This is a genomic window from Cyanobacterium sp. Dongsha4 (assembly GCF_036345015.1).
Classification (GTDB): domain Bacteria; phylum Cyanobacteriota; class Cyanobacteriia; order Cyanobacteriales; family Cyanobacteriaceae; genus PCC-10605.
Genome location: NZ_CP084098.1, coordinates 2,018,503 through 2,133,845 on the forward strand (window position 1 = coordinate 2,018,503; position 115,343 = coordinate 2,133,845).

Genomic DNA, 115,343 nt, shown 5'->3' on the forward strand with positions numbered 1-115,343 from the left:
GGGAATATTAGCCTTATTATTATCGTCTTTAATTTCTAATTTGAAAAAGTTTAATTTTGCTTCTATATTTTCAATAAAAGAATCAACAAATCGCTCATATATTTTTTGATTAAAAGTATCTAAATGATAAGTACTAAAAGTATTAAAAAAGAAAAATATATCATCTATTTTTTGTTTTGCTATTTTTAACGGTTCTAGTACACAATTTATATATTTTTGTTGATAATGTCTGTATTGCTGTAGCAATTCTAGATTGCTTTTATCTGAAGATTTAAAACTTTTTCTATCTAATAATTTACTGTCACCTTTTCGTAAATGTAATAAGTTAGTATAGATGTGCATTCTAATTAATGGCCAAATCTGTATATCTTGCCACATTAAATTGTTAACATCAACATTTTTTTCTATATCAACTAAAATATCGATCGCTTTACTATAATCAAATTTTCTGTCCATGGTGTTTATTTTGAGTTATTTAATTTAATTGGTATTTTCTATTACTTCTTGAATCGGTAAACTATCTATCAACTCAGCGACTTGTAAATATTCTTTTTCTGGTAGTGCCTGTAATGGTAGTCTTTCATAACGAGACATTAAGCCTAAATGTTCTAAGGTTGCTTTGATGGTAAGATGCCAACCAAAACGTTGTACACCATGTTCAAAAAAGGGAATCTCTATCTTATCAATAATTTCTTGGCATTTATCTTTTCTTCCTTGTTGATAACATCTCCAAAAATTAGTGGCGAAACGAGGTTCAAACACACCAATCCCATTTAACCAAGCCTGACACCCTTTTTCTGCAAAACGTAGCCATTGTCTTTTGCCACCCCCTGAAATGACGATGGCAACTCTATCTTTGATCGTATCTATTACTTGACGAGAATAGTCATCATCTTTAGCATCTTCTTTGACTGCAATAATATTAGGAATATCAGCTAGACGATCAAGTAAAGACAATGGATAATTAATCGGAGAACCTCCCAAACCATTGAGAAAAGGCATTTCATGCACCAAAATGCCTATATCAATTTTATCTGCAATGGAATTGTAATGATTATAAATTTGATCGTCAAAATAGTATTTTTCTCGGCAAATAATGGAAATTATATCAGCACCAATACTTTGGGCGTGTTGTGCAAATTCAATACTAACTTTAGTGGAACAGTGCAAAGGATCGGCTACAATCACGATATTGTTAGAGTCTAATTCTTTAACATTGTCGGTAACAAATTGATTGAGTTGTTTGATTTCATCCCAAGACAATTCACTAAAACGACTGTTGTACCCCATGACATAAAATATTCTTGCCCCACCTTGATGGATATAATTAATATATTTTTTCAATGCTTCATAATCAATTTCATCATTTTTAGGTAGAAAAGGGGTAATAATAGAAAATACTGGACCTTTGATACGATGACGAAGTTTCTCTATATTATTCATTATTTCTATCTTTTGATAATTTTCTATTTAATGTTAATTTTCCCATTATCCAACAAAAATTGAGCATAATCTAAATCATCTTGTGTATCTATGTCTATGGATGCAATTCTTGACATTACATGACCTTTAACTTTTCCTCTCCAATAGTTACGATTGACTAAAAATGATTTCCACCAAGATATATAAAATCCACCATTGGGGCGATAAATTGGAGTTTGATCTTGAGAGCGTGTATTTCCTGTCATTAATGGACAAGGTTCAAATACTGGTTTAATAAAGTTATCTTCTTCTAATGTGACACTTAATTGTGGTGGAAATTCATAAGGTGTAATACTTACTACCGAATCAATTTCTGAGGTTAAATTCTCAAATCCTGCTTGAATATCCCTTGCTTGACGAAAGGGTGCGGTTGGTAAAAGTAAAGCAATCACATCATATTTTTGTTGATATTCTTGGTTTTCTGCTATTTCACATACCAACTCTAAAACTTTTATTTTGTCTCCTGAAAGCCGCTCTGGTCTTTTATGAGGACTAATTTCATTATAATCATCAGCTAGGGCTAAAATCTCGGAATCATCAGATGAAAGTAATATCTCGTCAAAACAATTACTTTTTATAGCGGCCTCGATCGTATAACTCACAAGAGGTTTGTTGTTGAGTAACTGAATATTTTTTTTCGGTAGCCTTTTTGAACCTCCACGGGCGGGAATGATTGCTAGAGATTTAATTTGTTTTTTATTAATCATATACTAATTTTTTTTAATAACTTTAATCACTAATATTCACTAAAAGTAGTTATATTCTTTCAGATTAAGATCATAGTGTGATGATAGTTTTTTATTGCTATAGGAATAGTAGCCTAATATTTCATTCAAAATCTTTTGATGTTCTTTAGTTTGTTTGATTTTTTGTTTCGCAACATTAATGTAACAATTATTGTTTTGTAAATAATTAAAATCACTCATCAATTGCCCGTTAATGTTTGATACCTCAGTACAGGACAAAAAATAAAGAAAGGGGTTGCAATGTGGGAAGGTAGGAGGTTTGATAGAAGTTAACAAAAAATCACACAAATCCTCCTATGAATCAGGTTAACTTACTTCGGGATACTTTGAAACAACACTTACCATGGCATGGTGCAAGACTCAATTTTCTGGCATTATTCTTGATGGCACTAATTAGAGTGCGCAGATAGAGAATTTATCGGGAAACAATGGCTCACTTATCTGATGATAGAACCGCAAATACCATTTCGTCTCAGAATCAAAGCTAATCATAAAATCAGTGATGGTCGAAAAACCCTCAGTGCCAAGATAGTTTTTGCTCATCTTCAAAAAGGAGAGCAGATCACTCTTAGAGCAAAATGTTGGGTTTGGGGAAGAAAAGTCTGTGTCAGTGCCTTACTTTTGGATGATGGTGAGTTACTGATTATCATTAGCAATCAGAAAAATTCTCATGCCATCAGTGATTATGCTCATCGATGGGGAATTGAAACCTTATTCGGAATATTTAAAACGAAAGGTTTTAACTTGGAGTCCACTCATTTTAATCAACAAGAACGATTAAGTAAATTATTTGCCCTAATGAGTTTAGCAATGTGTTGGGCGATTTTAATGGGAGAATGGTTACATCAAAAAGTTCCCTTGAAAGTCAACAATCATGGTCGAAAAGCTCAAAGTATTTTTCGTTATGGACTGGATTATTTACGAGCTATTATCTTGAATTTAGACTTAAGATATGATCAATTTCTTGACTCTCTTCATTTTTTGTCCTGTACTTAGTAATATAGTTATTTGTTGAAAGCATCTTGTGATTTTGGCTAAACGTTCTACATTTCTCTCTAAGCACTAAGCAATATGGTCTTAATAATATTTCTGAAGAAAATAGTGCAAAGCTATATTCTTCCATACTTAATCTTAATTTTTCTTCAAGTTCATCTAAATTGCAAGACGAAGCAAATTGAAGTGTAAAAAGGAAATTTTCATTAAGTAACGGGTGTTGCTCAGGGCAAACGCATACTCAAGCAGACAAAATCTTAAGTAAATAATCGTTATCCCATCCAGCCTTAAGTCGTTTTGCCTTTTTACCTCGAGAGCAACTCTTTTCCTTATTCAACAAATTTAAAGCAATATGTCTAATAACTGCCATGTTTTCACTACCCTGACCTTTTCTGATTCGACTCTCATCCTCTCTAAACTCTACATCTAAGCACCAATGTAATTTATTCTCTATTCCCCAATGACTCCTGATTCCTTGGGCGAACTTTTCTACTCCTTGGTCTAAACTGGTTAAGTAGTACCTTCTTTCCAATGTGGCTTTTTGTCCTAATAGTTTTCTCTCTGATTCTACTATTCCGATCGTTTTTAATCCCACCCATTTTTCCCTGTCTATAAAATCTGTACCCGAATTTATTAGCCAATAACGGCGTTTTTCTATTCGACCATGATTCTTTTCTATCGTTTCATATTTTTCTTTGATAATTTCTTGATAGTTATTTTTTAATGTCCAATCAAATAATTGTTTGACATCCTCAAATAAATTACCTTGATTACCTTTGAGGCTCAGAATATAGTCTCCACCTTTCTCTATAATATTTTTGGCTATATTCTTTTGACACCCCATGGCATCAATGGTCACAATACAACCATTAAGTTCTAAAACTGCCAATAACTTGGGAATTGCCGTAATTTCATTGGATTTATCTTCCACTTTTAACTGCCCCAAAACCAAGTTATTATTACTAGCCCAAGCACTTACCATGTGAATGGCACTTTTATTTTGACTCCAATCATAAGAACTCCGTAATGTTTTACCATCAATGGCTATTATTTCTCCTTGCGTTATTTGAGCAACGTGATTAATCCAATCTAGGAAAGCTGATTGCAATTGCTTTGGACATAGACGAGCAAATAAACGAGCGATAGTATCATGAGAAGGAATACCATTGGGCAGTTCAAGAAACCTTTCGAGCCAAGATTGTTTACTTTTACCATATTCTTCAATTTCTACCCAAGAGTCGGCACCACAAATTACTGCCAGAATTGTTAATGCTACAATGTCAACTAATTTATGTTCAATTAAGTAACTGGTTCGTGGGTCTTCAATATTTTCAAAATGTTTCCACAGGTATGATTTCTCAGAAATCACGGCTATTAATTCCCTCTATAATCTTTACTATATTACTTTCTCATAAATTTTTAGTATGCGTTTGCCCTGGGGTGTTGCTGATTTTGTGGAAGTTTTTTGCCTTCTGTGCTGTAGAATGTTCCTAAATATTCTATTCTCTGACTTGATGGAAAAATTAAAGATTGCAGATATGTTGTACCAGTCTTGGGATAACCAACATGAATTATTAGCTTTTTATTCATAAAAATAAATTTATATTTACCTATTTAATGATGTAACAAGGAGTCATACAGAAAGGAAATTTCTTTATTTCCACATCTTCATTTGCAAAAAACTCATCTACGGCTTTTGTTTCTCCTGGAAATACTCCATAGTCATCAATAATCAAAATTCCTCCTTGAACTAATTTTGGATAAAGACATTCTAAAATAACTTTTGCTGGTTCATAAATGTCTGTATCTAAATTTAACAATGATATTTTTAATTCAGGATGATTTTTGACATATTCAGGAACTGTTTGTGTAATATCCCCTTCTACTAATTCAATAAATTGATCGGTTTTTTTATGCTGAAGTACTTGTTGCAGTTGTTGTTTGGATATACTATCACTACCTGCTGAATTAATAAATTTTTCTCTAATCAATTGATCATCAGCAAAATCAGTTTCAGGAAATTGATCAAAGGTATCAAAAGCAATGATTTTTTTTGAGTAGGAATTACCTGTTAAATCTCGGAATGCTGCAAAACGAGTTAGCGATGAACCTTTAAAAACTCCACATTCGACGATCGCACCGGGTAAATCAGAAACCATTTTATATAATTCCCAATGGGCAATTATTTTACTTATTCTGTTAATATTACAGGACAAATAAAAATTATTTTCATATTCAAAACTTTTAGAAAAATCTGGCAATTCAATCATATTGTTTTACTATTGAAAAGTAGTATTTTGATTTATAAAAGCCCCTCTAATTTTTCTAGGGCAGTCCAAAAACCTTCTCCTTCATTTTCATGCCCTTGCCATATTTCAGGGATAAAGGAAGCATGGGGGGCAAATTCCTCCAAATCAGAGGCTAAAGCTGAGAAGTCTATATCTCCTTGTCCTATTTGTAAACCTTCTCCATCTTCATCTTGTGCATCAGCAATATGAATGTGAGCAGTATAAGGGGCAACTTGTTTGATAAATTCTTTAAATGACCATTTCTTGGTATTACAAGCTAATTTAGAATGAGAAATATCTAAACAAATTCTATAGTGAAACTTTTGGCAAAATTCACTGATTTGCTGAGCATCTACAAATATATTATGATGCCTTTGTCCCCCAAAGTGCCAAGGAAAAGGGGGCATTGTTTGAGGTATTATTTCTACTCCATTAGTATCAACCTTTGACAGACTATCTAATAATTTATCTTGTAGTTTATCCAACTCAAATGAGGGTAAATGGGAATCAAGAGTAAAACCACCCACATTAGTAACGATCAAAGGTTTTGATGAATGACTGAAAAATAATTTCAGTTCATTAGTGATGTCTATAACTCGTTGTAACTCAAAAATGGATCGTTGGCGATAATTTTCATCTAAAGAACATAAATCAAGAGTATGATCTCCAAAAAACAGCTCAGGGCTGTGTACAATCAATTGTAAGTTTAGCTTTTGCTTAAAATACTTATCAATTGGTTCTTCCAAATCTTTATAACTTAAGTGAAACTCAAGAAAATCAGGGTTGGATTTATCTAATATTTTTTGATAATCATGATAACGCACAGGTAAACCCCAAGGACGTTTGAATTTATATTGACGAGGTTTTATTGCTTGTTCTACTAAATCACTGGGATAAAAATAATCTCCTGCTTGAAAATTTCTTTTAGCAATTTGACCGATTAAATCTTGACGACGATTAGGTTGTAAACCTCTACCGGGGCTTTTAATTTCGATCATTTCTGGTTTGATTATTTCTCCTTGTTTTAAAGAACAGTTAATAACAAGACTTTTTGCAAGAGTTACTCTATTCATCATCTCCCCTTGACTAATTCTTCTTTCACTACTGTTTCCAAGAGCTTCTTCTATTTGTTGAATAGCTTCTATCATGGTCTTAAATTCGCTTGGTAATAAACTAACTTTATGGTCATTCCCTTCCATATTGCGGTCAAGAGTGATATGTTTTTCGATAACTTTTGCTCCTTTAGCTACGGCGGCAATGGGGACGAAAAACCCCCTTTCATGACCAGAATATCCCACCAAACATTGTCCAATTTGTTTGAGATGATCTAAGTAGTTAAGATTAATGTCTTTGAAAGGGGCAGGGTAGGTAGAATTACAATGTAGCAAAATATACTGAGTACCTAAATCTTGTAGTAATTTGACTGATTCTTTTATCTCTTGTTCTGTGGACATTCCTGTAGAACAAATCAACGGTTTTCCTGTTTTGGCTATTTCTGATAGAAGTTGATGGTTTGTTAAATCGGCTGAAGCTACTTTATAAGCCTTCATTCCGTATTTTTCTAGTATTTCTAAACTTTTTAGATCCCAAGGAGTACAAAGTGGCAAAATACCTTTTTCTTGACAATAATCAAAGATTTCCAACATTTGCTGATCTGTAAGTTGAAACCTAGAAAGTAGATCAAGAGTATATTGAGAACCTAGGTTTTCCTTGGCATCATTGGCGTTACCCGCATTTTGATATAAACTAGCTATATTTCGCATTTGGAACTTGGCACAGTTCGCACCAGATGCAATAGCGGAATCAACTAATTGTTTAGCTAGTCCAAAATTGCCATTGTGATTAATCCCGATCTCAGCGATAATAAAGGTAGAAGATTTTTCATGAATATGGAAATTGTCAATACGCATACCCTCTCCATCATGGCGATGACGGGCAACGGCAACTAATCTTTTATTCTTATCAATAAGAGGAATATAAAGAACTTTGTCTAATAGCAGTTTGATTTTTTCTGGTTCATCTCCTACTGTGGCATACAGAAATTTTCTATTTATTACCTGTTTTACAGGTTGTTCTAAATTAACATTCGTTTGATTCATCAACCATCTCAATATATCCCCGTTTGTTAGCAATCCTTGCAATCGGTGATTTTCGTCTAGCACAAATATTATTCTACCTTTATGAACTTCGATTTTTTGTAAAGCATTTAGAATACTCTCCTCTTGGTAAATAATATATTGAGATAGTTCTTTTTCTATATACATAAGATGAGATTTTATTTTATTTGGTCATTTTTGAAGTCAAACTCTATTATTATTTAAGTTACTTTATTTAAAGTTAATAATAGTGGAGGTTTTTATAGAATCCGTTTGAATAAACCTATATTGGCAAGTATAAAAAAAGATTATGTTCAATTTGACTCATTCTGTTTCTTAGTTTTTATTAGACTGGTCAAAAGTTCTTCAACATTGATTTTTAATTCCGCAAAATTTTCAGGCATGATCATTAATTTTATTCTAATTTCTGCTCATCTTAATTGATAACCGTAGGCATGACGGAAAAAATGTCTAAATCCTAAATATTCCTTCAAGACTTGATACTGTTGGGGATTAATTACTGCTTTTCTCACATTAGGAATGTCTGAAGACATTTGGGTTAATAAATCTAAGTGCGATCGCTCTCCTGTGGGCAAAGAATTATCAATGTTGATAGCTATTCTGCGAAAAATCCCTTCAATGCTAGTGTAATATTGATGAAGATAAGAAGCTAAACCATTCATTTCTAACTGCGTTGGTGGTTCTTTTAAAGAAGATAAATCTTTTCGGGTTTCTTCTACAAGTCTTTGTAAAGAGAGTAATTCATCATCAATTAAGGACTTCAAAGCATCAAGAGAATTAGTATTCATAATTTTTCCCTGTAAAATTCTCGTTTTAATTTCAGGATAAGCGGTTTCTAAGGGTACTAAATCTAAATCTATTCCTTTTGGTAATAAATCACGACATAAGGAGTAAGCACGAAAAAAACTCCCTTCGGGTAATCCTTCCACAGCTAAATCAATATCAGAAAAATCATGCCAAGGAGTTTGCCCTGCTAAAGAGCCAAATAAAATTACTTTTTTTGCACTAAATTCTGTGATTAAAACTGACAATTCTGAAAATGGCTGAAAAGCTGAAAGTGTTAAGAATCAAACCGTATGCTTAAATGAAAATGCCCAAAATATTTTTCCTAAATCATGAAATTTCATCTATCTAGCATAATTCAGATTTTCTTTGTCAGATTTAATAGATTATTTCGCTCTCATAAAATTGAAGCATTTGAAGCTATTATGATTTTAGCAATCAGTCATGCCTATGGCTGTTTTAATCCTAAACAATTGGCAGATTTCTTAGGAGTTAATCATCAAAAAATATATGCAGAAATTTCTTCATGGACATTATACAAGCTCCAAAAAGTTTTAAAATTATTGATGGTCAATGTGGCAGTAGAACAGTTACAAATTATTGAAAAAAAGAGTAATTCTACACAGTCAAGGGCAAAGATAACATTTGCTGTAGATGATAGTGTTATTGACAGAGTAGGAAAGAGGTTACGCTGTACATTTACTTGGTATAGTGGACGTTGGAAAAAAGTGGTAAATGGACAAAATATATTAGGAATCATATTAACAATCAATGGAAAAGCAATACCCATTGGATTAAAATATTGCTCCAAACAGGGAAGAAAAAATACGGATAAACCAAGTATTTTAATTGCGATGTTAAAGGAAATTAAAGAAGAATGTCTCAAAGAAAATATCAATATTAGTAAATATCCTATTACTCTCGATTCTTGGTATGTATCACAACAATTAAAAGAACAATTAGATGAACTAGGATTCACCAAAATTATTATGGCTGGGAAAAGTAGTTATGTATTTGAAGGAGAAGATTTTAAAGGAAAAGGAAGTGAATGGAAAAAAAGAGTGGATTATCAAGAAAATCAATGGGGAATAGATGTGCCTTGTGTGAGAAAAAAATTATCAAATCCGACTTTTGGGGAGTTAAATTGGTTATTTTTTCAAAAAAGTAATAGTAGTTGTTATTTATTGATGGATTTAAGTAGTATATCGTTGAGAGGAGTAGAAATATGGCGGATATGGTCTGCACACAATATTATTGAACAGTTTTGGAAAATGTTAAAATCGGTACTAAAAATTGCGGAGATGAAATTAAGGAAACAGGGAATTTATATAGGATTATTAATTAAAGTAATAATGTATTTAATACTGTTATCAATGCAGTTTATGCCTAGTTTAGGTCGTTTATCATTGACGCAAATAATGAGAAAAATAGAATCAACAACTAAGCTACCTGATGTAATCAAAGAGCATTTTCAGCACGATTTTCTAGGGGTTTCAGCTATGGCATAGCTTTTCAGGGTTTTTGGAATTATCAGTTGATAATTCTGATAGCTTCTAATGCCCTTAAACTCTGATTGATAACAATTAGGGATGTTTTCATTTTGAGAATTAGGAAGAATATTGATTAATACGGGATAAACTGGCAAATTATATTTTTCCTCTGCTAAGGCAGTGTAAGCCCTCATTCTCAAAGGCATTTCTTTTTTATATTTTAATTGCAGTTCATTCAAAATCAAAAATTCCCCATTGTCAGGATTATTAACTTTTAATAGTACATCATTATCTCTACCGATCCACTGAAATTCTGAAGAGAGAAATTCCTGTACTTCAATAGTTTGATCTTGCGTAATCCAGCGTACCCAATTATTGGGTGCTAAACTGATTAATCTTTTACTACCTAAATCTGCTTTTTTTGTCATTAAGTTAAGTTTTGTAAATAAGTAATATAGTTAGTGAATCTTAGCAGAAATCATCAATTTCACCACATCTGGAGTTGTATTTTTCGCTTCCCATCTTAACTTATCCCATGCCTTTTGAGGGTTCGATCGTCCGAATGCCAAATCAGTAGGACGAAATAAACTAGAATCCGTTTGAACGTATTTTTGCCAATCTAAATGGAAGTATTCAAAGGCAAAACGAACAAAATCTTCTAAGGAATAACTTTCTCCCGTAGCAATGACATAATCATCAGGTTGATCTTGCTGTAACATTAAATACATTGCTTCCACATATTCTTCCGCCCATCCCCAATCTCGATAAATATTAATATTACCTAACCTTAAAATTTCTTGACTTCCTTGAGCAATACGACAGACACTGGCAATGATTTTTTGGGTGACAAATCGATTCGGTCTGAGGGGGGATTCATGGTTAAATAGAATACCAGAACAAGCAAATAAATTATAGGCTTCTCTGTAATTAGCTACTTGCCAAAAAGCTGCGGATTTGGCTACCGCATAAGGACTTCGAGGGCGAAAAGGAGTATTTTCATCGGCAGGAATATCCCCTGTATCACCGAAACACTCACTAGAACTAGCATTATAGATTTTGATGGGTTGATTGAGAAAACGGATTACTTCTAAAAGATTTAACGTGCCAATGGTGATACTTTCGAGGGTTTCAACGGGCATTTCAAAGGATAAACCCACAGAACTTTGTCCTGCTAAATTGTAGATTTCATCGGGTTTAACTTGGGCTATCACTTGCAAGACACTACGGAAATCCGTTAAAGTCATGGAGGTTAAATTAACTTTGTCTTTAATGCCTAAATACTCCAAGTTCCGAAAGTGGGATATTTGAGCATCTCTGGAAGTTCCCCAGACGTTGTAACCTTTTTCTAATAGTAGTTTAGCTAAATAAGCTCCGTCTTGTCCTGATATGCCACAAATTAAGGCGGTGTTCATTAGTTTCTTGAGTAACAATTAACTATCTTTTAAGTTACCCTATATTAGTGAAGGGGCGATCGAGCTTTTGGTTAAGTTTTGTTACTGGGTTCGATCGAGTTTAGGAATGGGGAGGTGCGATCGGCTTTTGGGAATGGGGAGGTGCGATCGGCTTTTGGGAATGGGGAGGTGCGATCGTGTTTTGGAATGAGTAGGTGCGATCGGGTTTTGGAATGGGGAGATGCGATCGCTGTTTGGGAATGGGGAGATGAGATCGCTGTTTGGGTAATGGGGAGATGCGATCGAGTTTTGGGGAATGGGGAGGTGCGATCGGGTTTGAGAATGGGGAGGTGCGATCGAGTTTTGGGGAATGGGGAGGTGCGATCGCTGTTTGGTAATGGGGAGGTGCGATCGGGTTTTGGGAATAGGAAGGTGCGATCGCTGTTTAGGAATGGGAAGGTGCAATCGATGTTTTGGGAATGGGGAGATGCGATCGATGTTTGGGTAATACTCACATCTTGCACTAATACATAGTAACTAGGTAAAAGGTGACAGGTAGCAGGTAGCAGGTGTCAGGTTTGATGATTTTTGATTATATTTAATATTTAAAGCAAAAATTAAGATGGTTTTGGTGGAATAGCTTAAATTTAAGTTCTTTTTCTTAACCTAAAACCTGAAACCCGAAACCTAAAAACTGACCTATTTTTAATCAGGTGCAAGATCTCAGTAATAGAGAGATGCGATTTATGTTTGGTAAGTTAACTAAATAAATCTGAATGAGTGCCTGTCCTTTCAAAAACAATTAGATCATCTTGAGGAATTAGTTTATAAATCAATAACCAATCCGGTGAGCTATGACATTCTCTACGATCAGCATAATTTCCGATTAGTTTATGATCCTTATGTTTGGCTTCCAGAATTTCTCGATTAACTAATTTTGAGATTATTTGTTTGAGTTTATCGATATTTTTCCCTCTTTTTTTCATCGTCTTTATATCTTTTTCAAAACGCTTAGTATAAGAAGGTTTCACTATTATATCCCCAGTTGCTCAAACATATTCTCTAAATTGTCACAGTGGATCAATTCCTCCCCCTGATCCGTTTTTTCTAGTGTTTTTTGAGTTATCTGATTGGGAATTTTGACTTCAAAAGGTAATCCTTGCTGTAGTTCAACTTGCTTATAAAAAAGATTGATTGCCTCTGTCGTACTCAATCCTAACTTTTGAAAAATATGTTCTACTTTAATCTTCAATTCAGGTTCAATTCTAGCTCTTACAGTTGCAGTTTTAGTCATAACTTAAACATTTAATTTTCATCCATTATCATAGCCCATTTTGGCTACACTTGGTGACTATAAAGTTTTACTCAGATGATAATAGAGCGGGTGCTTACTGCGTAGCTGATCCCTTCGGGATAAACCCGTCAAGAACTTTTTTGAGCTAAAGTACAGTTATAAGTGTTTTAGTGTAGCTGAATTTAATATGGTTATTACCGTCGAATCCATTACTTAATCGTCTTTGAGTTTAGAAGAATTTTTACAACTCCCCGAAACCAAACCCTATAGCGAATATATTGATGGAAAAATACAACAGAAGCCCATGCCTCAAGGACACCATAGCGTTTTACAAGGTCGTTTAGTTACCGCCATAAATGAAAACGTTTTAGCAACAAAAATTGCTTGTGATTTACCTGATTTACGATGTACTTTTGGGGGGTGATCGATCGTACCAGATATATCGGTTTTTAGTTGGCAACGGATTCCTAAAGATGAAAGGGGAAGAATCGCTAATCGTTTTGAAACTCATCCCGACTGGGTGATTGAAATTTTATCCCCTGAACAATCTGCTAATAAAGTGATGAGAAAAATTATGTTTTGTTTGAATCAAGGAACACAATTAGGGTGGTTAATTGATCCTGAAGATGAATCAGTAATGATATTAAAGCCTAACCAATTTCCTGAGATAAAAGTGGAAAAGGAAATCTTGCCTGTTTTGGATGAGATTAAAGATTTACAATTATCAGTAGAGGAAATGTTTAATTGGTTGGCTATTTAGCTGGTACTCCCCATACTTGACAATTATCTTCTACATCTTTGATAACTAAAGCTCCAGCGCCCACCAGACTATTTTTCCCAATCTTAATATTTTGAATAATGGTTGCTCCTGTACCAATATGGGTGCGATCGCCGATGGAAACTCCACCCGAAATAGTTACTCCAGGCGCAATATGAACATGATCTCCAATTTGACAATCATGATCAATAGAGGTTTTTGTATTAATGATTGTATTAACTCCTATCGTACAACTAGGTTGAATAATTACACCTGCCATTATCTGTGCGCCTTCGCCAAGTTTCACATCCTGAGCAATGATAGAAGAAGGATGAATAATGGTTAAAAAAGAATAATTTAATTGTTTAAAATGAGCCAAAATTTTGCTTCTTAAATCTGTATTTTTAGTAGAGCCGATCGCATTTACTAATCTAATTTCAGAGGGTGAATATTGTAAAACAGATTCATCATTCCCAATAAAATTAACCCCTAAAACATCTTGACTGTAATTTTGATAATTAGGATCAACAATGCCAATAATTTCTCGTTTTTGTAAGAGGAGAATATTAATTAAAACTTTAGCATGACCACCACCACCTAAAATAATTATGGGAAGATTCATAATTTAATTTAATTTTAGCAATTGAATAATTGACTAATGATAATGTCAATTTCGGGAAATGCCAAAGAATTAATTATGGGTTTCTGCCATGTTATTTTAACTGCATAATCTCCATTTTCTGGCTGACGAAAAACTATTAATTCTTGCTCCATTAAATTTATAATCCAATACTGCGGTATTTGAGCTTGAGCATAAATATTTTTTTTAATAGATAAATCTTTATTTAAACTGCTATTGGCAATTTCGATTAACCAAAAAATGTCATCTGGATAAGGATGGTGTTCATTATATTTTGATTCAGGTAATTTAACAATTGCAATATCTGGTTCTGGTTCAGAATTTGATAAAGTGATAGGACCATTAAACCTAACATCAGCTTTTCCCTTTAAAATATTGAGAGTATCAATTAAGTAATGTTATGATATAGACTGATCCTATCATCATTAATTAACCATGTCTCATCAATGCCCTCGATGTCATAATACTAAAATCATCAAAAACGGTTTTGCTCGTGGTCAACAAAGGTTTAAATGTAAGCACTGTAACTATCAGTTCACCACTGATAAGATTGATCGAGGTAAACCTATGTGGATGAAACTAGAAACAGCAATTCTGTATTGCAGTGGAATGTCTATGAATTCGATCGCAAAGCTTCTCAATGTTTCTGCTCAGACTATTTTAAATTGGATTAGAGCTTTGGCACTAGAAAATTATGAAAAGCCTGAACCCTGCGAAGCGGTGGTTGTGGAACTAGATGAACTTTGGCATTTTATAGAGTCAAAAAAAACAAGTTATGGATCTGGAAAGCTTATGACCGTAATACTAACAGACTTATCGACTGGGAATTGGGAAAGCGTGATAGTGAAACCCTCAAAAAACTTTTAATTAGATTACTAAAATGGGATGTAACAGTCTACTGTACTGATGATTGGAAACCGTACCAAGAGTTATTATCTAAACATCCAGATGCGTATCATGTGATGACAAAAAGCGAAACTATAGCCATAGAAAGAAATAATTCCGATAATCGTCATTGGTTTGCTCGCTTTCATAGAAAAACAAAAGTAGTATCAAAATCAATAGAAATGGTGGATTTAACAATGGGACTATTTGCAAAATTTAGAGTAAATGGAACGATCGATTCGTTAATAAATCAAAGACTAACATTACTTAGTTGAAGCTCTCAAAAAATTTTATGGTTTTATCCTCTCATCTTGACCATAATGTTTATTTGCTATTTTACCTAGATATTCCCAATAAAATAACGGTGAAATACCATAACCAGGACGTTTAGAAGTTAAATTATCTTCTGTCAAAATTTCCCCTTGTTGAATATCTTGATTTGCTACTAAACTTTTACGCGCTACTTTTCTATTTTTTAACTCCACAGAAGCAGGTTTTTTTAAACTATCACCTAAAGCTGATTCCACTTCCCTAATGGATTTTATCATCTCTTTTAACTCTGATGGTTCTAAAGAGGCTTGATGATCTGGTCCGGGGAGGGTGCGATCGATGGTAAAATGTTTTTCGATTACTGTTGCACCCCTTGCCACTGCCGCAATGGGAATACTAATTCCTAAAGTGTGATCAGAGTAACCAACAGGTAAATTAAATGCTGATTTTAAAGTATCCATTGCCTTAAGATTCACTTGGTTGAAAGGAGTTGGATATTCGGTGACACAGTGTAATAAAGTGACATTTTGTTGTAATTTTGCTTGTCCTTCTTCACTCAAATAGACAGATTGAAAGTTAGAAATACTGGGTTTTTCTTGAATATTTAGATAACCAAAAGCTAATACTCCTAAAGCAGTTTCAATTTCTCCTAGTAAACTCATTCCCGTAGATAAAATAACAGGTTTTTGGGTTTGAGCAATTTTTAGTAAAAAAGGTGCATTAGTTATTTCACCAGAAGGAATTTTTATCAGAGGTAAATCAAAGGTTTTTGTTAATAATTCTAAACTATCAACATCGAAAGGAGTTGATAAAAACTGAATATTTTTTGACTGACAATAGTTAATTAATTCATAATGAGCATTGGTATCTAATTCTAATTTTTTTACCATTTCTAACTGAGATTCATTATCTCCAGTATTAGTAATTTGATATTCAGCTTTAGGGGCTGTTTTACTAATAATTAGATCAGCTTTAAAGGTTTGGAATTTAACAGCATCAGCTTGGGCTTCACTAGCAATATCAATTAACTGTTTTGCCAGTTTTAATGAGCCGTTATGATTAACTCCTGCTTCGGCAATGATATAACATTTAGACATTGGTAAAATTAAGTAATGATGAATATTTGTTATGGAGTTTTTGTCTCTTGGCAATTAGTAATAATAATTTATTTTCGGATAAGAGCAAATTTAATATGGTAATAGTCTTAACCAAAAATATCAGATAAATTGATTTTTAAATCTGGAAAAGAAAGAGGCGAAATAATTTTTTGCTTATTAAGTTTCTGTAAATTTTGATAGAAATTATCCTCTGGTTGGGTGTAAATTTCAAGAATATCATCATTGAGATTAACTAACCAAACTTCTTGAATTTTATTTTCGGCATAGAGAGGAATTTTAATTTTAACTTCTTGATCATATTTTATTGTACTATCTGAAACTTCGATTAATAAGCAAATATCATCAGGTTGAATGGGTTTAGTAGCGTAAAAATCATCTCTAAGTTTTGCTACTACTAAATCTGGTTGAGGTTCACTATAATTATCTAATTGAATAGAATTTTGCACACTAATTAGAGCTTTATCTAATAAATGACGATAAAATAAATTCGTCAAGCGATTAACTGTTGTCATGTGCTTTAAGCCAAGAGGAGACATGGGAACAATTTTTCCTTTAATTAATTCAAGTCTTTCTTCAGGATGAAATATATTAGTTTCACCCATTCGATGATATTGTTCAATTGTAAATTTTCTGGTAAGTAATTGCATGACTTCAAAAAAGCATTTTCATTAAAATTTACCTATTAAGCTATAAATCGTAAAATTTTTTTATGATGATATTATTTAATTGAATATTATTTAATTGAATATTTTTGAGGACATTTTTAATCTTTATACTAACATCTCCTTGTCCATAAGGAGAAACAACATTTTTCAAAGATAATTGAAATTCAAAAGAAAGAGCTTTATTTATACTTATTATTATATCTTTCGATTTTTCGGCACAATCAATAATTGAAGTGGCTTTTAAACGTCCTTTTTGTCGATCACCAATATTAATAGTAGGTTTTTTCAAAAAGGGGACTTCTATTAAACCACTGGAAGAATTGCCGATGACTAAATCACAATTTTTAATAGCACTTAAATATCTCAATTGTCCGAGGGAATTAAAGGTGATCGCTCTAGTTTTATTGTAGCTAACATATTGAGCTATTTTATAATTAATAATATTATTTTCTGGATCTGAATTGGGCTTAGTAAAAATGATTTTTGCTGAGAAGAAATTGTCTAAAGCGATTAATAATTCATCAAAGGCTTGAGCCGAATTATTTTCCATTAAAGTAACGGGATGATAGGTTACTAAAAAGTTTAAATTTCCGAGTTTAAAATTAATAGATTCTTCTAATTCTTCTCTTTCTAAAAGTTTTAATTTGGCAATATTATCTACTCCGATCGCACCAAAATTGAATACTTTTTCTGGGTTTTCTCCTAATTGAATAACTCTTTTTTCATATTCTTTTGCCGCCACAAAATGAAGATGAGACATTTTGGTAATAGAGTGTCTAATAGCTTCATCTATTGCCCCTTGTGTAGTTTCTCCGCCATGAATATGTGCTAAGGGTATTCTGAGAATTAAGGCAGTTTGAGCAATAGCTAACATTTCGGTGCGATCGCCTAATACCACTAATATATCTGGTTTTAAGCGTTCTAAAGCATCAGCAAAGCCCATAATACCCACACCTATTGATTTAGCAACACTAACAGGAGTATCACTAGATAAAAGCATTTCTACTTTGGCGGAAATAGTGAAACCATCATCCTCAATAATTTTGTAAGTAGAACCAAACTCTGGAGAAAGGTGCATTCCCGTCACAAGAATTTGTAAGGTTAAATCAGAATCGTCTTGAATTTCCCTCATTAACCAATACAATAAACCATATTCGGCACGAGTACCTGTTGCCACACAAATTTTTCTGGACATCAATGATTTTTTTATTTGTTATTTAACCATGCGATCGCATCATCTAAGGAGTTAAAATCAAAAAGACTTTCTCCAAATAATTCCAGTTCCTCAATGAATAAAGTGTTAAGTTTTGATTGTAAGATTTCACTAACATTCCCAAAGCGTTTTTTAATAAGACGACTCATGAGAGAAACCTCACCTTTTTCAAAACCTTCATTCAAAATCCGTTGATAAGTAACAGATTCTTTTAAAAGATCATCTTGTAAATACATTTTGATTAATTCCTCCGAATAATTAATACCTGCTAATAGTTCGACACAAGCGGCAATATTGCTTTTTTGTCTGGGATCAACTATGTTTTTGATACTATCTGCTACTTGAGATAATAGCATTTCTGGTTGTTCACTTTTAGCCAAAACTGCCAACGGTAACAACTCAGGTTGAGATAAAAGAGGAGCAGGATCACATTCCCAAATTCTAATTACCCGATAACGATGGCTAGTTTTCCCCACCTGAAAACGATCTTCAAACACTTTGGGAGAATTGTCTGGGCGTAAAAAGATGATTACTTGTTCAATAACCTTATCTTCTTGATAGAGTTTATGAACTCGATAAAGCCTTACCCAATAATCTAACATTCTCAAACTGATAATTCCAAAAACCCTGAAAAGCTATGCCATAGCTGAAACCCCTAGAAAATCGTGCTGAAAATGCTCTTTGATTACATCAGGTAGCTTAGTTGTTGATTCTATTTTTCTCATTATTTGCGTCAATGATAAACGACCTAAACTAGGCATAAACTGCATTGATAACAGTATTAAATACATTATTACTTTAATTAATAATCCTATATAAATTCCCTGTTTCCTTAATTTCATCTCCGCAATTTTTAGTACCGATTTTAACATTTTCCAAAACTGTTCAATAATATTGTGTGCAGACCATATCCGCCATATTTCTACTCCTCTCAACGATATACTACTTAAATCCATCAATAAATAACAACTACTATTACTTTTTTGAAAAAATAACCAATTTAACTCCCCAAAAGTCGGATTTGATAATTTTTTTCTCACACAAGGCACATCTATTCCCCATTGATTTTCTTGATAATCCACTCTTTTTTTCCATTCACTTCCTTTTCCTTTAAAATCTTCTCCTTCAAATACATAACTACTTTTCCCAGCCATAATAATTTTGGTGAATCCTAGTTCATCTAATTGTTCTTTTAATTGTTTTGATACATACCAAGAATCGAGAGTAATAGGATATTTACTAATATTGATATTTTCTTTGAGACATTCTTCTTTAATTTCCTTTAACATCGCAATTAAAATACTTGGTTTATCCGTATTTTTTCTTCCCTGTTTGGAGCAATATTTTAATCCAATGGGTATTGCTTTTCCATTGATTGTTAATATGATTCCTAATATATTTTGTCCATTTACCACTTTTTTCCAACGTCCACTATACCAAGTAAATGTACAGCGTAACCTCTTTCCTACTCTGTCAATAACACTATCATCTACAGCAAATGTTATCTTTGCCCTTGACTGTGTAGAATTACTCTTTTTTTCAATAATTTGTAACTGTTCTACTGCCACATTGACCATCAATAATTTTAAAACTTTTTGGAGCTTGTATAATGTCCATGAAGAAATTTCTGCATATATTTTTTGATGATTAACTCCTAAGAAATCTGCCAATTGTTTAGGATTAAAACAGCCATAGGCATGACTGATTGCTAAAATCATAATAGCTTCAAATGCTTCAATTTTATGAGAGCGAAATAATCTATTAAATCTGACAAAGAAAATCTGAATTATGCTAGATAGATGAAATTTCATGATTTAGGAAAAATATTTTGGGCATTTTCATTTAAGCATACGGTTTGATTCTTAACACTTTCAGCTTTTCAGCCATTTTCAGAATTGTCAGTCAAAGGTAAAGGAGGATCAGATTTTGGGCGAGTTTGAAATTCGAGATGAATAATTTTATTTCCTACTTCTAAGAAAAAAACGCCATCAGCACGAATAGGCTCAATATTTAATTCCGTAGGTAACATTTCGATTTTATCGTTAATTTCTCGGTTGAATAACCAAGTTAAAATTGGTTTTTTGTATTCATCGATAATGAATTTAAGAATACTATCGTAACTCATAGATTTTGTATCAATTGTAATTAATAAATTTTATAAAAACACGCTACTAGGAATATTAATTAAACAAGAAACAATCTTTTCGGCTTGAGTTAAATCCATTTTCGGAGAATTTTTAAACATCGGTAATTTATTCATTAAAGTCCATACAGGACGAGTCATAATACCATTATCATTGAGTAATTGTAGTAAATCATTTCGCTCATGTATATAATTCGTATCTAAAAGGAGAACATTTAACCAATAGTTACTTTTTGCATATTCTCTCTCAGAAAAAAAAGAAATACCCTCAATATTTTGAAAAACTTGTCGATATTTATCAGCTAATTGCCTTTTCTTCTCTAAAAATTTGGGTAATTGTTCCAGTTGTGCAACCCCCAAAGCTGCATTAAGATTAGGCAAACGGTAATTGTAACCAATCTGATCATGATTAAATTCCCATTTATGAGGGATTTTTGCGGTATTGGTAATATGTTTAGCTAAATTAACCTGAGTTTTGGTTAAGCAGATTGAGGTAAAATCCATTCTAAGGAAAGGTGGGGCTTTTTTGGTTGATGACAATATGCGATTAACCCACATAATATATTGACACAGAAATTTATTGGTGAACGATGACGAGAATGTTCTATTTGTGATATGTTTTTGAGCTGATCATTGATTGTTTCGACAATCGCTCGTTTCCGAGATAAAAGTTTGTTATGAAGTCTCATTAATTTGTTCTTCATATTGCGTCTGGGTTTGGCAAAAAACTCAATACCAAAATCTTTCAGTAACTTTGTGGCTAATTTTTGTGAGACATAACCTCTATCACCAAAAACTTTTCCCCAAAGCTCTTTTAAAAGATCGACTACAGGTTTACGGTCATCGACATTACCTGGGGTTAAGCTCATATTCACAATTTCCCCCAGTTCATTGACTACCAGATGGAGTTTAAAACCAAAAAACCAATCCACAGAGGTTTTGCCTCTTTGAGCTAAATTTTTAAATACTTTATGTTGGCGAATACGGCGGTTATGACAAACTTGGATCTTGGTAGAATCAATAAAACTAATTCCGGTACAGTTACCAAAACAGTGCTTGAGGTAAACACACAAGGGAATAATCGTTGATGGAATCCATTGGACAAAACGTTGATAACTGGGAAGTTTGGGAAAAGCAGAAGTCCAATATTGTTGAACGTGATTAAGATAAAAATGTTTGAAATTACGGTAATGATTTTGGTGAAAAGCAATGAGAATAGTCATAATTTCACTTAAACAGAGACTTTTAGTACGAACACGTTGGACAGCACCATGAGAGATAAGTTTTTGTTGCCATTGAGGCTCAAATTGTTGGCAGAAATCATCGACATGACAAAATAAATGATCTAAATTAAACATAGGGCAGTAGTTAGTTGATGGTTTGTTATATTCAGCTTACTATCTGCCTGTTTTCTTATCCAAAACTGAGGTTAAATTACCTAGAGATTCATAATTGGTTAAAATTGCACCTCCTCCCCCTGTAGTAATAATTTTATTGCCATTAAAACTTAAAGCGGAAACTTTGCCCCAATTTCCCGTATGAATATCGTTATAAAAACTACCTAAAGATTCGGCGGCATCTTCGATTAGTTCTAATTTAAAGTGTTCACACAAAGCGACTAATGGCTCTATATCAACGGGATGTCCAAAAGTATGTACACAGGTATAACAGCCTTAATTTTCCTGCCTGTATGACGATTAAAACAACCTTCAGAAGTGATCTTAGCAATAGTATCAAGATAATCTGCTAATTTAGTTACATCTAAGCCTAAACTAGAAAAATTACTATCGACAAAATGAGGAATTGCCCCACAATAAGCAACAGCGTTAGCAGTAGCCACAAAAGTTAAAGCAGGAATTAGCACCTCATCATCTCTTTTTACGCCTAATAATTTCAGACAGATATGTAAAGCAGATGTACCATTGACAACGGCGATCGCTCTTTTTACGCCAGTATAATTGGCTAAATCATCCTCGAAGCGATCGACAAATTTACCCACAGAAGAAACCCAACCAGTATCAAGACATTCTTTCACACATTCCCATTCATTGCCTTGAAAATAAGGCTCATGTAAAGCAATAAAATCTTTATTTTTGGGTAATACTTCCTTGATAGCGTCTAAAATTAAGTTTAAATCGAGCTTTTTCATTAAATATTGTAGATATTAGCCTTATATTGTTTTAAATTATCAGGATTCGTAAACCAAGCCACCGTTTCCGCTAAACCTTGCTTTAATCCTTCCTTACCACCATATAAAGGTTGCCAGTCTAGCAGTTTTTTAGCTTTGCTATTATCTGCCCATAACCGATTAACTTCACTTTTTTCTGGACGTAAACGTACCTGATCTGTTTCTATTTCAATTTCTACATTCATAACATCTGCAATGGTTTGAACTAAATCACCAATAGAAATTTCGTAATTACTACCAATATTAATTACTTCTCCAATAGAATTTTCCGATTCAGCAATAGAAACAAATCCTCTTACGGTATCTTTGACATAGTTAAAATCTCTAGTAGGATGTAACGCTCCTAATTTTATTTTACGTTTCCCGTTGGCAATTTGAGTAATGACGGTGGGAATAACTGCTCTAGCTGATTGTCGAGGTCCATAAGTATTAAATGGACGTATAATTGCAACTGGAGTATTAAAACTATTGTAAAAAGACATAGCAATTTGATCTGCACCTATTTTACTGGCAGAGTAGGGAGATTGTCCCTGTAGAGGATGATCTTCTGTAATCGGTACAAATTTGGCAGTACCATAAACTTCACTGGTAGATGTATGAACAACCTTTTTGATGCCTAATTCTTTAGCTGCTTGGACGATATTTAATGTTCCTTTTATATTTGTGTCAACATAGGTATCAGGGGAATGGTAAGAGTAAGGAATTGCAATTAAGGCGGCTAAATGAAAAACTAGATCACAACCTTTCATGGCTTCTTTCACTCCATAAGGATCTCGAATGTCACCACTAAAAACTTCTAAATTATCAATAACTTCTTTCGGTGAGTTATCTAGCCATCCCCAAGAGTTGAATGAGTTGTATAAAACAAAGGCTCTAACATTACAACCTTGTTCAACTAATGTTTCGGTTAAATGAGAACCGATAAAACCATCTGCACCAATTACTAATATTTTTAAATCTTTTATTTGTGGTTTTTTCATAAGCATAAATATTTGACTTTCTCTCCATGACATAATATTAAGCTAAGACGCATTAAACTTTCCTTTTTTATTAATTATTAAAAATGACCAAAACGCTTACCTGTTAAATGTTCCCTACTTTCCTCTAACGATTTAGATGCGTCCTAATAACCTTTTTCTAATAGTAGTTTAGCTAAATAAGCTCCGTCTTGTCCTGATATGCCACAAATTAAGGCGGTGTTAATTAGTTTCTTGAGTAACAATTAACCATCTTTTAAGTTACCCGATATTGGTGAAGGGGCGGTTTGATGTTTGGGGATAAAGGGGGTGCGATCACACCCGTTTGAGATTTTTGGAGCGATCGCCCTCAGAAGCAATTCATCGAGCAAATTTACAAATAGCAGATGTAGTATTAGACACTTATCCCTATAATGGGGCAACAACAACCCTTGAAACCTTATGGATGGAAATTCCCTTAGTAACAAGAGTTGGGGAACAATTCGCCGCCCGTAATAGTTATACTTTTATGATGAATGCAGGTATCACTGAAGGCATTGCATGGAGTGATGAGGAATATATTGAATGGGGAGTAAGGTTAGGTACAGATGAAAATTTACGCAAGGAAGTCAGTTGGAAGTTAAAACAATCTAAAAAAACTTCTCCTCTGTGGAATGGGAAGCAGTTTGCGAGGGAAATGGAGAAGGCTTATCAACAAATGTGGGAAATTTATGTTGGGGAGAAACAGAAAATATTGTCATAATGAAATTATCATCAATCAAAACTTATTTCGGAGTTTAAAATTATGGTTGCTTTAATGTCAACACCTCTGATCAATTTTCCTACTCAAGATGACTTACCTGTTATCAGCCCTACGATGATAACGAAAATATGGAAACTTTACGTCATAAATATCAAATGGATTTACTCTTAGAAACAATTTACCCTTGGCTAGAAAAACGTGAAGATGGTTTTGTAGGAGGAAATATGTTTGTCTATTTTAGCCAAGCTCAAGTAAAAAACTATGACTATAAAGGACCAGATTTTTTTTGTGTTTTAGATGTAACTAAAAAAGAACAAAAAATCTAAATTGTATTATATAATTATTGTTAACACATTAAGACAATCATTAACCGAGGGCAAATTCCGTAAATTGTCGTTTATAGGGTGCTTGAAAACCCAAGACAATATCTTGTTTTACCACTCCCTTTTCTAGTAATTGATTAGCAATACCGATTTCTGTAGCATCTCTTTGAATCCAAATTTTATCCCCTTTTAAGTCCACATGAATAATTACACCATAGATTCTAGTTTGATCCTGCCAACCAATGTTTAAAACTTGATAATGATAATTATAATCATCGAATATTAATTGAATTTCTGTATCAGTTTGAGAGTGATTGATTGAGTGTTGAGTCAAAATATCTTTGATTAATTCTACATAATCTATTCTTTCCATAAAACCACCTCTTGCTTAACGGAATCAAAAATCATTAATTTTATTTGACTTTATTCATAAATACTATTATCTAAAATATTGCTTTTTGTTGAGGATTTTTTTCTGTGGATGAAAATAATTGAGGTAAGTTAGCCAAAACATCTAAATACCACCACCAAAAACCAGAAGAAATTTGCTCACGTTCTCTTTTTTTAAAAATTTATCTGCTAAGGATAATTCTTCTTTTTCTAATCCATTTAATTCATTTTCAATTATCGCTAATTTGTAACATTTCTAAGTGTTCAAATCCACTAGCTTCTGAGAAATTAACAGTAATTTGATAGTTTTTTAATAATTGTTTTTTCATAGTTCAAAATCTTATAATAAACCGATTGATAAAAAGAGCAATTATCCCAAAGTATCTAAAATATCTTGTTTAGAAACTTTTTTATGACGAGCAACACTGGTTAAAATCCCATTTAAAGTTCCTACCCTTAAAGGGGAATGATTTGGGATACTAATTCTCTGATGACTGGGTATTTTAGTTTCCAAAATAATATGACTTCCTTCTTGATGAACTATTTTATAATCCCATAATTTACAGAGAATTTTACTTAGTGATGAGCCTTTTAAATTACGAGGAATTTTCATTGAACTACTAAAATTTCATCTTTAATAAGGTGTAATTTTACATTAGGATAAAAAGGTCGATCAAAATAAAAACCTTTGACGGCTTCATTAATATTCATTTTTAATTCTTCCCAAGTATCTCCTTGAGTAAAAATATCTTCTGTGAGACACTCGGCGACAAATCCGCCGTCTTCTTCTTGAGATATTTCAAATATGATAGTTTGTTTCATAGTTTAAATTACTCCTTGTTTTATTCTTTTAGTAAATAAGATTTATTGAGAAACAGGTGGATGCCAACCTGCTTTAACCCAATTTTTTCTAACCATAACGGCTAAAGTGTTATTTAATTTCAAGGCGTTAACTGTAGCACGACCACAAGGATTTAAGGCCCTAATTTCTGTACCATTTTCACTCCATGTGAAATGTTCAGACCATTTTTGTAGGCGCGGATTAAATAAACGAACGATGTTTCCTGTTTCTAAATCTTGAGATTCGATTTGAACCCACTTATATTGATTACATAATTCACAAGCTAAACATAAATTAGTCGTGTCATTTTTTCCGCCTTTAGCCACTGGAATTGTATGATCTATTTGTAGAATACCCATTACATATTCTTGAGAACTTAAACAATACTCACAATGGTTATTGGCTCGTTTTCTCACTTCTTGACGAACAGAATCGGGAATTTTACTCATGGTGATAAAGTAAAGGTTGTTTTAGTCCACGTTTAACTGCTTCAATTAAGGCTTCTGATTTTTTTTATTGCCCCATCTGATATATTTGGATTAAGGTTGCTAGTTCATATTGTTCTGCTTGAGTTAAACCACTAATTTTGCCCTTACTTTGTAAGTCTCCTAATCTTTGATTTTGTGTTACATCCATTTTTGTATTGGCTAAAGATAAAATTTCTTTATCTGATAATTGAGATAAGCCACAAGCAAAATCATTCTTAGATAGATTCTCTAAGGTTGGTAGTAACATTTCTAGGGTATCATTGATGACAGTCTCGACATCTCTTTGAGTAGAATAAGCAAGGTTTTGAGCATATTCTACTATCTGATCAGGTAAATTTATTGTTAGTTTGATCGTCATTTTTTCTCTCTAATCATTATAAATACTGTTTACTGATTTCTATCTAATTTGGATTCGCTGAAAATAAAGAAGCATTTAAAACGGTAATTCCTACTAATGTTTTATCGGCATAATGATAAATTATATTATCTTCATAAATACTATCATTGACTTTTTGCGGTTTACGAAAATTAATATATAATACATCCACATCTTCATCATAAGTCATCCACATTTGATTGGAAGGCGCTTGGAGAAGATAAGGTATTGATTTTAAAAGATTTATTTCTCCCATAAAATACCTCCTTTAATAATTAAATTTGGCTCTTCTACAGTAGTTATGATAAATTATTGCTTAAAAAAGGTGTCAGGTAGCAGGTGGCAGGTGTCAGGTTAAAGAAAAATTGAAAAGTTTATAAATTATTATTAAATAACTCTCTGTTCCCTGTTCCCTGTTCTCTATCCTCACCAGAAATTTACATACTCAAAGTGAAAGAGCCTTAAATTTATGGGATATTTTCGTTTTCATAATTTTCAATTAAAACTCCAATAATTTCTATTAAGTTGGCTAAAGGATGAGTTTCATTTTCTCCTACTTCATAAATCAGAGAGTCTAGGGCGTGTCTGCAAAATGGTAAAATGAGTAAAACTACTTAAAATAATTAATGTTATGGAAGCGCGCCGCGAAGCGGATCCCGTCGGGATCGCTCTTAATCCTAACCAAGCAATTAATAGAAAAGATATAACGGATATACAATGGGAAAAGTTACAACCATTATTACCACCACAGAAACCATCAAAAGGAAGACCTAATCTAGATCACAGGCAAATAATCAATGGAATTCTCTGGATTTTGAGAACTGGTGCACCTTGGAGGGATTTACCACCTTGTTATGGGATTCATAGCACAGTTTCTAGCCGATTCTATCGATGGCGAAAAGCAGAAGTTTGGGAGCAAATTCTCGCAAAACTTCAAACGATCGCAGACTATGAGGAACGGATTGATTGGGAAGTCCATTCTGGAGATAGTACAGTTATCAGGGCCCATCAACAGGCAGGGGGTGCAAAAGGGGGCAACAAAACCAAGATTTAGGGCGTAGTAAAGGGGGATTTACCACCAAAGTTCATGTTAGAGTGGAGGGATTCGGAAAACCAATAACTTTGAGTCTAACTTCAGGGGAACGTCATGACACCGTAGCTTTTGACGATTTACTGACTGGAGGAAAAGTAAAACGTAGGGGCAGAGGAAGACCAAAGAGTAGGTTTCGCTATTTTTTAGGTGATAAAGCGTACAGTAGTCAAGAAATTCGGGAAAAACTCCGAAAAAAAGGTGTAACTCCCATAATTCCTCGCAAAAGTAATGAAAAAAAACGAGAACGCTTTAATAAAGGTCTTTATCGAGAGAGAAACCAAGTAGAAAGATTAATCAACCGTCTCAAACAAAATAGAAGAATAGCAACTCGTTACGAGAAGTATGCAGTAAATTACTTAGCTATGCTTACAATTGCTTCAATTTTTATCTGGTTATAACTAAACTTTATCAAAAAAAACTGGTTAGCGTAACTTCTACAGTAATGAAGGGCCTAAAAGCATGGGCAATTTTAATTAGCGTAGATATTACACTAATTATCAGAGACTTTTTCATATTTCAAAATCTAAGTAATTGTATAGCACCAAACATACAACAGCTTAATTTGATAATTTGCAGACACGCCCTAATAACTTGGGTGGTTTAGCTTCACGAATAGCGTTAAATACTTTTTGGGTGGTATCAGGGCGATTGAAAATGAGAAAAGCAACAGGAGTGGTTAATTGCCAGTTATCATCATACTCATAATTATTCATGTTTGTTGGTTTGGGACTTGTAATTTGCATACAGGATTTACCTAAACAAGATTCTTTATCACTGGGCAAAGTTTTAGTTTCTAAAATTTCTGTAGATTTGAAGAATAAAGAAGTACAGTTTTTGTAAGTATAACTAGGAATTAAACCATAAAAATCAATTCTTTTATAACCTTGAGATGATAATAATTTTAATGATGAATCGTAACGGTGATCATCGGTATTATCAAAAATTAATAAACCATCATTTTTAAGTTTATTTAAGCTATTTTCTAAACAACTATTTCTATTGATTCCATCAACAATAATTACATCAAAATATTGATCAGGATATTGGTTAATAAAATCTGCGTATTTTGTCTCATCAACTTCTAAATTTAATTGCACATTATCGGGCATTTGTTGTTTAATTTGATCATACCAACCTCGATCGCTTTCGATGGAAATAACTTGTTTTGCCTTACTTGCCCACCATAAAGTAGAATTTCCTCCACCAAATTCAAATACTATAGAATCGGGCTTTATTTTATCTTCTAAAAATTCAATGGCGGGATAAGTGTACCAAGGAATGGGGTTACTTTCAGCATTAACGGGTTTCCCTTGAAATAGAGAATTAAGCCATCCTGAAGTGGATAAATAATTAATTCCTTGAATTAAGTTACCTGAAATTTGTTGCCAGTTTGCTTCTAAGATTAAACAATGGGCTAAACGAATGGATAGAGTGGGTTTAAGTTGAGGATTTTCGTTGATTAATTGTAAATATAGTTGCGATGCTTTGCTAAATTCTTTTTGATCAAAATATTGATTAGCTTGATTGAGTTTAAGTTGTAAATCTGATTGATTCATGGTTTTGAAAATACTTAACTATCTTTCAAGTTACCCTATTTTTGGATAGGTGCGATCTTTACTTTTCCTTAAGTTTTATGACAGCGATGCGATCGGGTTTGAGAATAGGAGGTGCGATCGAGGTTTGGGAATGAGGAGGTGCGATCGTGTACAGAAGCAATTCATCGGGCAAATTTACAAATAGCGGATGTGGTATTAGACACTTATCCCTATAATGGTGCAACTACAACCCTTAAAACCTTTATGGATGGAAATTCTTTTAGTCACCAGAGTTGGGGAACAATTCGCTGCTAGGAACAGTTATACTTTTATGATGAATGCAGGTATCACCGAAGGCATTGCATGGAGTGATGAGGAATATATCGAATGGGGTATTAAGTTAGGTACAGACGAGGATTTAAGAAAGGAAATTAGTTGGAAGTTAAGGCAGTCTAAAAAAACATCTCCTATGTGGAATGGGAAGCAGTTTGCGAGGGAAATGGAGAAGGCTTATCAACAAATGTGGGACATTTATGAGAGTGACAAATAATACTATCCCCATTTCCTGCAACTAAATGCCAGAAATCTTAATAATTTCTTCGATGGTTAATTTTAATTCAGGAAAAATGGAGGAAATTATTGTTTCATTTTTCTTAAAGAATTTACCTTGATATTTCCCATCTTTTAACTCATAGACAAAAACCATTGGCACTTTTGGATTACCTAAGTAACTACGAGATGCGATCGCTAAATAATCCACAATCCAATATTCTTTAATTCCGATGGTTTCATATTCTTCTAATTTATCAATATAATCGTCTTCCCAATTGGTGGAAACTACTTCTACTGCTAATTCAAGGGGTTCAGTGACAGCACCGTAAGCGATTACATTATTATTCCAAAAAGAAGCCTGAACTATACTAACATCTGGAATACGTCCTCTTTCTTTTCCTAATCTGTTAACGGTACGAATCACTATATCTTTATCAACAATATAATCTAACCCTAAACGTTCACTTTCTCGATCAAATATTTTGACTAAAAACCGACTAATATTTTTATGAGCTCTAATAGCTTCCATTTTGATTAATTCTCCATCAACTAATTCAAAAAAACCCTCTCCTTGGGGATATTGTCTTAAATACTCGTCAAAAGTTAATTTTACCTTAGATGCGATCGCAACCATTTTATTCACCAATTATAATTTAAGTTGATAATTAATATTTTATTAGATGTTTTTGAAGCAAGATTGTTGTTTAATTAATTTTTTCCACTAAAACATAATTTACGCAAGGAAGTCACTTGGAAATTAAAACAATCAAAAAAAACTTCTCCTCTGTGGAATGGAAAACAGTTTGCGAACGAAATGGAGAAGGCTTATCAACAAATGTGGGAAATTTATGTTAATCAACACACTAAAATAGAATCATCATAATATCGTAGTTAATTTATTATTAATTTTGATAGGAATTTAAAATCATGGTTGCTCAACTTCAACTCAAATACTATAGCCCAGAAAAATATCTGGAATTAGAGGAAAAATCGGACACAAAAAATGAATATCTCGACGGAGAAATAATCCCTATGGCAGGAGGCACTACTAATCATAATCAAATTGCTGGTAACTTTTTTCGGGCTTTTCCTCTAACCATCAGCGATCGAGATTATTATATTTATATAAATGATGTGAAACTTTGGATTCCCGACTATCGCTTTTATACCTATCCAGATTTAATGATTATTGAAGGTAAACCAGTGTATCAGTCTGAAAATAGTAATATAGTCACCAATCCGAAAATAATAATTGAAGTTTTATCAGATTCTACTCAAAACTACGACAAAACTGAAAAATTCAGAGCCTACCGTTCTTTACCAAGTTTACAGGAATATATATTAATTTCTCAATCTAGTTATTATGTAGAACAGTTTATCAAACAAACTGAGCAACAATGGTTATTTAATGCCATAGAAGGGGAAAATAATCATCTTGCCTTACCTAGTGTTGATTTTTCTATTTCTTTTTTCCAGATTTATCAAAGAATTGTTTTTAATTCCTAACTAACAACCATGCTAAACACAATCAAAGGAAAATGTTAATTCAAGATTTATCATTACAAAAAAGACAGTTTTTCATTAATTTAATCAAAAAAAGAGTAACATCTGGTAGTGGTAGCAGTAGAGAATTTTTACATAAACGAACTTGGACTTATTTTGTGAGTATAGTAATTTCAAATAAGAAAGTTACATTTAACTTGTGCAATAATCACGGATAATTTCATCTAAAGATGTTCCTGAAGGGGCATACATTCTCATTTTCTTTAATGCGGCAAAATCATGTTCAATATCATTTAAATCTGGAGAGTATTTTGGCAAAAATAAAATTATGTGTCCTGATTCTTCTACTAATTGTTTAATTATATTTTTCCGGTGAATTGGTGCATTATCCATAATTAGCACCGATAACTTTTTAAGTGATGGCAATAAATATCTTTCTAACCATCCTTCAAAACCTTCTGCATTTAAACTTCCTGTAAATATCATTGGTGCAATAAAATCTTTTTCTTTCTTTCTTCTTCCTGCTACTAAATTTTCTCTTTTACCCCGTTTTCCTTGTTTATTTCCATAAATTTTTACCCCTTTCTTTGACCAACCATAAACCATAAGGACAAATTATTGTTTCTTCAAATCCTGACTCATCAATAAAAACAAGACTTTTACTACCATACTCTTTGATTACTTTTCCTAAAATTTGGAAATATTCTATTCTTTCTTGTCTATTTCTCTGTTGATAACGAAGCTGTTTTTTTTTCGATTAATTTTCATTTTTTGGAGAGCATAAAATATGGCAGAAGGGCTAACTCCAAATTTCTTAGCTCGATCAATCAATCGAAGATCTCGATTTTGGGCGACATCTTTTTCTAAAGCAAACCAATCAAGTTTACGTTGACGGTGTTCAACTATTGTAGCCTGCAGATTATTTCGATTTAACCATCGATAAATGGAAGTTCTGGAAACTTGAAACAGTTTAGATGCTCTTGTAATACCACCACCGTTTTCCACAAAAGTAACGACTCTAGTTCTCAAATCTAGACTGTAAGGCATAATTTAAAGTTGTTAGAGAAATCAATATTTATTTAATTATATTATTGTTACAGTCTTAATTAAAACTACTATATAACTTGATTCTGGTTTGGCAGATGTGCAAAAAGCTACGGAAAGGCTCGTTAAGTCAACGGTGCGCACTCTAATTAGTGCCATCAAGAATAATGCCAGAAAATTGAGTCTTGCACCATGTTATGGTAGGTGTTGTTTCAAAGTATCCCGAAGTAAGTTAACCTGATTCATAGGAGGATTTGTGTGATTTTTTGTTAACTTCTATCAAACCTGCTGCCTTCCTACATTGCAACCCCTTTCTTTATTTTTTTGTCCTGTACTGAGAATTTCTTGAGCAACTTGATCGCACACAGAATCTTTTCCGCTATCTAAGACTTTAATCATGGTTGCATAATCTTGACTTAATTGATGTTGACGAGAGGAATTAAACAGTAATTCTTCCGCAAGATTGGTAATATTTTCAACGGTGGCTTTTTCTTGCAATAATTCTGGCACAATTTCTGTCATGGAAACTAAATTCACAGGAGACATAAAGGGGATAGAAAAGTTAAGAATTTTACGAGCAACCCACATGGTTAATTTATTAACTTTATAAATAACTATTTGTGGAATTTTTAATAAGCCTAATTCCAGGTTTACTGTTCCTGACTTTGTAATTGCTAAATCTGCTCCTGCTAAAATCTCTAAGGTTTCTCCTTCAAATAAAGTTATTTTTAATTGATTTTGATTGATAACTCTTTCTATTTCTTCTCTATATTTAGCTAAAGATATGGGTAAATAAAATTTAATTTTGGGAAATTTAGCCTGAATTTTTTTTGCAGATTCTATGATTACTGGCAATAAATATTTTAATTCTTGTTGTCGAGATGCAGGTAATAAAACAATCATTTTTTCTGTTTCTTGAATACCTAATTTTTTTCTGGCAGTTTCTCGACTGGGGGCTTTTTTGATTCTATCAGTTAAAGGATGTCCCACATAAGTAACATCAATGCCTTTTTCTTGATAAAATTTAGCTTCTTCGGGAAATATTGCTAATAATTTATCAGTAACTTTAACTAATTGCTCAACATCTTGCCCTAATGGTGTCCAAACCCAGAATTGTGGGCCAATATACCAAATTATAGGAGTATTTGGATATTTTTTCTTTAATGAAGATGCGATCGCAAGATTTGGCCCCACATAATCAATTAAAATAATTGCATCAGGAAGATGAGTTTGTAAATATTTCTTTGCCTTATTTTGCACTTGTAAAGTAGGGATGATGAAAGGCACTGATTCCCATAAACCCACTGAGCCTATAGCCGTAGTATCAGCGATAAGTTTTGCCCCTGCCTCTGCCATTTTTTTGCCCCCTAATCCTTCTATTTCCAGAGAGATATTGAGTTTTTCGGCTTGTTGAAAAAGGGCTTTGACTAATAAACCCCCTTGTAAATCTCCCGAAACTTCCCCTGTACTAATAAAAAGACGCATACTAACCCACCGTGAGCAAAACAAGACTGATTTTAACAAAATTTCGTCTCTTTTTAACGGCTCATTTTGATGGTGGCGTAAATTAGTAAAACAATGCCAATGTTAATGCACACATCAGCCATATTAAACACGGGGAAATTAATCAAGCGAAAATCGAGAAAATCCACCACATAACCAAATAAGAAGCGATCGACCCCATTACCTAAAGCACCTGCTAAAATGAAACCATAGGCAAATTGTTCGATTTTACTCAACTTTTCTTGCCAAGCAAATATCATTAAACCTAAACTAACAATTAAAGAAAGCCATTTTAGCCAACCAACTCCTCCTTGAAAAAAGCTAAAAGCCGCCCCCGTATTCTGCACATAAGTAAAATGAAAAACTCCTTGCCATAGAGGCATTGTGTCGCCAATTTCAGAAAAGGAAATAACAACTAAATATTTAGTAATTTGGTCAATAATTAAAGCTATAATTGCGACTATCCAAAAGATTGGATTTTTTTTCATGATTAATTTTTTTATAATAAATAAATTTTAAGGTCAAGGGGCAAACCCCCCTTCATTCCCAGGGCTGATCCATTCTAAAATTTTCTGGTTAAGGCAGGGAATGGGGAATAGGCAATGGGCAATAGTTTTTGAAAGTGTTTAATTAACTTCTCCCTAATACCCCAACATCCTAACACCTGAAACCTATATTTATCTGATATTCTTAAACTCCTTTTAATTATTTAACTATCGCACCGAAATCGGCTAAAACACGGCTATAATTGCGCAATAAACCAAGTAAATTTAATCGATTAGTTTTTATTCTCTCATCTTCTGCCATGACTAAAACGCTGTTTTCCCCATCAAAAAAGTTACTAATAATGGGGTTAATTTCTAATAAGCCATCAATTAATAATTGATAGTTACTTTCTCTTTTTGCTTCTTGACTGATGGGAGCTAATTTTTGTAAGGCTTGGTATAAATCTTGTTCAGAATTAGATTCAAAATATTCAGGATTGATTACTTGATTTATTTCTAATTCATTGGTTTTTAAACTTCCTTTAACTGCTAATTTTGTGGAACGATTTACAGTTTCATAAATTTGAGAGAGTAAACCATTATTTCTAATTTCTTGGAGGAATAGCGCCCTATTTCTAATGTCTAATAAGTTAGTCAATGCCCTTGTTATATATTCTGAATCATTATCCCCTAAAACTGAATTTACTAAATCATAATCAATATTTAATTCGTCTTGTAAAAGGGTATGTATTCTTTGAGTAAAAAACTCTTGAATGGCATTTAAGGGAGATTTTTTGTCGGGATGAGAGGTGACAAAATCTTCACAGGCTTGGGTTAACAATTCTTTTAAATTAATCTCAAGATTTCCGTGCCATGTAATGTTAATGATAGCATTAGCCGATCTTCTTAGAGCAAAAGGATCACTTGAACCCGTTGGCATCATCCCTAATCCAATTATACCCACAATGGTATCGATGCGATCGCCTATTCCCACAATTTGACCATTAAGAGTTTCTGGCATTATATCTCCTGCGTTGCGGGGCAGATAATGTTCAAAAATTCCCTTGGCAACGGTTGGGGATTCACCGCTTTTAAGGGCGTATTTTTCTCCCATAATTCCCTGTAACTCTGGAAATTCATACACCATTTGGGTAACTAAATCGGCTTTACATAATGATGCAGTGCTTTCTACTTCGGATTTTTGTAACTCATTTAACCCCAATTGCTCACTAATTTGTTGACAAATGCCAATAATACGATTAACTTTATCGTGCATTGTGCCTAAGTCTTCTTGGAAGGTTACGTTTTCTAACTCCGGTAAATAGGTTTCTAAATGTTCATCACAATCTGCTTGGTAGAAAAATTGAGCGTCTGCTAATCTTGCCCTAATTACTTTAGCATTTCCTGTGGCAATAATATCAGATTTTGTGGGATCTCCATTAGAAATAGTGATAAAATATGGCATTAATTCCCCTTTTTCGTCTTTAATGGGAAAATAACGCTGATGAGTAACCATTACGGTGGTAATTACTTCTGAAGGTAATTGTAAAAACTCGGCTTCAAATTTGCCTAATACAGGGGTGGGATATTCCACTAAATTAGTAACCTCTGTGAGTAAATCAGGATAAATTTCGGCTTTACCTTTAACTAAAGTGGCTAAATGCTTAATTTCTTCTTCTATCTTCTTATATCTAGTTTTAACATCCACTAAAACCGAGGCTTTTTCTAAAGTAGCAACATAGTCTTGAGCGGAATTAATGACAACAGTTGCAGGATGTAATACACGATGACCAGTAGAGATGCGATCGCATCTTAAAACATTAGTACCAAGATTTAATTCAAGGGGCAAAATCTCACTATCCCACAAAGCAACTAAATGACGAATAGGGCGAGGAAAACGCAATTCATCATCAGCCCACCGCATAAATCTTCTACCTTCTAAGCCTGTAATCCACTGAGGCACTAACCTTTGTAAAATATCTTTGGTTGCCTCTCCCATAATTTTCTTTTGAATAAAAATAAATTCTCCCTTCTCTGTTTCTCTTATCTGAAAATCCTCGATAGAAACCCCTTGTTTACGGGCAAAACCTTCCGCCGCAGGAGTGGCTTTTCCATCCTTGAATGCCGCCGTTACAGGAGGCCCTTTTATTTCTTCCTCTCTATCTGGTTGTTTTTCTGCTAATCCTTCTATTAACACCGCTAAACGGCGAGGAGTGCCATAAATTTTTATCTCTGTAGGCTCTAAAAACTCGCTTTTTAAATTATCTTTAATTTTACTATCCCATTGTGCGATCGCACTATCAACGAAGTCTGCGGGTAATTCTTCAGTCCCAATTTCTAAGAGGAAATTTGCCATATTCTCTGTTTAATAATAACTTTATTTATATCTTCATCTCATTATCGGTTATTGTCGATGGATAAATCAACGATTAAGAGAATCAAGCCTAAAGAAGTCTAAAAATAAACTGTATCGAAAAATGAATATTGACTAGAATTTAATTATTTTATAAATTTCTATCAAAACAAATTAATGAAATATTTTTTTTTGACTGCGGGATGGACTTATAATCGTATTTGGGAAAGAAGTGGGCTTTGGAATGAAATGGTTTGGCGACGACAACCCCATATAAAATCCTTGCCCATTGGTATCATTGAAAATGATCAAACTCTTTGGCTGTATGAAGTAGAAGACACTATTATAATGGTGGAAGTAAGTCCTTTATCTGACAATGTCAAGTTCGATAAAAATATTGGTCAAGTAGTTTTAAAAAGATTAATCGATTCTGATCAAGTGCTTGATACTCTAATTAAAGCGCAAAAAGTAGTTAAGCCATTCTAAATATTCCTACAACTTCTGATACAATAACTTTGTTAGACGAAAGTAACAGTATATTTTTAACACCTGCTTTGATGATACCAAAGGATTAACTAAGTTAAACAATGTCCATTAATGTTAATAATTTTTTCTTAAAAAAAACACTATTTAATCAATACTTAAAAGATAAAAGATTTTATTTTTTTTTGTTGGGATTAACCATTTCTATTGGAGATTTAGAACTGGTTATATCTACTGTGGCTTTTCTTTGTCTAATGGTTATTAGCTATCAGATAAAATCTCAGTATTGGTTAAATTATATTCACCGATTTACTAAGCACTTAACCCCAGAAAATAAAAAACTATTCTACTCCATTGCCATTGCCAGTTTTTTCTCTTTAGGTAGCTATTTTTCTTTGAATATATGGACAGAAATTGACAATAAATGGTTAGCATTTGGGATTATTATTCAAACTATATTTAGTGGTGCAGGGCTAATATTTTTAGCCAACACTCTGATTAAAAATAAATCCCGAAATTTTAATGTAAATAATTTGTTTGAAAAAATAATTGAGCAGTTAAACGATTCTTCTCCTCTAAAAAGATTATGGGCTGTTAATCAAGTTATTTTACAATGGCATCATCAAACATTTACTCAAGAAGAATATGAGCAAATAAGAGAATATTTAACTATATTAAAAGATTTAGAAACAGAACCGATTATTATTAGTAAAATTGACCATTGTTTAGAACTAATTACTCCTTTCTTCTCAAATAATTCCCCAAGAATACCGATTAATAAGTTTCCTCTCTCAAGAAAAAAGAAATTATCATCAGTAAAAACCTTTAAAATCTTAAAAAGTTAAAAAACTCAATTTGAAACAGAATGAATACTTCCACCAAGCAAACCAACTTAAATGAAAAAGGCACTGTCAACATTCGAGGGGTAAATCATTACTATGAGTGGATTCGCACCCCTTCAGAAAATAATTCTCCTAAACCTGTAATGGTATTTATTCATGGTTGGGGGGGGTCTTGTCGTTATTGGCGTAGTACAGCAGATGCGATCGCATCTAATTATGATTGTTTACTTTATGATATGAGAGGCTTTGGACAATCAAAAGAAGAAAAAGGAGCAAAAATAGGTTATGAATTAGAAGATTACGCCCAAGATTTATTATTATTACTAGACAAATTTAATTTAGAAAAAGTATATTTAAACTCCCATTCTATGGGAGCATCAGTAGGGGCAATATTCTTAAATTTAGCACCAGAAAGAATACATAAAGCGATTCTAACCTGTAATGGTATTTTTACTTATAATGCTCTTGCTTTTTCTGCTTTTCATAAAGTAGGTGGATATGTAGTTAAATTTCGTTATAACTGGTTTTTAAAAGTACCATTTGCAGAAAAACTTTTTATGGCAAGATTTCTTTCTCAACCGATACCAAAACGATTGAGCATCGATTTTTTAGAAGATTTTTTGTTAGCAGATTATGATGCCGCTTTAAACACAATTTATTCTTCTGTTAGTAAAAAAGCAGTGGAAATAATGCCCCAAGAATTTGGCAAAATTCAAGTACCAACATTATTAGTTTCAGGAGAAAAAGACCAAATAATTCCTGCTTCTATGGGTAAAGCCGCCGTTGCTTTAAACCCGGAAAAAATATCTTATTTTGAAGTTCCTAAAACAGGACATTTTCCCATGTTAGAAGATTCTACAACTTATCTAAAAGCTATTAATCAATTTTTAAAGACAAATTAATAATTTAATAAAAAATAAGTATTTTAGATTATTTCCTGTTAATTATTTTCTGTTGCTTATCTTTTTGATACCACTTTTTCATTAGCTCCTGAGTATCTTAACTTAAATGGGTCTAAAAGAAATAATAATAATTAGTGATAGAGGAAAACTTATTCATATTTATTAGCATTAAGTATGACAACTTAGGTAGCATCCCTATTTAAGTATTTCGATAAAATGAATACAAAAAATACGAGAATTGTCTAAAAAAGACATTAATGCTTTAAGAAATAGTTAATGTTTATTGCTTCCCTTAAGTAGCTCCACTTAATTAAACGTAAAATAGGCTCGTTTAGTAGTAAGGGCTTCAGCCCTTATTTCAAGAACGTTAAAACCCCTAAAGGGGTAACTACAAACTTTCTTTTATTTAATTGGCTCTACTTATTTATTGTCCCATAAATTTTCTCTGCTTATTGCAAATATTTAGAAATAGTGATATTCTAGTTGCGACAGTAAATATGACCCAGATAAATATATTTAACTTGTTTTATCTGTTCTGTTTTCATTAAAACAATAGGCTTTAACTGTTTTAAACAAGAAAATTCGTATCGCCAAAATAATTATCATGAAAAAATCTAAGTCTCTCGAACTATTAATGGCAATAGGGCTAACTGCAACTTTAAGCTCTACTTCATCATTTGTTAATGCCCAAGAAAACGCTAATAATAATACAAACATCGCACCATTTTTACTGGCGCAGGGGGGCGAAGGGGTTGAAGGTGGTGAAGGTGGCGAAGGGGGTGAAGGGAGTGAAGAATATAGCGAGGGAGAACAAGCCAATGCTGATTTTACAGATAAAATAGATGGAAAACAATTACTTGACTCATTAAAACAAGGTGGTTACGTTATTTACTTCCGTCATGCAGAAACAGAAAAAGATTATGCTGATCAGGTAACTGCCGTTATGGGTAATTGTTCAACTCAAAGAACTCTAAGTGAATACGGTTGGAATCAGGCTAAAATGATTGGAGAAGCCTTTAGAAAATACTCAATTCCCGTGGCCGATGTTATTGCAAGTCAATATTGTCGTGCTTGGCAAACCGCAGATTTAGCTTTTGGGAGATACGTGAAAAATGGTGATCTAAATTTTCCTAAAGCGGAAGATTATACAGATGAACAAGTAGCAGAAATGAAAGCTAGATTGATTCCTATGCTGACAAAATTACCCCCTCAAGGAGAAAATACAGTCATTGTTGGCCACGATGATTTATTTGAAGCGGCTACAGGTATTTATCCCGCTCCTCAAGGTTTAGCTTATGTAGTAAAACCAGACGGCAACGGTGGATTTGAATTAATTGCAAATCTGCTACCAGAAGAATGGATGAAATTAGGACAATAATTAACTTTCCCCGACATCTACAAGAAATTTTTTGGTTTTTATTAAGGGCAGAAGCCCTTTTTTTATATGATTTTGCAACTAGAGAACATTCTGACACCAGAAATTTTACAGACTATAAATCACCAGTTAGAAGAAGCTAAATTTATTGACGGCAAAAAAACCGCAGGTTGGCACGCTGTTAAGGTTAAAAATAATGAACAGCTATCGAATCAATTCCCTGAGATTCGTAATCTGGAAAAAATTATTTATCAAGCGTTGAATGAAAATATAGTTTTTCAAATGGCAACGATACCCAAAAAAATTCACTCTCTCAGATTTAGTCGTTACAGTCAAGGCATGGGTTATGGTTCTCATGTTGATGATGCTCTTATGAAAGAAGGGCGCACAGATATTTCTTTTACTATTTTTTTGAACTCACCCCAAGAATATGAGGGAGGAGAGCTAATTTTAGAAGAAGTCAATGAGGAACGCTCTTTTAAATTGAGTGCTGGTACGATTATTTTTTATCCTTCCTATTCTCTTCATCGTGTGGAAACCGTCACGAAAGGAATTAGAAAAGTTGTCGTAGGCTGGATAGAAAGCTGGATTAGAGATGTTCAAAAGAGAGAGATTCTTTTTGATTTAGATACAGTGCGTCGTTCTATTTTTCATAAACAAGGAAAAACTGTCGAATTTGATTTACTTTCTAAGTCTTATTCTAATTTACTAAGGTCTTTTGCTGATAGCTAAATAATTTGATTGTGGAGTTAGGAGTTTAGATAAAAAAGAAAATTTCCCCCATCCCCACAACACCCTAAAACCTGAAACCTACCCTTATCGGATATTTGAAAACTGAACTAATTTTAAATAACTAGAAATTGATGAAAAAGTTGTGTTATTTGATTTTGTCTAAGACAGGTTTAACAGAAACGATATGTTTATTCATACCTAATTTACTCGGTTTCATGCCCATTGCTAACCCGATGAGTTCGGTAATATAAATAATGGGTATGTTATAGGTTTCGCCGAATTTTTTGCCGATGTCTGCTTGACGTAATTCTAAATTTGTGTCACATAAAGGACAAGCCAATACTATACAATCGGCATTGAGGGATTTGGCTTCATCAAGGATTTTTTTTGTAAGATGAAATGCTCTTTCTTCCTGAGATACTAAAATTGGACCTCCACAACAACTGGTTTTACTTTGAAAGTCAACGACTTCCGCACCGCAAATACGGGATAATTTATCCATAGAGGTAGGAAAACGGGGAGAATCCCAACCAGTTATATCGGCAGGGCGAGTGAGTAAACATCCGTAATAACAAGCGACTTTTAAGCCTGTCAGGGGTTTGACGACACGGGAGGCGATGTCTATATCGTTAACTAATACATCCACCACGTTCCGCACTCGGATATTATAGTCATCAACATCGATGCCCATTTCGGACATAATCGCCATGATTTTGCTTTTTTCGTCGTCGTCTTTCAAGGCTTTCATGGCACGGGCGGATTTATTGTAACATCCTGAACAGGAAGCTAAGAGGTCTAAATTTTGTTTTTGGGCTAGGGCGACATTTCTTCCAGCCATTGCCATACCCATATCATGGCCGACACTAGCTGCGATCGAACCTCCGCAACAAGACCAATCTTGTAATTCTTGTAAGTCAATGCCCAATTCTTTCATAACCACTCTGGTGGAGATGTCAAATTCTCTGGCGGTGGTGTGTAAACTACAACCGGGGTAATAGGCGTATTGGGTGGTGGTGGGTTTAATCATTGTTTCCATGCTTTTTTCTCGCTTTATCTAATGCTTGGCTAAATTGTTGAGGATTTTTGATTTTTTCGGGGAAGGGTGATATTTTGCCCCGTAATGCTAATTGAATACCGAGGGGTGCTTGATCTATCATTGCTTGTAAACCGCCGAATCTCTGCATCAATTCGGGTTCAAAGAGAATACCCCGTTTTTGGACTAAATCAACGAAAATTTGGTTAAATTTAGTGGAATCGTTCTTAATTCCTTCTTCGATCGCAATAGCTTTAACTGCTTCAATGACATCGGAAGGACGTACACCACGAGGACAACGAGAGGTACAAATATAACAAGAACTACACATCCATAAGGTGTTACTTTGCAGGACTTTTTCCCATTCTCCCCTTTGAGTCATGAGGATTAAAGTACGGGGTGACATATCCATCACATCGATATTAGTACAACCACCGCTACAAGTCCCACATTGCATACAAGCTGCGATCGCACTTCCTTTTCCTCCTTCGGCTTCGACTCTTTTAGCAAAATCGAGATTCATTTTATCGCCATCTAATTGACGATCTTTTTTCATGCCAAAGACAAACTTTTTCTTTTTCGTAATCATTTTATATATTCCTTATACTAAAGTGGGGATTTGACCGTTGAGAGAAATTGCTCGTGGTTGCATCATGAAACCTGCTATTTCAGAAGCCGCAGAACGCCCATCAGTAATGGATTCCATAATGGCTTTAGGACCTGTTGCCGCCCCTGCAAGGAAGATTCCAGCACGTTGAGAATGGTTGTTAGAATACTGTTGGTGAGCAGTAGCATAGAAGCGATCGCACCCCAGTTGTAAACCAGCCACATCCAGTAAATCGGGATTACCTTCCATGCCCACCATTAACACCATCAAATCCACTGATAGACGCATGGGTTTAGCCGTCAAAGTATCTTCTAAACGTAATAAAAGACTGCGATCGGGCTTTTCACTAGCTTCAGAGAGTCGCCCCCGTAGAAACTGGATACCGTGAGATTCTTGAGAAGTGCGATATAATTCCTCATAACCACGACCAAAAACCCGAATATCCATGTAGAGGCAATAGATTTGACAATCTGGATTTTGCTCCTTAACCTCGATCGCAACTTTGATGGCATTGGTACAACAAACCCGAGAACAATAATTATTATTAACCTTCTCATCCCTCGAACCCACACAGTGAATCATTGCCACCTTTTTCGGTGCTTTACCCTGACGAGTAACAACCTTACCTGCTTTCAACATCGCATCGAGTTCCACAGAAGTAATGGCATTATCATAAATATCGTAACCATACTCCTCTTTCAAACTAGCATCAAAATGCTTATAACCTGTAGAGACGAGAATCGCTTGGGCGTTGATAGTATCACCGTGGGAAGTCGTCACCCAAAAATCAGGAGCAGAACCCTTAATTTCCGTTACAGTGGTATCCGTTAAGATTTTAGTAGAACCCAAACCAGCCTTTAAATTAGCAGTAATTTCCGAAGCATCGGTAAAATCGGGGAAAACCTTAAACCACTTGTTTAGATGCCCACCAACTTGAGCCTGTTTTTCAATTAAAACCACATCAAAACCGAAATCCATTAACTTACCTGCCGCCGCTAAACCAGCAGGACCACCACCAATTACAATGACATTATTGTTACTCATAATTTTTATTTTTTCCTTTAAGTGTGTTAACTAACTTCTCGTATCTATTTTTTTGTTATTCCCCCCTTATTAAGGGGGGTTAGGGGGGATCAAACTCTCTTATTAAGCAGGATTGGGGAGGATCAAATTTCTTACAAAAGATTACTATCAGAAGATTTTGGATTTTGGTGGGCAATGCCCACCCTACAAATAATCTTTCAAAGTAGCGCAACCCAACACCAAAAGTGCGATCGCTCAGAATGATATTATTCTTAACTCCGAACTCCGAACCCCGAACCCCGAACTCTTAAAAGGGTCTTCTGCGTTCCTCAAATGTTTTAGACTTATCGTAGGGAATGCCAATTTTATCGAGTAAAGGCTCAACAGGTACAACTTTTGCATTCATGCCACAATCTTTGAAAGGATCATAACCCAACATTAATCCCGTTAATTGGGCATAATCGAGGATACTAACGTTAAATTCTTCCTCTAATACCTCTTTAATTGTGCCTTGTTCTGCATCTAAAAACACCGTACAACCGGGGCAGTTAGTGAGAATTAAATTACAATCAGGATGAGCCTCTTTCAAACTAGCTAACTTTTTATAGGTGCTACTAGCGGTGTAGTCACGATTTTCAGGGAAAGCACATTGACGGAAACCCATACCGCAACAGTGACGGCGTTCAGGATAATCCACAATTTCCGCCCCAAATGCCTCCAATAAACCCACTAAAACTTGAGGAAATTCTACTCCTCCCATTGCCTCACCGGGGAAGATTTTACCGTAGTGACAACCGATGTGATCCACTGCTTTAATACCTTTAAGGCTATATTTAGCTTTTTCTGCCAACTTGTGACGATTAGCATAAAACACATCGGACGCATGAACTACAGAAGGTCTGCCACCGGATACATGGGGTATCCAAAACTCTCTGCCAGTGGTTTCTTTTAAAGTTTTAGCTGTATATTCCCGTAATTCTGGTTCTTCTTCCCAAAGATGGATCATTTCGGTATAGTTAGCAAAGGAGGTGACACAGAAAGAGAAAAGGTTATCCACTCCTAACTCCTCATGGGCAACGGCAAAATTACGCGCCGCAACCACCATCTGAGTTTCAATATTAGTAACATCCCCATGATAGCCGATCGCACCGCAGGAAGTATGCCCCGCCGCTTCTCTTAAATCGATACCGAGATCATTTTTAAGGATTTTATAAGCGATACCTTCGGTGTAAGGGGCGGCACTTTGTAAAAAACAACTACGGAAACATCCCCATAGCTTACCGCCTTCTTCGTCAATAGTCGGAACGTGCTTTTGGTGACTTTCCCAAATAATATTTTCTCTCGTTACTTTCATTTTTATTTATCCTTTTGATGTTATTTACTTTTGTCCAATTCCCCCCTTATTAAGGGGGGTTAGGGGGGATTTCGGGGATCTAACTTTTCATCTCATAAGTACGACTATCGGCAGTTTCGAGCCAGTTTTCCCAGTATTTCTCAACTTCTTTTTTGCTACCGAGTTTTTTCTCCATGCCTTTCTCCACTGCCTCCATAAGTTCGATCGCACCTGTAGCCTTATAGATAGCCCTTAACTCATCCATGTCTTTTTCAGGTATTACACGGTGAGAACCTGCACTGTTTTCCTTATCCATCGGCACATCCCACCATTCCCGCATTTCTTTCATATGCTCAAAATAGTATTCCCAATTCTCTCCCAACTCAGGAAAATGCTCAGGAGTAATATTTTCGGCGGTGAGAGTATAACCCCGTTTCAACATATTTTCACCGAATACCCGTTTCGCAAATAACTGCTGTCGCCCTTTTTCTGACTCCGCAAAATAACCGTGACGCACGGAAAGACGACGCAAAGCCAAAATCACATCGGCGGTACTATTACCTCTAGGACATCTCGGCTTACAAGAATAGCACTGTCCACAAAACCAGATTTTATCAGATTTGAGTAAATCAATCAGCCATTCCTCATCTTCAGTGTGGCAAATATTCATCACCTCTCTAGGGGAATACTCATAAACCTCCGCCGCAGGACATACCGCCGTACAGATACCACAGTTTAAACAGGCATTCATACCGTGTTGATATTGAATATCCTGTTTTAACTCATCAACTAATTTGCCCATAATGATAATGATAAAAATGATTGCAATAGAAAAAAAATATAAATAATTGCAACTATCAAAGAAGATAGCTTCAGATAATGCCATTGACTAAAAAAATAAGAATGATCAAGGACACAAAGCCTTATTAATTCTTAGCTAAAGAAGACTAATTCTAAGAGTTTTGGATGAAGTATAAATATTTATAAAAACTCTCTCAGCAAAAATTAGTAACTTTACTTAAAATATGAATTAATTGTTACTTTTCTATATAACAATATAGTTATATAAAATGTCAATGGTTATTTATACTTATCTAATGCTGTATTCGTTAACCTGAGTTCAGGGTAAATTTTCATTTATGAGTGATGACGAAAAGGACACTCTTGTAATGATGTATAGGGCAAAAGGCAAAGGTAAATATTGAAAATTAAAATTTCTAACTCTTAGCTCTTAAGTCCGAATTCCGAACGAATCTCTGTCTAATACCCAAACACCTTAACACCTGCAACCTGACACCTGATACCCGACACCTTCAAATTAATTATTAATTTTATGAATTTTGAGTAATGTCAATGATTAAGGTAAATCAGTTGTTTGCATCAAGAAGCGATCGCACTCTCTAGCAACTTCTCTACCCTCATTAAAAGCCCAAACTACTAAACTTTGACCTCGACGACAATCGCCGGCGGCAAAAACTTTAGGAATATTAGTGGCATATTGACCATAATCAGCTTTAACATTACTACGGGCATCAGACTCTAAACCCATTTTTTCCAACAGCATTTGTTCAGGTCCTAAAAAACCCATGGCTAATAGTACCAGTTGTGCAGGGATTCTTTTTTCTGTCCCTTCAATGGGTTGAGGAATAAAACGCCCTTGCTCATTTCTTTGCCATTCCACCTCAACAGTATGGACTGCGGCAACATTTCCTTGAGCATCTGCTTCAAATTTTGTGGCAGTGGTAGTATATACACGGGGATCATTACCAAATTTGGCGGCCGCTTCTTCTTGTCCATAGTCAAGACGGTAAATTTTAGGATATTCAGGCCAAGGATTATTTTTTGCTCTCACTTCAGGAGGTTTCGGCATAATTTCCAATTGAGTGACACTGTTACAACCATGACGAATTGAAGTACCTACACAATCTGTGCCTGTATCTCCCCCTCCAATGATTACTACATCTTTGCCTTTTGCAGAAATAAGCTCTTCTTTATTGGTATTTAAGACGCTTTTAGTATTGGCGGTCAAAAATTCCATGGCGAAGTGAATTCCCCCTAAATCTCTTCCTTCTATGGGCAAATCACGGGGTTTTCCAGCACCGATGCAGAGAATTAAAGCGTCATTTTCTTCTAACAATTGCTCAGGAGATATATCTTTACCAATCTCTGTATTACATACAAACTTGATTCCTTCGGCCGCTAATACTTTAATCCGACGCAAAACAACCTTTTCTTTATCCAACTTCATATTAGGAATACCATACATTAATAATCCACCGGGGCGATCATCTCTTTCATAGACCGTAACAGAATGACCTGCCTTGTTTAATTGAGCGGCGGCGGATAGTCCTGCAGGACCTGAACCGATAACGGCAACCTTTTTGCCTGTGCGAGTTTTAGGTGGTTCTGGTATGATCCAACCCATATCCCAACCATGATCAATAATCGAACATTCAATATTTTTGATGGTGACAGGAGGGTTATTTATTCCTAATACACATGAACCCTCACAAGGGGCAGGACATACTCTCCCAGTAAACTCAGGAAAATTGTTCGTTTTATGGAGGCGATCGAGCGCTTCTTTCCATAATCCACGATAAATCAAATCATTCCATTCAGGGATTAAATTATTGATGGGGCATCCTGTTGCCATACCATTAATTACTTCTCCTGTATGACAAAAAGGCGTTCCACAATCCATACATCTCGCCCCTTGATTGCGGAGTTTTTCTTCTGGTAAAGGTCGGTGAAATTCATCCCAATTATTAATTCTTTCTAAGGGATCTTTATCAACGGGTAATTCCCTCGCAAATTCTAAAAATCCTGTTGCTTTTCCCATATTTTACCTATTGTTCTCTAAAAAATTTATCTATTTGTCTGAAAATATTTAATCAGGACTATCAATAATAAATAATGACTTTTTTACTAATTCTGTTAGCTTAAAATAACATAAATAAAAAGAAAATGAATTTAATTAGCTAGAAAATGTTATTTATTTCTTGACATTATTAAGGATTAGTGATTTTATTTTCATGTAAATTTTGCTAACATCTAACCCATTTAATCTTTCCCGATTGATTCAGATAATATCTCTAAATTCAGTCTAGTGGAGTTATTTTCAATAAACAACTATTTTAAAGATTAATTCATGTTTTTTTAATAATTCGTAATATAGATGAAAATAGTCTTTTTATCTTGATATTTTCTGACTTTAGCTTTTAGCATACTTCCCATAAAATTAGAGAATATTTTGTTACCAGTTGCGAAAAATTATGGCTCTCTACATCTCTTTACGAACTCCGAACTCACTTATATTATCCTCAGAGGGTTAAGTTCAAGATATAATTCACAAAAAATCACTAATCGGCAAAATGAATATTAAAGCTCTGATTTTCTCAGCTATTATCTCTTTTTCTTTTGTTTCTCTTCCCCATCAAAATTCCTTCGCTCAAAGTGGCTTGTCTGAAATTAATAGTAATCTGGTTTCCCCTGAAACGAAGATAGATTACAGCGACTTAGAAAATTATTTAAAGAATAAAGAATGGCGTGAAGCCAACAATGAAACAAGAAATATCATTTTATCAGCAACGGGTAGAATGGATATTGGTTGGGTAAGAGAGGATGATTTAAAAAAAATTCCTTGTTGGGACTTAAAAAAAATTGATGATTTATGGTACACCAATTCTAATGGTAGGTTTGGTTTTCGAGTACAGTTACCTATATATATAGAAACGGGAAATCGACCGGGTAAATTAATTGCCGACGATGCTTATAATCGTTTTGGGGATCGTGTTGGTTGGAGAAAAGATAATGATTGGATTATTTTTATTGAAAACTTAAACTTCACAGATAACGCTCCCATTGGACATTTACCGAATCCTCGCTCTGAATATTCCGTTACAGGGGGGCGACTTGCTTATTCAGTTTTAGCAGAAAGGATGGTGCAATGTAACCTTAATTAACATCAGTTCGGGTTAAGAATATCTGATTTGCTTAGGTATCAAGGTTTTGAGACTTGGGATATTAGGAGATTGGGGTATTAGGGAGAGATTAGTTCGGAGTTAAGAGTTAGGAGTTATTAACTATCAACTATTTACCTTTGCCCTTTTTGCCATTACTCAGAGATAAAAATTTATCCCGAAATCAGGCATCATTGAATTTATTTTTTTTATTCGATATTTATAGTTAAAATCACAATAGACGCAATTATAAAACAACAAATATATATGAATTTTTATGAATAAAAAGACCTTTTTTCACCACAAAATGTTAACATCAATTTCTTTAATCACACTTCTAACATATGGATGTGGTAATAAAAATAGTTCTACACCTCAACCAAAAGCGATACCTGTTTCAACGACGGTTTTAAACTCTTCTACTCTTATTGATAGCACAGAATTTGTTGGTTCTTTAGAGGCAGTGGAAAGGGTTAATTTAGCTCCTAAAATTAACGGTAGAATTATGAATATCTTTGTGGAAGAAGGAGCAATAGTTAATCGAGGACAATTAATTGCGGAGTTAGAACCAGAGCAACAACAAGAAGATGTGAATGCGGCAACAGCTAATATTCAAGCTCAAGTTGCTTCTTATAACCAGTCGTTAGCAGAATTAAGACAAACTGAGGCTCAAAGGGATAGTAGTTCGGCGGATGTTGCTCGTTTAAAAGCATCTGTTAGTAGTGCCCAAGCTAATTTAAAAACGGCGGAGGCAAATCTCGAAAGTGCGATCGCAGATTTAGATTTAGCTCAGGTAAACTATGAAAGGTCTGTCTTTTTAGTTGAACAAGGAGTATTACCAGAACAAGATTTAGATGATAAAACCAGAGACTTAAATAGTACCAAGGCTAACGTAGAAGCGCAGAGAAAAACTGTTGATGCTTTTAAAAGTAACGTTTCATCTGCTCAAGAAGCATTAAAATCAGCTCAAAGTAACCTAGCGGCGGCTCAAGAAAGAGTAGAATCAGCAAAAGCTAATGTTGCTCGTTCTCAGGCAAATATTGAAGAAGCTCAGAGCAATCGGGGAAGTATTGAACAAAATCTTGCTTTTACAAGACTGATTGCTCCTATTGATGGTACGGTAGGAGATTTTCAGGAGTTTAAACTCGGAGATTTCCTTAATGTAGGACAAACGCTGACAACCATTACTAACAATAGAAGATTCCATCTTAATTTGAATATCCCCACAGAGAATATTGATAATCTCCGTTTAGGACTTCCTGTCGAAATTATTAATGCTGATGGTAGTGTTGGAGTTAAGGGAGCAGTAACTTATATTGCACCTTTAGTTAATCAGGATAATCAGTCTATAAATATTAAAATTACTTTTGAAAATGATGGTACTCTCAAAGACCAACAGTATGTACGAACTCGCTTAATTTGGGATACAAAACCCGGTATCTTAGTTCCCACTAATGTTGTCACCAGTTTGGGAGGTCAAAAATTTGTTTTTGTTGCTCGTGAGGGACAATCTAAGGATGATAAAACAACGATGATGGCTCACCAAGTACCAATTCAAGTACAAGGTATTCAAGGGCAAGATTATCAGGTTACATCGGGTATTCAAGAGGGCGATCGCATCATCACGAATCGTATCCTAGACCTACGAGATAAAACTCCTATTAGCCTTCAAGAAGTCACCAGCCAAGTAAATTAAAAATATTTCGGTTTTGGTGAATTAAACTATGATTTTTGGTTTAGATTGGGAATGAGAAATAAGCAATGGGCAAAGCTAGTAATACTTTTATCACAATAAAGCAATATTAATATTTCTGTCTATTATTTCAACTTCCCTAATCCTTAACCCAAAGTCAAGGAAAAGGAATAGGATTTTTTTAACTGTAACCATTAGATTTTAGTTTTTATTTATTTTGCAAAAGGTTCATTTTTTCAAGCCCCTTTCATTTTGACATTATGTTAAATTGAGAGAAGCCCTTGAACTAAAAAACACCCTAATTAAAGTTAATTAGATGAATAAATTAATTAGCCAAATTTTCGTTTCTAGTAGCTTATTAATAATGGGTACAGCATTGGGTGTTTGGGGTAGTCGTCAGTTAGCAACCTTAAATCAATCTTCTGTATCTGATACCATCCCCCCTGAAACATCCCTTCAACCCGTTGCTAATTCTGTTTTTCCCCCTTTTAAACAATCTTCACCTCAAAAACAAGGTAATTTTAATTTCATCTCGGAAGTAGCTCAAAAAGTAGGTCCTGCAGTGGTCAGAATCGAGGCAACTCGTCAAGTTTCTTTTAATAATTCCGAAAATTTTGAACATCCTTTATTTAAACATTTTTTCCCAGAGCAAATACCTTTTGAACGTACAGAAAGGGGTACAGGTTCGGGCTTCATCGTCAGTGATGATGGTCTGATTATGACTAATGCCCATGTGGTGGAAGGAACTTCTTTTGTTTCTGTATTGTTACCTAGTGGCAAAACCTATGAGGGGAGAGTGTTAGGAATTGATTCCATGACTGATGTAGCGGTGGTTAAAATAACAGCCGAAAATTTGCCGACAGTGATACTGGGTAAAGCAAAAGATTTAATTATTGGGGAATGGGCGATCGCCATTGGTAATCCTTTAGGTTTAGATAATACAGTCACAGTGGGCATCATTAGCGCTAAAGATAGATCCAGCAGTGAAGTAGGAGTGCCAGACAAAAGAGTTAAATTCATTCAAACAGATGCCGCAATCAACCCCGGCAATTCAGGAGGCCCCCTTTTAAACGCCAGAGGGGAAGTAATTGGCATTAACACAGCAATCAGGGCAGATGCGCAAGGATTAGGCTTTGCTATTCCCATTGAAACCGCTTCCCGCATTGCGGAACAACTCTACACCACAGGAAAAGCATCTCATCCTTATATCGGCATTCAAATGATTACTCTCAACCAAGATACCATCAAAAATGACAATATTCCTCAGAATTTAGGCTTTGAAAATGTACCAGAAAAAGGGGTATTAGTCGTTAAAGTAATGGAAGATTCTCCTGCTTCTCAAGCGGGTTTTCTCCCCGGAGATGTAATCAATAATGTTAATAATATAGAAGTTTTGACCGCACAAGATGTACAAGAACAGGTAGAAATTAGTACCATAGGAGAAGTAATACCCATAAGAATCGATCGTCAAGGGAAATTTATCACCTTAAAAGTTTATCCTGCGGAATTTCCCATCGAATAATCATATTTAGCAAAGAGTAAAGGGCAAAGGAAAAATGGCTCTATCAGTTTGAGTATGTAAATTATTAGTTAGGGTAGGCAAGAGGCAATTGGCAATAGGGGACTATTAAATAATAATTTATAAACTTTTAGTTTTTATTTTACTATAAACACTATTTAATAAAGGTTATGGAAGTCCTGTTTCTCTTAATTCATAATAACCACACTCTGAAGAACCGGAAAAATTAAGAATTAAGAATTAAAAACTTAGAACACTCATTACTTTCTTCTAAAACCTGAAACCTGACACCTGACACCTTATCTCCCTCTTCTGTTATCCCCTCATCCCCCCAACACCCTGAAACCTCTTTCATAAAGGATAAAATAAGAACAATTAAATATAAAAACAATTTACTTATTCCCATTAGCAGTGATTAGTCAAAAACAGTTGCAATCTTTTTTCTGGCAATGGCGTGGCGTTTGGGTTGCAACTCCTCTTATCTGTACTGCCATTATTCTCGCCCGTTACTTGGGTTTTTTTCAACCCTTGGAATTGTTTGCTTATGATTTATTAATCAAAATGCGTACCCCATTACCTCAAGATGACAGGATAGCAATTGTGGGGATTGGAGAGGAGGATGTAGAAAAAATAGGTAGTGCCATAATATCTGACGAAATTTACGCTAATGTAATCCAAAATCTGCTTAAACAACAACCTATCGCCATTGGTTTAGATATTTATCGGGATGTTCCAATTCCCCCAGGTACAAATAAACTAAGTCAGTTGTTTCGGGAAAATCAAAATATTGTCGGTATTGAGAAAATGGTGGGAGATACGCGTCAATATCGAGTTAAGCCTAATCCGATTCTCAAGGAAAAAAAACAGATTGGTTTTAATGATGTCATTTTAGATCCAGATAACAAAATTAGACGGGCATTATTAGCGTTACCAGATAAACAGGCTTTTAGTCTTTCCATGTATTTAGCTTTACTTTTTTTACAGAAAGAAAATATTAACTTGACTACTGTGGGGGAAAAAAATTACTGGCAATTAGGTAATACGGTATTTATTCCTTTTGAAAAAAATGACGGTAGTTACGCTCAAGCAGATAGTGGCGGTTATCAGATTTTACTTAATTATCGAGATAATGTGAATCATTTTGACACTGTTAGTTTACTTGATGTTTTGGAAAATCGCATTCCTACCGATTGGGGTAAAAACAAGATTATTCTGATCGGTTTTGTGGGAGAGAGTTTTCAGGATGTTCATTTAACTCCTTATACTAACTCTCCAGATCAAAGAATGCCCGGGGTGGAAATTCATGGTCATATTATTAGCCAGATAATAGATAGTGCCAAGGGAAATCAAGATAGTCGCACTTTAATCAAGACATGGAGTGAAACTAAAGAAAATTTATGGATTATTTTTTGGACATTACTAGGTGCGATCGTAACATGGAATTTGCGTAAATCTAGTAATTTTCGTCAAGGAATCATTATTTTTGTGGGTATAGAGTTTATTTTAGTGGCTATTGTTTATTTTGCTTTTCTTGCTAACTGGTGGATACCTCTTTTACCTCCTTTAACAGGATTAATTGCTGTGGCAGGGGGAATAACTATCTATACCGCCAGAAATGCCTCTAAAATACGTTTTACTTTTGGGCGTTATTTAAGTACTGAAATTGTCAATACATTACTCGAAAGTCCTCAAGGAGTGAAGTTGGGGGGAGAAAGACGCAATATAACAATTCTTACTTCTGATTTAAGAGGATTTACGGCAGTTAGTGAACAATTACCCCCCGAAGAAGTGGTTAAAATTCTTAATTTCTATCTTGGTTATATGGCAAATATAATCAGTGAATATCAGGGGACAATTGATGAATTTATGGGGGATGGTATTTTAGTTTTATTTGGTGCTCCTATCAGTCGAAATGATGATGCAGATAGAGCTATAGCTTGTGCGATCGCAATGCAATTAGCAATGAAAGAAATTAATCAACAAATTGAAATATGGGGTTATTCACCTCTCAAAATGGGAATTGGTATCAATACAGGTGAAGTAGTTGTCGGTAATATTGGCTCAGAAAAAAGAACTAAATATGGAATTGTTGGCAGTGAAGTAAATTTAACCTATCGCATCGAATCTTATACTAAAGGTAGAGAAATTTTAATCTCAGAAAAAACCCTACACAGCCTTAAAACCGATGTACAGATAGCAGAAACGAGAGAAGTATCCCCAAAAGGAGTAAAAAAACCGATCACTATTTATAAAATTATCAGTATCAAAGGTAAATACTCTCTTTTCTTACCTGAAATAGAAGAAAAAATAATTGACATTAATGAGGAAATAAAAATCAAATATTCTCCTCTCAATGAAAAAGATATTACAGAAGATATTTATCAAGGAAAAATAGCCAAAATTATTATTAAAGATATTGAAATAGGAGCAATAATTCAAGCTGATTATAAGGAAAATTTTTTACCTAATCCATTAGATAATTTGAAACTCAACTTCACCAATTGGGCTTATCCAGATGATTTTTATGGCAAGGTAGTCATGAACCATAGAGAAGATAGTTCTTTCAAAATTTATTTTACCTATTTACCACCTCAAATAGAGCAAAAATTATCTAATTTACGGCTATCTGTCATGGATTAAACAATTAATAAGGCTTTATGTCTCTACTCCTTATTTTTCAACACTTTTTTCATCAAACTCAGGTAATATTCATGTTATGGGCATCATCAATTCTAAATTGATTGTTTCTTCCATTAATTCTTTAACTTGTACGGTGCTAGACTTAATTGTTTAGCCTTATTTTTAATTGCACTTATTCGTAATCGTTTCTTTGATCAATATACCTCAACTATAGCTTTTAAGTATTGATAGAGCAAAATGGTGTTTTGACTCTACTTGTTTTAATATTTTTGTTATTAAATAATGATCAAAAATTAACTAACATAAAAGAAGTTTCTATTATCTCCTTAGAAATTAAAAACTAGCCAGAGGAAAATTAAAAGATGAAAACCAGACAACTCGGCAAATCTGACATTTATATCACTCCGATTATAATGGGTACATGGCAAGCTGGTAAAAGAATGTGGGTAGGTATTGAAGATAGTGAGAGTATCAGTGCCATTCGTCAGGCAGTGGAATCGGGTATCACTACTATTGATACAGCAGAAGTTTATGGAGAAGGACATTCGGAGAGAATTGTGGGGGAAGCTCTAAAAAGTGTTAGAGATAAGGTTATTTATGCCAGTAAGGTGTTTGCTAATCATCTAAAATATGATCAGGTGATTAATGCTTGTCATAATTCTTTAAAAAATCTACAGACAGATTATATTGATTTATACCAGATTCATTGGCCTTCTGGTAGTTGGAATAGTGAAATTGTACCCATAGAAGAAACCATGAGAGCATTGAATGATTTAAAAAGAGAAGGTAAGATAAGAGCGATCGGAGTTTCTAATTTTTCTCAGCAACAGTTAGCCTCTGCCCGTGAATTTGGACAAATCGATAGTATTCAACCACCTTATTCCTTGTTTTGGCGTATTGTGGAAAAGGAAATTCAACCCTACTGTGTAAAAAACAATATTTCCATCCTTGCTTACTCATCCCTCGCCCAAGGTATTTTAACGGGAAAATTTGGAGATAATCCCACATTTGCTGAAGGTGATCATCGCAAAAATAATCGCTTATTTCAACCCCCTCACTGGGAAAGAGTGAAACAGGCTTTATCTCAATTACAACCTTTTGCCGATAAATATAATTGTAATCTAGCTCAAATTGCGATCGCATGGCTAATACAACAACCTCAAACCAATGCCATAGTAGGAGCGAGAAATGCCCAACAGGCGAAAGAAAATGCTCAAGCAGGAGATATTGAATTAACAACAGAAGATATTAAACAAATCAGTGACATAGGAACAGGTGTTACTCAATATTTAGACGATAATCCCGTGATGTGGAATTTTTCTTAAAGAAGGATAAATTATGACAATAATGGGAAAAATTAATGTTATAAAAACAATCCTTAATTTCAAAGGAAAAATCAATATAATAAAAAAACAAAAGTTTCTCAGTAACTATGAATCAAAGGGATTTATCGGAAGGAAAACTATTAGTACAGCGCTATCTCCTTCGAGAAGTAGTAGGCGTTGGTGGTATGGGTACAGTATATCGAGCTCAAGACATCGCCTCTAAAAACCATAATGTGGCAGTAAAAATATTATCCCGTTCCCTAGATAACATGAAAATGATTAAACAATTTCAACGGGAAGCCACTTTTAGTGCTTTACTCTCAGAAAGAAGCGAAAACATCGTCAAAGTTTCAGACTATGGAGTTGATGAACAAAAAGTTCCTTTCTATGTAATGGAATTTCTCGAAGGGGAAAATCTTGATGACATGATAGAAGTTCACGATATATCCCTCCCTCAATTCTTTGACTTTATTTGTCAAATTTGTCGTGCAATGGAAACAGCCCATAACGGTATATTTTTTGAAGGAGAAATTTACCCAGTTATTCATAGAGACTTAAAACCCAGTAATGTTTTTATTATCGAAGATGACACAGGAAAACAAATAGTTAAAGTTTTAGATTTCGGTATTGCCAAATTAGTTAAAGATGATCCCACAGAGCAAGAAAACTTCATGGGAACTCCAAAATACTGCTCTCCAGAACAACTACAAGGCAAAGATTTAGATAATCGTTCTGATATTTATAGCTTAGGAATGATAATGTATCTAATGCTATGCAAAAAACTTCCTTGGAACTTAGAAGTAGAATCCGTTGGGTTATGGTACAAAGCTCATACAGAACTACCACCTCATCCCTTTCCCCCAGAACTAAAAATATCCTCAGACTTAGAAAAGCTAGTTTTACAATGCTTGGAAAAATCCCCGTCTAATCGCCCTCAAAACGTGGGAGAAATTATCCAAAGACTAGAATCTATTGCCAAAAAATTAAAAATAGTAAAAAAAACCATAAGTGAAGGTCAAAACCATTTACTGAATATTGATCATAACTTAATCGAAAATTACGGACAAACTAATCCCAAAGAAGATTTTTTATTATCTCATCCATGGCCTAAAAATAAACCCAAACAAAAAATAGTTTTTCCCCGTGTTGTTTTTTATCAAAATTCTTCCTTACCGACTATATGTACCATGCTAGAAACAGAAGATATAGAAAAAAGAAAAAATAATATTCGCTACAGTCAATTTATTTTTCAAAGTTATCCTCATCCAATGATTTTATGGATAACTCTACTATATAGCCCCAAGCACGAACCTAGATGGTTTCCCTGCTACCTAGATTTGAAAGCAAAAATCGGTCAACAATTAGTAAATGCTTTAAGTGAATCAAAAGAATATTTCGTCCTGTTTTATTCTTTAGAAAAACCCCATAAATGTATTGATTTACAAACCTTTAAAATCATGCTGAAACAAAGAACTAGCTTAAAACAATGGATGTCTGTTAGTAATATGATCAGTGTTAAACATGACGATGAGGTTTTATTTAGTCGGCGTAAACTAAAACAAGATTTAGAGGCATTAAAGCCAAAAATTATACTTGACCTTGAAAAGACAAATACCTTAGAAGTTTACGAATAAAAAATTTTTATCTATTATGAAAAATCACATTGACGAGTAAAAACAGAGTTGCAATCTACAATTTATATTTTCGTTTTATCAAAAGTAGCAATATTATTTTTATTGTCAATCATTAATAATTAACAGCCAATTACTAATTACTAATTACTAATTATTCGCAATTTTTTATAATTAATTTTTTACAGGTGCTAATTTAATATTTTTAGCCAAACCCAAAAATGCTAATAACTTAATGGTAATCCATGTTAAATCAATTTCCCACCACTGTAAACCATGACGAGCAGAGTATTGAAAAGCATGATGATTATTATGCCAACCTTCTCCAAAAGTTAATAAAGCCACCCACCAACAATTACGAGAGTGATCATTTGATTCATGACTTTTGTAACCAAATTTGTGAGTAGCGCTATTAACAAACCAAGTCACATGAAAAACTAAGACTAAACGAAGAAAGATACCCCAAACGACAAAAGACCATCCTCCCCACCAAAAGAGTAATAATCCTAAAACAATTTGGATAGGAATAAAGTATTTTTCACAAAAAAGATAAAAAGGATCGTTTTGTATATCTTTAGTATATTTAGGAACATCCTTATTGGCAGGATTTCTTATAAACATCCATCCCATATGACTCCACCAAAAACCCTTATTAGAGTCATGGGGATCACCTTCATGATCTGAGTATTTATGATGGATACGGTGTAAACCCACCCAAGAAATAGGTCCTCCTTCACAGGCTAAAGTGCCACAAAAAACGAGGAAGTATTCTAACCATTTAGGAGTTTCAAAACTGCGATGGGAAACAAGACGATGATAACCCAAAGTTATTCCGATACAAGCGGTTAGCCAGTATAAGAAAGCGGTTATTCCCACTGCACCCCAGCTAAAATTGCTAGGTAAAAAAGCTAATAAAGCTATAAGGTGAATACTTGCCATGTAGATAATAATGTTCCATGCGGGGGCAAGTTTTTCTGTTGTTGTTGTTGCTGTCATTACGTACGGTAAATTTTTTTTTACAAAATTTCAAATTTTTCAGATCAAGATAGTCTAAATCTGAGCTATTTTCGAGTTGATAATTAAAGGTAAGTTTTAAAGATCAAAAAAAGAAAAAGGTCTATGATTCTGCTCTTAACAAAAAAGACAGATTTAACTTTTATTTTGAACTTATAGATCACCAAGTTTAAATTATAAACTATAAACAGTGATCAACAAATTATAGTTTACCATCATCATTTAAAATAATTATCGTAATTGTTATTAAATAAAGTTTAAAAAAAATTTATTATATCAGTAACGCAAAATATCATTGACATACCCGAATGAATAATAACTTTTCCGTCCCTTCTTTAGAAACAATCAAAAAACAACTCCATAATCAAGACTTAGACTCCCTAGAAATTGTCGATTGGGGGCAAGAATCTCCTTGGAAAGAGTGCATTGAGGCATCTGAATTAAAAAATTGTCTTCCTCGCTACATAATTGTCCCAGACAATAAAAAAATGCTATCACAGTTTTTAAAGATTTGTTGCGAAAATCAGTGGCGGATATTACCCCTTGGCAATGGCTCGAAATTACATTGGGGAAAGTTACCTTCTGGGGTAAATGTTTTGGTTAGTACACATAAACTTAATAACATTATTGAACACGCTCAAGATGATTTGACTATTACGGTTCAATCTGGAATGAAAATCAAAGATTTACAGGATTTTTTGGCTTCTTTTAATCAGTTTTTACCAATAGACTCTATTTATTCTCAATTTGCTACGGTTGGTGGAGTTGTGGCTACCGCTAACACTGGTAGTTTAAGACAAAGATATGGAGGAGTGAGAGATTTAATTTTGGGGATTTCTTTTTGTAGAAGTGATGGAGAAGAAGCAAAAGCCGGGGGAAAAGTTGTCAAAAATGTGGCGGGTTACGATTTAATGAAGTTATTTACTGGTTCTTATGGTAATTTGGGTATTATTACGGAAGTTACTTTTCGTTTATTTCCAATTCCTTCTGATTCTATCACTTTGCTTTTAATGGGAAGTCAAGAAAAAATTTGTCAGTTACAAAAAAAGATTTGTGCTTCTGCTTTAACTCCTACATCGGCGGATTTGTTATCGGAATCTTTAATCAATAGTTTAAATTTGGATTTTTCTTTGGGATTGGCGTTGCGTTTTCAGGGTATAGAAGAGAGTATTTCACAACAGAGTGCAAGAGTAAAACAGTGGGCGGAAGATATTGGTTTATTTATTCATCAATGGGAGTCAGAAAAAGAGTTGGATTTATGGACTTGTTTAAAACATAGAGTATTCCAAGATGTTAACAAAAAGAGGGGAATTGTTTGTAAGATTGGTATTTTACCCACTAAAATAACAGAATTGTTTGCTTTAACACAAGGCTATGGTTTTGTTAATATGGGTACTGGTGTCGGTTATATATGTTTGCCAGAAGGGGTTAAAAATCACCAAGTTAGAGGCATCAGAAATTTTTGTCAGGATAATGAGGGTTATTTAACTATTCTTGAATCTGGGATTTCTTCCATTAAACAAGAAATTGAACCTTGGGGCTATGTTGGTAATGGATTGGAGATGATGAAAAAAATCAAGTCAAATTTTGACCCTCTTAATATTTTTGTTGATAGATTATAGTTTAGAAGCTATTATTTCCATATTCTAATAAAGCCCAATAACGGGAATCTTGAGGAAATTTGGCATAAATAATAATATTTCCATTGCCCACGTTAACATTTCCCGCAAAAACGTTACCATAACGTTCCAAATCATGCCATTGATTAGTTGATTTGTTAACGGCTTTTACTTCTAAGGCTTGATCAATTTTTAACTTAAAATAAGCGTTTTGGTTAGGATTTAAGTTGTTATTTAAGGGGGTTTCTAAATAGCCGTTGTATTCATTAAAGTGTTGGAATGTTTTGGGAAATTGATTGCCATTACCTGAAGCTAATATGTTGTAACTGACGACTAAAGGATAAGAATTAGTTTCATCTTTTGGTTTAGCAAATATGTCTAATTTATATTCCCCTTTTTCGGGAAATGACACATTAATGAGTATATTTTCTCCTTGTTTTTGAACGAATGTATAATTATCTTGCAGTTGTTTTTCTTCTGATTTTAAAGATGCGATCGCAACTACATTTTTAGGAGCTTTTAAGGCAATATTAACATTATTTTTATCAGTATTAATATTAACATTAGGATGACTTAACAATTGAATATCGTATTCAAATAGAGTGGGAGAAACATTAGCTAAACTATCAAATTCAGAACGAGAAATAATAGGATTTAACAATTGCCATTTACTATTTTCTGGAAAATGAGTATAGATAAATTCTCGTGGATTTGTGGCAAAATAAAAAGGATTAAATTGAGCATTAAAACCATTATTCGTTACAGTTCCAGCACCCCACGTTGTATCAATTAAGTACCATTTACCATCTATTTTCACTGCATTCCAAGCATGATTTACATTATTATCTAAACCAACAACGTAATCTCCTCCTTTAGCGTAGCCTAAAACAATAACAGATTGTAAACCCATTTTTTTTGCTAATTGCTGGTATAAATTAGCATATCCTGAGCAAATAGTTGAGCGACTATTTAAAACTATTTCAGTTCTAACATCTGGATAAATATTATTATTAAATAAGTCGTTTAATGCTCCTACATCGTAACGAATATTATATGTTATCCAAGTGTAAATAATTCTAGCTTTATCCGCTTCTGTTTTGGCATACTTGGACAAAAGTTGGCTCAATTCTTCTACAGAATTACCCGTATATTTGATGCTTTTAGCTTTTCTGTCAATATCACTAAAATTTCTTTTTTCTAATAATTGATAGTTTTCAGTGATAACCACTGGCTCATCAATTTCTGTAATAAATTCCTCGGTTAGAGATTTAAGAGAATTAACTCGAAAACGAAAGGCATTAAAAAAACTAGATAGATTAGGCGATTCTAATTGATTTTGTAAATAATCTATTATTTGAGGATTACTTTTAATTGTTACTCCTAGAGAAATAACAACGATTAAAAACACAAAAAAACCAAAATTACTTTTTTTTCTTTGACGACGTTTAACTTGTTTATTTCTATGTTTATGCCATTCTCGATATTCTCTTTCTGTAGTCATAATAAAAATTAAACGTTAAAAGTAAATAATAAAAAACTGATTTTCGTTATCAATTCAATATAGTAAATATCAATTTTTCCCTAATTGAAACATTATTAATGAAATGCGATGCCGAAGGCACAGCTAAAGCGGCTCGCAACTTGAATTAACTAAAACGATACGAGCTATATTAATTGATTAATTGACTAAAAATAGGTTCACTAATATTTGCTAATTCATCCAAATTCAGACAGTTAACATCCCCCAAGTAAGGAAAATAACCCAAAACGGGAATACCAGTTAAAGACTCAATTAAACCTTTGGGTGTCCATTGATTTATTTGCGTGGGAGTGTAATCCTGAACACAATTAAAAATAATACCTGCTAACTTTATATTATACTGTTTCGCTAAAGCTACATTTGCCACCGTATGTGCGATCGCACCCAATTTTACAGGTACAATCAAAATAGTATCCAATAACCAGTCATAGGCAATATCAGCAATAATTAATTTTTCTGTAATTGGCGAACCTAAACCACCCAAAGCCTCAACTAAAATAAAATCATAGCTTTTTTGTAAATCTAGTAAACGATTTTTGACAATAGCTAAATCAATAGACTTTCCCTCCAACTTAGCCGCTAAAGGAGGGGCAAGGGGAGCTTGATAACGTAACGGAATAACCGCATCATCAAAATACTGACCATAAAATTCTTCATCTCCAATTTCTCCCGTTTGCAATAACTTCATTAAGGCAGTAGCTAAATGAGATTTCTTTCTCTGCAAATAAGCCCTAAAAGCAGTCGTGATAATGGTTTTTCCCGCATCAGTATCCGTTCCTGCAATTAATAAAGTTTGCATATAGTGTTGTTTATTAAATATAAAAAATACAAAAGATTAAGAAAAAATTAAAAATAGTTAACTAAAAAAGCGGTTTATATAGTAAATTATAATGTTAAGCTAAGAGTATCCTATGCAAAAAAAGGAAACACATTAACACACATAAACCAGTATTAAATATCAAGAGGTTGAGAATTTGCCGTGAGTCATTCTGCCACCTTAACAGTGAGTTCAATCTTACCACAACAGGTATCGGACAACAACCGTTTACGCCTATTTTCTGGATCAGCTAACATTGGCTTGGCCACTGAAGTAGCCCGTTATTTAGGCATGGATTTAGGTCCTATGATTCGGAAAAGATTTGCTGATGGAGAATTATATATTCAAATTCAAGAATCGATTAGAGGTTGTGATGTTTACTTAATTCAACCCTGTTGCCATCCAGTGAATGATAATCTGATGGAGTTGCTGATTATGATTGATGCTTGTCGTAGAGCATCAGCACGGCAAATTACAGCAGTAATCCCTTATTATTCCTACGCCAGAGCGGATCGTAAAACCGCCGGTAGAGAATCTATTTCAGCGAAATTAGTCGCCAATTTAGTCACCACTGCCGGAGCTCACCGAGTTTTAGCAATGGATTTACATTCTGCCCAAATTCAAGGCTATTTTGATATTCCGTTAGATCACGTTTATGGTTCACCTGTAATTTTAGATTATTTGAATCATAAAAATATTGAGGATTTAGTGGTTGTATCTCCTGATGTTGGCGGAGTAGCGAGAGCAAGAGCCTTTGCAAAAAAATTAAACGATGCCCCTCTTGCCATTATTGATAAACGTCGCCAAGCTCATAACGTGGCTGAAGTGATGAATGTTATTGGTGATGTTAAGGGTAAAAATGCTGTATTGGTCGATGATATGATTGATACTGCGGGAACATTGTTAGAAGGTGCAAGGTTATTGAAAAAAGAGGGTGCAAACAAAATTTATGCTTGTGCAACTCATCCCGTTTTTTCTGGACCTGCTATTTCTCGTCTTTCCAGCGATGTTTTTGAGGAAGTAATTGTAACAAATACGATTCCTTTACCAGTGGATAGCTATTTTCCCCAATTAAAAGTGTTATCTGTAGCTAATTTATTGGGTGAAACCATTTGGCGTATTCACGAGGATAGTTCTGTTAGTATTATGTTTCGTTAATTTAAGGATTGCTGAAAAAGTGGTGTTATGGGGATAGGTGTCAGCTATACTCACTGCCCTCGCATAACTTGATCTAGGTAAGCAACTTCGCATCTACTGATGGGTAATACCTGAGTTAGGAGTTCAGGATTAGGAGTTAGGAGTTAAAGTTAATAAATTTTGACAAAAACAGTTAATAAATTGATTTTCGTCTTTCCCATATGAGTGGCTAATGAGTCAATATGGGTATTATAATTAGCTCTATTTTCTTTGAGTATCTTAATTTTTACCTTCTGTATCGGCTTGGTAACGATAAAATTAATTCGTGATTAGGATTATTGCTGTCTAATTTGCGAACTATTAAACCATCATTAAAAAGACGCTCGACACTCAAAAATTCTTGATCTTAGATTTGCGATCGCAACTGTGGTTAAATTAGACAGAATCTCCAACTATTACACATAATGCTTTTCCATTGTCTCTAAATCATAACCATCAAAAAGAGATATAGCCAACAATTCCCACAATAGCGGTAACTTGAATTGTAGATAGTAGAACAAACAACCAACAAAGGAAGTTTTTTTGACATACTCTCGTTTTAGTTCAACATCAAATGTTCTGGTTGTATTAGAAAATAGTAAAAAGTGATAATAATTTATTGAAATACTTAAGAAGTTTATTATGGCTTATTTATCAAGAAACCCTACTAATGTAAGTAATCATATCTTGTTTATTCAAAACTTTTTAATCCAAGTCAAATTTTGCTACAATATAGGTTATTTAAGGAGGATAGTTATTTGTCAAATCAAGTTAGGGTTGCTATTTTAGGAGCAACAGGTGCAGTTGGAACAGAACTCATAAACTTATTAATAGAGCGTAAATTTCCCTTAAAAGACCTAAAATTATTAGCTTCTCCTCGCTCTGCTGGAAAGAAGGTTACTTTTCAAGATCAAACCCTAGAAATTGAAGCAGTTGGCGATAATTCTTTTGATGATGTTGATATTGTTCTAGCCTCTGCTGGTGGTTCAACTTCCAAACAATGGGCAGAAAAAATAGTTTCTGCTGGAGCGGTGATGATAGATAATTCCAGTGCTTTTCGCATGAATCCTGACGTGCCTTTAGTTGTACCTGAAATCAATCCTAATGATGCTCACAATCATAAAGGAATCATTGCTAACCCTAACTGTACAACTATTTTGATGGGGGTTGCTATCTATCCCTTACATCAAATTCAACCTATTCAAAGAGTAGTGGTTTCTACTTACCAATCTGCAAGTGGTGCAGGGGCAAGGGCAATGGAGGAAGTAAAAACTCAATCAGAAGCCATTTTAAAAGGGGAAAATCCCCAACCTGAAATTTTACCTTATCCTTTAGCTTTCAATCTTTTTCCCCATAATTCACCATTGATGGATAATGGTTATTGTGAAGAAGAAATGAAAATGGTTAATGAAACTCGCAAAATTTTTGGAGATGATAGTATTCGCATCACTGCAACTTGTGTGAGAGTACCTGTATTAAGAGCTCATTCAGAGGCAGTTAACATTGAATTTGCCCAGCCTTTTCCCTTAGATAAAGCCCGTGATATAATTGCCCAAGCCCCCGGAGTGAAATTAGTGGAAGATTGGCAAAACAATTATTTTCCCATGCCAATGGATGCAACAGGAAAGGATGAGGTATTAGTGGGTAGAATTCGTCAAGATTTATCGAACCCTAATAGTATAGAATTGTGGTTATGTGGAGATCAAATTCGCAAGGGTGCGGCTTTAAATGCAGTGCAAATTGCTGAACTATTGGTTCACGATAATTAACCAAGAGTGTTTTTTGATTTTTATTTTATGGGTTTTGCCCACAGTTTTTATTTTGACAACTCTATTTATTTGGTAACAGGATTAATTATTGAGCGTGATGAGTAATTATATTTTTGGTCGAGTTTTAACCGCTATGGTAACACCTTTCAATGGTGATGGTTCAGTGAATTATGGTGTTGCAGAAAAGTTAGCTGACCATTTAGTTAATAATGGTAGTGATGGTTTAGTTATTTGCGGTACAACGGGAGAGTCTCCTGCTTTGGAGAGTGACGAAAAATATCAATTACTAAAAGTTGTTAAAAGTGCTGTGGGCGATCGCGCTAAGATTGTTATGGGTACAGGTAGTAACTCCACTCAAAAAGCAATCGCAGAAACAAAGAAAGCCTCTCAGATTGGCGTAGATGGAAGTTTACAAGTAGTTCCTTACTACAATAAACCCCCCCAAGAGGGACTATATCAACACTTCGGTGTGATCGCACGTTCTTGTCCTGATGTTCCCATAATGTTGTATAATATACCTGGACGTACAGGTAAAAACTTAGAAGCGGAAACCACCGCCCAACTAGCACAAGATTTTGATAATATCGTAGCAGTAAAAGAAGCTAGTGCAGATTTGGATCAAACTGCTAAGATAAATAGAATAGCACCGTCAGATTTTTTAATTTACTCAGGAGAAGATTTTTTAACTCTACCAATGATGACTGTGGGATGTGTAGGAGTCGTCAGTGTCGCTAGTCATCTGGTTGGGAAACAAATGCAAATGATGATTCAATCCTATGAAAAAGGAGATAATTTCCAAGCTCAAAAAATTCAAAAGCAACTCTACCCTTTATTTAAAGTTTTATTTTGCAATACTAATCCAATTCCCGTTAAATACGCTCTGCAATTGCAAGGTTGGGATGTGGGCGGTGTAAGACTTCCTTTATGTAATCTCCCCTCTCATCAACAAAAAGAAGTAGAAGAAGTTTTAAATAATTTAGAATTAATTTAAAAGAGTCAAGATTCATATTAAAAAAAGTATTTCAATGATTTATTTAATTCGATACAAATATAATTTTGGTGAGCATTGATAAAAGTTTATTCAAGTTTTTTTGTTCATTAATTACTGTCGAGGAGGTGAAATTGTGATTTTAAACTTATGACATTTAGATTCCCCAGATACCTGTAAAAATTAAAGGTAAAATCCGTCGAATATATTAACAGAAGTCAAAGTAATGATATTGAAGCATTGTTTTAGGGGTGCTTTTTTATAAAAAATATCTCTTTGTTTCGGGGAAAACTAATCTATTTAGCTTATTAACTATTTATTCTTAAAGAAAAACTTAATAAGTCATTATTTAACTACCCTTAAAAATCACATTGTAGTCATTTTATTCTAGTCAAAAAAATCAAACCAATATGAAAGATAAAAAAGTATATACCATTAAAGGCAGACGCACCAGAAAAACTGTAACCACAGAAAACACCGCTCCCACTCCTGTGGAAAAAAGCAATTCTAATCATCAACCCCATGTAAAAATTGTTCCTTTAGGGGGATTACATGAAATTGGGAAAAATACCTGTATCTATGAATATGAAGATGAGATGATTTTAGTGGATGCGGGTATCGGTTTCCCTACTGATGGAATGCACGGTATTAACGTGGTTTTACCTGACATGACTTATTTAAAGGAAAATAACCACAAAATTAAGGCAATGATTGCCACTCATGGACACGAAGATCATATTGGTGGTATTCCTTATCATTTAAAACAGGTGGACTTCCCTTTGATTTATGGACCTCGTTTAGCCATGTCTTTACTTTCTGATAAATTAGAAGAAGCAGGACTTTTAGAAAAAACCAAGATTCATACTGTTTCCCCTAGAGAAGTAGTTAAAATTGGTAAACATTTTCGAGTGGAATTTATCCGCAATACCCACTCCATCGCTGATAGTTTCACCCTAGCAATCCATACTCCCATTGGGGTTTTAATCCACACAGGAGATTATAAAGTAGATCATACCCCTGTTGATGGAGAATATTTTGATTTTCACCGTTTAGCCCAATTAGGAGAAGAGGGAGTATTATGTTTACTGAGTGACTCCACTAACTCCGAAGTACCCGGATTCACCCCCTCAGAAATGTCGGTTTATCCCGGTTTAGATCGAGCTTTCACTCAAGCGAAAGGGCGTTTGATGGTGACAACCTTTGCTACTTCCGTTCATCGTATCAATATTGTCCTTGCCTTAGCCATGAAACATAACCGTAAAGTGGGGGTAGTGGGGCGATCGATGCTTAATGTGATTGCCCATGCCCGTAAATTAGGTTACATCAAATGTCCAGATCATATATTTGTACCTTTAAGAACTTTACGCTCTTTACCTGATGACCAAGTATTAATATTGTGTACAGGGTCTCAAGGGGAAAAATTTGCGGCCATGACTCGTATTTCACGGGGAGAACATCCTCATATTAAAGTAAGAGAGGGAGATTCGATCGTCTTTTCTGCTAATCCCATTCCGGGCAACACCATTGCGGTAGTAAATACAATTGATCGCCTGATGATTCAAGGAGCAAATGTTATCTATGGTAAACAAGCAGGGGTACACGTTTCAGGTCATGGTTGTCAAGAAGATCAAAAATTGATGTTAGCTTTAACCAAGCCTAAGTTTTTTGTACCCGTCCACGGTGAGCATAGAATGTTAGTAAAACACTCAGAAACTGCTCAAAGTGTAGGAGTGCCTAAAGAAAACATTGTAATTATCGATAATGGTGATAGCATCGATCTAACGGTAGATAGCATTGCTAAAGGAGAAAAAGTACCTTCAGGTATTCAATTAGTCGATACTGCTGGGGTGGTTCATGAACACGTAATGGAGGAAAGACAACAATTAGCTGAAGATGGTGTTATTACGATTGCCGCAGTGATTGACTCTAAAGGTAATTTATTAGTTGAGCCTCAAGTTAATTTACGGGGGGTTGTCTGCACTATGGAAGTACCTAGTTTAGAAAGGTTAATCACCAGAACAGTTGATCGCACAATAAGCGATCGCATCAAAAGTAACTTACTTCTAAGTGAGGGGGATAATATCAACTGGAATAGTATTCGCATTGAAGTGGAAACCAATCTCAGCCGTGTCATTCAAAGAGAAATCAATAGCGAACCTTTAGTTATTTTTATCTTACAAGTCCAAGAAGAGATAAATAATAACAACGGACAAATAAACAGTGAATCTCTTTCTGATAGTGATGATAATGACGAAGGAGACGGTAAATTTACTCGCCGTCGTCGTAAAGCTACTGCGAATGTCTAGGTTCGGAGTGCGGGGTTAGGAAATAGGTGTCAGGTATTAGGGTATTGGGGTATTAGGGAGAAGTTAATTAAACACTTTTGCCCTCCCCCCTCGAGAGGGGGGATAAAGGGGGGTTTCTTTTAAGGGGAGATACAGAGGGGTTTCTCTCTTGCCCTTTCAATTTTAACTGCGATGAAGGGGATTTAAACGCTCACTTAATCCCTCTCCTAATAAAGATAAACCCGTTACCATAGTTGCCATTGCCAAGCCGGGGAATAAGGCATTCCACCAAATACCAGTGGGTAAGCCATCTAATGCTAATTTTAGATCATGACCCCATTCTGGTATATCTTCAGGTAAACCTAAACCCAAAAATCCTAAGCCTCCCAAAATTAAAATGGCATCGGCGGCGTTAAGGGTAAATAAAACAGGTATGCTTTGCACTACATTAAAAAAGAGATATTTAGAGATAATACGGGTGGGAGATGCCCCCATCGCTTGAGCGGCTTCGATGAATAATTCTGTTTTAACGCTAGTAGTATGATTTCTCACTACTCGATAATATTGAGGAATATAAGATATAGATAAGGCAAGGGCGGCATTTATTACTCCCCTACCAACCACAAAAGCTAAAGTAACTGACAATAATAACCCCGGTAAAGTATAAATAGTATCCATTAAAAAGAGTAAAACTTTGTCAATTTTTCCCCCAAAATAACCACTAATTAAACCTAATGGAACACCGATAATTAAACTTAAAAATGTAGCAGTAATGACAACTTTTAAAGCGGCTTGTGAACCGAAAATAGTTCGGGAGAAAACATCATAACCCTGCCCTGTTGTACCAAACCAGTATTTACTATTCGGAGCTTGGTTAATGGGATTACTAAGAGATTCTAAGGGGTCTTGAATGATGCCCATATTTTCTAATAAAGGAGCGGAAAAAGCCAAAAATATAAAGGTTAAAGTGATAATAATACCGACTATCAGTAAAACATTTGATAACTGTTTAAAAGTATTTTTTTTTCTTGAAAAACTACGAGCAATCATTTTTATTAGACCTCTTATAAAAGAAAAATAGCAGAAAACTAAATTTAGAGAGTTGGGGAGTGAGGTTAAGGGTTGAGAGGGGGAAATCGGGGCTTAGAGTATTGGGAAGAAGTTAATTAAACACTTTTGTCTATTCATAAACTCTCCCACGCCATTGATTAGGTTTTGTTAATGCCGAAAGGATAATTCTCGTCACTGCTAATATATCGGCAAAAGGTGAAAGAATAAAGGTTAATTCTGATATTGATTTATTGAATTGATAGGAAGATGCGATCGCACCTAGGAGGGCAAAACGGATAATAACAAGAAAAGTGTTTAGGGCAAATAGTAACTTGAAACTGGGAAAATCAAAGTGAGGATAGAAAAATAAACAGAGAAAAAATATAGGTAAAGGTAAAGCCTGAATTAGTAGCAAAAAAAGACATTCTCCCCATAATTGTAGCTTCGAGGACGCATCTTTAAGATCTAATGATCTACCCCAACCCTGCCAAGTATCTTGTAAACCTTCATACATCCGCACCTTAATAATTTTACTGCCATCTGCAAACCCGACTTTATAACCTAAACTTGCCACATAACGAGCTAAAGTGACATCATCACAAAAGGAATTTGCCGCACAAGTATAACCCTTAATCTCTGTCAAAATGTTACGTTTGATTAAAAAACATTGACCATTCGCCATTATTGTACTGCTGTTGCTAGTATTCACGCCAGAGGATTCAAAGCGAAATAACAAAGTCATTAATAAAGAAGGTTGTAACCACCATTCCCCCATAGACTTTAAAATAAATTGAGGAGAAAAAGAGACTAAATCATAATCCTGTTGAATGGCAAAATCTAAGACAGTGGCAACGAGGTTTTTATGGGGAATAGTATCTGCATCAACTCCTAAAATCCATTCGCTATTTTCAGAACTATTTAAGAAACCATTATGTAATGCCCAAGGTCTGCCTACCCAATTTCGGGGTAAGGGTGGATCTGTAATTAAATGAATACGAGGGTCTTTTTTGCTATAGTTCTCAATTTTTTCCTGAGTGCCATCAGTGGAATTACTATCAACAAAAATAATTTCTCTAGTTTCGTAGCTTTGACGGGTAATACTTTCTAATAAAGGAGAAATGCGATCGCACTCATTTAAAGTAGGTATAATGACACTTACCTTGCCAATTAAAGCTAAATAAGGAAGTTTTGGAGTTAAAGGAGGAATCCTTCTTGCCCCTCTCAATAAACGACTTAAAAGGATAAAAGTACAAACTCCTTGAAACAAAAGTAATTTAAAGCTCAGGATGGCAATAATAATAGTCATAATAAATCAAACTAAGGGTTAAACTGACACCAAGTATATTCAACAATCCTTAATTAACATAGCATCTCCAAAAGAATAGAAACGATATTTTTCCCTAATTGCCTCCTCATAAACTCTCATTAATCTTTCTCTACCAATTAAGGCACTAACTAACATAAGTAAACTTGACTTAGGCAAATGAAAATTAGTAATTAAACCATCAATAACCTTAAATTCATAACCCGGATAGATAAATAGATTTGTTTTCCCCTCAAAAGCCCGTAAATCTCCACATTCTTTACAAACCCCTTCCAATGTTCTTACAACCGTAGTTCCCACCGCAATTACTTTATTTCCCCTTGCTTTTGTTTCCCTAATCAAATTAACCGTTGTTTCATCAATTTCAATCCATTCTTGGTGCATATCATGGTTAACAATATCTTCTACCTCCACTGGGCGAAACGTACCAATCCCCACATGAAGAGTTACTTCTGCTTTATTAATTCCTTCTGCTTTTAATTGTTCAAATAGTCGATCTGTAAAATGTAGTCCTGCTGTTGGAGCTGCGATCGCACCTTGTTTTTGAGCATAAACCGTCTGATATTGGTTAGGATTAGCCGATGACTCAGTGACATAAGGAGGAAAAGGAATATTACCCACCTTCTCCAACAAATGCCAAAAAGAATCCCCCTCTTGCCAAGAAAATTCTAAATATCTTCCTCCCGTTGCCTCATCTTTATCAACAACCGTTGCCTTTAATAAACCATCCCCAAAATAAATTTCACTGCCCACAGAAAAACGCTTTCCGGGTTTCACCAAAGCTAACCAACAATTATCCCTAGTTTCCTCCACTAATAACACTTCTACCTGAGCCCCAGTGCTTTTTTCCCCATATAAACGGGCAGGAATAACACGAGTATTATTAACAACTAATAAATCTCCTGCTGACAAAAACTGAGGTAAATCAGCAAAAATTTGATGCTTAAGGCTATTTTCTTCCTCAATTACTAATAAACGGGAACTATCTCTAGGAGTCACAGGATTTTGAGCAATTAATTCTGAAGGTAAATAATAATCGTAGCTAGACAATTGTTGATCAGGATTCATAGTTAATAATGAATAGTGAATAGTTGATAATTAAGAATTAAGAATTAAAAACCCCTAACTCCTAACTCCTAACTCCCCAAAACTCTCCTTGCTTCTGGGGTAAAAATTTTGTCACAATTGTGAAAGAAACCCTTTATTAAGAGATTTTATGGATAGTATTCAGGCAATTAGAGGAACAAAAGACATTTTACCTGAAGAAATAGTTTATTGGCAGTATTTAGAAAAAACCGCCGCCGATATTTTAACTAAAGCGGCTTATAGAGAAATTCGTACTCCTATTTTTGAGCAAACAAATTTATTTGAAAGAGGCATTGGTGAAGCTACAGATGTTGTAGGGAAAGAGATGTACACATTTACTGATAGAGGCGATCGCAGTTTAACTTTACGGCCAGAAGGAACAGCAGGAGTAGTAAGATCTTATATACAAAATAAATTATTTGCTAGTGGCGGAGTAGAAAGACTATGGTACACTGGAGCAATGTTTCGTTATGAGCGCCCCCAAGCGGGACGACAAAGACAGTTTCATCAAATAGGTTTGGAGTTATTGGGTAGTAAATCTCCCCGGGCAGATGTGGAGGTAATAGCCATCGCTACAGATATTCTCAAAGCATTAGGTTTAAAAAACCTTAGCCTACAACTCAACTCCGTGGGCAATCAAGAAGATAGACAACAATATCGTCAAGCCTTAGTCGATTATCTAACCCCTTATAAAGCTGATTTAGATCCAGATTCTCAAGATAGATTAACTCGTAATCCCCTACGCATCCTCGATAGTAAAGATCAAAAAACCCAAGAAATTACAGAAAATGCTCCTAGTATTCTTGATCACTTAGGAGAAGATTCCCGTCAGCATTTTGAGCAAGTTTGTGGATTATTAACAGAGTTAGAAATTGATTATCAACTGAATGCTCGTTTAGTCAGAGGATTAGACTACTATACTCACACTGCTTTTGAGATTCAATCGGCAGATTTGGGGGCTCAAGCAACGGTTTGCGGAGGAGGTAGATACGATGGGTTAATTTCTCAATTGGGGGGGAGTGAAACCCCTGCCATTGGTTGGGCAATGGGTATGGAAAGGTTAATTTTATTACTGCAAAATCTAAATCCTTTAACTCCTCAATGCCCTGATATTTATTTTGTTTCCAGAGGGAAAAAAGCGGAAAATCAGGCTTTAATTATGGCTCAAAAACTTCGTCACAACGATTTTAATGTGGAGTTAGACCTCAGTGGTAGTAATTTTGGTAAACAGTTCAAAAGAGGCGATCGCAGTGGTGCTAAAATGTGTTTAATTTTGGGTGATGAAGAAGTGGAAAATAAAACTATTCAAATTAAGTATCTTGTTACGGGAGAACAAAAAACCGTTTCTCAAGATGAATTAATTAATGTTCTGAAAAAATAAAGTGAAAGGCTATTTTAGATATTTATTTCTAATTAAAAAAAAAGAATTAGGAATTAAAACTTAAATTATTTATTATTCACTACCGAAAAAATGCGATCGCCCATAGAAAGAATTAAACTGTCAAAAAAGGCTAAAGATCAACTAATTAAGTTGAGAAAAGTTACAAAAATAGAACAATGGAATATCCTCTGTCGTTGGGGATTTTGTCGTTCTCTGCGTGAAAAACACACTCCTGCCCCCTATCCAATTCCCGCCGATAGTAATGTGGAAATGAGTTGGAACACTTTTGGAGGAGAAATTGCAGAGATTTTACTGTTGGCTTTGATTCATCGTTGTTATCAAGACGGTTTTGAAATCAATGCAGAAACCCTTAACCAACAATTTCGCTTACATCTTCACCGAGGAATTAATTACCTAGTCACAGATTTAGAATCTAAAACTCTCTCTGATTTCGTTGCCCTAGGTATCAAAAAAGATGATTCTCAATAAAAAAGACCACTAAAAACTAGCAGTCTGAAAAGAATAATTATAAATAATAATTATTTTTTATTTTTAGTTTTTGCTATTTAGACTAATCACGAGGTTTAGCTTTATTTACCTTGATTTGGCGCCCCATCCACTGAGCACCATCTAAAGTTTCGATCGCTTTTGTCTCTTCATCGTCATTGGACATTTCCACAAAACCAAAACCACGTTTTCTCTTGGTTTCACGATCAAGGGGAAGATAGACGCGCTTTACTTCACCATAATCGGCAAAGACAGATTGTAAATCATTTTCTGAAATATCGTAGGATAAATTCCCAACATATATGGACATAAACTGTTCCTCAATTTTTTACTTTTGTACAAGATAATTGAGACGACCGACACAAAGCACTCCATATAGAAGGGATAATCCTGCAAAACTGGAAGCAAACACTTTTAACGGAACCGAGACTCAAATTAACATCATATATATCATATCATACTTATGCTTTGAATCCTGAGAAGTTATGGAAAAAACTTCATCCATAGAAAACATTTTCACAATATCCACGTGAGGGTTAGAATTAAAATTCAAAAGCGAAAAGAGTCCTAAATTATCAAGAGGTGTAGGCGGTGAGTGAAAATCTAAATGCAACCCATAATAATTCTCGTCATGAATTACGGGATTTAGTACGTTCTCAATTACAACTATTATTAGAGCAAAACAATCTCGAAGGTGCAAAAGCTCTGTTAATACCCGTACAACCCGTTGACATAGCAGAAGCCATCGAAGGTTTGCCCGAATCAATCCAAGCAATTGCTTTTAGATTATTGAATAAAACTGAAGCCATTGATGTTTATGAGCATTTAGATTATAGTGTCCAACAAGCCCTAATCGAAGAATTTAAACGTCAAGAAGTATTAGATATTGTTGATAAAATGTCTCCCGATGATCGAGCACGTTTATTTGATGAATTACCTGCTAGTGTTGTCAGTAGAATTATCGCTCAGTTAAGTCCTGAAGAAAGGCAATCTACTAACTTGCTTCTGGGTTATGAGGAAGATACTGCAGGAAGAATTATGACTCCTGAATATATCTCCCTCAAGGAAACTCTTACCGTTGCCCAAACCATAGAAAAAATACGCTCTCAAGCCAAAGCCTCAGAACTAATTTACTATCTCTATGTCACAGACGCTTCTCGTCACCTCACAGGTATCGTCTCCTTAAGAGATTTAGTTTTACAATCTCCTGACACAACCTTAGCAGAATTTATGACTAGAGACGTGATTTATGTTAAGACAGATATGGATCAAGAAGAAGTTGCTCGTTTGATTCAGCGATATGACTTTTTAGCTGTACCTGTGGTCGATCGAGAATTAAGATTAGTTGGTATAGTCACAGTTGATGATGTTATCGATATTATTGAACGAGAAGCTACAGAGGATATTTATGCTTTAGGGGCGGTATCATCGGATGGAGATAACTATTTTCAAACCAATCTTTTTACCGTAGCTAGGAGAAGAGTAACATGGCTCTTAATCTTATTAATAACAAATAGCGTCACTGGCAGTATCATTGGCAATCAAGGAGATTTATTAGCTAGATTTACAGTCTTAGCGGCTTTTATACCTTTACTAACGGGTACAGGAGGAAATATTGGCACTCAATCCTCCACTGTGGTGATTAGGGGGTTAAATACTGACGAAATCAGCGATTTAGGTCCGGGAAAGGTGGTTTTAAGAGAAGGTTTTGCAGGGTTGCTATTAGGAATTATTTTAGGTTGTTTAGCAATGGTTTGGGCTTATTTTCTGCCCCAAACAGAAAAAAACATTGTTGTTGTCACATCTGTGGGAGTTAGTTTGATAGCTATTTCTGTTTTAGCCTCTGTATCAGGTTCAGCACTACCTTTCTTTTTTCGCTCTTTAGGATTAGACCCCGCCCTTATGTCTGCACCCTTTATTAGTACTGCTGTTGATGTGATTGGAGTCCTAATTTATTTTAATATTGCCCGTGCGATGATAACCGCAGGAATATAAATTTTTCTGATTCTATTAGGAATTAAGAATTAGTAATAAGTGTTTTCCAAACTCCCAACAAACAATTCAAAATATACTCGCCAAAGTCATAAGTTTGAGTATTTAAAAAACTTCCCTTGCCTGTTGCCTAACTCCACCCTGATTAAGTTATGGACTTCTTGAGTATAAAATTCCTAAAGAATTCTTAAGTGACGGTGAAAGACTTAACAACTGTTTTAAAGCGGTTTTCTACATTTTCCCAGCGAGATTCAGTAGTAGAAATATTAAAAGTATAAAGTTTTCCATTTTTTGTCACTACACTGGCTAGATTATGACGATATTGATTCTCTCCTAATTTGACCTTATATTCTAAGAGGTAGTAATCTTCTAAATTTTGCTCTCTTTTCTCGGCGGAAATTAATTCTGCTTCCCTTTGATTATTAGTATCTTGATTAACTATTTGCATAAAACGATAGCCTACATCAGTGGGACTACCTAAATCAGACAAATCCATATCTTTATTAACATCACTGATAATCACGGATAAATTTTCACTCCGTTCGATAAAATCTCGAAAAACTACATCAACCCCTTCTGAAGCGTCTTTAACGTCAACAGCTATCCAACCATTGGGATATAAAAATTTATAACCGTCTGCACCATCAACGTAGGGATTTAAGCCACCAGTGGGAGAAACACAAGCAGAAAGAGTTACTGTAAGGATAATAACGATAAAAGTTGCGATCGACTTTAACATAGCTAAGATGCTTAATATTATTTACTCGCTTATTATCCCATTTTTGTAGAGAATAATCAAAATTGCTGAAGCTGAAGAGTGTAAACTTATTTTTTGCTCCCTCCCAGAAGGAAGGGAAGGGAATAGGGAACGGTTTCACCCATTACCCATCACCCATTGCCCATTGATTTATAATATAGCTAAAAATTGGCTTATATTTCAATAGTTTATAAGTTTTTCCTGAAATTATTACTTACTTACGACTGTGTGCTTTAATTTCATCGATGGTAAAAATACTTGCAAAACTTAAACCGTGGGATTCATACAATTCTCGTCCTCCAGAAAGACGATCGACTAAAGAAATAACCTGATTTACTTTATAACCAGCATCGGTCAATCTTTCCACCGCTAACATTGCTGATTTTCCTGTCGTCACCACATCTTCTAAAACTGTTACCACTGCCCCTTGTGTTAGGGTGGGTCCTTCAATGTAAGCCTTTGTTCCATGACCTTTGGCTTCTTTACGAATAATTAAGGCGGGGATTGGTTTATTTTCGTAGGCAGACACCACACTTACCGCCGAAACTATCGGATCTGCCCCCAGAGTTAAACCTGCGATCGCATCTGTCTCATCAGATAACATATTAAAAATTAATTTTCCTACCAATAAAGCTCCCTCTGCCCTAAGTGTCACTTGCTTACCATTGAGATAAAAACTACTTTTTTGCCCGGAGGATAGTGTAAAATCCCCTTCTTGATAAGCATATTCTACTAACAAATTTAATAATTGTTGTCTCCAAGCAGAGTTATTATTTTCCATAAATATTTTTCAAAATAGATAAGAATAGATCCGTTACAATTAAAGCAACATAGATTTTACCAAATATAAACTTATGTTATCAAAATTCTCTCGTTTTCTAACTATTGCCGCTCTTACTACTTTAACTTGCGTGATCACTCATCCTAGTTCTGCTCAACCTGAAACATCAGAAATGGGGGAAGAAGTTGAAATTGTCACTATCCCATTAACTATAGACCAACTGGTAAATGAAGCATTTTGGGAAAACAGTGGTGATTTTTTTGAACAAGCCAGTATCGGGGGACAACTAAATACTATTTTCGGTTGGCGTAGATTTCCCCAAGGTTCATTTCCTGAAAATAATATTACTGAAGATGGTTTACTTCTTTATGCTATTTTAAGTGACTATTTTCGTCAGGTTCAGGAGCAAAACCCCATTATCAGAACTAGAGACTTAGCTAACCCTTTTGATACCTCTCTAAGAGAAAATCCCCAATATCAATAGACATCCTGTGGAAGTCAAACAGGAAAATAAGAGGTGAAAGTTCAAGAAATTCACCGAGAAATTAGATCACACAATAAAACACGTTATCCAGGGTACAGGAGTTGAACCTGTCTAGGGCGAATTATGAGTTCGCTGCCTCAACCGCTCGGCCAACCCTGGTTATTTAGAGCTTAATTTTTGCCCTTTATTATTATAAAATATATAATCCCTTATTTGTCAAATCGCTTTTATTGAAAATATTTATTTTTATATGGGAATCATGTCTAATTCCACGATTTTAGCTAGTAGTTTAGTCATTCTTAGCAGTTTAACCATTGGTGTTGCTAGTGGTTTAATTTCATTTTATGTCGGCAGTGAATCCCTCAAAAGTGTTAATACTCCCCCCGAAAATCCTACTCAGAAAATTAATGAACAGGAAAAAGAAGTTCAAGATAATAAAAAATTCTCGATTATTCCTGAACAAAAAATTCTGGTTAAGGTTTATGACTATGTTCACAAACAGCAAGAAGCGAGTAAAGTTAAACAATCTCAGAGTAATTCAAATCCTCAATAATTTATGGGTATAGACGAAAATCATAACTGTGGTTTCTTTTTTGGGGATGTCCAAGGAGTTGGCATCAGTTTTTAATGAGATTATTTGCCATTTTTCTTTTGATCGTAATCAATGCTTTTTTTGTCACCGCAGAATTTGCAATTGTTTCTGTGCGAAAATCAAGAATTGATCATTTAGTCATGGAAGGGGACATTCAAGCCTCTACTGTGCAGTCTTTACAAAAAAGTCTTGATAAACTACTTTCTAGCACTCAGTTAGGTATCACCCTTTCTAGTTTGGCTTTGGGATGGATTGGAGAAGGTACGATCGCACTTTCTGTGCAGTATGCCATTTCTTCTTTGCCTGTTTCAGAAAATATTTCTACTACCCTGAGTCATTCTTTTGCCATTCCTATTTCTTTCTTTTTATTAGTTTATTTACAAATAGTATTAGGGGAATTATGTCCTAAATCCTTAGCTTTACTATATCCTGAACAACTCGCCCGTTTTCTTGCTCCCCCCATTAGCGTTATCAGCACTATTTTCAAACCTTTTATTGATATTCTCAATCTTTCCACTCGATTTTTGTTAAAACTTATTGGAGTTGAATACACAGGACAAGGCTGGTATAAGCAAGTTACACCGGAAGAACTACAATTAATTATTAGTACAGAAAGAGATTCCTCTGGTTTAGAAGCCGAAGAAAGGGAATTATTAAGCAATGTTTTTGAATTTGGAGATGTGGAAGCCGTAGAAATTATGACACCCAGAGTTAATATAAAAGCTCTCAATCTTCATTTAACTTGTAGAGAATTATTTCAGGAAATAGTCAAAACAAAACATTCTTTTTATCCTGTCATTGGAGACTCTCTGGATGACATTCGAGGAGTTATAGATTTTAAAGATTGTCTCTCTATTTTAAATGAAGACCCTCTCAACTTAGATATACTACTGGAAGACTTTATTAAACCTGTACGTTTTTTGCCTGAATCAACTCTATTGAGTGAATTATTAGCCATAATGCAGCAATCACGATCAAAATTAGTCATCATCGTCGATGAATATGGCGGCACTTCTGGATTAGTCACGATGCAGGACTTAATTAACGAAATTTTGGGAGGTGATGATAGCGAATATACTGAAGACCAATTCAGTATTACGGTAATTGACGAGCAGAACTTTTTAGTGTCTGCCCAAATAAACTTAGAAGAATTGAATGACTTACTAGATTTCGATTTACCCCTAACAGACGACTATCAAACCCTCGGAGGATTTCTTGTTTATAATTGGCAGAAAATACCTAAACAACATGAAGTATTTAACTACGATCATTTTCAATTCACAGTTATAGATACAGATGGTCCTCGTATCAACAAAATAAAAATCACCTTGAAAGAACAATAATCAAATAGTAGCGGCTTGATTAACTTTCTTCGGATACAGAGCAAAAAAGGAAATGTCAGAAATGCGAGAGAATGAGAAAAAAATAATTACTCATTACTCGTTACTAATTGCTAATTGAAATAACTTTTACTGGTTATTTTGAGAATCAGATCTAGTCTCTGTGCTATCATTATCATCGGATTTAGAATTATTACGGTTAAACCCTTTATTATTACGAGAAGAATACCGAGAAAACTTCTTCCTAAATTGTCTTGCATAAGCCTTATTACGCTCTGCTTTTTCTTTTTTGGGATTGCGACGTTTAGACATTCATTACCTCATCTATAAAAAATACAAAATGCCCTCGAATACTCACAAGTAAGAGACTAACTCACCTCAGTAACCGAAAGCATTAACAAAAATAAGTTGATAAACTCTTGTTTGATTTTTTCAAACAACTACATTAGAAGCGCTGAGAAAAGCGTTCTTTTCTTTGACCACCACCACGATTGAAAGAATCTCTTTTTTCACGGGGCTTAGCTTTGTTTACTCTGAGTTCCCGTTTCATCCATTCCGCTCCATCGAGAGCATCGATCGCACTTTCTTCTTGATTATCGTTTTCCATTTCCACAAAGGCAAAGCCTCTCATACGACCAGTTTCACGGTCTGTGGGAATGTGAACACGGCTAACAGTTCCATACTCGGCAAAAACTTCCATCAGATCTTCCGATGTAACCTCGTAGGGGAGATTTCCTACATATATTGACATAGCTTGAATGATTCTTTTTTAATTGAACTTTGTAGAGAGCGAAGATCTGGGAAATAAGTCTGCCAATACTTTAATAGTCGATTCTATCAATACTAAAAACAAACGTTGTCACTAAATCTTTATTCTCGAGTTTAATTATAGCATCTTTTTTTCCAAACACATAACCCTCTTGCACAAAAAAAATAAAATCACAAAATTTTTCCCATTCAACTTCGGTTATTTTTTTGCCATAACAAATCTCTTGTTTTCCCCTCTATAAACTCAATTCACCAACAAAGACTGTATCCTTTAAACTCTCAGATAGCCTTAACGAAAATAAAACTAAATATTTCTTAAAATTAAATCTTTTCCTACAACTAACACCTGATACCTTTTTATCTTTATCTCAAATTCAATTAAGTTGAATATTAACTCAAATTAGTGTTAGGTAGGCAAACTTTTGTTCCCCCTAAACCACAATAACCATTAGGATTTTTAGCAAGATACTGTTGATGATAACCTTCAGCAAAGTAAAACTCAGGAGCATCAGTAATTTCTGTGGTTATTTCTGTATAACCTGCTTTAATTAATTCCTGCTGATATAGGGCTTTTGATTTTTCTGCTAAGGCTTTTTGTGCATCAGAAAAAGTATAAATTCCTGAACGATACTGAGTACCTTTATCATTACCCTGACGCATTCCCTGAGTAGGATCATGATTTTCCCAAAATACTTTTAACAGAGTTTCATAACTGATAATTTTAGGATCATAAACCACTAAAACTACCTCATTATGACCAGTTAAGCCACTACACACTTCTTCATAAGTAGGATTAGGAGTTAAACCAGCACTATAACCCACTGCAGTGATAAAAATTCCTTTTTCCAACTGCCAAAATTTTCTTTCAGCCCCCCAAAAACAACCCATTCCAAACATTGCTTTTTCCATAGTTTCAGGATAAGGCGGTTTCATAGGATTACCATTAACATAATGTTTATTAGGAATTGGCATTTTGTCTTTTCTGCCGGGTAATGCTTCTTCTGGGGTGGGCAGAGTAAATTTCTTATTTCCTAAGCCAAATAAAAACATAATAATTACTGAATTTTAATATTTCTTCATATTCAATTTTATACCCAAGACTCTGAGATTGAGAGTTTTTAGCAAATGGGACATGAATATTTCTAAACAGCAAATAATTCTTGCCAATCTTTTGCTGGAGCGGACTCTGCTTGTACAATTTCTAGGATGCGATTATTAGTTTCAGGATAAAAAATAGATTCTATACAAACTTTTGCCACTTCTTGACGAGAGATTGAACCTTCAAATAAAGTATCTGCCTCACCTACAATCAAAGAGTATTGACTATCCTCGTTCCTTAAACCTCCGGGACGAATAATAGTATAAGTTAAACCACTATCGATTAAATAATTTTCAGCTTGTTTTTTCCAAAAAAGTACTAAGCCGAATAAGTTGAGGGGATGGAAAAAGCGAGATACACACAAGGAAGTAACAAGAATAAATTTTTCGATTTGTTTTTCCTTTGCCACGTTAATTAAATTTTTAGTTCCCTCGTAATCCACCCAATAAAAAACTGTTGGGTCTAAACTAGGGGTTGCACCGGCGGCACAAATAACAAAATCACATTCGTCCATTGCAGAAGCAAAGGAGGAGGGATTCAAAACATCTGCGATAATTAAATCTACACAAGCAGGTAAAACATCTCTAGCTTTAGCTTTATCTCTTACCATTGCCATGACGGGTATTTTTCGCTTTACTAATTCAGCAACGATTCTTCTACCTGTTTGCCCTGTTGCTCCAACAACTAATATTTTCATGGGATATATTCCTAACTATATTTTTCTTGATTATATTGTTTACCTTCTTCTATTGAGCAGAGTTAATCAACTTATTGGGCAATGCAAAAATAATTTAATATGGTTGAAGGAAAAATGAAAAAATTAAGATTGATAAAAATCTCATGTCAGCGATTGTTATTTTTGATATTGATGGTGTGATTCGTGATGTTACTAATTCTTATCGTCGTGCTTTAGCCGATACGGTAGAGCATTTTACGAATAATTATTATCGCCCTTCAATGGAGGATATTGATAGTTTGAAGGCGGAAGGAATTTGGAATAATGACTGGTTGGGCTCACAAGAGTTGATTTATCGTTATTTTGAGCAGATGGGGAAATCCAGAGATGAGATTAACCTTAATTATGAGGAAATTGTGGATTTTTTTCAAAGACGTTATCGGGGGCAAAATTTAGAAGAACCAGCAAACTGGGATGGTTATATTTCTTCCGAGCCTCTATTGGTGAGTAGGGAGTATTTCGAGATATTGGATAAAAATAACTTATATTGGGGCTTTTTTAGCGGTGCGACAAATGGTTCTGCTCAATACATCTTACAACGTCGTTTAGGTTTAGAAAGTCCTGTGTTAGTGGCAATGGATGATGCACCTAGTAAACCTGATCCTACTGGTTTGTTTTTAGCTGTCAATTTATTGGAAGAAAAACTTTCTCTTGATAATTCTTTGCCTGTAGTTTATTTAGGGGATACTGTAGCAGATATTATTACTGTGATGAAAGCAAAAGAAATAAAATCTGAAAGAGAATGGATTGCAGTGGGAGTTTTGCCTCCTCATGTTAGTAATGATAGTAAGAAAGCGGATAAATATCGTCAACAGTTAATCGATAGCGGCGCATCTTTTGTGGTTAATCAAGTTACTGATTTTTATGATTTTTAAATTTCACATTCAAGAATAACGCCAATTTTGGAAGTTGTCTTTTGATTTACTCATCCATAGTAGTTTTTTGGCTCTGGTTATGGCTACATATAGTAATCTTAATTCTTCTGCTTGTTTTTCTTGGATGGCTTTTTCGTGAGCTTGATGAAGGGATAAGGGTTCTATTTTTTTACCTAATCTTTGTTGATGGATTTCTTGTCTTAGTTGTGTACGAATAATATCATTTAAGTCAAATTTACCCAAAAATTTAAGACTTCCGTTAATTTTTTTTTCTGAGAAGATATTTTCTTTGTCATAGAAGGGTAAAAAGACATAATCCCATTCTAAACCTTTAGATTTGTGCATGGTCATAATGGTAATTTGACCTTTTTTTGTATAAATATCTTCATTTTCTGTCTCTACTCCTTCAAACCGTTCTGTATTATTAATATTATTTAATGTCTCTATCATGGCTTTTAAGGACATTTTTCCTTGATTTTCTTTTTGGATGCGATCGCACAATTTTTGAGCAGTGGCAAGGGCTAATTTATCATAATTTAAAACAGAACTTAGGAAGGGAATTAATTGATAGGAAGATAATTCAATACTAGCTTGGAGAAGTTTGAGGCAAAATTTTCGAGCTTTTTCCTGTTCAGGAGTTAGGGCATCATCTAAAGGTGTTGGATATAAAAACTTTTCAGGATAGATACTTAATTGATCAAAATCTTGGTTACTAATAATTTCCTGCTGTGCCAAAATTTTTAAAATATTATAGACAAATTTGGAAGAATGAGGAAACGCAATAAACTGTAAAACCCCTAGTATATCTTTCACTATATCACGGTAGGAGATGCGATCGCCTATTAGTTTTAAGGGAATATTATAGTCAGATAATCTTTTTTGTAATTCTTGAAAAATAAAACTTCCTTGCTTATTAGCTCTAACTAAAATGGCACAATTCGTATTAATTTCTTGTTCTTTTTTGTCAAATAAATGAATGATTCTTTCACTCATTAAATCTAAGACATTATCAAAGGTTTCAGGTTCATAATATTCTACCCCTTTCCCCTCTGCTAAAGGATTAGAGTCAGGCTGAGTATCATTTTCCCTAACAATTTTTATCTCCTGTTTTTCAATTAAATTTGCTTCTACTTGTCCCACCATCCAAGCTAAAGTTTCATTGGCATAGTTAATAATATTTTCGTTACTTCTTCCTGCCTGTTCCATTAAAAATAATTGATTTTTTTGGCAACAATCCTCACAAAATTGATGAAAATAAAAGGGGTCTGAAGCGGTGTAAGTGGAATTAATTGCTTGATTGGGGTCTCCCACTCTCACTAAATGGGGTTCGCTATAATCTTTATTTTGGGCTAAGATAGTGATTAAATCACCCTGTAAAGGTGTAGAGTCTTGAGCTTCATCTTCAAATACTCCTGCAATTTCTTGTTGTAGTGTTTGTCTTGCATCTTCATTTTTCAGAACATTTAATGCCCCAATAATTAGGTCATCATAGTCTATTACCTGATATTTATGGATTAGTTTTTGATATTCTTGATATAGTTCAGATGCGATCGCTCCTAGAGGATAAATACCAGAATCATCTAAATTTGCCAGATTTTCAAGGTTATTGATATTCCAACCAGAACTTTTAAGGGTACTAATGACAGTATGAGTAAATTTGGGTAAAACTTCCGTACGCAGTACTGATTCTCGACGCAAAACTTCGCTTTCTTCGTAGTTAAATGACTTTTCGTTTTCTCCTCTTAATAAAGCATCAAAAGCAGGAGAATTAAGATACATCCAATTTTCAACAGTTTCTAGGATTAAAGGATGATTACTAGACACATCGACTAAATTACTGGTTTCTAAATTTAATCCCGACAAAAAAGGATAACGATTGACAATACTAGAAGCTAAAGCATGAATCGTTTGTACCATAAAACCCACAGGAGGCATCTTAAATTCTTCTAAAATCGTCCTTATCTTATCCTTAATACTAGCGGCGGCAGAACGAGTATAAGTTACGATTAATAGATAGCGATTTGGATTTAGTTTTTCTTGACAAACCAATATTGCACCAGCAACAGCTAATGAAAAAGATTTTCCTGAACCCGGCACAGCAGACACTGCCATTTTACCACCCTGCCATTGACTTAATTCTATTTGACCCGGACGCAGTTTTTGTCTGAATTGGGCTATTTTTTCTTCTATTCTCCTATGGTTGTTCATACTCATTATTTGGGATTGCTGAAATTATATCAACAATCTTTCAATTAATAATTAACTTCTACTTATTTCTACTTAGCTATTTATTACTCATTAACTCCAGTGAACACAAATCTTTCATTTCTCGATAAATTCGGTTATGATAGAGGATGTGTCAATTTTTATTGTAAATAATTAAACAAAAGTTGAGTAAGACATCGCTTAACTATAAAACGCTTTGGTATCCATCCCAAAGAAGCCTACATCATACTAAGTAATATGGATAAAGTCCTTTCTCTGATGTGATGATAGGGTTATGTCACTGTAAATAAATATATAAGATTAATTTGAATGGCTAAAAAATCAATGATTGCACGGGAAGTAAAACGTGCTAAATTAGTGGCTAAATATGCCCATAAAAGAGCAGAATTAAAAGAACAAATTCGCACAGCAGAAGATCCTGCAGAAAGATTCGAGTTACAACGCCAATTACAAAGATTACCTCTCAACAGTTCCCCTTATCGTCAACGTAATCGTTGTTGGGTAACTGGAAGACCTAGAGGTTACTATCGTGATTTTGGTTTGTCTCGTAATGTCTTGCGTGAATGGGCTCACCAAGGTTTATTACCCGGTGTTGTTAAGTCTAGTTGGTAGGTTCAGCCAACTTTAAGTAAATGGGATGAGTAGGGTGTGTTAAGGATTATATAACGCACCTTATTGTCTGTTTTTTTATTCTTATTTTCGGTTATAGTCTGATTTTCCTCCCGTTTTGCTGACTAACTTGATGTCAGTGATGGTAATAGATTTATCTATGGCTTTGAGCATATCATAAAGAGTTAAAGCGGCGATAGATACTGCCGTTAAAGCCTCCATTTCTACCCCTGTTTCTGCGTTGGTTTTGGTGGATGCGAATATTTCATAACAGTAATTCTCTTGATTTAGGTGAATATCTATGGCAATTTTCTGCAACGGTAAGGGGTGACACAGGGGAATTAGAGAGGATGTCTGTTTTGCTCCCATAATACCAGCTATCTTAGCGGTGGCGATGAGATCTCCTTTGGGGTTTTTTTGTTTTAAAATGGTTTCTAAGGCAGTGGGATTCAATAAAACTTTGCCAGATGCGATCGCAGTTCGAGAGGTGATGGATTTAAGAGAAACATCCACCATTTGCACCTCTCCTTGGGAATTGAGATGGGATATTTTTTGTTCTGTCATTCTTGATTATGTGTGTGAAAAGTTTGAACTTTGGGCGTTGCTGAATTAAGGTATGATTTCCAAAGAAAGTGAGCGGCTACGCCGCACCGAAGGTGACCGCATTTTGTGAGCCACCCCGCCTGAAAGAGTTGGATAAATCAGCCACCCTATCATCAATGCTCTGCTTTCTATTGCTAAGGTTTATTTCTTCTAATCTGAGTCTAATTCTTTGCCCATACGATACTTTATATCATAGTTAATGATAAAGTCTAATTACTCGTCACTAAAGTTATAATGTTCGGCTAATATTTTACCTATTTCATCTATTATTAAAAACCTAACCATAGTTTTAATGATTCTTCTAATTTGTTACTATCTTCTATAGTTAAAGTTCCAATTTTTTTGATAATTAATGTATTTTCAATGGTAAAAATTCCTCTTTTAACAATGCTTTTTACATTTAATCCTGCTTTTTGCCAATCTTGTAAAATAAATTCTCCTGTAAGTAAATTTTCTGTACGACTACTTAAAGGCACTATAAAATAATCTTTTGATGTTGATGGTGCATTTATAATAATAGCAGGTCGAACTTTAGTTGAGGATAAATCAGAAAAAGGATAATTAACTAAAATAACATCATTTTTAGAGTAACTCATTATAAATATCCTCCTCTGGATGTTGCCAAATTTTATCTAAAGAAGATTGACTGGCTGACTGCCAAAATAGTTTTTCTTCTTCTTGATTCATGTCATTTTCAATTCCTTCATCTTTAGCAATTTCTGTTACTAAATATTGTAATAATCTGATTTTTTCACTTTTATTAAGAATTTTTATTTGTGGAATCATTTGCTCTATCATAGTTAATTTCCTCCTTTTTATTCTAGTCTGAGTCTAATTCTTTGCCCATGCGATACTTTATATCATAGTTAATTATAAAGTCTAATTCCTCCTCGCTAAAGCCATAATGTTCGGCTAATACTTTATCTATTTCGTCTATTATTGGTTTTGATTTTTTAGGATAATATTCATCATAAATTACCTTACCTGTGGTTTTATAGTTACATTCTTTTCTCACAGAATTGACTCGTAAATCTTCCATTAATTCTTCAGCTAATGTACCTAGTTTCTGTTTAATTGATTCACTCATTTTATCTAATCCTACAGGAAAATTATTAATTTCTCTTGCAGTTAAATCTCGACAATTAGAAAGAATAATAAACCACCAATAAAATAAAGAGCTATTTAACATAGCAACTATTGTTAAAGAGTCTATTTCTGTTTTAAAAATAATTGATTTTAGGTGTGATGATATTTGTTCGCCGTCTTTTTCATTCCAGAAATAAGGAGTAAAATTCATGGCACGAATCCAATAACGAGGGGCATTATGAAAATAGATTATTTGTTTTTTATCTAAGAATTTATTTAAAGTTTTATACTTGTTTAATTTATTCCAAATATAATTTTCTAATAAGTTATGTAATTTAGGTAAAGAGTTAGTAAAATTGATTGTTGATATATCAGTATATTCTAAGCAATTAAATAAACTTTCTCTTAATTCTTGATACCAATGATAATATTTAGATGAATAAATATTTTTATTACTGTTATTTGTAGGTTTATTTTTTAGTATATAAATTGCTAATCTTTGATCAACTCCATCAAATAATTTAGAAGGGCGAATACAATAAGTTGATAACCAAATATCAGATTTTTTTGTTAATTCTGCTTGTAAAGTTTCCATTCTATCAGTACAAATTGCGGAATGAGGAATAATCATTCCTGTTAAAGCTAAAGGTTGCAAAAATTTATTACTTCTCTCAATTATAAAAGCATATAAATTGCCACATTTTTCTGTTTCATAACCCTTAATTTGATAATCCTTTTTCACTTTACTATATTCCACATAAGGGGGATTGCCGATAATCACATCAAAACCGCCGTTATTAATAATCGAATAAAACTCTGTAAACCAGTGGAAAGGTTGATGAGATATTAACCATTTTTCATAGTCTTTTTTCTTTTTAATATCAACGCCATATTCTCTTGCTAAATAACGATTTAATTCTTCATTTAAACTTGCTAAACTTGCTTGTAATTTCTGTTTAGTTTCGCTAAAATTAGCCCCATCGCTTTGGGTTTGAATACTTCTAAAGGTTTGATAAACTTCGCTCACGGCTTTAGCTTTATCGTTTATCACTCCCATATCATCATATAAATCTAATTTACCTTGTCGATCGCCTTTAACAGCTTTTTCCACTTCATTATAGTTAGCAAAACCCACTAAACTATTACCACTACGGATATTAAAATCAATGTCAGGTAAAGGCTCAATACCATAATTTTTAGCAGAAGGATTAGGAGTAATTTGAGAAGCTAATTTAAGGAATAATCGCAGTTTACAAACTTCCGTTGCTTCCTCCATAATGTCCACACCATAAAGGTTATTAAGCATGATATTTTTGAGGATAAAATACTTCTTATTAATGTGATTTCTAACATTGCTTAAAATTCCTTGAAATTCTTTTATATATTTCTGAACTTCTCTTTTAGATCCCCCTATTTCCCCCTTAGAAAGGGGGACTTTTCCCGTATTTACTCCCCCCTTCATTAAGGGGGGTTGGGGGGGATCTTTTTCTTCAACAAATTCCTGCATTCTTTCTAAACAAACGGAATAAAGAGGCTCAAGAATATTTAAAGCGGAGAATAAAAAAGCACCACTGCCACAGGTAGGATCTAAAATGGACATAGTGGCTAATTTTTCATAGAAAATCTTGAGAGTTAAGGGTGAATTAATATTAGAAATAACATCTTGGGCGAATTGACGAATGTTGAGATTATAGGTAATTAAATCATTAATAGAAGTAATTTCTCCGTTTTTTAACTTTTCTTTTATCTCAAAATAACGATTTCTTCTGGCGATAACTTCTCGCCAAATTTCTGTAGGTAAAGCATAATTTTCATCGGCGGTTTGATTCCAATTTTCTCTCTGAGAAACATCATTTATGCCTTTGGCTATCTCATCAGGTAAGGATAAATTTACACCTTTTTTTACAGCATCATAAATATAGCGATCGGGGTTTTCTTGGAGTAGTTGAAATAAGGATGATCCCCCCAAACCCCCCTTAGTAAGGGGGGCTTTTTCTATATTTTCCTGCTTATTAAGGAGGGCTTTTTCTATGTTTTCCTGCTTATTAAGGGGGGCTTTTTTTGTATTTTCTCCCCCCTTTTTCAAGGGGGGCAGGGGGGGATCACATTTTCTTAATACCGCATCAAATAAGTAGGGAATAATGCAATTTTTACTAATATATTCGGTAATATCTTCTTTAGTATAATATGCCCCCATTTGTTTCTGGTTGATATATTTCTCGAAGATGTAACCTAAAACATCGGGGTTAATTTCATTATCAGATTTTAAGGGGCGATCGTCTAAATGCCAATTATATTGATCAAAAAAGGTAAATATTTTCTCGAAGGCTTCATCTTTAATTTGAATATTAGGATATTTATTTTCGAGGGGATGAATTTCAAATAAGCCACCGTTTAAATAGGGTACTTTTCCTAATAAATTATCTAACTCGGAAGTGCGATTTTGACTCCCTAATCCATCGTGAAATAATCTTAATAAAAAGTAACGATAGAAGGTGTAGAAATTAATGTCTGATCCCCCTGTTTCCCCCTTAGCAAGGGGGACTTTTTCTGTATTTATTTCCTTTTTATTAAGGGGAGCTTTTTCTATATTTATTCCTCCCTTATTAAGGGGGGTTAGGGGGGATCTAATCTCAATTAGTTTATTTCTGAGATAATTTAGATCACTATTTAAAAAGCCTTTTTTCTGAATAAAATAGACAAACATTAAGCGATTAAGCATTAAAGATGCGTACCATTCTTTATCAAAGTCAACTGTTATTCCTTCAATAAAACCTAAGAATTGACTATGTTCTTTCTTAAATTTATCATAAAATTTCTTAGTAACTTTATCAACATCAAAGGCTTTCTTAGCACGCGATCGAACTTCTGTTAAATTAAGTTTTTCTTCTTCGTCTAAGTCAATATAAATAGTATCTAATATTTGTAATAAAGCCTCTTTTTTGTGGTGAGAATATTCAACGGTACGATTAGCTAAGGGTTGATTTGCTTGTCTTTTTACCCATTGCCATTTTTGAGTATTATCAAGTTGTGAAGCATAAATAATGAAGTGTTCGTAGGAATATTTACTAATTTCTTTATCAATTTTTTTGAGGGTAGCGGGAAGAGGAATTGATTGATTTTCTAATAAACATAAAAAGACGTTAAAACCTCGTTTATCAGCAATGGGAGTTAAGGTGAATATTTGTTCATCAATAGTTATATATTTTTCGCTATCATCTTCGGGATAATCCCACCCTAATTCTTCAATGAATAATGATTCAAAATTAAAGTTATCAAGATATTTGGTAATGTTTTGACGGTTAATTTTCATTAGTTTTCCTCCTTAAAATTGCATCCTGTTTTTCTTGGTTTTCTACGAATTCTTGATAACTAACATTTTCTGTGTATTTAAAAATTAACTCAATAGCTTGATAAATATCTAATAAAGTTGTTAAATCATTCACAATAAATTACCTCTGCTGAATTTAATATTTCTTGTTTTTTTAACCAGTTACTACTATTTTCAATCGCTTTTTTACTAACTAAGTCCACAGGGCGATGCCAAAGGCACGCTGCGCGCCCGCACATTTTTTCTAACTTTTCTTTGAGTATAATTTTTTCTAATAAACTTCTTGTAGCAAGGGGAGAATAAGTGACAAGAAAATCTATATCACTTTGAGGGTTAAAATCATCTCTTAAAATAGAGCCAAAAACTGCTAATTCGGAGATCAAATTTTCTTGACAAAATCTAATTAAATCTTGAGGTTTTATCTTTAATCTTTGATAAATTAAAGAATAGTTTTTTGCTAATTTTAACATAAAAAAGTCTTTAAATCAATATCAATGACAGTAATAATAGAAATAGCTATTTTTTGCATTTCTTCCTCAGAAATAAGACCAATTTTTTTTTGAAAGCGTTTAATATCAACTCCTCTTAATTGAAGAGTATCTATAGCGGAAATTTTGCTTAAATTATTACTAGAATTAGGTACAATTTGAACGTGCCAAGGATTTTGACTATAATAATTTTTCCAATCAGTAATAGGGGCAATTAGTTTTAATGGTAACTTACCAATAGCATCGGAATTAACAACCACAACAGGACGAATTTTTTTTATTTCAACCCCTAAAGTTGGCTCTAAATTAACTAACCATATCTCTCTTTTTTTCGGCAAAATTTTGTTAGTAGTCAATGAAGTCTCCTCCACTTAAATCTTGCCATTCTTGATTTTCTTGATAATGGAATAACATTTTTTCTGCACTTTCTCTTAAAATTTTTGCCCTTTCTTCTGGTGGTAGCTTTAAAATAGCTAATCTTTCTGCCAATGTTAAATCTTTATTGTCTAAATTAGCTGATTGATTTGGAGGGGAGGATAACCGTTGATATTCTTCTACTGATAACATAACAGCAACCTTTCGCCCCTGTTTTTCAATTAAGACAGGCTCTTGTCTCGCCCAATCTAATAACATTCCAAAACTATTTTTTGCTTCTGTAGCCGTTAAACTTTTCATAGGTTAGTCTTACTTTTTAACTATTTTAGCTAATTATAGAGGATTTTTGCCGTTTTTAGTAATGGCTAAAGTCATTTTTTGAAAAAATAGAAGAGATATTGGAAAATTATGGGTTAGTGAAAATGATGGATGAAGTCAATTTTCTACCATTTAGCATAGTTATAATTCTCTAAAATATTGTTATCTTTTGTGATGAGTATATCGTGGTGAATTAAAGCATGAGCAACAATTAATCGATCAAAAGGATCTCTTGTCCAATTAATAGTTAAAGCCTGAGTTACAATAGAATTAAAATTGCGTTGGCAAATGTTCAAACCGATGCGAGTTGATAAATCATTTAAAATGTCATCAGCCGAAAATGTTATTCTCTCAATTTCATAAAGATATTGCAATTCTAGCCTGACAATGGGGGAAATATAAATTTCTTCTTGATTAATTAAAGACTTTGCCGTATCACTTAGTTTTTCTATTAATCCTCCATAAAGCCATACAACCACATGAGTATCAAGGTAAATCAAGATTTATTTCTCCTTCCCAAGTTAAATTGACAATATCATCAGGATTACCACAAATTACATCAGGACGTGATATAAGGTTATCTAGTTTATGTACTTTTTCTACGGGGGTGATTTGTAGAATTTTGCCACCTCGATTAATCTGTATCGGTACACCAGTATTTAGCACTTCATCTAGTAGATTATAAAGATTTTTTCTGAGTTGGGTGGGGGTAATACTTTTCATAAGCAATTTAACGTACATTATTTATATTATAGAGTCGGCATTATCAAAATAATCCTAAAGAACAAATAATTTGATTGTCTTTAACTTGTTTATCCTCATGGGTAACACATAAAGCAGAATCTTCCCAGAGAGACACCACCATCTCCGCTAATGGTTCATCTTTTATACCACTCCTTAATTGACGATTTAAACGAGAGATCGCACTTTCTCTGAGAGGATAGTTATAGATGTCTTCCACTGCTTTGATAAGACTATCCCATTGTTGTCCTTGAGCCAAAAGAGGAGTATGATTTTTGATGTAGTCAATATACCCATTGAGACGAGTATAGGTTTTAGCTCTTGCACCGTTAGGGCTTCCTAGTTTACCCCCTCCTGCCATTTTCTTCTGCTGTTGGGCGATAATTTTTGCACCTTTATCTACTAAATCAAAATGATTCGGATGACGGGCGATCGCTTCTGTTTCTAATTCACAACGGGCTAATCGTAAAATACGACTTTGAGATTGGGTAACGCTATTACCATTTTCATCAACATAAGCTAAAGCATCCACACCATCGCTAGTACGCATATACATTAAAACACCGTTAGGATTTTCCGCCCCTAAATTCAGATCCCCCCTTGATCCCCCCTTCGTAAGACTTGATCCCCCTATTTCCCCCTTAGCAAGGGGGACTTTATCATCTTTCTCCCCCCTTATTAAGGGGGGTTGGGAAGGATCTAACCTTTTAGTAGAATAAATAACATTAGGTAACTGCTCGATTTTTTGGGCAACATCGGGATATTTTTCTTTTGCAGACTCCCAAATACTCAAGGCTTCGGAAACTAAATCCACCTCGTTATCTTCTACATCATCGAGAATACCTGCCTTTTCATGGTATAAATCTAAAATGATATTATCATTTCCTCCCTCAAAAAATACCTCATCTGTGCCTACAACTTCCGCATTTTCCTGTAAGCGATTGATTAATCTTCCCCGTAAATTAATTAATTCTTCCACTCCATCAGCAGGTAAAAAAGAATAACAGAGTATTTCTTCAGCATTTTGTCCGATGCGATCGACTCTTCCAGCCCTTTGGATTAAACGAATAATCGCCCAAGGTAAATCATAATTAACCTCAGTTTTGGATAAGAAAACAGGCAGATAGTAAGCTGAATATAACAAACCATCAACTAACTACTGCCCTATGTTTAATTTAGATTATTTATTTTGTCATGTCGATGATTTCTGCCAACAATTTGAGCCTCAATGGCAACAAAAACTTATCTCTCATGGTGCTGTCCAACGTGTTCGTACTAAAAGTCTCTGTTTAAGTGAAATTATGACTATTCTCATTGCTTTTCACCAAAATCATTACCGTAATTTCAAACATTTTTATCTTAATCACGTTCAACAATATTGGACTTCTGCTTTTCCCAAACTTCCCAGTTATCAACGTTTTGTCCAATGGATTCCATCAACGATTATTCCCTTGTGTGTTTACCTCAAGCACTGTTTTGGTAACTGTACCGGAATTAGTTTTATTGATTCTACTAAGATCCAAGTTTGTCATAATCGCCGTATTCGCCAACATAAAGTATTTAAAAATTTAGCTCAAAGAGGCAAAACCTCTGTGGATTGGTTTTTTGGTTTTAAACTCCATCTGGTAGTCAATGAACTGGGGGAAATTGTGAATATGAGTTTAACCCCAGGTAATGTCGATGACCGTAAACCTGTAGTCGATCTTTTAAAAGAGCTTTGGGGAAAAGTTTTTGGTGATAGAGGTTATGTCTCACAAAAATTAGCCACAAAGCTACTGAAAGATTTTGGTATTGAGTTTTTTGCTAAACCCAGACGCAATATGAAGAACAAATTAATGAGACTTCATGACAAACTTTTATCTCGGAAACGAGCGATTGTCGAAACAATCAATGATCAGCTCAAAAACATATCACAAATAGAACATTCTCGTCATCGTTCACCAATAAATTTCTGTGTCAATATATTATGTGGGTTAATCGCATATTGTCATCAACCAAAAAAGCCCCACCTTTCCTTAGAATGGATTTTACCTCAATCTGCTTAACCAAAACTCAGGTTAATTAACGATAATACGACAATCTTGGAGATTTTGCCCTTCTGATAGTACATCAGTTGCAATTAAAACCCTTAATTCTTTTTCAGGAGAGAAATTTTTATTATTACTTTTAGGGCTAAAACGTTGAGCTAAAATAGTGGGATTTTCTGATTTACCAGTAGCACAAGCAAAGTTTGTTAAGCCTAATTCCGTTAACTTTTCTTCCAAATAATCAACAGTATCAGCAAATTGAGAAAAGATTAATATTTTTTCTTGAGGATGGGTTTTAGTAATTAATTGATGTAAAGCTAATAGTTTTTGATCATTTTTAGTTGTCCATTCTGGCGAATTGTTTAATATCTTTAAAAGATTATGAGCATCATCTCGTAAATGGGTAATTAAATCTTTATTAAACAAATTTGGTCGAATCCACTTAAATCTTTTTTGATACTTACGTTTATAAATTTCATAAACTTTTTGAGCTTTTTCCTGATACGAGCCCCCTAAATCCCCCTTACTAAGGGGGACTTTTTTTGTATTTACTCCCCCCTTATCAAAGGGGGGCTGGGGGGGATCTTCATCATCCCAATCATGACTTAAACTAGAATCAGTATCTTCATCATTTAAAGCTGTAGAAAATAAGTCCACATCTTGCGTACCAATAGGAATGTCTAAACCTGATTCTATGGCATAAAGATAAATATAATTCCTTAAAATATGTCTCTCAATAGACTCAATAAAAGCATAACCGCTACTTTCTAATCTTTTAAATAAGTTAGTGCGACAAAAACCGATTAAATTTTTTCCAGCACGGGATAAACTATCTAATAAATCTTTTTCTTTTTCTGTTAATAATTTCTCAGAAATGGTAGTTAATTGATAACTGCCTAAAGCATAACGAGGTAGATTCAAATTACTAATAATATCGACTACTTCAGCAGAATAAAGTTGAGTATAAGGATCATTTTCTCCTAATTTAAAAGTAGCAGTTTTGGGGATGCGATCGGGAAAATAAGAACGACTACCATCGGCAAATTCTAAATATTTTCGATCCCCCCTACCCCCCTTACTAAGGGGGGAGACGCAGTCGGGGGGATCAGACTTCGCGTAATTATCCCTAATAAAACTGCGAGTACGACGCACCATATATTTACTCATTAATTGTTGCCAATCCTCCGAATATTCGCTGTATTCAAAGGCTTTTAAGCTACGAAGGCTAATATCTGGATGTTGAACCGCAAAATTAGTGTTTCTTAATAATTCTTCTGGTCTTATACCTAAATCTTCATCTTCTCCCACAAATAACCTTAATTGTGCCGATAAATCAAGGTAAGTTTTATTGTAGGGAGTAGCGGTTAATAAAATACAACGACTGCCACTTTGTTCAATGTAATCTTTAATAGCCGCATATCTTTTCCCTTCTCGATTACGCAAATTATGACTTTCATCAATTAATACTAATCTAAATCTTGCAGGTACATTTTCTAATTCTTTCTCTACCATACTGATAGACAAAATTTTTGCTCTTAAACCATAAGTATCTCGGTAATTTTCCCACATGGTGACAAGGTTTTTCGGACAGATAATCAAGGTACTAAAGCCAAAATCTTCTTCTAATACCCGTGCGATGGCAGTGCCTACCATAGTTTTACCTAAGCCTACCACATCCCCAATAATGACTCCCCCTCGGCGATTAACATGATGACAGGCGATTTTTACAGAGGCTTCCTGAAAATCAAATAGTTTAAATTCCGAGGGAATAGCGTATTGACTTAAACCATCCCTTGCTTCGGTGGAAAGATGATAAGCCATTTTCAGATAAATATAATAGGGAGGAATTAACTTTTCCGTTGCCCAACTTTCATCAATAATATCTGCTAACTCTTGACTAATATCAATACAAAAGCGATCCTTCCAACGATCATTAAACCATTCCTGTAACTTATTAGTGGCATCATGATCTAAGACATCAATATTTAATTCTCCCTGATTTTTTAGCCCCGAAAATAGTGAGATTACTACTGCCTAAATAACCGATTATGGGTTGATCTCTGTCATTTTTATAAATCAGATAAAGTTTTGCGTGGAGAGGATAACGTAAATGTAGTTTAATTTTGACCTTACTGTTAAGAAGTTGTTGTCGTAATTGTTGTAAACCTTTTTCATCGACACTGGTAGGAATCCCCGTCATTAACTGTTGACGAAATTCACGGGCTACGATCGCTTTTAAATTAGGTATTTGTCCTTGAGATATACTATCATTACTGTTGAGAATTTTTAATTCTTCATAAAGTTGAGTTGAGGGTAATTTTTGCATCCCAATCAATACCCGACACTGTTGATTATCTTCTCCAGAAAAACTTTCTATTTCATTAGCAATTAATCGCCATCCCCTCAAATTAAAATAACCGACACAAAAATCTGCACCATAAGCTGAATCAATGCTATATTTTAGACCTTCTAATAAGACTCGATCGATATTATCAAATATTCTGGGCATAAAATTTACTTCAAATTTCTGATGTTGGCGTTACTGAATTAGGGTATGACTGGCAGATAAGGCGATCGCATCTGGGATGGTAATATCTTGAAATTTTAGGTAGTGAATTAATAACGAAGCCGAACACGAAGTGCCTCTGCGCGATCGCATCTTTCCTTTCTCACACCTTAACTCAACAACGCCGAACTTTGATTAGGGGTTAAGTAAAACTTGCCCCTCGATTAATTTTTCTGCCGCACCTAACAACTCTTCTTCAAGATAAGGTTTAGTAAAATAGGCTTTTGCCCCTAAATCAGCCGCAATTTTACGATGTTTTTCCGCTCCCCTAGATGTTACCATTGCCACAGGTAACTTGGAAAGATTCTCATCCTGTTGCATTTTCGCCAATAATTCTAAACCATTCATTCTCGGCATTTCAATATCACACAGTAACAAGTCACAGGGCAAACCATTAGATATTTGTTCCCATGCGTCTTGCCCATCTCTAGCTTGTTCTACCTGATAACCTGCTTTTTTAAAGGTCATAGATAACATTTCTCGCACCACTACGGAATCATCAATAATTAACACCATACGGGCAGATTTACCTTTTGCTTTTCCTTTAGGAACAAACCCAGAAGATTTAACTTGAGAATCAGTAGCTTTATTAACTTTAACTTTAGGCACTCTGCGACTTCCTGCTAATAAAACTTCTCCTTTAATCATTCTTTCCGCAGAATCTAATAAATCTTTTTCCACATAAGGTTTAATTAAATAAGCGGAAGCCCCTAAATCCGCCGCAATACGTTGATGTTTTTCTGCACCCCTAGAAGACAAAATGGCAACGGGGATGTTTTCTAAAGATTCATCTTCTTGCATATGTTGCAGAAGTTCTAAACCGTTCATTCTCGGCATTTCAATATCACAGAAAACAAGGTCACAGGGAAGACCCGATCGCAATTTTTGCCATGCTTCTTGTCCGTCTCTAGCTTGTTCTACCCGATACCCCGATTTACTGAAACTGATAGATAACATTTCTCTAACCGTAATCGAGTCATCTACAATTAATACTAATGGTTGAGTATTAACAGGAACATCATACATGGTTTCATGGCTACTAACCACATCGGGGAGATTTTGGGGCAAGTCAAGGCTTAAATTACCATTAGCAATCTCAATTAACTCGATCACATCACCAATGGGCATAACAATACCATCACTGCGCACCGTTGCCCCAGCAATTCCTTTGGGTTTTGGTAAAGGTCCTGATATTTGTTTAATCACTATTTCTTCCTGTCCTAAAACCTGATCCACTTGAATCGCTAAAAGATTGTTACCCCCCCTGAGAATAATAATGGGTATAGTTTCATCTTCATTGTTACTTGTATAAATAATACTTCTAGTAATCTGGCGATTATATCTTAAAAGAGTGCTTAAAGGACGGAAAGGTAATAAATTATTTTTCCAGAGAATACATTTTTGACCTTGAGCATTAATTTTTATTTCACTGGATGTAAAGTCTTTCGTATCTTCGATCGCATCCATAGGGAAAGCAATACGAGTATTATCATTAAGACAACAAAGAGCTTTACCAACAGTAACCGTTAAAGGTAAACGAATAGTAAAGGTTGTACCCTGACCCACAACAGAATCAATACTGACAATTCCTCTAATTTCATTTAACTTACTGCGTACAATATCTAAACCAACTCCTCTTCCTGCGTGGCTATCGGCTTTTTCCTTGGTGGTAAATCCAGCGTGGAAAAGAAAATCATATACCTCTTGAGGTTTTAAATTTTGTGCTTGTGCAGGAGTGATTAATTTATTTTGAATCGCTTTTTTCTTAATTTTTTGAGGATCGATTCCTCCACCATCATCAGAGACAGAAATAACCGTTTGTTGACCTTGTAAGAATGCCCTAACGGTGATTGTACCCACGGGTGGTTTACCCATTTCTTCCCTTTCTTCAGGTAATTCTATACCATGAGTAACAGAGTTTTTCGTAATTTGTAAAAGAGGATCCCAAATGTGTTCAAGGATCATTTTATCGATTAAAACATCTCTTCCTTCTAACTTCAGTTGTACCTGTTTGTTATAACCTTCTGCTATTTTACGAATTGGTAAAGGAAGGCGATCAGCATTTTGGGCAAAAGGAACCATGCGAGATTTATTAATTCCTTCTTGCAGTTGAGTTGTAACTTCCCTCAAGTTTCTACCTAACTGATCCGTTTCATCCACTAGGAATTGAATATCAGAGGCGGATTCCCTTACCTTAACAATTAGCTCAATAATCTCTTGAGATAGTAAATGAAAACCAGTGAAGCGATCGAGTTCTAGTTCATCTAATTCAGGAGTTTCTAATTTAGAAGTGTTCGTCTTACCGCCACCACTGATATAAGTTGATCTCCCTTCAGTTCTTGCTAACTGTGCTTTTACAGTTTCCTGATTCTTACGACGACTGTTCATCAAAGCTCCTTCTAACAAACTACGCTCGTACAAATCCTGCATTCTCGCACTAACATCACTTAAATTTTGTACCTGATACAATAAATTATCGAGAAACTGTCTTAATTTTTCTTGGTCTTCCTCCAAACGATTTCGCCTTACAACCATCTCCCCAATCAAGTTATTGAGGTTGTCTAACTGTTTTACTGGTACTCGCATACTTTGTTCAAAAACCTTCGTCTGAGAACTAGCTTTAGTTTGAGCTTGACGGGGAGTACGATTTTTAGGAGATTTTCCTCTTTCTTTCTCTGCTTGTGCCAATAACTGGTCTAAATCACTAAAAGGGGATTGTTGGACTTGTTTGGCCTGTACTCCTCCTGCATTAACACTATTATCGACAGTTCCAAACTCCGCTTCGGGTAAATCTTCAATAATATTACTTAATTGTTGCCAGTTAACTTCTTCTAAGTGGTGAGGCACAGAATTAACTAAACGTTCTAATTCACTTTGTTGATCATAATAGTTGATTTTATTGTTATCTAAAATTAATTCTAAATCCTGCCAAGGGTCACTTTCTAACCAAGATAAATTGGGTGATAAAACATTATTTAATTCAGAAAACTCATCATAAAAAATGATCCTAATTTCCGAAGATTTAACGGGCTGTAGAATTTGAAATGTGTTTTCACTGCCCATACTAGGAAAATCATCTTCTATTTCTAAATCATCTAAGCTGTTAATGATATTTTCTAATTCTTCTTCTGGGTCATCTATGATAACTGTGCTTCTTTCTGTTTCTGTAAACAATTCATCTAAATCATCTATGTCAAGATTATCCTGACTAATGGTTACTTTATAATCTTCTTGCTCTACTTCGGAAGAGCTATCTTCTCCCACCAAGTCTGATAAATCATCTACAAACGAATCATATTCGGAATCGTCACTATCCTCGATGGGAAAAATCGGATCTTCCTCATCATCTAGTCCTAAAGACTCCCATTCTAAAGAATCTTGCTCTTCAAATTCTTCTTGTTGTGGCGAAGACCATTGGTCTATACTAACATTCTCGTCTTCGTCTTCAAATAAACTGGTAAAAGCATCTACTTCTTCGGAAGAATCATGATTAGTGGTAAAAGCTGTATCATGAAGAAAAACAGAGCTAATTTGAGGATTATCATCAGCAAAGGAATCGTCTTCAAACCAGTCTTCTAGTAAATTGTCGTCCTCCCCTAAATCTTCAATTCCTTCAAAAATATCTAAATCTTCTTCGTTATCATTATGTTCTGAATGATTATTATTTTCTTCTTCTGAGTTATGGGAAACATCAAATAATGTTTCATACCACAAATCTTTATCTAATGTACCTTTAGTGACTTCTTGAGATGATGTAGCCGCCGCTTGTGCCTCTATTTCTTCCATGGAGGGAATTTCATCCGCAAAAACCGTTTCCACATCCATCAATCTTGCTTTTGCTTGGGGTGCTAAGTCTTGTAATTCATCACTGACACAAATAGCATTGATTTCTTGTTGAAGGAGAAGCTCTCCTGCATTTTTTATTTCTTTAATAATTAATTTGGTGGTAGAACTATAATCATTGTCTGGTCGAGAGATGGCGATTTTCGCTGTTTCCATGATTTCTACCCAGCCGAACAAATTTTGTTTTTTTCCCTGAGTTGATAGGTAGTCGCAATGATTTTTCAAGATTTCTCGATTACGACTATTATCCCCTTGTTTTAGTATTTTTAACATTTCTCCTAAGCGTAGGAGAGTTTGCTTATATAATTTTTGGGCTTGGTGGGCTTGTTCACTATTAATCATAGACCTGCTCTAATTTTCAACTCTCAAACTCAAGATTTTATATTGGTATTAAGGGCGATCGACCCATGACAAAATATCTACCACTGAGACTGTAATGTTATGACCTTGTCATTAAGTTTTTTTCAGTATAACTCAATGATAACTTTTTCTTTCTATTTGTCGAAATTTACTATTTCAATCATCTTCAGTTTTTGACATAACGTGATTGGAATTACCCAACACCACTTCGTGAAAGTAGTTTTAATTGTTTCAATCAGTTAATTTTCAAGGCATTGACGGGGACATCATCCCAAGATTCTACGGTTATTAAACTAACTTCCCACCCCTGTTGCTTTTGCTGAGGTGTTAACTTTGCCAACCAATCAGCATGACATTCCTGTGCGACTTCTTGATTTGTTGTAGCGATACAGGCTTGAAGAATTCCACATCCATCTTTTTGTTGATTTACCCAAATAGTCATGACCTTTAAAAATACATAATTAATTACTTAACAATATAGTTTACATCTTACCTAAGTTCGGAGTTCAGAGAGTTGGTTTTTGGTCGTGAACGGAGTTAAGATAAAAAAGAAGTTTCTTCCTAATACCCCAACACCTTAAGGTTTGAATATATTTAACCCCTACTATCTGCTACCGTCAAATCTCTCCAAATAGGATATTCTTTACTTATATATCGAAATGAGGTAAATCTTGAGAAAGTAAGAAGTCTTTTGACTATGTATTGGAAGTTACATATATAAAATTTAGATTTGAGTTATCCTTATCTATATAACCTCTTTTTACTCACTCTTTATCTTTAGTGAAGGAACAGTTATGATTTCATCGACTATAGCGAATAATCTACCTCAAGACCAAGAAATTTGGAACAGTTTACAAAAAGCCATTGCTAAAAGCTCTGGTTTTCAAAGATGGCAAAAAGAAAACAAGTTTAATGGCACTGTGGAAGAACAAGTCACTCAGTATTTACGTTCTACTTTAGAAACACTAGCTTATTAACATTTACTGCATCTAAGGAATATTTTAAGAATGTTGGTGAGCAGGGGCTTTTATTTGCAAATATCACTTATTTTTAACTTCTAATGGAGGGAGTCCTATTCCCTCCCACGTTTTCCAGAATGACTGGGGTGCAATAAAGTACCAAGCGACACCGATAGTAATTGTAAGGGTAGCAACGGCCAAAAATCCTGATTTGACAATGCTAAAAATGCTGTCTTCTGACCCTACTTTTCTTGAGTTTGAGTTTTTTGTGTTGTTTGTTTTGCCTGATGAAGAACTAATTCCCCTTAATTTGGATGTTTTTGGGAAGTTGTGGGAAGATACTTGATTGTTTTGATGATAGGATAAATTTTCCATTACATCTTGAACTGCTTGAGGTGTTTCATCTGCACGAATCCACTGTTTCAACTGAGCTGAACTGATAATTGCTAAGTTTGTTTGTCCAATTTGATTTAATTCTCGCTTCAAATTACCATCGTTGCTAACAAAAATAATTATTTGTCCAGAATGTCTTAAAGCTAAATCATATACTGATTCTGCGATCGCAATTGATAAACGAGCTTTTTTACTAATACTTTCTCCATCTTTGGCACTTAAAGCAGGATGGGATGACATAGTCGAAGTTATCTGCCAACCGCTATCAGGGAAAAAACGACTAAATTCCCTTGCGATTTTCTCATCTTTGGGAGTGATTGCTCTTTGAGTTAAAAAATTTAATTCCTGTAAAACAACTTCAGGTAAATAACACTCACCCTTGTCACTAAACTCAGTCCAATCACGGGTACATCCTGATAATATTGTGGTTAGTTCAAAAACAAGTATCATAGATAAATATATATTTAATAGCTTTATTTTTTATTAATAAATCCTATTCACTAACTAATGTCTATTTCTACTATACCCACTCAGGATAATTTACAAGTCGTCAATCCTTATGAACGTACAGCTTCCGTTAGTCGTACCACAAAGGAAACTGATATTAATGTCACCGTAAATCTTGATGGTACGGGAAAATGTAATGTTAATACGGGTATTCCTTTCCTTGATCATATGCTACACCAACTTTGTTCCCATGGGCTTCTTGATTTAGATATTCAGGCTACTGGAGACATTGAAATTGATGATCATCATACTAATGAAGATGTTGGTATTACTTTAGGACAAGCCATGGCCCTTGCCGTAGGAAATCGTAAAGGAATCAATCGTTTCGGTCATTTTATTGCCCCTTTAGATGAATCTTTGATTCAAGTGGCTCTTGATTTTTCTGGTCGTCCTCACTTAAGCTACGGGTTAGATATTCCTACTCAAAGAGTTGGTAACTATGATACTCAATTAGTAAGGGAATTTTTCGTTGCTTTGGTCAATCATAGTCAGATAACTCTACACATTCGCCAACTAGATGGTATTAATTCTCATCATATAATTGAAGCAACCTTTAAGGCTTTTGCCCGTGCCATGCGTATGGCTTTAGAGATTGATCCCCGTCGCATTCACGAAATACCTAGTTCTAAAGGGGTTTTATAACAATTAGTCATGACTCAATTAGAAATTAGTAATTAATTAGCTAAATAATCCATCATTCTACATTCTTTATTTTTAATTCTTATGGTTTCTTCTCAATCAAAACATTTATTAATCGCTTCTAGTGAGCCTTATACTGGAAAAACAGCTACAATTTTGGGGATTGCCCATCAGCTACAAAAGAAGGGGGTAAAACTAGGTTATGGTAAGCCCATTGGCACTTGTTTTAATCCTGATGATGGAATGCAAGATGAGCAAGATTTACAATTTATCAGTGAAATTCTCGGTTTGCCTCCCGAAAGAGTCAAAGCACCTTTGTTGTTTTTGGATGAGAAAACTATTACAGATTATCTTAAGACAAGCAATGACTATCAAGATACATTACAGGAATATTGTGATTCTATCGCAGGAGATTTAATTTTATTAGAGGGTGCAGGAAATTTAACTCAGGGTAAGCTATTTAATCTTTCTGTGCCAGAAATAGTGGAAAAAATTTCAGCAGAAGTGCTATTAGTTGTTAAATATGATGGACTATTAATAGTTGATCAAATTCTTCATGCAAAAGAAGTTTTGGACGATCGCCTCTTAGGTGTTTTAATTAATAGTATCCCTAATGATGCCTTAGATCATATTGAAAGTGATCTTAAACCCTTTTTCCAAAGTAGAGGTATTGATATATTGGGAATGTTACCCACTGACAGACTATTACAAAGCGTTAGTGTTAGAGAATTAGTATCTCAATTGAACGCAAGGGTATTGTGTCGAGAAAATCGTCTTGATTTAATGGTGGAAAGTTTAACGGTAGGGGCGATGAATGTTAATTCTGCTTTAGAGTATTTCCGTAAAGGACAAAATATGGCTGTAGTCACAGGAAGCGATCGCACTGATCTACAATTAGCCGCCCTAGAAAGCTCTACAAACTGCTTAATTTTAACAGGACACACTCCTCCTCAACAACTTATTTTAGCAAGGGCTGAAGACCTAGAAATCCCCATTCTGATGGTAGATTGCGATACCCTTACCACGGTGGAAATCATTGATCGAGCTTTTGGTAAAGTCAGACTTCATGAAACCATTAAAGTAGAATGTATGCAAAATCTTATTGAAGAACATTTTGATGTGGATTTATTGTTAAAAAAACTAGGATAGTTGACACTTTAAAACAGGCGTTTTGCCTGTCTTTATGCAGGGCTGTTTCAAAGTAGAAATACAAAAACGCTAAAACTATTGCCAGTAAAAGAATATAGGGTTTTAGAACTTTGAGGATTAAGAAGTAGTTAAAAATGTTGAGATTATCAATTTATAACCATAAACCATTAAAAACTATTGCCCATTGCCTATTCCCCATTCCCCGCCTTAACCAGAAAATTTTAGAATGAAACAGCCCTGCTGTCTTTACGGGGTATCTATATCAAAAAGAGAATCGTTAAACTTTTGCTCCTTGCCTACCAACACCTAACGATTGAGATGTATCCTAGCTTATTAAATAGTTGACCATGTCGAACTCAGGTTAAAATAAGGGTATGAGTTAAGTAAAAGAGGGTGAGACAATGGCTATTATATTTGGTACATCTCGCAATGACATTCTTCGGGTAAAAGATTCTTTTAATCGGGTTTTAGGTAAAGGTGGGAATGATGTTATCTATGCCGACGGTTTTACTAACACTATCTATGGGGATGACATAACAGAAAAAGTTGATGATGGTAACGATACAATCTTTGGTTCTTCTCGTTTAGGTAGTAGAGATATAATTTATGGTGGTGGGGGAAATGATCTTATTTACGGCAATGAGGGCAATAATTATCTTAATGGCGGTAGTGGCAATGATAACCTTATAGGGGGTTCTAGCTATGATATGCTTTTGGGAGGTAGTGGTAGTGATACCTTAACTGGTGGTGGTGGTATAGATTGGTTTGTTTTTGATAACACTCATAATTCCTTAGACAGAATTAACGATTTTAATAATGGTGCTGACAAAATACTTATAGATACCAGTATTCTTAACAATAGCATTGATCTAAGCACTTTAAGTAACGCCAATCATATTTTTAAAACCACTACCTTTGCTAATGGTACTCAATTTTATCAATTAAATCCTAGCGATTTTCTTTGGCTCGATCGCAATGGAGATTCTACAGACGGCATTTTCGCAGGAGTTACAGAAGAAATAGTTGTTGTATATAATAATGGCGTTGGCACAAATCCCAATTCATCAAATCCTTTAGAACAACCACCTGTAATTTATTACAATGATGGTACTCAATATCAACAACTAGCAATGTTAAGTAATGGTGCTTTACCCCAAGCTAATAATTTTATACTTTACTCCTAAAATGGAACACAGAAAAATCAATAAGTCTATATTTGTTATTAATTCTTTTGTTTGACATCTTTTAAAAACAGAGAGTTTCGTATATAGTTTTTGTTGCTTTTTATGACCATTGTTTGATTAAATTATCAGCATCCCCCTCATTCACTGGGCGTGAATATAAGTATCCTTGTCCATAATTACAGTTAATATTCTTCAAAATTTGTGCCTGAATTTCTGTCTCAATTCCTTCGGCAACTACATCTAAGGAAAGGTTATGGGCTAGGTTGACAATTGCTTCTACAATAGGACTAGACATATTCGTAGAAGTTAACGGTTGAATAAAAATGCGATCGATTTTTAGGGTATTGAAAGGTAAACGATGTAAATAACTTAAAGAAGAATATCCTGTGCCAAAATCATCTAAAGATATTTTTAAGTTACGCTCTTGTATCTGTTCTAAAACTTCCTTAGCATATTCAAAATTATCCATTAAAATACTTTCTGTTATTTCAATTTTTAAGAGTTTACGATCAATATTATTTTCTTCCAAAATATGATCAAGTTCAGGGAGAAAATTAGGGTGTAATAATTGTTTACTAGAAACGTTAACCGCTATGAATAATTCTAAATTAGGATATTTTTTTTCCCATTTTTCTATCTGTTTGATAGCTTGAGATAAAATCCAATTTCCTAAAGGGATGATTAAACTTGTTTCTTCTGCAATGGGAATAAACTCCGCAGGAGAAATAAATCCTAAACTGGGACTATGCCACCGAATTAACGCTTCAAATCCTGCAATAATCCCCGTTTTTAAGTTAATTATTGGTTGATAATATAATTCTAATTCTTCATTTTCTAAGGCTTTAACTAATGCCGATTCTAAGTTTAATCTTTTCAGTAAATCTGTGTGCATAGAAGCACTAAATACTTGATAGCAATTTCCGCCTTTTCCTTTCGCATGATACATGGCAATGTCCGCATCTCGTATCATTTCCTCTGGTTTTTTATAACCAAAAGAACTTAAAGTAACCCCGATGCTTACAGAGGAGTAAACTTCTTGATTTTGTAGAGTAGTATTAAATAAACAAGCAAGTCTTATTTCCTCAACTATATCATAGACTTCTTTTTCCAAAGTTATATCAGGTAACAAAACAATAAACTCATCACTACTTATTCTCGCAACGGTATCTTTTTCGGTTACGCAATCGACAATTTTATCCGCAATTATTCTTAGTAATTCATCTCCTATTTTATGTCCTAAACTATCGTTAATTTTTTTAAATTTATCCATGTCAATCAGGAGAATTGCACACTGCTTTTGAGAGTCATATTTACGGATATAAAAAAACTGTTTTAGTCTATCTGTTAATAAAAATCTATTGGGCAAACCTGTTAATTTATCATAAAAAGCATCATAAAATATTTGTTGTTCCATTATTTTTAATTCAGATATATCTACTATTTGTTGAATAAACTGAATAATTTTGTCTTCGTTATTTCTTAAAGCTGTGATATTGACAATGGTATGAACAATTGAACCATTACTGGCTAAAAATCTTCTTTCTTCACTGTATTGATCTAAATTTTCAGTAATTATTTTATGTTTAAAAAAGGATGATTTTTCTTGATCATCAGGATGATAAAATGTTGCTTCGTTTTTATTTAATAAGTCAATAGCAGAATATTTTAATAAGTCACATAAAGAATGATTAACTTGAAGAATATTACCATCAAAATCTGTGATAATCATACCAATAGGAGCAAGTTCAAAGATTAAGCGAAATTCCTGCTCACTTTTTTCTAATGCTTGTTTAGTAATGGTTCTACTGGTAATGTCTGTTAAAATTCCGTCTATTCTTAGCTTTTTCCCTTTTTCATCATAAACGATATTAGCGCGATCGCGGATATATTTTTCTGTGCCATTTTCAAGAATAATTCCATACTCAATATCATGATATTTAATTTCATCACCTAATAAAGATATGCTGAATAAATTAGCATAATATTCTTGTACTTTTTGTTTATCTTGAGGATTAACTAAATCTAGCCAATAAGTTCTTTTTTTCAAAATTTTACTTAGAGAAGTCTGAAATAATTTTTCCCCTGCTTGATTAATATAAGTTAATTGTAATGTTTGAGGATGAATTGACCAAATAACATCATCTAAAGATGATAATATATCGTAAAGTCTTTCTTGACTTTCTTTTAAAGCAACACTAATTTGCTCTTTTTCTAGTTCTATTTCTTGGGAAATAATTATTCGGCTTATGGTTTGCGAAATCGAATCAATTAAGCTATCAGAATAGTCAGAGTTGGTTTCATTTTGATTAACATTAAAGAAATGCAAAACTCCATAAATTTTTCTATCTATAAAAATAGGAATTCCCAGATAACAGTAAATATTAAATTCGTCTAATTTATTGATTAGAAATTTATCTTTTTTAAGAAAGTCAGTATTAATAATTTGCTGTTGTTTAACAACCTTGGTTGATAAATAGTTAACTAATTCATTTGTTTGAAGATAGATATTATTTTCTAAATTTCCTGAAAATCGATTATAGGAAGCAATAATATTTATTCTGTTTCCAAAAACCTCAGAGATTATGGCAACATCTAAATCTAAAATTTTGGTAATTTCTTTTAAGTAATAATTAAAAACTTGTTGTAAATTCTGATTTGGTAAATTATTTAACTTGTTTACTAAATTCAGTTGCTTATTTAGGGTTTCTATTTCTTCTGTTTTTTTTAGTAGTTTTCGCTCCGTTATATATTTATCAGTAATATCATTTTGAATCCCAATAAAATTAATCACCTCGCCTTCTTGATTATAAACAGGAGAAACATAAACTTCATTCCAAAAAAGTTCTCCATTTTTACGGTAGTTTCTTAATACTATTTTTTGGCTTTCTTTATTTTTAATAGCTTCTCTAAATAATTTTCTTTCCCCTTCTTGCTCATCATTTTGCTGTAAAAAGCGACAATTTTTTCCTTTTATCTCTTCAAAAGAATAGCCTGTTATATTTTCAAAACCCTTATTTACATAAATAATAGAATTACCTTCTTGAGCAGAAGTTATTATAACACCGTTTCGACAAGAATCGATCGCTCTTTGTAACAAGTAAAATTGTTGATGTAAGTAATTACTATCAATTCCATTTTCGATAATGTCGATTATTTTGTGAATAAAGCTAAAAGTTTCATCATGGAAAATATCAGAATTATCCGTATAAAAACCTACTAAATAAACACTTCCTAGTTGAGAATTTGTGAAGGAAAAATTTAACCCTTTTTGGATATTTTTATGATTAAAATCGAGCAATTTAATTACTTCTAAGTTATTATCAATAAAATATCTTCTTGTTTGAGAGTATTTATCTCTAAGTAAGGAAAGAATATTATCTATGACAGACTTTTCTACATTAATTTTGTTCCAGTTTTCATCCGAGAGCAAATAATAAATAGAAGATTGATTGTCTTTATCAAACCAGATAAAATAACTTAACTCTAAACTCAAATCCAGATGAATAATTCTGATTAACTGCTGAAAAATATCCAAATTTCCTTGAGGTATAACTTGGAATAAAATCTCATAGGCAGAAATAATATTTTCTTTATGTTGTAACTTATATTCTAATTGACTTCTAATTGTTTCTATCTGATAGTTTTTTTTCTTATATTCCAAATACTGCTTTCTTAACTGAGTATTTTTTTTATTTAAAAGATATATTATGTAGAAACAGAAACAAATTAAAGATATTAATAAAATTAAAATAAAAGCATTCTGCATACTAAGATTATGATTTGTTATGAAAATATATAATTAATTAAGAATGCAAATAAAAATTGATTGTTTATTAAAGATGAGAACATCACCTAGAATAAAGATATATTACTTGCTGAAACACAAGAAAATGAAAGTAATTTAAAGTTATTTAAAACTATTTTACTATTTTGATATTTGTCTTATTTTGTCAACAATTGCAATATTTTATTCTTTCTTCTAATAATATGTGATAATTTATTTTTGTTCTTAATAGCATAAGGATATTGTATCAAAATTAAGACGCTAAAGTTGCGAATAATTCCATAAGAGTAATAATACTTTGACAAAGCGTCAATATTAGATTTCTTGCAGAAGTTAGGTAACAATCAAAAAATCGACTCTAACCCCATAGAAATTGATTTTAATTTTAATTTTGCATTTGTATTTTAAAAGTCTGTTCGTCATTGGAATAAGATATAATTGAGTGTTTGGGGTAAAAAATAAAGCAATACAACTTATGCAATTCATTGATCAAGTTAAAATTGAGGTACAAGCGGGAAAAGGGGGAGATGGGATAGTTGCTTTTCGGAGAGAAAAATATGTTCCCGCCGGAGGCCCCGCAGGGGGTAATGGTGGCAGAGGGGGTTCGATTATTCTCAAGGCCGTAAATAGGTTACAAACCTTATTAGACTTTAAGTATGCTCGTCATTTTCAGGCAGAAGATGGTAAAAGAGGAGGCCCTAATAATTGTACTGGGGCATCGGGTAAGGATTTAATTTTAGAAGTGCCTTGTGGTACAATGGTTTATGATTTAGAAACTGATGAATTGATTGTTGATTTAGTGGACAATGAACAAACCTTCGTTATTGCCAAGGGAGGCAAAGGAGGTTTAGGTAATAAGCATTTTCTGAGTAACAGTAATCGAGCCCCAGAGTATGCTTTACCCGGTTTAGAGGGGGATTACAGACAATTAAGATTAGAATTGAAGTTGTTGGCGGAAGTGGGCATTATTGGGCTTCCTAATGCGGGTAAATCCACTTTGATTTCTGCTTTATCCTCGGCACGTCCCAAAATTGCTGATTATCCTTTTACTACTTTAGTACCTAATTTAGGGGTTGTGCGTAAACCGACGGGAGATGGTACAGTTTTTGCGGATATTCCGGGGTTGATTGAAGGGGCTTCGATGGGAATTGGTTTAGGCCATGATTTTTTAAGACATATTGAGCGCACAAGAGTTTTATTGCATCTGGTTGATGTTAATAGTGATGATCCAGTCCATGACTATAATATTATTCAACATGAATTACAAGCCTATGACAAAGAATTGGGCGATCGCCCTCAAATTATTGGTTTAAATAAGATAGATACTTTGGATGATAGTCGTCAAAATGAGATTATTGAACAATTTAAAACGGTAACAAAAGATCCTATTTTTCTTATTTCTGCTGTAACACAAAAAGGATGCGATCGCCTTTTACAAGCTATTTGGGATCAGCTAGACTCTTTGCACCAGTAGAGTAATAATTAGATGGTGTTAGGAAGAAAGATGAGGAAAAAGGGGCTTTTAGAGTGTTGGGGTGTTAGGGGTAAACTTATTCTTTAATTGCCTGTTGCCTACCTTAACTGACAAATTTATATCAAACTCAGGTTAACGAAAATACTTTTGAACAAAGTCTAACTATAAAATTAATTATTAATAAACATTAAAAATACATCACTAAAATCCTTTTTATTAAAGGCTTGATGAGTTTTTCTTAGCCAATTAAAAGTATAGGAATTAATAGCTTTAAACTGTTGCTCCGTGGACTCTTGATGATAAGGTTTTAAAACATTAGAAGCAATATTTAAACTTTTCTCAGCCAGTTCTAAATAAAGGGCATTTTCCTTTTGAATACTACTAATTTTTATTAGACTTTTATACAAATCTTTCAGATATTCTATATCTTGTTTTCGCACATCTATTGAATAAGAATTACTACCTAAATTAAATTTTATTTCTATATCTAAATCAACAGTACCAGCCGTTTCTAATTTAATCTCGCTAAAATGATTATTTTTGTAACTATATCTTTTTAGTAAGCGTTTTTTGCTAGTGGCAGAAGTTCCATCAAGATGAATTAAAGCATAGTTTGTAAAGCAATATTCGTCACTTTGAGATTTGATTAGGAAATAAATTTTTTCCCCATCTTCGTGTAAAACGTAATCATCTGAGGCTACTTTATCGTAATCTTTAGGGGAAATTACTTGACCAATATCACTTAAACCTAGTACATCTGAAGCAACTTTTTTAAACATTTTTTTCTTGAATTTAATTACTATTGTGATTGAAATTTATCTTCATTCTAAGAAATAATAGTAAGGAAAAATATAACCTTAATATTAAAAAATAATAAATATAATGTCTGAGTTAAGAAAAGCCGTTCAAGAACTTTATAACACATATCCTTTTCCTCCTGACCCTTTACTTGATGAACCACCGACTGGTTATAATTGGCGTTGGCACTATCAATCAGCTTATAATTTTTGTACTGGCATTAAACCCCATAACGAAAAAATCCGTATTTTAGATGCAGGTTGTGGTACTGGTTCTGGTACAGAGTACTTAATTTTACATAATCCCTACGCAGAAATAATTGCTATTGACATCAGCGAAAATGCTTTAGCGACGGCACAAAAACGCTTGGAGAAATCGGGAGTTTTGGCTAATTTTCACGGTAATATAACTTTTAAACAGTTACCTATTGAGTCAGCAGTTACTTTAGAGGGACATTTTGATTTAATTAATTGTGTGGGTGTATTACACCATTTACCAGATCCTAAAGCAGGTATTAAAGCCCTAGGGGAAAAGTTAGCAGAGGGCGGAATTATGCACATTTTCGTCTATGGGGAGTTAGGTAGATGGGAAATTCAATTAATGCAAAAAGCGATCGCACTTTTACAAAATGATAAGATAGGAGATTATAAAGATGGAGTAAAAGTAGGGAGAGAAATATTTGCTACCTTACCAGAAAATAACCGTTTGGTGAAGCGAGAAAAAGAAAGATGGCAATGGGAAAATCAAAGGGATGAATGTTTTGCAGATATGTATGTCCATCCTTGTGAAACAGATTACAATATTGATACTTTATTCGATTTTATCCATAGTTCGAGTTTAGAATTTATTGGTTTTTCCAATCCTGATATATGGCAAATTGAGAGACTCATCGGCAAAAATCCTGACTTAATGAGTCGAGCAGAAAATCTCAGCCCTATACAACGTTATCGTTTAATTGAATTACTTGATCCTGAGTCTATCACCCACTATGAATTTTTCTTAGCTAAACCTCCTTTACCAAAGTATGATTGGCAGGATGATGAGTTGCTAGGAAAGGCTAAACCAGAATTAAATCCTTGTTTGTACGGTTGGGAAAGTCAAAGTTTATTAGACTATCAATTTAAGCCTGTCACCATTGATGATGAGGAGTTTGGTTTTATGCAATATTGTGCGAAGAATCCCACCGCCAATTTAACGGTAACGGATATTCTTAGTCAAACTAACTTCACTCTATCACAGGTGCGATCGCTTCTTTCTCAGCAACTAATTATTTTATCAAACAAATAAAAATGTTTAGGGTATTGAGGAAATGAGGTGTCAGGTGTCAGGTTGCAGGTGTTAAGGTATTGGGGGGATAAAGGAAGGTTTTTGCCCGTTGCCCTTTTTTCAATTCAAAATTTTCAATCTCCTTTCTGTCCATTTGAAGATAAAAGAAGATAAAGTTGTTAAACATAGATAAACTAAAGCAACAGTAATATATACAGCAAAAGACTGGTAAGTAGTTGCCACAATTAACTGCCCTTGTCTGAATAACTCAGCAAAACCAATTACTGCCACTAAACTGGTATCCTTGATCAAAGTAATAAATTCATTCCCTAAAGGCGGTAAAATTCGGCGGAATGCTTGAGGTAAAATAACCTCTTTCATGGTTTGCCAATAATTCATTCCTAAAGACTCACAGGCTTCCCACTGCCCCGAATCAATGGATTCTATTCCGCCCCTAATAATTTCTGCTAGATAAGCAGTCACATTTAAACTCAAAGCAATAATTGCGGCAGGAAACCGTTGTAAACTCCAAGATAGCCCAATACCTTGAAAAAAGGCAGGTAATCCAAAATAAATGATAAACAGTTGTACTAACATGGGTGTACCTCGGAAAAACTCAACATATATGAGCAATAGGGTTTTGAGAATTTTTCTTCGGGAAATTAAACCAAAAGCGATTAACGAACCACCAATTAAGCCAAAGAAGATAGAAAAGGATGTTAAAGTAATGGTAACTAATGCCCCTTGAGGCAATTTTTGCAACAGTAGTAAAGCTAGAGGTTGATTTGTTAGATTAGGATTATCTTGAGTGTTATTACTGCTAGAATTAGCACTAGCGATTAATGAAGGGGCGATTATCGGTAAGTTTGTTG

Annotated in this window: 110 protein-coding genes, 1 tRNA gene and 9 pseudogenes (2 of these 120 only partly in view); 42 read left to right on the forward strand and 78 right to left on the reverse strand. The window is 34.2% G+C overall.

The features are described 5' to 3' along the window. The 3 genes in view from Dongsha4_RS08665 to Dongsha4_RS08675 are tightly spaced (at most 24 nt apart) and all read right to left on the reverse strand, a layout consistent with a single transcriptional unit that may run on beyond the window. A protein-coding gene (locus Dongsha4_RS08665; protein WP_330205267.1) for an FkbM family methyltransferase crosses the window boundary here: on the reverse strand, nucleotides 1–456 show its beginning. Its footprint begins 6,555 nt before the window's first position; 456 of the gene's 7,011 nt are visible here — the first part of the coding sequence; it begins with the start codon at nucleotides 454–456; its stop codon lies beyond the left edge, outside the window. 24 nt (nucleotides 457–480) lie between these two features. Beyond that, nucleotides 481–1,443 (reverse strand): dihydrodipicolinate synthase family protein, encoded by a 963-nt coding sequence (locus Dongsha4_RS08670; protein ID WP_330205268.1) that lies wholly within the window; start codon nucleotides 1,441–1,443, stop codon nucleotides 481–483. Nucleotides 1,444–1,466: 23 nt separating this feature from the next. Beyond that, entirely contained in the window at nucleotides 1,467–2,189 is a 723-nt protein-coding gene (locus tag Dongsha4_RS08675; RefSeq protein WP_330205269.1) for an acylneuraminate cytidylyltransferase family protein, read from the reverse strand. A 438-nt stretch (nucleotides 2,190–2,627) separates the two neighbouring features. On the opposite strand from Dongsha4_RS08675, the pseudogene Dongsha4_RS08680 reads away from it, so the two are divergent. After that, nucleotides 2,628–3,224: pseudogene (locus Dongsha4_RS08680) on the forward strand (IS4 family transposase); the annotation flags it as partial. A gap of 238 nt (nucleotides 3,225–3,462) precedes the next feature. Here the strand turns inward: Dongsha4_RS08680 and Dongsha4_RS08685 are convergent. The 4 genes from Dongsha4_RS08685 to Dongsha4_RS08700 all read right to left on the reverse strand — a co-directional run bounded on the left by Dongsha4_RS08685 (nucleotide 3,463) and on the right by Dongsha4_RS08700 (nucleotide 8,657). Then, nucleotides 3,463–4,590, reverse strand: a complete 1,128-nt coding sequence (locus Dongsha4_RS08685; RefSeq protein WP_330205270.1) for an ISAs1 family transposase — start codon at nucleotides 4,588–4,590, stop codon at nucleotides 3,463–3,465. A 241-nt stretch (nucleotides 4,591–4,831) separates the two neighbouring features. Next, entirely contained in the window at nucleotides 4,832–5,491 is a 660-nt protein-coding gene (locus Dongsha4_RS08690; protein ID WP_330205271.1) for a TylF/MycF/NovP-related O-methyltransferase, read from the reverse strand. 32 nt (nucleotides 5,492–5,523) lie between these two features. Continuing rightward, a complete protein-coding gene (locus Dongsha4_RS08695; protein WP_330205272.1) occupies nucleotides 5,524–7,773 on the reverse strand; it encodes an N-acetylneuraminate synthase family protein in 2,250 nt (749 codons plus the stop codon). Nucleotides 7,774–8,036: 263 nt separating this feature from the next. Next, nucleotides 8,037–8,657, reverse strand: a complete 621-nt coding sequence (locus Dongsha4_RS08700) for a nucleotidyltransferase domain-containing protein (protein ID WP_330205273.1) — start codon at nucleotides 8,655–8,657, stop codon at nucleotides 8,037–8,039. An 84-nt stretch (nucleotides 8,658–8,741) separates the two neighbouring features. Here Dongsha4_RS08700 and Dongsha4_RS08705 point away from each other — a divergent pair, with 84 nt between their 5' ends. Then, complete coding sequence (locus Dongsha4_RS08705; protein WP_330205103.1) at nucleotides 8,742–9,917, forward strand: hypothetical protein; 1,176 nt, start codon at nucleotides 8,742–8,744, stop codon at nucleotides 9,915–9,917. On the opposite strand, the gene Dongsha4_RS08710 is transcribed toward Dongsha4_RS08705, so the two are convergent. Then, nucleotides 9,881–10,327 carry a hypothetical protein gene (locus Dongsha4_RS08710; protein ID WP_330205274.1) on the reverse strand — a complete coding sequence of 149 codons (447 nt, stop codon included), beginning with the start codon at nucleotides 10,325–10,327 and terminating at the stop codon, nucleotides 9,881–9,883. The genes Dongsha4_RS08705 and Dongsha4_RS08710 overlap by 37 nt on opposite strands. A gap of 30 nt (nucleotides 10,328–10,357) precedes the next feature. Then, on the reverse strand, nucleotides 10,358–11,311 hold the full coding sequence (locus Dongsha4_RS08715) for a GDP-mannose 4,6-dehydratase (protein WP_330205275.1): 954 nt from the start codon (nucleotides 11,309–11,311) through the stop codon (nucleotides 10,358–10,360). A gap of 78 nt (nucleotides 11,312–11,389) precedes the next feature. Here Dongsha4_RS08715 and Dongsha4_RS08720 point away from each other — a divergent pair, with 78 nt between their 5' ends. Continuing rightward, on the forward strand, nucleotides 11,390–11,824 hold the full coding sequence (locus tag Dongsha4_RS08720; protein ID WP_330205276.1) for a hypothetical protein: 435 nt from the start codon (nucleotides 11,390–11,392) through the stop codon (nucleotides 11,822–11,824). Between the two features lie 224 nt (nucleotides 11,825–12,048). Here Dongsha4_RS08720 and Dongsha4_RS08725 read toward each other — a convergent pair whose 3' ends face one another. Both Dongsha4_RS08725 and Dongsha4_RS08730 read right to left on the reverse strand, forming a co-directional pair. Next, a complete protein-coding gene (locus Dongsha4_RS08725) occupies nucleotides 12,049–12,321 on the reverse strand; it encodes a type II toxin-antitoxin system YafQ family toxin (protein ID WP_330205277.1) in 273 nt (90 codons plus the stop codon). Between the two features lie 2 nt (nucleotides 12,322–12,323). Then, complete coding sequence (locus Dongsha4_RS08730; protein ID WP_330205278.1) at nucleotides 12,324–12,584, reverse strand: type II toxin-antitoxin system RelB/DinJ family antitoxin; 261 nt, start codon at nucleotides 12,582–12,584, stop codon at nucleotides 12,324–12,326. Between the two features lie 223 nt (nucleotides 12,585–12,807). On the opposite strand from Dongsha4_RS08730, the pseudogene Dongsha4_RS08735 reads away from it, so the two are divergent. Continuing rightward, nucleotides 12,808–13,344: pseudogene (locus Dongsha4_RS08735) on the forward strand (Uma2 family endonuclease). On the opposite strand, the gene Dongsha4_RS08740 reads toward Dongsha4_RS08735, so the two are convergent. Both Dongsha4_RS08740 and Dongsha4_RS08745 read right to left on the reverse strand, forming a co-directional pair. Then, complete coding sequence (locus tag Dongsha4_RS08740) at nucleotides 13,337–13,963, reverse strand: acetyltransferase (RefSeq protein ID WP_330205279.1); 627 nt, start codon at nucleotides 13,961–13,963, stop codon at nucleotides 13,337–13,339. The pseudogene Dongsha4_RS08735 and the gene Dongsha4_RS08740 sit on opposite strands and share 8 nt — an antisense overlap. 14 nt (nucleotides 13,964–13,977) lie before the next feature. Next, nucleotides 13,978–14,370, reverse strand: a complete 393-nt coding sequence (locus Dongsha4_RS08745) for a Uma2 family endonuclease (protein WP_330205410.1) — start codon at nucleotides 14,368–14,370, stop codon at nucleotides 13,978–13,980. Nucleotides 14,371–14,416: 46 nt separating this feature from the next. On the opposite strand from Dongsha4_RS08745, the gene Dongsha4_RS08750 reads away from it, so the two are divergent. Continuing rightward, nucleotides 14,417–15,141, forward strand: a protein-coding gene (locus tag Dongsha4_RS08750) for an IS1 family transposase (RefSeq protein WP_330202302.1) whose coding sequence is annotated in 2 segments (ribosomal slippage) — nucleotides 14,417–14,741 and nucleotides 14,741–15,141 — 726 coding nt in all. Because the reading frame shifts where the segments join, the coding sequence is not laid out codon by codon here. A gap of 15 nt (nucleotides 15,142–15,156) precedes the next feature. Here the strand turns inward: Dongsha4_RS08750 and neuB are convergent. From neuB to Dongsha4_RS08810, 12 genes and pseudogenes are all read right to left on the reverse strand, one after another. Beyond that, a complete protein-coding gene (neuB, locus tag Dongsha4_RS08755; protein WP_330205280.1) occupies nucleotides 15,157–16,233 on the reverse strand; it encodes an N-acetylneuraminate synthase in 1,077 nt (358 codons plus the stop codon). 107 nt (nucleotides 16,234–16,340) lie between these two features. Then, on the reverse strand, nucleotides 16,341–16,901 hold the full coding sequence (locus tag Dongsha4_RS08760) for a Uma2 family endonuclease (RefSeq protein ID WP_330205281.1): 561 nt from the start codon (nucleotides 16,899–16,901) through the stop codon (nucleotides 16,341–16,343). Nucleotides 16,902–16,941: 40 nt separating this feature from the next. Continuing rightward, nucleotides 16,942–18,114 carry a UDP-N-acetylglucosamine 2-epimerase gene (gene neuC / locus Dongsha4_RS08765; RefSeq protein ID WP_330205282.1) on the reverse strand — a complete coding sequence of 391 codons (1,173 nt, stop codon included), beginning with the start codon at nucleotides 18,112–18,114 and terminating at the stop codon, nucleotides 16,942–16,944. Between the two features lie 11 nt (nucleotides 18,115–18,125). Continuing rightward, complete coding sequence (locus Dongsha4_RS08770; RefSeq protein WP_330205283.1) at nucleotides 18,126–18,734, reverse strand: DUF4351 domain-containing protein; 609 nt, start codon at nucleotides 18,732–18,734, stop codon at nucleotides 18,126–18,128. A 33-nt stretch (nucleotides 18,735–18,767) separates the two neighbouring features. After that, entirely contained in the window at nucleotides 18,768–19,943 is a 1,176-nt protein-coding gene (locus Dongsha4_RS08775; RefSeq protein ID WP_330203416.1) for a hypothetical protein, read from the reverse strand. 68 nt (nucleotides 19,944–20,011) lie between these two features. After that, entirely contained in the window at nucleotides 20,012–20,257 is a 246-nt protein-coding gene (locus Dongsha4_RS08780) for a hypothetical protein (RefSeq protein ID WP_330205284.1), read from the reverse strand. A gap of 30 nt (nucleotides 20,258–20,287) precedes the next feature. Beyond that, the gene (locus Dongsha4_RS08785; RefSeq protein WP_330205285.1) at nucleotides 20,288–20,779 is read right to left on the reverse strand and encodes a DegT/DnrJ/EryC1/StrS family aminotransferase; all 492 of its coding nucleotides are present in this window, start codon (nucleotides 20,777–20,779) and stop codon (nucleotides 20,288–20,290) included. Beyond that, nucleotides 20,755–21,633 carry an IS982 family transposase gene (locus tag Dongsha4_RS08790; RefSeq protein WP_330205286.1) on the reverse strand — a complete coding sequence of 293 codons (879 nt, stop codon included), beginning with the start codon at nucleotides 21,631–21,633 and terminating at the stop codon, nucleotides 20,755–20,757. Before Dongsha4_RS08790 ends, Dongsha4_RS08785 begins: the two co-directional genes overlap by 25 nt. A 99-nt stretch (nucleotides 21,634–21,732) precedes the next feature. After that, nucleotides 21,733–21,906 (reverse strand): annotated as a pseudogene (locus Dongsha4_RS08795) (DegT/DnrJ/EryC1/StrS family aminotransferase); the annotation flags it as partial. Further along, nucleotides 21,903–22,424 (reverse strand): aminotransferase class I/II-fold pyridoxal phosphate-dependent enzyme, encoded by a 522-nt coding sequence (locus Dongsha4_RS08800; RefSeq protein WP_330205288.1) that lies wholly within the window; start codon nucleotides 22,422–22,424, stop codon nucleotides 21,903–21,905. The gene Dongsha4_RS08800 and the pseudogene Dongsha4_RS08795, both read right to left, overlap by 4 nt. Further along, on the reverse strand, nucleotides 22,424–23,443 hold the full coding sequence (locus Dongsha4_RS08805; protein ID WP_330205289.1) for an NAD-dependent 4,6-dehydratase LegB: 1,020 nt from the start codon (nucleotides 23,441–23,443) through the stop codon (nucleotides 22,424–22,426). The genes Dongsha4_RS08800 and Dongsha4_RS08805 overlap by 1 nt, the downstream gene beginning before the upstream one ends. A 146-nt stretch (nucleotides 23,444–23,589) precedes the next feature. Continuing rightward, nucleotides 23,590–23,667 (reverse strand): annotated as a pseudogene (locus Dongsha4_RS08810) (GDP-mannose 4,6-dehydratase); the annotation flags it as partial. An 80-nt stretch (nucleotides 23,668–23,747) separates the two neighbouring features. Between Dongsha4_RS08810 and Dongsha4_RS08815 the strand changes: the two are divergent. Both Dongsha4_RS08815 and Dongsha4_RS08820 read left to right on the forward strand, forming a co-directional pair. Then, nucleotides 23,748–24,182 (forward strand): annotated as a pseudogene (locus tag Dongsha4_RS08815) (O-linked N-acetylglucosamine transferase, SPINDLY family protein); the annotation flags it as partial. Nucleotides 24,183–24,310: 128 nt separating this feature from the next. Then, a pseudogene (locus Dongsha4_RS08820) lies at nucleotides 24,311–24,502 on the forward strand (Uma2 family endonuclease); the annotation flags it as partial. 46 nt (nucleotides 24,503–24,548) lie between these two features. On the opposite strand, the gene Dongsha4_RS08825 reads toward Dongsha4_RS08820, so the two are convergent. The 6 genes from Dongsha4_RS08825 to Dongsha4_RS08850 form a co-directional block, all read right to left on the reverse strand. Continuing rightward, nucleotides 24,549–24,878, reverse strand: coding sequence for a XisI protein (locus tag Dongsha4_RS08825; protein ID WP_330205292.1), 330 nt, complete (start codon nucleotides 24,876–24,878; stop codon nucleotides 24,549–24,551). Nucleotides 24,879–25,265: 387 nt separating this feature from the next. Further along, nucleotides 25,266–25,508, reverse strand: a complete 243-nt coding sequence (locus tag Dongsha4_RS08830; protein WP_330205293.1) for a type II toxin-antitoxin system HicA family toxin — start codon at nucleotides 25,506–25,508, stop codon at nucleotides 25,266–25,268. Then, nucleotides 25,505–25,717: a 2-phospho-L-lactate guanylyltransferase gene (locus Dongsha4_RS08835; RefSeq protein ID WP_330205294.1), complete on the reverse strand. Its 213-nt coding sequence runs from the start codon at nucleotides 25,715–25,717 to the stop codon at nucleotides 25,505–25,507. Before Dongsha4_RS08835 ends, Dongsha4_RS08830 begins: the two co-directional genes overlap by 4 nt. 42 nt (nucleotides 25,718–25,759) lie before the next feature. Continuing rightward, the gene (locus Dongsha4_RS08840; protein ID WP_330205295.1) at nucleotides 25,760–26,185 is read right to left on the reverse strand and encodes an HNH endonuclease signature motif containing protein; all 426 of its coding nucleotides are present in this window, start codon (nucleotides 26,183–26,185) and stop codon (nucleotides 25,760–25,762) included. A gap of 64 nt (nucleotides 26,186–26,249) precedes the next feature. Next, nucleotides 26,250–26,582, reverse strand: a complete 333-nt coding sequence (locus Dongsha4_RS08845; protein ID WP_330205296.1) for a hypothetical protein — start codon at nucleotides 26,580–26,582, stop codon at nucleotides 26,250–26,252. Between the two features lie 43 nt (nucleotides 26,583–26,625). Then, nucleotides 26,626–26,796, reverse strand: coding sequence for a DUF2283 domain-containing protein (locus tag Dongsha4_RS08850; RefSeq protein ID WP_330205297.1), 171 nt, complete (start codon nucleotides 26,794–26,796; stop codon nucleotides 26,626–26,628). Nucleotides 26,797–27,231: 435 nt separating this feature from the next. On the opposite strand from Dongsha4_RS08850, the pseudogene Dongsha4_RS08855 reads away from it, so the two are divergent. Further along, a pseudogene (locus Dongsha4_RS08855) lies at nucleotides 27,232–28,091 on the forward strand (IS5 family transposase). 159 nt (nucleotides 28,092–28,250) lie between these two features. Here the strand turns inward: Dongsha4_RS08855 and Dongsha4_RS08860 are convergent. Further along, entirely contained in the window at nucleotides 28,251–29,249 is a 999-nt protein-coding gene (locus Dongsha4_RS08860; protein ID WP_330205476.1) for a class I SAM-dependent methyltransferase, read from the reverse strand. 153 nt (nucleotides 29,250–29,402) lie between these two features. Here Dongsha4_RS08860 and Dongsha4_RS08865 point away from each other — a divergent pair. Then, a pseudogene (locus Dongsha4_RS08865) lies at nucleotides 29,403–29,778 on the forward strand (O-linked N-acetylglucosamine transferase, SPINDLY family protein); the annotation flags it as partial. Between the two features lie 21 nt (nucleotides 29,779–29,799). On the opposite strand, the gene Dongsha4_RS08870 reads toward Dongsha4_RS08865, so the two are convergent. Continuing rightward, on the reverse strand, nucleotides 29,800–30,414 hold the full coding sequence (locus Dongsha4_RS08870; protein ID WP_330205412.1) for a Uma2 family endonuclease: 615 nt from the start codon (nucleotides 30,412–30,414) through the stop codon (nucleotides 29,800–29,802). A 293-nt stretch (nucleotides 30,415–30,707) separates the two neighbouring features. Between Dongsha4_RS08870 and Dongsha4_RS08875 the strand changes: the two genes are divergently transcribed. Beyond that, nucleotides 30,708–31,286 (forward strand): Uma2 family endonuclease, encoded by a 579-nt coding sequence (locus Dongsha4_RS08875; protein ID WP_330205298.1) that lies wholly within the window; start codon nucleotides 30,708–30,710, stop codon nucleotides 31,284–31,286. A gap of 189 nt (nucleotides 31,287–31,475) precedes the next feature. Here Dongsha4_RS08875 and Dongsha4_RS08880 read toward each other — a convergent pair whose 3' ends face one another. The 5 genes from Dongsha4_RS08880 to glyS form a co-directional block, all read right to left on the reverse strand. Then, nucleotides 31,476–31,889 carry a transposase gene (locus Dongsha4_RS08880; RefSeq protein WP_330205299.1) on the reverse strand — a complete coding sequence of 138 codons (414 nt, stop codon included), beginning with the start codon at nucleotides 31,887–31,889 and terminating at the stop codon, nucleotides 31,476–31,478. A 99-nt stretch (nucleotides 31,890–31,988) separates the two neighbouring features. Beyond that, nucleotides 31,989–32,330, reverse strand: coding sequence for an IS630 transposase-related protein (locus tag Dongsha4_RS08885; RefSeq protein WP_330205300.1), 342 nt, complete (start codon nucleotides 32,328–32,330; stop codon nucleotides 31,989–31,991). 276 nt (nucleotides 32,331–32,606) lie between these two features. Beyond that, on the reverse strand, nucleotides 32,607–33,812 hold the full coding sequence (gene lpxB, locus Dongsha4_RS08895; RefSeq protein ID WP_330205301.1) for a lipid-A-disaccharide synthase: 1,206 nt from the start codon (nucleotides 33,810–33,812) through the stop codon (nucleotides 32,607–32,609). 53 nt (nucleotides 33,813–33,865) lie between these two features. Next, the gene (gene lspA, locus Dongsha4_RS08900) at nucleotides 33,866–34,318 is read right to left on the reverse strand and encodes a signal peptidase II (RefSeq protein WP_330205302.1); all 453 of its coding nucleotides are present in this window, start codon (nucleotides 34,316–34,318) and stop codon (nucleotides 33,866–33,868) included. 217 nt (nucleotides 34,319–34,535) lie between these two features. Further along, nucleotides 34,536–36,671, reverse strand: a complete 2,136-nt coding sequence (gene glyS, locus Dongsha4_RS08905) for a glycine--tRNA ligase subunit beta (protein ID WP_330205303.1) — start codon at nucleotides 36,669–36,671, stop codon at nucleotides 34,536–34,538. A 174-nt stretch (nucleotides 36,672–36,845) separates the two neighbouring features. Between glyS and Dongsha4_RS08910 the strand changes: the two genes are divergently transcribed. The 5 genes from Dongsha4_RS08910 (at nucleotide 36,846) to Dongsha4_RS08930 (ending at nucleotide 41,002) form a co-directional block, all read left to right on the forward strand. Beyond that, the gene (locus Dongsha4_RS08910; protein ID WP_330205304.1) at nucleotides 36,846–37,154 is read left to right on the forward strand and encodes a hypothetical protein; all 309 of its coding nucleotides are present in this window, start codon (nucleotides 36,846–36,848) and stop codon (nucleotides 37,152–37,154) included. 101 nt (nucleotides 37,155–37,255) lie between these two features. Next, nucleotides 37,256–37,996, forward strand: a complete 741-nt coding sequence (locus Dongsha4_RS08915; RefSeq protein ID WP_330205305.1) for a hypothetical protein — start codon at nucleotides 37,256–37,258, stop codon at nucleotides 37,994–37,996. Between the two features lie 20 nt (nucleotides 37,997–38,016). Then, the gene (locus Dongsha4_RS08920; RefSeq protein ID WP_330205306.1) at nucleotides 38,017–38,895 is read left to right on the forward strand and encodes an alpha/beta hydrolase; all 879 of its coding nucleotides are present in this window, start codon (nucleotides 38,017–38,019) and stop codon (nucleotides 38,893–38,895) included. A 604-nt stretch (nucleotides 38,896–39,499) separates the two neighbouring features. Next, complete coding sequence (locus Dongsha4_RS08925; RefSeq protein ID WP_330205307.1) at nucleotides 39,500–40,273, forward strand: histidine phosphatase family protein; 774 nt, start codon at nucleotides 39,500–39,502, stop codon at nucleotides 40,271–40,273. Nucleotides 40,274–40,339: 66 nt separating this feature from the next. After that, the gene (locus Dongsha4_RS08930) at nucleotides 40,340–41,002 is read left to right on the forward strand and encodes a Fe2+-dependent dioxygenase (protein ID WP_330205308.1); all 663 of its coding nucleotides are present in this window, start codon (nucleotides 40,340–40,342) and stop codon (nucleotides 41,000–41,002) included. A 145-nt stretch (nucleotides 41,003–41,147) separates the two neighbouring features. Here the strand turns inward: Dongsha4_RS08930 and Dongsha4_RS08935 are convergent, their stop codons facing one another. The 6 genes from Dongsha4_RS08935 to Dongsha4_RS08960 form a co-directional block, all read right to left on the reverse strand. After that, the gene (locus Dongsha4_RS08935) at nucleotides 41,148–42,038 is read right to left on the reverse strand and encodes a CoB--CoM heterodisulfide reductase iron-sulfur subunit B family protein (RefSeq protein ID WP_330205309.1); all 891 of its coding nucleotides are present in this window, start codon (nucleotides 42,036–42,038) and stop codon (nucleotides 41,148–41,150) included. After that, nucleotides 42,022–42,624, reverse strand: coding sequence for a 4Fe-4S dicluster domain-containing protein (locus Dongsha4_RS08940; protein ID WP_330205310.1), 603 nt, complete (start codon nucleotides 42,622–42,624; stop codon nucleotides 42,022–42,024). Before Dongsha4_RS08940 ends, Dongsha4_RS08935 begins: the two co-directional genes overlap by 17 nt. Nucleotides 42,625–42,636: 12 nt before the next feature. Then, nucleotides 42,637–43,686 carry an FAD-dependent oxidoreductase gene (locus Dongsha4_RS08945; RefSeq protein WP_330205311.1) on the reverse strand — a complete coding sequence of 350 codons (1,050 nt, stop codon included), beginning with the start codon at nucleotides 43,684–43,686 and terminating at the stop codon, nucleotides 42,637–42,639. Nucleotides 43,687–43,972: 286 nt separating this feature from the next. After that, on the reverse strand, nucleotides 43,973–45,019 hold the full coding sequence (locus Dongsha4_RS08950; protein WP_330205312.1) for a CoB--CoM heterodisulfide reductase iron-sulfur subunit B family protein: 1,047 nt from the start codon (nucleotides 45,017–45,019) through the stop codon (nucleotides 43,973–43,975). Between the two features lie 79 nt (nucleotides 45,020–45,098). Further along, entirely contained in the window at nucleotides 45,099–45,800 is a 702-nt protein-coding gene (locus Dongsha4_RS08955) for a 4Fe-4S dicluster domain-containing protein (RefSeq protein ID WP_330205313.1), read from the reverse strand. Between the two features lie 555 nt (nucleotides 45,801–46,355). Then, complete coding sequence (locus tag Dongsha4_RS08960; protein WP_330205314.1) at nucleotides 46,356–47,837, reverse strand: glutamate synthase subunit beta; 1,482 nt, start codon at nucleotides 47,835–47,837, stop codon at nucleotides 46,356–46,358. A 532-nt stretch (nucleotides 47,838–48,369) separates the two neighbouring features. Between Dongsha4_RS08960 and Dongsha4_RS08965 the strand changes: the two genes are divergently transcribed. The 6 genes from Dongsha4_RS08965 (at nucleotide 48,370) to Dongsha4_RS08990 (ending at nucleotide 57,768) form a co-directional block, all read left to right on the forward strand. Then, the gene (locus tag Dongsha4_RS08965; protein WP_330205315.1) at nucleotides 48,370–48,960 is read left to right on the forward strand and encodes a GUN4 domain-containing protein; all 591 of its coding nucleotides are present in this window, start codon (nucleotides 48,370–48,372) and stop codon (nucleotides 48,958–48,960) included. Between the two features lie 274 nt (nucleotides 48,961–49,234). Continuing rightward, entirely contained in the window at nucleotides 49,235–50,653 is a 1,419-nt protein-coding gene (locus tag Dongsha4_RS08970; protein WP_330205316.1) for an efflux RND transporter periplasmic adaptor subunit, read from the forward strand. Between the two features lie 313 nt (nucleotides 50,654–50,966). Continuing rightward, nucleotides 50,967–52,172, forward strand: coding sequence for an HhoA/HhoB/HtrA family serine endopeptidase (locus tag Dongsha4_RS08975; protein WP_330205317.1), 1,206 nt, complete (start codon nucleotides 50,967–50,969; stop codon nucleotides 52,170–52,172). Between the two features lie 408 nt (nucleotides 52,173–52,580). Next, entirely contained in the window at nucleotides 52,581–54,809 is a 2,229-nt protein-coding gene (locus Dongsha4_RS08980; protein ID WP_330205318.1) for an adenylate/guanylate cyclase domain-containing protein, read from the forward strand. 362 nt (nucleotides 54,810–55,171) lie between these two features. Next, entirely contained in the window at nucleotides 55,172–56,134 is a 963-nt protein-coding gene (locus tag Dongsha4_RS08985; RefSeq protein ID WP_330205319.1) for an aldo/keto reductase, read from the forward strand. A gap of 107 nt (nucleotides 56,135–56,241) precedes the next feature. Further along, nucleotides 56,242–57,768, forward strand: a complete 1,527-nt coding sequence (locus Dongsha4_RS08990) for a serine/threonine-protein kinase (protein ID WP_330205320.1) — start codon at nucleotides 56,242–56,244, stop codon at nucleotides 57,766–57,768. 171 nt (nucleotides 57,769–57,939) lie between these two features. On the opposite strand, the gene Dongsha4_RS08995 is transcribed toward Dongsha4_RS08990, so the two are convergent. Further along, nucleotides 57,940–58,761: an acyl-CoA desaturase gene (locus Dongsha4_RS08995; RefSeq protein ID WP_330205321.1), complete on the reverse strand. Its 822-nt coding sequence runs from the start codon at nucleotides 58,759–58,761 to the stop codon at nucleotides 57,940–57,942. Nucleotides 58,762–59,087: 326 nt separating this feature from the next. Between Dongsha4_RS08995 and Dongsha4_RS09000 the strand changes: the two genes are divergently transcribed. Then, the gene (locus Dongsha4_RS09000; protein WP_330205322.1) at nucleotides 59,088–60,401 is read left to right on the forward strand and encodes an FAD-binding oxidoreductase; all 1,314 of its coding nucleotides are present in this window, start codon (nucleotides 59,088–59,090) and stop codon (nucleotides 60,399–60,401) included. A 1-nt stretch (nucleotide 60,402) separates the two neighbouring features. On the opposite strand, the gene Dongsha4_RS09005 is transcribed toward Dongsha4_RS09000, so the two are convergent. Both Dongsha4_RS09005 and bioD read right to left on the reverse strand, forming a co-directional pair. Next, nucleotides 60,403–61,899, reverse strand: coding sequence for a transglutaminase domain-containing protein (locus tag Dongsha4_RS09005; RefSeq protein WP_330205323.1), 1,497 nt, complete (start codon nucleotides 61,897–61,899; stop codon nucleotides 60,403–60,405). A gap of 169 nt (nucleotides 61,900–62,068) precedes the next feature. Beyond that, nucleotides 62,069–62,737, reverse strand: a complete 669-nt coding sequence (gene bioD, locus Dongsha4_RS09010) for a dethiobiotin synthase (RefSeq protein ID WP_330205324.1) — start codon at nucleotides 62,735–62,737, stop codon at nucleotides 62,069–62,071. Between the two features lie 180 nt (nucleotides 62,738–62,917). Here bioD and Dongsha4_RS09015 point away from each other — a divergent pair, with 180 nt between their 5' ends. The 4 genes from Dongsha4_RS09015 to Dongsha4_RS09030 all read left to right on the forward strand — a co-directional run bounded on the left by Dongsha4_RS09015 (nucleotide 62,918) and on the right by Dongsha4_RS09030 (nucleotide 68,994). Beyond that, complete coding sequence (locus Dongsha4_RS09015; RefSeq protein ID WP_015217911.1) at nucleotides 62,918–63,913, forward strand: ribose-phosphate pyrophosphokinase; 996 nt, start codon at nucleotides 62,918–62,920, stop codon at nucleotides 63,911–63,913. A 776-nt stretch (nucleotides 63,914–64,689) separates the two neighbouring features. Further along, on the forward strand, nucleotides 64,690–65,700 hold the full coding sequence (locus tag Dongsha4_RS09020; RefSeq protein ID WP_330205325.1) for an aspartate-semialdehyde dehydrogenase: 1,011 nt from the start codon (nucleotides 64,690–64,692) through the stop codon (nucleotides 65,698–65,700). Nucleotides 65,701–65,797: 97 nt separating this feature from the next. Further along, entirely contained in the window at nucleotides 65,798–66,691 is an 894-nt protein-coding gene (gene dapA / locus Dongsha4_RS09025) for a 4-hydroxy-tetrahydrodipicolinate synthase (protein ID WP_330205326.1), read from the forward strand. A gap of 407 nt (nucleotides 66,692–67,098) precedes the next feature. Next, nucleotides 67,099–68,994 (forward strand): ribonuclease J, encoded by a 1,896-nt coding sequence (locus Dongsha4_RS09030; RefSeq protein ID WP_330205327.1) that lies wholly within the window; start codon nucleotides 67,099–67,101, stop codon nucleotides 68,992–68,994. A 162-nt stretch (nucleotides 68,995–69,156) separates the two neighbouring features. Here Dongsha4_RS09030 and Dongsha4_RS09035 read toward each other — a convergent pair whose 3' ends face one another. The 3 genes from Dongsha4_RS09035 to queA form a co-directional block, all read right to left on the reverse strand. Continuing rightward, nucleotides 69,157–70,023 (reverse strand): ABC transporter permease, encoded by an 867-nt coding sequence (locus Dongsha4_RS09035; RefSeq protein ID WP_330205328.1) that lies wholly within the window; start codon nucleotides 70,021–70,023, stop codon nucleotides 69,157–69,159. Between the two features lie 130 nt (nucleotides 70,024–70,153). Beyond that, nucleotides 70,154–71,329 (reverse strand): 2'-O-glycosyltransferase CruG, encoded by a 1,176-nt coding sequence (gene cruG / locus Dongsha4_RS09040; protein ID WP_330205329.1) that lies wholly within the window; start codon nucleotides 71,327–71,329, stop codon nucleotides 70,154–70,156. Nucleotides 71,330–71,368: 39 nt separating this feature from the next. Further along, a complete protein-coding gene (gene queA, locus Dongsha4_RS09045; protein ID WP_330205330.1) occupies nucleotides 71,369–72,415 on the reverse strand; it encodes a tRNA preQ1(34) S-adenosylmethionine ribosyltransferase-isomerase QueA in 1,047 nt (348 codons plus the stop codon). A gap of 148 nt (nucleotides 72,416–72,563) precedes the next feature. Between queA and hisS the strand changes: the two genes are divergently transcribed. Together hisS and dndE are read left to right on the forward strand one after the other, a co-directional pair. Next, entirely contained in the window at nucleotides 72,564–73,814 is a 1,251-nt protein-coding gene (gene hisS / locus Dongsha4_RS09050) for a histidine--tRNA ligase (RefSeq protein WP_330205331.1), read from the forward strand. 90 nt (nucleotides 73,815–73,904) lie between these two features. Continuing rightward, on the forward strand, nucleotides 73,905–74,303 hold the full coding sequence (gene dndE / locus Dongsha4_RS09055) for a DNA sulfur modification protein DndE (protein WP_330205332.1): 399 nt from the start codon (nucleotides 73,905–73,907) through the stop codon (nucleotides 74,301–74,303). Nucleotides 74,304–74,385: 82 nt separating this feature from the next. On the opposite strand, the gene Dongsha4_RS09060 is transcribed toward dndE, so the two are convergent. After that, on the reverse strand, nucleotides 74,386–74,631 hold the full coding sequence (locus tag Dongsha4_RS09060) for an RNA recognition motif domain-containing protein (RefSeq protein WP_330205333.1): 246 nt from the start codon (nucleotides 74,629–74,631) through the stop codon (nucleotides 74,386–74,388). A 281-nt stretch (nucleotides 74,632–74,912) separates the two neighbouring features. Between Dongsha4_RS09060 and mgtE the strand changes: the two genes are divergently transcribed. Continuing rightward, on the forward strand, nucleotides 74,913–76,316 hold the full coding sequence (gene mgtE / locus Dongsha4_RS09065; RefSeq protein ID WP_330205334.1) for a magnesium transporter: 1,404 nt from the start codon (nucleotides 74,913–74,915) through the stop codon (nucleotides 76,314–76,316). 184 nt (nucleotides 76,317–76,500) lie between these two features. Here the strand turns inward: mgtE and psbP are convergent, their stop codons facing one another. Further along, complete coding sequence (gene psbP, locus Dongsha4_RS09070; protein WP_330205335.1) at nucleotides 76,501–77,052, reverse strand: photosystem II reaction center PsbP; 552 nt, start codon at nucleotides 77,050–77,052, stop codon at nucleotides 76,501–76,503. Between the two features lie 232 nt (nucleotides 77,053–77,284). After that, nucleotides 77,285–77,851, reverse strand: a complete 567-nt coding sequence (pyrE, locus tag Dongsha4_RS09075) for an orotate phosphoribosyltransferase (protein WP_330205336.1) — start codon at nucleotides 77,849–77,851, stop codon at nucleotides 77,285–77,287. 73 nt (nucleotides 77,852–77,924) lie between these two features. Between pyrE and Dongsha4_RS09080 the strand changes: the two genes are divergently transcribed. After that, nucleotides 77,925–78,335, forward strand: a complete 411-nt coding sequence (locus Dongsha4_RS09080; RefSeq protein WP_330205337.1) for a hypothetical protein — start codon at nucleotides 77,925–77,927, stop codon at nucleotides 78,333–78,335. Nucleotides 78,336–78,421: 86 nt separating this feature from the next. On the opposite strand, the gene Dongsha4_RS09085 is transcribed toward Dongsha4_RS09080, so the two are convergent. Next, nucleotides 78,422–78,494 (reverse strand) — tRNA-Ile (locus Dongsha4_RS09085). 100 nt (nucleotides 78,495–78,594) lie between these two features. Between Dongsha4_RS09085 and Dongsha4_RS09090 the strand changes: the two genes are divergently transcribed. Then, nucleotides 78,595–78,888: a hypothetical protein gene (locus Dongsha4_RS09090; RefSeq protein ID WP_241212787.1), complete on the forward strand. Its 294-nt coding sequence runs from the start codon at nucleotides 78,595–78,597 to the stop codon at nucleotides 78,886–78,888. Nucleotides 78,889–78,962: 74 nt separating this feature from the next. After that, nucleotides 78,963–80,270: a hemolysin family protein gene (locus Dongsha4_RS09095; RefSeq protein WP_330205338.1), complete on the forward strand. Its 1,308-nt coding sequence runs from the start codon at nucleotides 78,963–78,965 to the stop codon at nucleotides 80,268–80,270. A 126-nt stretch (nucleotides 80,271–80,396) separates the two neighbouring features. Here the strand turns inward: Dongsha4_RS09095 and Dongsha4_RS09100 are convergent, their stop codons facing one another. The 4 genes from Dongsha4_RS09100 to Dongsha4_RS09115 all read right to left on the reverse strand — a co-directional run bounded on the left by Dongsha4_RS09100 (nucleotide 80,397) and on the right by Dongsha4_RS09115 (nucleotide 82,831). Beyond that, complete coding sequence (locus Dongsha4_RS09100) at nucleotides 80,397–80,579, reverse strand: hypothetical protein (RefSeq protein WP_330205339.1); 183 nt, start codon at nucleotides 80,577–80,579, stop codon at nucleotides 80,397–80,399. A gap of 133 nt (nucleotides 80,580–80,712) precedes the next feature. Then, a complete protein-coding gene (locus tag Dongsha4_RS09105) occupies nucleotides 80,713–81,018 on the reverse strand; it encodes an RNA recognition motif domain-containing protein (RefSeq protein WP_015217930.1) in 306 nt (101 codons plus the stop codon). 407 nt (nucleotides 81,019–81,425) lie between these two features. Then, nucleotides 81,426–82,085, reverse strand: a complete 660-nt coding sequence (gene msrA, locus Dongsha4_RS09110) for a peptide-methionine (S)-S-oxide reductase MsrA (protein ID WP_330205340.1) — start codon at nucleotides 82,083–82,085, stop codon at nucleotides 81,426–81,428. 92 nt (nucleotides 82,086–82,177) lie between these two features. Further along, complete coding sequence (locus Dongsha4_RS09115) at nucleotides 82,178–82,831, reverse strand: SDR family oxidoreductase (protein WP_330205341.1); 654 nt, start codon at nucleotides 82,829–82,831, stop codon at nucleotides 82,178–82,180. Nucleotides 82,832–82,974: 143 nt separating this feature from the next. Between Dongsha4_RS09115 and Dongsha4_RS09120 the strand changes: the two genes are divergently transcribed. Further along, nucleotides 82,975–83,745, forward strand: coding sequence for a TIGR01548 family HAD-type hydrolase (locus Dongsha4_RS09120; RefSeq protein ID WP_330205342.1), 771 nt, complete (start codon nucleotides 82,975–82,977; stop codon nucleotides 83,743–83,745). A 9-nt stretch (nucleotides 83,746–83,754) separates the two neighbouring features. On the opposite strand, the gene Dongsha4_RS09125 is transcribed toward Dongsha4_RS09120, so the two are convergent. After that, a complete protein-coding gene (locus Dongsha4_RS09125) occupies nucleotides 83,755–85,959 on the reverse strand; it encodes an ATP-dependent helicase (protein ID WP_330205343.1) in 2,205 nt (734 codons plus the stop codon). Nucleotides 85,960–86,280: 321 nt separating this feature from the next. On the opposite strand from Dongsha4_RS09125, the gene rpsN reads away from it, so the two are divergent. Beyond that, nucleotides 86,281–86,583: a 30S ribosomal protein S14 gene (rpsN, locus tag Dongsha4_RS09130; protein WP_041922381.1), complete on the forward strand. Its 303-nt coding sequence runs from the start codon at nucleotides 86,281–86,283 to the stop codon at nucleotides 86,581–86,583. An 81-nt stretch (nucleotides 86,584–86,664) separates the two neighbouring features. Here rpsN and moaC read toward each other — a convergent pair whose 3' ends face one another. The 8 genes from moaC to Dongsha4_RS09170 all read right to left on the reverse strand — a co-directional run bounded on the left by moaC (nucleotide 86,665) and on the right by Dongsha4_RS09170 (nucleotide 92,763). Beyond that, nucleotides 86,665–87,144 (reverse strand): cyclic pyranopterin monophosphate synthase MoaC, encoded by a 480-nt coding sequence (moaC, locus tag Dongsha4_RS09135; RefSeq protein ID WP_330205344.1) that lies wholly within the window; start codon nucleotides 87,142–87,144, stop codon nucleotides 86,665–86,667. A 308-nt stretch (nucleotides 87,145–87,452) separates the two neighbouring features. Continuing rightward, on the reverse strand, nucleotides 87,453–87,779 hold the full coding sequence (locus Dongsha4_RS09140) for a type II toxin-antitoxin system PemK/MazF family toxin (protein WP_330205345.1): 327 nt from the start codon (nucleotides 87,777–87,779) through the stop codon (nucleotides 87,453–87,455). Beyond that, complete coding sequence (locus Dongsha4_RS09145) at nucleotides 87,766–87,981, reverse strand: hypothetical protein (protein ID WP_330205346.1); 216 nt, start codon at nucleotides 87,979–87,981, stop codon at nucleotides 87,766–87,768. Before Dongsha4_RS09145 ends, Dongsha4_RS09140 begins: the two co-directional genes overlap by 14 nt. Before the next feature lie 22 nt (nucleotides 87,982–88,003). Next, the gene (locus Dongsha4_RS09150) at nucleotides 88,004–91,582 is read right to left on the reverse strand and encodes an Eco57I restriction-modification methylase domain-containing protein (protein ID WP_330205347.1); all 3,579 of its coding nucleotides are present in this window, start codon (nucleotides 91,580–91,582) and stop codon (nucleotides 88,004–88,006) included. Continuing rightward, complete coding sequence (locus Dongsha4_RS09155) at nucleotides 91,572–91,715, reverse strand: hypothetical protein (protein WP_330205348.1); 144 nt, start codon at nucleotides 91,713–91,715, stop codon at nucleotides 91,572–91,574. Before Dongsha4_RS09155 ends, Dongsha4_RS09150 begins: the two co-directional genes overlap by 11 nt. Next, a complete protein-coding gene (locus tag Dongsha4_RS09160; protein ID WP_330205349.1) occupies nucleotides 91,708–92,070 on the reverse strand; it encodes a nucleotidyltransferase family protein in 363 nt (120 codons plus the stop codon). The genes Dongsha4_RS09155 and Dongsha4_RS09160 overlap by 8 nt, the downstream gene beginning before the upstream one ends. Continuing rightward, nucleotides 92,064–92,444 (reverse strand): type II toxin-antitoxin system PemK/MazF family toxin, encoded by a 381-nt coding sequence (locus Dongsha4_RS09165; RefSeq protein ID WP_330205350.1) that lies wholly within the window; start codon nucleotides 92,442–92,444, stop codon nucleotides 92,064–92,066. Before Dongsha4_RS09165 ends, Dongsha4_RS09160 begins: the two co-directional genes overlap by 7 nt. Next, complete coding sequence (locus Dongsha4_RS09170; protein ID WP_330205351.1) at nucleotides 92,434–92,763, reverse strand: type II toxin-antitoxin system Phd/YefM family antitoxin; 330 nt, start codon at nucleotides 92,761–92,763, stop codon at nucleotides 92,434–92,436. Before Dongsha4_RS09170 ends, Dongsha4_RS09165 begins: the two co-directional genes overlap by 11 nt. Nucleotides 92,764–92,843: 80 nt before the next feature. Between Dongsha4_RS09170 and Dongsha4_RS18990 the strand changes: the two are divergent. Continuing rightward, nucleotides 92,844–92,936: pseudogene (locus tag Dongsha4_RS18990) on the forward strand (hypothetical protein); the annotation flags it as partial. Here Dongsha4_RS18990 and Dongsha4_RS09175 read toward each other — a convergent pair. From Dongsha4_RS09175 to Dongsha4_RS09185, 3 genes are read right to left on the reverse strand one after another with little or no spacing between them, the layout of a single operon-like run. After that, on the reverse strand, nucleotides 92,907–93,281 hold the full coding sequence (locus Dongsha4_RS09175; RefSeq protein ID WP_330205352.1) for a type II toxin-antitoxin system VapC family toxin: 375 nt from the start codon (nucleotides 93,279–93,281) through the stop codon (nucleotides 92,907–92,909). The pseudogene Dongsha4_RS18990 and the gene Dongsha4_RS09175 overlap by 30 nt on opposite strands. Then, the gene (locus Dongsha4_RS09180; RefSeq protein ID WP_330205353.1) at nucleotides 93,268–93,504 is read right to left on the reverse strand and encodes a type II toxin-antitoxin system Phd/YefM family antitoxin; all 237 of its coding nucleotides are present in this window, start codon (nucleotides 93,502–93,504) and stop codon (nucleotides 93,268–93,270) included. The genes Dongsha4_RS09175 and Dongsha4_RS09180 overlap by 14 nt, the downstream gene beginning before the upstream one ends. Nucleotides 93,505–93,547: 43 nt before the next feature. Next, a complete protein-coding gene (locus tag Dongsha4_RS09185; RefSeq protein WP_330205354.1) occupies nucleotides 93,548–94,666 on the reverse strand; it encodes a hypothetical protein in 1,119 nt (372 codons plus the stop codon). A gap of 22 nt (nucleotides 94,667–94,688) precedes the next feature. Here Dongsha4_RS09185 and Dongsha4_RS09190 point away from each other — a divergent pair, with 22 nt between their 5' ends. Continuing rightward, nucleotides 94,689–95,567 (forward strand): IS982 family transposase, encoded by an 879-nt coding sequence (locus tag Dongsha4_RS09190; RefSeq protein WP_217983190.1) that lies wholly within the window; start codon nucleotides 94,689–94,691, stop codon nucleotides 95,565–95,567. A 12-nt stretch (nucleotides 95,568–95,579) separates the two neighbouring features. On the opposite strand, the gene Dongsha4_RS09195 is transcribed toward Dongsha4_RS09190, so the two are convergent. From Dongsha4_RS09195 to Dongsha4_RS09210, 4 genes are all read right to left on the reverse strand, one after another. Beyond that, the gene (locus tag Dongsha4_RS09195) at nucleotides 95,580–97,370 is read right to left on the reverse strand and encodes a helicase-related protein (protein WP_330205355.1); all 1,791 of its coding nucleotides are present in this window, start codon (nucleotides 97,368–97,370) and stop codon (nucleotides 95,580–95,582) included. A gap of 157 nt (nucleotides 97,371–97,527) precedes the next feature. Continuing rightward, a complete protein-coding gene (locus tag Dongsha4_RS09200) occupies nucleotides 97,528–98,058 on the reverse strand; it encodes a hypothetical protein (protein ID WP_330205356.1) in 531 nt (176 codons plus the stop codon). A 192-nt stretch (nucleotides 98,059–98,250) separates the two neighbouring features. After that, nucleotides 98,251–102,300, reverse strand: coding sequence for a response regulator (locus Dongsha4_RS09205; protein ID WP_330205357.1), 4,050 nt, complete (start codon nucleotides 102,298–102,300; stop codon nucleotides 98,251–98,253). Nucleotides 102,301–102,553: 253 nt separating this feature from the next. After that, a complete protein-coding gene (locus Dongsha4_RS09210; RefSeq protein WP_330205358.1) occupies nucleotides 102,554–102,760 on the reverse strand; it encodes a glycogen debranching protein in 207 nt (68 codons plus the stop codon). 352 nt (nucleotides 102,761–103,112) lie between these two features. Here Dongsha4_RS09210 and Dongsha4_RS09215 point away from each other — a divergent pair, with 352 nt between their 5' ends. Beyond that, nucleotides 103,113–103,295: a hypothetical protein gene (locus Dongsha4_RS09215; RefSeq protein WP_330205359.1), complete on the forward strand. Its 183-nt coding sequence runs from the start codon at nucleotides 103,113–103,115 to the stop codon at nucleotides 103,293–103,295. A gap of 63 nt (nucleotides 103,296–103,358) precedes the next feature. On the opposite strand, the gene Dongsha4_RS09220 is transcribed toward Dongsha4_RS09215, so the two are convergent. After that, a complete protein-coding gene (locus Dongsha4_RS09220; protein ID WP_330205360.1) occupies nucleotides 103,359–104,120 on the reverse strand; it encodes a PIN domain-containing protein in 762 nt (253 codons plus the stop codon). Between the two features lie 57 nt (nucleotides 104,121–104,177). On the opposite strand from Dongsha4_RS09220, the gene hisB reads away from it, so the two are divergent. The 3 genes from hisB (at nucleotide 104,178) to Dongsha4_RS09235 (ending at nucleotide 107,149) form a co-directional block, all read left to right on the forward strand. Beyond that, nucleotides 104,178–104,819: an imidazoleglycerol-phosphate dehydratase HisB gene (gene hisB, locus Dongsha4_RS09225; RefSeq protein ID WP_330205361.1), complete on the forward strand. Its 642-nt coding sequence runs from the start codon at nucleotides 104,178–104,180 to the stop codon at nucleotides 104,817–104,819. A gap of 81 nt (nucleotides 104,820–104,900) precedes the next feature. Beyond that, entirely contained in the window at nucleotides 104,901–105,965 is a 1,065-nt protein-coding gene (locus tag Dongsha4_RS09230) for a phosphotransacetylase family protein (protein WP_330205362.1), read from the forward strand. 401 nt (nucleotides 105,966–106,366) lie between these two features. Beyond that, nucleotides 106,367–107,149, forward strand: coding sequence for a hypothetical protein (locus Dongsha4_RS09235; protein WP_330205363.1), 783 nt, complete (start codon nucleotides 106,367–106,369; stop codon nucleotides 107,147–107,149). Between the two features lie 100 nt (nucleotides 107,150–107,249). Here the strand turns inward: Dongsha4_RS09235 and Dongsha4_RS09240 are convergent, their stop codons facing one another. Further along, entirely contained in the window at nucleotides 107,250–110,810 is a 3,561-nt protein-coding gene (locus tag Dongsha4_RS09240; protein ID WP_330202125.1) for an EAL domain-containing protein, read from the reverse strand. A 598-nt stretch (nucleotides 110,811–111,408) separates the two neighbouring features. Here Dongsha4_RS09240 and obgE point away from each other — a divergent pair. Next, nucleotides 111,409–112,407 (forward strand): GTPase ObgE, encoded by a 999-nt coding sequence (obgE, locus tag Dongsha4_RS09245; RefSeq protein WP_330202126.1) that lies wholly within the window; start codon nucleotides 111,409–111,411, stop codon nucleotides 112,405–112,407. 170 nt (nucleotides 112,408–112,577) lie between these two features. On the opposite strand, the gene Dongsha4_RS09250 is transcribed toward obgE, so the two are convergent. Continuing rightward, the gene (locus Dongsha4_RS09250; protein ID WP_330202127.1) at nucleotides 112,578–113,186 is read right to left on the reverse strand and encodes a PH domain-containing protein; all 609 of its coding nucleotides are present in this window, start codon (nucleotides 113,184–113,186) and stop codon (nucleotides 112,578–112,580) included. 103 nt (nucleotides 113,187–113,289) lie between these two features. On the opposite strand from Dongsha4_RS09250, the gene Dongsha4_RS09255 reads away from it, so the two are divergent. Beyond that, nucleotides 113,290–114,492, forward strand: coding sequence for a class I SAM-dependent methyltransferase (locus Dongsha4_RS09255; protein ID WP_330202128.1), 1,203 nt, complete (start codon nucleotides 113,290–113,292; stop codon nucleotides 114,490–114,492). A 99-nt stretch (nucleotides 114,493–114,591) separates the two neighbouring features. Here the strand turns inward: Dongsha4_RS09255 and Dongsha4_RS09260 are convergent, their stop codons facing one another. Further along, a protein-coding gene (locus Dongsha4_RS09260; RefSeq protein WP_330202129.1) for an ABC transporter permease subunit crosses the window boundary here: on the reverse strand, nucleotides 114,592–115,343 show its final stretch. 790 nt of this gene lie beyond the right edge of the window; the window shows 752 of its 1,542 coding nt (coding positions 791–1,542); the start codon falls outside the window, past its right edge; it ends in the stop codon at nucleotides 114,592–114,594.

Bases quoted from the DNA above. Each gene is read 5' to 3' on its own strand.
- Dongsha4_RS09215 (WP_330205359.1), top strand. From the start codon at position 103,113: ATGATTTCATCGACTATAGCGAATAATCTACCTCAAGACCAAGAAATT.
- Dongsha4_RS08880 (WP_330205299.1), bottom strand. From the start codon at position 31,889: ATGGTTTATGGTTGGTCAAAGAAAGGGGTAAAAATTTATGGAAATAAA.
- Dongsha4_RS08850 (WP_330205297.1), bottom strand. From the start codon at position 26,796: ATGTGGATGACTTATGATGAAGATGTGGATGTATTATATATTAATTTT.
- Dongsha4_RS09080 (WP_330205337.1), top strand. From the start codon at position 77,925: ATGTTATCAAAATTCTCTCGTTTTCTAACTATTGCCGCTCTTACTACT.
- Dongsha4_RS08995 (WP_330205321.1), bottom strand. From the start codon at position 58,761: ATGACAGCAACAACAACAACAGAAAAACTTGCCCCCGCATGGAACATT.
- Dongsha4_RS09170 (WP_330205351.1), bottom strand. From the start codon at position 92,763: ATGAAAAGTTTAACGGCTACAGAAGCAAAAAATAGTTTTGGAATGTTA.
- Dongsha4_RS08785 (WP_330205285.1), bottom strand. From the start codon at position 20,779: ATGGATTTTACCTCAATCTGCTTAACCAAAACTCAGGTTAATTTAGCT.
- cruG (WP_330205329.1), bottom strand. From the start codon at position 71,329: ATGACTATTATTATTGCCATCCTGAGCTTTAAATTACTTTTGTTTCAA.
- Dongsha4_RS09160 (WP_330205349.1), bottom strand. From the start codon at position 92,070: ATGTTAAAATTAGCAAAAAACTATTCTTTAATTTATCAAAGATTAAAG.
- Dongsha4_RS08925 (WP_330205307.1), top strand. From the start codon at position 39,500: ATGAAAAAATCTAAGTCTCTCGAACTATTAATGGCAATAGGGCTAACT.
- Dongsha4_RS08935 (WP_330205309.1), bottom strand. From the start codon at position 42,038: ATGGAAACAATGATTAAACCCACCACCACCCAATACGCCTATTACCCC.
- Dongsha4_RS08775 (WP_330203416.1), bottom strand. From the start codon at position 19,943: ATGAAATTTCATCTATCTAGCATAATTCAGATTTTCTTTGTCAGATTT.
- Dongsha4_RS08715 (WP_330205275.1), bottom strand. From the start codon at position 11,311: ATGAACACCGCCTTAATTTGTGGCATATCAGGACAAGACGGAGCTTAT.
- Dongsha4_RS09095 (WP_330205338.1), top strand. From the start codon at position 78,963: ATGAGATTATTTGCCATTTTTCTTTTGATCGTAATCAATGCTTTTTTT.
- Dongsha4_RS08875 (WP_330205298.1), top strand. From the start codon at position 30,708: ATGGTTGCTCAACTTCAACTCAAATACTATAGCCCAGAAAAATATCTG.
- Dongsha4_RS08965 (WP_330205315.1), top strand. From the start codon at position 48,370: ATGAATATTAAAGCTCTGATTTTCTCAGCTATTATCTCTTTTTCTTTT.
- neuB (WP_330205280.1), bottom strand. From the start codon at position 16,233: ATGTCTAAATGTTATATCATTGCCGAAGCAGGAGTTAATCATAACGGC.
- Dongsha4_RS09150 (WP_330205347.1), bottom strand. From the start codon at position 91,582: ATGAAAATTAACCGTCAAAACATTACCAAATATCTTGATAACTTTAAT.
- Dongsha4_RS08770 (WP_330205283.1), bottom strand. From the start codon at position 18,734: ATGTTAGATTATTGGGTAAGGCTTTATCGAGTTCATAAACTCTATCAA.
- Dongsha4_RS08975 (WP_330205317.1), top strand. From the start codon at position 50,967: ATGAATAAATTAATTAGCCAAATTTTCGTTTCTAGTAGCTTATTAATA.
- Dongsha4_RS08955 (WP_330205313.1), bottom strand. From the start codon at position 45,800: ATGGGCAAATTAGTTGATGAGTTAAAACAGGATATTCAATATCAACAC.
- Dongsha4_RS09220 (WP_330205360.1), bottom strand. From the start codon at position 104,120: ATGATACTTGTTTTTGAACTAACCACAATATTATCAGGATGTACCCGT.
- Dongsha4_RS09210 (WP_330205358.1), bottom strand. From the start codon at position 102,760: ATGACTATTTGGGTAAATCAACAAAAAGATGGATGTGGAATTCTTCAA.
- neuC (WP_330205282.1), bottom strand. From the start codon at position 18,114: ATGTCCAGAAAAATTTGTGTGGCAACAGGTACTCGTGCCGAATATGGT.
- Dongsha4_RS08675 (WP_330205269.1), bottom strand. From the start codon at position 2,189: ATGATTAATAAAAAACAAATTAAATCTCTAGCAATCATTCCCGCCCGT.
- Dongsha4_RS08705 (WP_330205103.1), top strand. From the start codon at position 8,742: ATGAAATTTCATCTATCTAGCATAATTCAGATTTTCTTTGTCAGATTT.
- Dongsha4_RS08780 (WP_330205284.1), bottom strand. From the start codon at position 20,257: ATGAGTTACGATAGTATTCTTAAATTCATTATCGATGAATACAAAAAA.
- dapA (WP_330205326.1), top strand. From the start codon at position 65,798: ATGAGTAATTATATTTTTGGTCGAGTTTTAACCGCTATGGTAACACCT.
- Dongsha4_RS08985 (WP_330205319.1), top strand. From the start codon at position 55,172: ATGAAAACCAGACAACTCGGCAAATCTGACATTTATATCACTCCGATT.
- Dongsha4_RS08830 (WP_330205293.1), bottom strand. From the start codon at position 25,508: ATGAAAATTCCTCGTAATTTAAAAGGCTCATCACTAAGTAAAATTCTC.
- Dongsha4_RS08825 (WP_330205292.1), bottom strand. From the start codon at position 24,878: ATGGAAAGAATAGATTATGTAGAATTAATCAAAGATATTTTGACTCAA.
- lpxB (WP_330205301.1), bottom strand. From the start codon at position 33,812: ATGCGTCTTTTTATTAGTACAGGGGAAGTTTCGGGAGATTTACAAGGG.
- Dongsha4_RS08690 (WP_330205271.1), bottom strand. From the start codon at position 5,491: ATGATTGAATTGCCAGATTTTTCTAAAAGTTTTGAATATGAAAATAAT.
- Dongsha4_RS09100 (WP_330205339.1), bottom strand. From the start codon at position 80,579: ATGTCTAAACGTCGCAATCCCAAAAAAGAAAAAGCAGAGCGTAATAAG.
- Dongsha4_RS09200 (WP_330205356.1), bottom strand. From the start codon at position 98,058: ATGCCCAGAATATTTGATAATATCGATCGAGTCTTATTAGAAGGTCTA.
- Dongsha4_RS09115 (WP_330205341.1), bottom strand. From the start codon at position 82,831: ATGAAAATATTAGTTGTTGGAGCAACAGGGCAAACAGGTAGAAGAATC.
- Dongsha4_RS08835 (WP_330205294.1), bottom strand. From the start codon at position 25,717: ATGAAACAAACTATCATATTTGAAATATCTCAAGAAGAAGACGGCGGA.
- Dongsha4_RS08790 (WP_330205286.1), bottom strand. From the start codon at position 21,633: ATGTTTAATTTAGATCATTTATTTTGTCATGTCGATGATTTCTGCCAA.
- Dongsha4_RS09140 (WP_330205345.1), bottom strand. From the start codon at position 87,779: ATGAGTTACTCTAAAAATGATGTTATTTTAGTTAATTATCCTTTTTCT.
- moaC (WP_330205344.1), bottom strand. From the start codon at position 87,144: ATGACAGAACAAAAAATATCCCATCTCAATTCCCAAGGAGAGGTGCAA.
- Dongsha4_RS08860 (WP_330205476.1), bottom strand. From the start codon at position 29,249: ATGAATCAATCAGATTTACAACTTAAACTCAATCAAGCTAATCAATAT.
- Dongsha4_RS08840 (WP_330205295.1), bottom strand. From the start codon at position 26,185: ATGAGTAAAATTCCCGATTCTGTTCGTCAAGAAGTGAGAAAACGAGCC.
- obgE (WP_330202126.1), top strand. From the start codon at position 111,409: ATGCAATTCATTGATCAAGTTAAAATTGAGGTACAAGCGGGAAAAGGG.
- Dongsha4_RS08805 (WP_330205289.1), bottom strand. From the start codon at position 23,443: ATGAAAAAACCACAAATAAAAGATTTAAAAATATTAGTAATTGGTGCA.
- Dongsha4_RS09205 (WP_330205357.1), bottom strand. From the start codon at position 102,300: ATGATTAATAGTGAACAAGCCCACCAAGCCCAAAAATTATATAAGCAA.
- Dongsha4_RS08950 (WP_330205312.1), bottom strand. From the start codon at position 45,019: ATGAAAGTAACGAGAGAAAATATTATTTGGGAAAGTCACCAAAAGCAC.
- Dongsha4_RS08990 (WP_330205320.1), top strand. From the start codon at position 56,242: ATGAATCAAAGGGATTTATCGGAAGGAAAACTATTAGTACAGCGCTAT.
- Dongsha4_RS09180 (WP_330205353.1), bottom strand. From the start codon at position 93,504: ATGAAAAGTATTACCCCCACCCAACTCAGAAAAAATCTTTATAATCTA.
- glyS (WP_330205303.1), bottom strand. From the start codon at position 36,671: ATGGCAAATTTCCTCTTAGAAATTGGGACTGAAGAATTACCCGCAGAC.
- Dongsha4_RS09120 (WP_330205342.1), top strand. From the start codon at position 82,975: ATGTCAGCGATTGTTATTTTTGATATTGATGGTGTGATTCGTGATGTT.
- psbP (WP_330205335.1), bottom strand. From the start codon at position 77,052: ATGTTAAAGTCGATCGCAACTTTTATCGTTATTATCCTTACAGTAACT.
- Dongsha4_RS08970 (WP_330205316.1), top strand. From the start codon at position 49,235: ATGAATAAAAAGACCTTTTTTCACCACAAAATGTTAACATCAATTTCT.
- Dongsha4_RS08885 (WP_330205300.1), bottom strand. From the start codon at position 32,330: ATGCCTTACAGTCTAGATTTGAGAACTAGAGTCGTTACTTTTGTGGAA.
- msrA (WP_330205340.1), bottom strand. From the start codon at position 82,085: ATGTTTTTATTTGGCTTAGGAAATAAGAAATTTACTCTGCCCACCCCA.
- pyrE (WP_330205336.1), bottom strand. From the start codon at position 77,851: ATGGAAAATAATAACTCTGCTTGGAGACAACAATTATTAAATTTGTTA.
- Dongsha4_RS08845 (WP_330205296.1), bottom strand. From the start codon at position 26,582: ATGACGATCAAACTAACAATAAATTTACCTGATCAGATAGTAGAATAT.
- Dongsha4_RS09030 (WP_330205327.1), top strand. From the start codon at position 67,099: ATGAAAGATAAAAAAGTATATACCATTAAAGGCAGACGCACCAGAAAA.
- Dongsha4_RS08870 (WP_330205412.1), bottom strand. From the start codon at position 30,414: ATGGTTGCGATCGCATCTAAGGTAAAATTAACTTTTGACGAGTATTTA.
- Dongsha4_RS08740 (WP_330205279.1), bottom strand. From the start codon at position 13,963: ATGAATCTTCCCATAATTATTTTAGGTGGTGGTGGTCATGCTAAAGTT.
- Dongsha4_RS08945 (WP_330205311.1), bottom strand. From the start codon at position 43,686: ATGAGTAACAATAATGTCATTGTAATTGGTGGTGGTCCTGCTGGTTTA.
- Dongsha4_RS08910 (WP_330205304.1), top strand. From the start codon at position 36,846: ATGAAATATTTTTTTTTGACTGCGGGATGGACTTATAATCGTATTTGG.
- Dongsha4_RS08695 (WP_330205272.1), bottom strand. From the start codon at position 7,773: ATGTATATAGAAAAAGAACTATCTCAATATATTATTTACCAAGAGGAG.
- Dongsha4_RS08800 (WP_330205288.1), bottom strand. From the start codon at position 22,424: ATGAAAAAGCTCGATTTAAACTTAATTTTAGACGCTATCAAGGAAGTA.
- Dongsha4_RS08710 (WP_330205274.1), bottom strand. From the start codon at position 10,327: ATGACAAAAAAAGCAGATTTAGGTAGTAAAAGATTAATCAGTTTAGCA.
- Dongsha4_RS09235 (WP_330205363.1), top strand. From the start codon at position 106,367: ATGGCTATTATATTTGGTACATCTCGCAATGACATTCTTCGGGTAAAA.
- Dongsha4_RS09145 (WP_330205346.1), bottom strand. From the start codon at position 87,981: ATGATAGAGCAAATGATTCCACAAATAAAAATTCTTAATAAAAGTGAA.
- Dongsha4_RS08920 (WP_330205306.1), top strand. From the start codon at position 38,017: ATGAATACTTCCACCAAGCAAACCAACTTAAATGAAAAAGGCACTGTC.
- Dongsha4_RS08730 (WP_330205278.1), bottom strand. From the start codon at position 12,584: ATGACTAAAACTGCAACTGTAAGAGCTAGAATTGAACCTGAATTGAAG.
- Dongsha4_RS09035 (WP_330205328.1), bottom strand. From the start codon at position 70,023: ATGATTGCTCGTAGTTTTTCAAGAAAAAAAAATACTTTTAAACAGTTA.
- Dongsha4_RS08915 (WP_330205305.1), top strand. From the start codon at position 37,256: ATGTCCATTAATGTTAATAATTTTTTCTTAAAAAAAACACTATTTAAT.
- rpsN (WP_041922381.1), top strand. From the start codon at position 86,281: ATGGCTAAAAAATCAATGATTGCACGGGAAGTAAAACGTGCTAAATTA.
- Dongsha4_RS08670 (WP_330205268.1), bottom strand. From the start codon at position 1,443: ATGAATAATATAGAGAAACTTCGTCATCGTATCAAAGGTCCAGTATTT.
- lspA (WP_330205302.1), bottom strand. From the start codon at position 34,318: ATGAAAAAAAATCCAATCTTTTGGATAGTCGCAATTATAGCTTTAATT.
- Dongsha4_RS08930 (WP_330205308.1), top strand. From the start codon at position 40,340: ATGATTTTGCAACTAGAGAACATTCTGACACCAGAAATTTTACAGACT.
- Dongsha4_RS08760 (WP_330205281.1), bottom strand. From the start codon at position 16,901: ATGCAATTACTTACCAGAAAATTTACAATTGAACAATATCATCGAATG.
- Dongsha4_RS08940 (WP_330205310.1), bottom strand. From the start codon at position 42,624: ATGATTACGAAAAAGAAAAAGTTTGTCTTTGGCATGAAAAAAGATCGT.
- Dongsha4_RS09190 (WP_217983190.1), top strand. From the start codon at position 94,689: ATGTTTAATTTAGATTATTTATTTTGTCATGTCGATGATTTCTGCCAA.
- Dongsha4_RS09060 (WP_330205333.1), bottom strand. From the start codon at position 74,631: ATGTCCATATATGTTGGGAATTTATCCTACGATATTTCAGAAAATGAT.
- hisS (WP_330205331.1), top strand. From the start codon at position 72,564: ATGGATAGTATTCAGGCAATTAGAGGAACAAAAGACATTTTACCTGAA.
- hisB (WP_330205361.1), top strand. From the start codon at position 104,178: ATGTCTATTTCTACTATACCCACTCAGGATAATTTACAAGTCGTCAAT.
- bioD (WP_330205324.1), bottom strand. From the start codon at position 62,737: ATGCAAACTTTATTAATTGCAGGAACGGATACTGATGCGGGAAAAACC.
- Dongsha4_RS09255 (WP_330202128.1), top strand. From the start codon at position 113,290: ATGTCTGAGTTAAGAAAAGCCGTTCAAGAACTTTATAACACATATCCT.
- Dongsha4_RS09005 (WP_330205323.1), bottom strand. From the start codon at position 61,899: ATGACTACAGAAAGAGAATATCGAGAATGGCATAAACATAGAAATAAA.
- queA (WP_330205330.1), bottom strand. From the start codon at position 72,415: ATGAATCCTGATCAACAATTGTCTAGCTACGATTATTATTTACCTTCA.
- Dongsha4_RS09105 (WP_015217930.1), bottom strand. From the start codon at position 81,018: ATGTCAATATATGTAGGAAATCTCCCCTACGAGGTTACATCGGAAGAT.
- Dongsha4_RS09000 (WP_330205322.1), top strand. From the start codon at position 59,088: ATGAATAATAACTTTTCCGTCCCTTCTTTAGAAACAATCAAAAAACAA.
- Dongsha4_RS09230 (WP_330205362.1), top strand. From the start codon at position 104,901: ATGGTTTCTTCTCAATCAAAACATTTATTAATCGCTTCTAGTGAGCCT.
- dndE (WP_330205332.1), top strand. From the start codon at position 73,905: ATGCGATCGCCCATAGAAAGAATTAAACTGTCAAAAAAGGCTAAAGAT.
- Dongsha4_RS09195 (WP_330205355.1), bottom strand. From the start codon at position 97,370: ATGGCTTATCATCTTTCCACCGAAGCAAGGGATGGTTTAAGTCAATAC.
- Dongsha4_RS09125 (WP_330205343.1), bottom strand. From the start codon at position 85,959: ATGAGTATGAACAACCATAGGAGAATAGAAGAAAAAATAGCCCAATTC.
- Dongsha4_RS09090 (WP_241212787.1), top strand. From the start codon at position 78,595: ATGTCTAATTCCACGATTTTAGCTAGTAGTTTAGTCATTCTTAGCAGT.
- Dongsha4_RS08960 (WP_330205314.1), bottom strand. From the start codon at position 47,837: ATGGGAAAAGCAACAGGATTTTTAGAATTTGCGAGGGAATTACCCGTT.
- Dongsha4_RS09250 (WP_330202127.1), bottom strand. From the start codon at position 113,186: ATGTTTAAAAAAGTTGCTTCAGATGTACTAGGTTTAAGTGATATTGGT.